Origin of the sequence: Thalassospira povalilytica (genome assembly GCF_002844235.1) — a bacterium.
Taxonomy (GTDB): Bacteria; Pseudomonadota; Alphaproteobacteria; order Rhodospirillales; family Thalassospiraceae; genus Thalassospira; species Thalassospira povalilytica.
Window position 1 is genome coordinate 807,401 of sequence record NZ_PGTS01000002.1, and the last position, 85,930, is coordinate 893,330.

An 85,930-nucleotide genomic window follows, 5' to 3' on the forward strand; every position below is an offset into this window, starting at 1 on the left:
GCAACACCAGCAACGCCTTGTGCAGCCTGGCCACCGATTTTTCGATGCTGTGATTGCGCAGATCATCGACAAATTGCCGCTTGATCACAAAGGGACGCCCGCCAAGCGATACTTCCGCCTGCCCGTCGCGGTCGATATCGGCAAGGTAATCGTCAAAATTATGGGTGACATGTTCGACATCGGCCGGGGCACCGATGGTGGCAATTGCCGTTGCCTCGGGCACGCTATCGGCCACGGCAAGAACCGCCGCCCCGCCCAGCGAATGGCCGATCAAAAGTTTGGGCGCGGCAAATTCATGACGCATGAAATCCGCCGCGCGTCGCAGGTCTTCAAGGTTCGACGTAAAATTGGTCGATGAAAAATCCCCACCCGATCCACCAAGCCCGGTAAAATCAAATCGCAAAACGCCGATCCCCTGCAAGGTCAGGGACTGGGCAATTTTGCGCGCCGCAGTCAAATCCTTGCTGCAGGTAAAGCAATGGGCAAACAGCGCATAGGCCCGCACCGGCCCGACCGGCAAATCCAGCCTTGCGGCCAGTTGCGCGCCATGGGCACCTTCGAATGTCAGTTTGATGGGCTTGACCGGCATGGATGTCTCCGTGTCTGCAAACCGAAAAACGGCTTTGATTACATGGAATTCACGGTAAAGTTTCGAACGTCTTTTTCCACCATAACAAGCGCCCCACATCATGACCATTCTTGAAACACCGCGCACCATCCTGCGCGAAGCCAACCATGACGATGCCCCGTTCATCCTGCAACTACTGAACGAACCGGGCTGGATCCGGTTCATCGGCGATCGCAATATCCATGATCTAGCCGCTGCGCGCGATTACATCGATCTGCGCTTTCGCGAGAATTATGAAAAGCTGGGATTTGGAATGTGTGTTGCCGTTGAAAAGACCACCCGAAACCCGATTGGCCTGATCGGTTTTGTCAAACGCGAAACCCTTGATGCGCCCGATATCGGCTATGCCGTGACCGAGGCCCACCAAGGCAAGGGATATGCCTATGAAGTTTGTTCTGCCCTGCTTGATCATGGCTGGAACGTCTATGGCTTTGACAAGGTTTACGGGTATTGCCTGCCTGACAACGGCCCATCCATTCACATGCTGGAAAAGCTTGGCCTGACATTCCTGCGTGATCAGGATGTCAATCTGTCGGGCGAGATGTGCCGACTTTATATGGCAATCCGCCCATAGGCCCAAAAGAAAACCCCGCATCGATGACTGCGGGGTTTTCCATTTTACTTGCGGCGAATGCCGATTTTGCGTCCGACCCCGGACGGGATCGGAAGTTCGGCATGGGCTTCGCGGATCCGGTTAAGGGTCGTCATGATATCATCGGGAAACGGGGCCGACCGGCGTTCCGCCATATTGATATGCATGGTGATGATTTCGTTGGTCGAGGCCAGCCAGCCTTCGGTGCCATGGCGCATTTCATGATACATGTGAATGCGTTTCTGATCGCAATCAAGCACCCTTGTATAGATGACGAACGGGTCATCCTGATGAATTTCCCGATCATAGGTCACATGCATTTCAAGCCCGAAAGTCGACCCGCCGCGCCGTTCGGGATAGGTATATCCCATCCCCACCGCATCAAGAAATGCCATCGATCCCAGATCAAAGGCAACGACGTAATAGCCGACATTCATATGCCCGTTGAAATCAATCCATTCCGGTTTGATTTTGCCACGAAACGCTTCGAGCGGTTCCGGGGCGAACAGATCGGCACTGATCATTTTTCGACCGCCTTTACCACGGCGACCGCGGCAAAGAAATCTTCAAGCGAATGACCGACCGATTTGAAAACCGTGCATTCCCCGTCGCTTTGACGTCCGGAAACGTCCCCACGGGTCAGACCGAACAGATCACCCAGGATATCGGTTTTGGCGATCGCACCACTATTGATCGCCTGAACCACATCGCCGCCTTCGGCACTGGCCCCTTCGAAGCTGTCGACAAAGATCCGGCATTTTGCCATCACGCCATCATCGGTTTCGCGCATGGTTGGTTTGAAGGCACCGACCAGATCAACATGGGTGCCGTCGCGCAGCCAATCACCGCGCACAAGCGGTTCGGTCGAAAGGGTGGCGCATGAAATCAGGTCTGCGGACTTACAGGCCGTTTCAAGATCATCAGTACCCGACGCATTGAAGCCAAGTTCGGCAATTTCCGCGGCAAGCTTTGTCGCCTTATCGGCATTGCGGTTCCAGATCGTGACATTTTTGATCGGGCGCACCGATGCATGGGCCTTGATCAATTGCGGGGCCATCGCACCCGATCCGACCATGACCATGTCAGTCGCATCCTTGCGCGCCAGATAATCCGCCGCCAGGGCCGATGCCGCGGCCGTGCGGCGCGTGGTCAGTTTGGTACCATCAATCACGGCGGATGGCTGACCGGTTACCGCATCCAGAAGAACATAGGTTCCCGAAACCGCCGGAAGATTGCGCGCCGAATTCCCCGGCACCACGGCGGCGATTTTCACCCCCGCGGCCCCGTCCTTTTGCCAGGCCGGCATGATCAGGAAAGTCGCATCATCCTCGTTGCTGCGTTCCATGTTGAAATGGCTGCGCAGCGGGGCTTCGCACCCTTGGGCAAATCCGTTGCGCAGGGCTTCGACCAGGTCCCGGGGCGATACAAATTTGTCGATATCTTCAGCAGTGATGAAACGCATGTGCCTTCCTGTAGAATTATTTTTGATTTCAGTTTGGTAGCGGACGTTTTTTATACCACGTCAGGACCGCCCCGTCACAGGACGAGCACCGGTTTTTTATGCTGTTTTTTATGGAAATTGCCGTCGTTTAGGGCAGAAGAAACCGCTTGAGATGCCCAAACAGTGACCCCGTGCCCAAAAAGACTTCTTCAAGCACGGTAAAGTGGTTTGCCCCCCATGCCTTATAGACCGGGACCTTGTGCCCGGCGCTACCACAATAGGCGCCATAGGCATCACTTTGACGGACGAATTCCGGGCTTTCATTACCGCCGACAATCACCATCATCCGCACATCCACCGGCACCGCATCAAGCATCGGCGAGTTATCGGCCGCAGACGCCGCATCAAGCCGGATATCCTCATTCAGCGTCGTATGACGGATCGGTTCGAGATCAAACACACCCGATATCGGAACAACGGCGGAAAATGGTGCCGGATCGCCAAGCGTTTCTTCCCAGTCATGGGTGGCAAGACGGGCCACAATTTGACCGCCCGCCGAATGGCCGGAAATCGAAATGCGGTCGCGATCACCGTTAAAGTCTTCGATATGGCGATAGATATAATCAATACAGCGCACGGCTTCGTCGGTGATATCAGCCACCGTTACATCCGGGCACAGATCATAATTCGGGCAAATCACGGTAAACCCGGCCGCCACCAGATCACGGGCGACAAAGGCGTAATCCTTTTTGTCCTGGCTGCGCCAATATCCGCCATGGAAAAACACATGAACCGGTGCCCCCGGTTCCGATGCCATGAAAACATCCATGGTTTCCTTGGGACCGTCGCCAAAGCGGACATCGATCTTGCCGCCAAGCTGGGCACGCGTTTCATCGGACAGTTTCACAAACCGTTCGAAATGGGTCATGAATTCCGGCACGGTTTCGCGCGGATTATATTGCCATTCAAGTTCAGCAGATGTGAAACCACCCCAAGCCATCGGCACCTCGGACATTGCGGGACTGAACGTCACAGGATTTGACGTCCTGTTTCGATCTTTCTTCAATTTTACCCTGTTTGCAATCACTTCGGATAAGGGATGCGTATTTTTACGCGTTTTCATACCCGGCGATTGATTGGTCGGGACCGGAATGCGAAACTGCTGGAAACAATTTTTATATCAACCGGATAGCACCCCATGTCCCTGCCCCGTTCCTGCCCGTTTCCGTCCACGGATACCGACCGCACCCGTATCTGGGAAATGCTGGTTTTGCGTGATATTGCGGCCTTTGTCGCCGCCGACTGGTCAATGGTTGCGGATGATTTCAAGGCAGACGGGTTTTACGCGATTGATGCCTGCAAATCCGATAATCCCGATGACTGGAAAATGATGTTTCCCGATCTTGGTGCCTATCGCGATGAATGGCTGCGCCAGGCCGTCGAAGCCCAAAAGATCGACTTTGCCGAGGACCTGTTTGACGGGGTATTTCGCGCCACCAGACTTGAAAAAATCGACATCACCGGCAACCGGGCACTGGTGCGCAAACATTTTAACGGGCGCATCAAAAAAGCAGACGGCACAGAAGACCGTCTGCTTTGGAAAACCCATTATTACTGCGAAAAGCAGCCGGATGGAAAATGGCTGATTACCGGGTTTACCGGCTATCTGCCCAACCATGACCCGGCGTAAATCCCGGGTTCATCCAACACATTTTCGTTTGATTACAGAACCTTGCCGCGCGCTTCCACATCGACGGTTTGGATCGCATCACCGCGCACCAGATGCACCTGATCAAGCATATTGCTGACCACGCAGACATGGTTGGGGATGATTTCAATCCGTTCGCCAATTTCAAACGGGGTCAGACCCGCGTCAAAATGCAAAATGCCGTGTTCTTCGGAGAGCCCGACCACAGCAACATCGGGATGACCAACGACATAGCCATACCCGTCAAGTCCCAGAAGATCAGATGTCAGAACCTTGGACCCGGCATCAATGATCGCGCGGCCCGGGGCCGGAAGCGACACGATTTCGGTCAAAACACGAAGCGCACAATCATCTTCCGCACACACACCACGCGCCATCAGCGACCGGTCATTATAGATATAGGTTCCGATACGGTATTCGGTGATATTGGCGACCTCGTGGGCCTTCCACATGTCCGGAGTTCCGCCGGAACTTCTGATCGGGCAGTCAATGCCGACCGCCGCAAGCTTGGTCATCGCATCCCCAAAGAATGCCGCAACCTTGTCACCACCCCCGGCCGCCGGATAGGTCATCAGACCAGCAAAGGATATGCCCGGAAGGGTCTTGATCTTTTGCGCAAGCTCCAGGGCCGCCTGCGGGGTCTGAACGCCGCAGCGCCCACCACCGGTATCGCATTCAATCAGGATTTCAAGCGGCTTGGCACTATCGGCAAAGGCACGCGACAGACCATTGATCACCGGGAGGTTATCGGCCACCACGCGAAGGGTTTTGACCCGGTCAAACAAAGCCCGCAGACGGGCAAGTTTGCGATCCCCCAACACGTTATAGGTCAGAAGAATGTCATCCATGCCAGCATCGGCCATGACTTCGGCCTCGCCGATTTTCTGACAGGTAATCCCCTTGGCCCCGGCATCAAGTTGCTGTTTGGCAAAGGCCGGAAGTTTGTGGGTTTTGATATGGGGGCGCAGCGCAATCCCATGCTTGTCGCAATAGGCCTGATAGGCATCGATATTCCGATCGACCGTATCAAGATTGACCACCGCACAAGGCGTATCAAGTTCGGGATATTGCGGTGAACGGGTCATGAAAAACGTCCTTTGATATTCGGTGGTGACGCGAAGGGTGCAGTGGCAATCGACAATCAGCCTGCCTTTTGGGCAAACGGATCATCGACAATCGGCCAAAGCGGACGTTTGACATGACGGTATCCGTTGGTTTTCGGATCCGACGGATAAGGACCATGCACATCGATATAGATGATCTCGCCCGCGATCTTGGCGAAGGCATCGTAGAAGTGATTGGTCGATTTGATAAACAGATATTTTTTTGATTTCGGATCGATGCCCATGTTGGAAAACAGGCTGGGATCGAAACTTTGCGACCGGTTGGTGTTCAAGATGACCTCACCCCCGCCCGGAAGTTCAATCACCGCGCAATCGCCAAGCGGCACGATGCTTTGGCCGAAATACTGCCAGGCATCGCGTTCAAGCTTTTTGACCACCACCTCGGCATCAATGGGTGCGCCCGCATGGGCCCCGGTTTTCCCGCCAAAGCGCAGCGGCAATGTCGCGCCCTCACCAGCCGAGAAACAGGTCTTTACCGCCATCGGATCCCAAAGGGTGCCAAAGGCATAATCGGAAAGCCCGCGTTCCATCACCGCACGCAGCAAAATCGTGCTGTCGCCCGGAACCCCGCCACCCGGATTATCCCAGACATCGGTCAGAACAATCGGCTGTGCATCGGATGCCAATGCCTGATCAAGGGCGGCTTCGGGTTTGAGGAATGTCGGGCGGGTGGCCCCACGGAAACCAAACAACTCAACCCCCAGGTCTCGTGCTATCTGTGTGGCTTCCGCAGGGTTATTGTTGGTGGTGACAACGACCTTGGCCCCAAGATCGGGAACGTCACCAGCCATAAATCCGTGAATGAACGATATCGACAGGATATCGCCCGTGCCTTCCATATCCTTTGCCCGGTCGATAAAGGACCGCATCGGTTCGCGCGATGTCGGCAGAACTTCGATCATGTGGCAATCAAACACCGCCTTGGTCGGGGTGATTTCACCGCGCAAGGTGCGCAGGACAAGATCAACAACCGCCCGGCCGGTTTCGACAAAATCGGTATGGGGGAATTCCTTGAACGCCACGATAATGTCGGCATTGTCGACCCGAAGTGCTGTCAAATGACTATGCGGATCGAAACTGGTGCCGATCACGACATCCGGACCGACCAGATCGCGAATGCGCGAAATCAGGTCACCTTCGCAATCAAGATAATCCTGCGCCACCATTGCCCCGTGCAGGCCAAGGATCACGCCATCCACCGGCATGGCCGCGCGCAACTGACCAAGAACCTCGTCACGGAGCTGTTCATACGTCTCGCGGCTGACCAACCCGCCCGGTTCGGCCCAGGTTGCGGTTCCTTCGATCAGTTCCCAGCCTTCCTTGGCAGCGCGAAGACGGCCTTCGGTAAAGACGGCACTGCACAGCGTCGGTGTGACCGGATGTTGGCCGGGAGGTGCGTAAAAGCTTTCCTGAAAATCGGAAAAATCAGTTCTTAAAGGGGAAAATGTATTGGTCTCGGTTGCAATCGAGGCGCAAAAAATCCGCATGGCCCGTGCCTTTGTTATTGGTCTTATCAAATTGGAAAATGGAATCCGAAGGGGCAGAACCCTGCCCCTTCGGCAGATGGAACGGCTTATTCCATGTAACGGCTGGCGTTGGCCTTATCGACTTCCTGCTGGAACAGGTTCAGAAGCTTGACGCCTTCGTCACCGAGGCTTTCCTGAACGTGTTTGACCACGACCGGCTGGGTTGCTTCTTTGAACTTTTCACGGTCTTCAGCCGACAGTGCGGTGATTTCCATTTTGTCCTTAAGACCGGCAAGGCCACGATCAGATGCCTCGATCACGCGCGAAACACCACGGCTTGCAACGACGCAAGACTGCGCAGCGTAACGAATGATTTTCTGCTGATCGGCGGTCAGGCCATCCCAGAAGGTTTTCGACAGCATCATGGTGTAAGGCGAGAACAGGTGGTTGGTCAGCGTCAGGTAGCCCTGGACTTCGTTGAACTTGGCAAAGGTCACGGTCGGAACCGGGTTCATCTGACCATCGATCACACCGGTCTGAAGGCCGGCATAAACTTCACCCCAGGCCATCGGGTATGCTTCTGCACCGAGCGCCTGCATGATTTTCTGATGCGAAGGCAGCGACATGGTACGGATACGGATGCCTTTGAAATCTTCAAGCGTCGCGATGGAATGCTTGGAGTTGGTCACAGCAAAGAACCCGCCGGTATCGGGGAAGCCAAGAACCTTGACGTCACCAAGGGTGCCTTCGATATCCGATGCAAGTGCCGAACCGAACGGACCGTCAAACACATCATAGGTCGATGCGTTGCTGTCGAACGCGAATGCAAGGTTCAGAACATCAATGCGCGGATAATAGGATGCCAGCGCACCGGTCGAGGTCAGCGTCGCCTGAATCAGGTCATCGCGCACCATCTGAACATGTTCGGCAGCCGAACCAAGCTGGTTGGACGGATAGACTTCGACCTTGATTTCGCCATTGGTGTCAGCTTCGACAATATTGGCAAAAACCGCGGTGCAGGCATGGGCCGGGTTTTCAAACGGGTCGGCCTTGTTGTCATGCGCGAATTTCAGAACCTTGGTTTCGGCAAACGCCATCGAGGTGCTGCCCATCAGCATCGCAGTGGCCAGGGCAGCAGCGCCCAAACGCTTTACGGTTTTCATTCTTACCTCTCCTTGATGTAACGACTTTATGGTGTCCGGCATCTTGTTTTGGTGCGCGCCCCGGCCCGGACTGACCGGGGCTGTCTTCAACCCGCTGGCCTAGCGGAAGCCAAGCAGTCGCGGTATCGCGAGTGCCAGATCCGACCAGAAGGCAAACAGGAACAACACGCCCAACTCGGCCAGAAGGAACGGCCAAAGCTGTGCAGCAATTTTTTCAAGCTTTTCACCCGTCACTGATGACAGCACGAACAGACAGGCCCCGACGGGCGGCGTCATCAGCGAGATATTGAGCGCAAGGACAAAGATGATCCCGGCATGGATCGGGTCCATCCCGATCTGAAGGGTCAGCGGAACCAGAACCGGCGCCAGAATGATCAGGATGGCATTGATATCCATCACCATGCCGATCATCAAAAGCAGGCCGACAATCATGAAGATCACGATATAGGGGTTTTCCGAAACGCCCAGAACAAGGCTTGCGACTTCTTGCGGAATGCGGTTGAAACTCAGCCACCAGCCAAGGATCGACGCAAAGGCAATGATCACAAAGATCACCCCGGTCACACGTGCGGTGCGCACCAGCATCTTGAAGAAATCCGCAAAGCTGAGCGCGCGATAGATGAACACCCCGATAAACAGCGCATAGCCGACGGCAACCGATGCCGCCTCGGTCGGTGTGACAACCCCGCCAAGAATGCCGCCAAGAATGATCAGCGGCATGATCAGGGCCGTAATCGATGATTTGAAAATCTGCCAGATTTCCAGAAGTGTCGCCCGGCGTTCATTTTTCGGCAGGTTCTTGGCACGTGCAGTCACGGCAATCACGGTCATGCAGATCAGACAGATCATCAGACCGGGCAGGATCCCGGCGGCAAACAGACCACCGATCGAAATCCCCATCAGCGACCCATAAACCACCATCAAACCCGACGGCGGAATGGTCGGGCCGATGATTGATCCGGCCGCAGTAACCGCACAGGCATAGTCGCGGCGATATCCGCGTTCAACCATCGCAGGCACAAGCGTCTTGCCAAAGGCCGCCGCATCGGCGGTCGCCGCCCCGGTCAGACCGGCAAAGAAGACCGATGCCAGCATGTTGGTATGGGCAAGACCGCCGCGCATATGCCCGACAAGAGCCTGGGCGAATTTGACCAGACGGCTGGTAATGCCGATATGGTTCATGATTTCGCCAGCCAGAATAAAGAACGGCATGGCAAGGAACGGGAATACGTTCAGACCGTTAAATACCTTGCTTGGGCCTTGGGACAGGAACATCCCCCCGCCCATGTCAAACAGGCCGACAACACCCGCCACACCAAGGGCAAAGCCGATCGGCATGCCCAGAACCATCAGAACAACAAAGATAATGGCGACGATCATTCTGCGCCCTCCGCAAGATCAACCGGGATGAAACGGCCCTGATCACGCAAGGCAACAAGAAGAAGCTGGATGGCCGCCAGAAGTGCCGAAACCGGCACTGCGGCATAGGGAAGTGCCAGCGACATGCCGAAAATCATCGCCTGTCGGCGCATGCCGCCTTCGGCAAAACCAAATCCGTAGATCGCCAGATACAGGAAGGCTGCAAGCGCAATCAGATCGACAAGAAACAGGATGGTGCGCTGGATCGGCATTGGCAGGCTCAAGACAAACATCCCGATGCCGATATGTTCGCGGCGCGCAATCCCGGCCGAAATCGCCAGAAGTGCCGCCCAGATCATCAGATAACGGGCAAGTTCTTCGGGCCATGGCAATTGCCAATGGAAAATGTATCGGTCAATAACCCCAAGCCATACATCAAGAACCAGAACCAGCATCAGAACCGCGATCACGCGTTCGACACCCCAGTTCAGGCCACGGCTTAACATTGCTGCAATGGTTTCAACACGGCGTAATGCCATCTTCGCCAAACTCTCCGCTGATGAATCTTTTGTGTATTTTTTCTACATATTGAGTATCATTTTGTAGCTTGTCTACACATTTTTGATATTAAAAGCACAATTTTTCGGCTATTGACCGAAATTTGAAACTGATTTAGGTAGTTAAACTACATTTTAAACAGGATATTGTTTTTACAACGATCCATCAGCCAAAGCAGGGAGTTTTCAATGGCGATCAAACATTATGGCAATGAACGCAGCGGTGCCGGCGGACAGAAATTGCCGTTTTCACCCGCAGTTCGCGCAGGCGACTACGTCTATATTTCCGGTCAGGTCGCAATGAAGGAAAATGGTGAAATCGCCTATGGCGGTATCGAAGACCAGACCCGTCTGACCATGGAAAACGTCAAGGCCGCACTGGCATTGGCCGATTGCACGCTTGATGATGTCTTCAAGATCAATGTCTGGCTGGCTGATACCCGCGATTTCTGGACCTTTAACCGCGTTTATGCCGAATTCTTCCCGGGTGAGCGTCCTGCACGTTCCACGGTACAGTCCCAGATGATGGTTGACGCAAAGATTGAAATTGAAGCTATCGCCTACAAACCGGAAAAGTGATATTTCCCAAAGGGGTGCCAATTTTGGCACCCCTGCCCGACCTTTGAAACAGAACCGGACAAGACCCATGCAACCGACGGCCGACATTATCAGTTTGCTGCGTAACCAGTCGGGTGACTTCCCCAACCGGGAACAGCTGGTTGCCAATTATGTCAGCGAGAATCTGGAAGCGGTTACCACGATTGCCCTTTCCGATCTTGCCAACAATGTTGGCGTCAGCGAACCGACGGTCATTCGTTTTTGCCGGACACTTGGTTGTGACGGGTTCCGTGATTTCAAAATGCGTCTGGCGCAGAACCTTGCGGTCAGTATGCAGTATCTGACATCCGAAGACATTTCGGATGACACAACAGATGCAGACGTTCTTTCAAGTCACGTTCTGGGCGTTATCATCGACAATTTGCGTCTTCTGCGCGAACAGATTTCATCAAGCCAGGTCGATCAGGCTGCCGATATTCTGGTCAAGGCCCGCCAGATTGCATTTTTCGGCGTCGGGGGTGGTTCGACCACCGTGGCATTTGATGCCGCAAACCGTTTTTTCCGCCTGGGCATTCCGGCACAATCGCAAAGTGACGGCTATTTGCAACGCATGCTGTCGTCAACTTTGGGACCGGACGATGTGGTTTTTGCCATCTCGACCAGCGGTCGTCCGACCGAGCTGATCCATTCCGCCGCCATCGCCCGGCAATATGGTGCCAAGGTCATCTCGTTGACCAATCCTGACAGCCCGCTTGCTGCGGAAAGCGACCTTGTCATCGGGATCGAAATGCCTGAAAACCCCGATATCTATAAACCCACGGCAACGCGCCATGCGTTTCTGGCCACCATCGATGTCATTGCCACCGCTGTTGCGCGCCGCATGCCAGATCAGGCAAAAGAAAAGCTGCGCCGTATCAGATCGTCCCTTCTGACGGTCAATCTGCCGACCGGGCGCCAGCCCATCGGGGACTAGGCGCGCCCACCAAATTTATCTGCCCCGCACAAAGGTTACCCCATGCCCCAGATCGCATTTATCGGTGAATGTATGCTTGAACTTTCCGGGGCACAGCCCGGGTCTGTTTTCGGCGCTGCAAAGCTTGGCTTTGCCGGGGATACGTTGAATGCCGCGACCTATATGGCGCGCACCAGCCGCCTTCTTGATCCGGCACAATCGGGGACGGCTGCCTATATCACGGCACTTGGTCGCGATGCCTATAGCAATGCGATGATTGCGGCCTGGCAGGCCGATGGCATTGCGACCGATCTGGTCCGCCAGGTCGACGGCGCCCTGCCCGGTCTTTACACCATCCAGACCGATGCGACCGGCGAACGAAGCTTTTCCTATTGGCGCGATCAGGCCGCCGCCAAACAGGTTCTGGCGGGCGGACATGACCAGACCATCAAAAATGCTTTTGCGCGCTTTGACGGGCTTTATCTGTCGGGGATCAGTCTTGCGATCCTGTCGCCTGCTGACCGCCAGAACATGATCAGGCTTGTCGCCGAATATGCGAACCAGGGTGGTAAGGTTTACTTTGATACCAACCATCGCCCGCGCCTTTGGCCTGATGCCAAAACCGCAATCGAAATCTATCAGGCGATTGCGCCATATTGTGACACGGTACTTCCGACCTTTGACGATGACGCCGCCCTTTTCGGGGATATATCCGCGCAACAGACGGGCCAAAGATGGCTTGATGCCGGTCTGCGCGAAGTTGTGGTCAAATCGGGCGGTGCCCCGACCTATTGGTGCAATCGTGACGGACAGTCGGGCTTTGTTTCCCCGCCCGTGATCACCGACATTGTCGATACAACATCGGCCGGTGATTCCTTTAACGGGGCGTTTCTGGCAGCACGGTCACACGGCAACAGCATCGAAGACGCCATTGCCGTCGCCCAAAAGGTCGCAGGAAGGGTGATTTGCCGCCACGGGGCGCTGGTTGATATCAGTGATCTGAAATTCGGCTAAGTTCGCCCCGACCTAGTAATCCAGCCGGTACTGAACACCTGCCTTGCTGTCGATTTCAGTGGTTTCGCTGGTCACGCTGATATTTGGCGTGACTTCGATTTCGACTTCAACCCCGCTTGATCCCGGTGTTGATCCGGCCTTGGTGCCGACATAGACGCCCTTGGTCAGGTATTTGCCGACCTTGACCTCGGGCCCGTTTTCACCGCCACCGACCTGAAGCACATCAGCACCGATAAAGCGCCGGACACTTCCGACCACATCAAGTCCACTGCCCCCGCCTGAAAGCTCGTTCACCGCACTGGCCAGCTGCACGGCTTCAACAGCACTCAGGCTGCCCTGGGATTTGCCAAACAGGACCTGGGACAGAATTTCATCTTCGGGCAAGGACGGCACCGACGTCAGAACCAGTTCAGGATCGCTTGACGGGCCCTGGAACCCGGCGGTGACCTCCAGATCGGCCGTGGTATAGACGCCTTTGATATCAAGCATCGGATCGGGTGGTGATCCCCCGGCAAAGGTGATTTTGGAATCCTTGATGACGAATGTCTTGCCGATGATGTCAAGCTGCCCGCGCAAGGCGGACAATTGACCGACAATGCTGGGATCATCGGTGGTGCCCGAAATTTCAAGGCGCCCGCCCCATTCGGAATCAAGCCCCTTGCCGCGCACAAACAAGCGACCGGGAATATCAACGGTCACGTCAAGGTTACCGGAAAATCCATTATCCTTTTCAGCCGCCTTACGGGCTTCTTCCTTTTCTTCCTCGTCAGGCAGATTGGCGACTTCGATTGTCGGAACCGATTCCGGCAGCGCGAGCGACAAATCCACCTCGCCACGCTGAACGGTAACCGTGCTTTCGATATCGGCACTTTCCTGATTGCCGGTGACCTTGGTGTCAACATCGGCCCAGAATTGCAGTTCATCGACCCGCGACAGGGCGAAATTGCGCAAGGTGGCGGTTACGTCATAGGCCGCCTCGCCGCCATCCTTCACCGTCAGGTCAACCGATGCATCAAGTTTGCCGTTGCCGCCATCGGTTGCGGTGATTGACGGGATCGAAAGCCCGTTCTGATCAAACTCGCCCGCAAGCGTAACCTGTTCAAGGATCGTGCCATAAACAAGGTTCTCGTAATGCCCGTCAGACAGGCCGAGATTGCCTTTCCAGCCGATATCATCAAGTGTTCCGACAACATCAAGTTCCAGATTGATCGTGCCCGATACCTGATGATCCGGCGCCGGTACATAGGGCCAGAATTCGGCAATTTCGCCATTCATCCGCACACTTGCCGATACCGGTGCGGCAAGATCGGGACTGAAATTCTGCGCAAGGACCGAAACCGCAAGCGGGACTGTCCCCTGTGCCGACAGGATTTTGACATCGCGATTGCCAAGATTGGCCGTCCCGTTAAGGATCCCCTTGGCAAGATCAAGGTTAAGAACCATTTCGAACGGCTCCATATCCTTGACCGTGTTTGCGGTAATGCCACTGATCCGGCCTTTGACCGCAGCCACGGGCAAAGTGCCCTTGGTCTCGCGCAAGTTGGCCGACAGATTTGCAACACCGCTTAGCCCGTCATACCCGGCAATACGGCCCCATGGCCCCAGATCGACATCATCAAGCGAAAGGTCACCGGCAATCGATTTCTGACCTGCTTCCTGCGCAACCGTTGCCACCAGATGACCGGACCCGACGGTTACATCAGCATCCAGGTTTTGCTGACCGTTCGCTGCCATGACAAATTGCAACGGACGGCGCAGTTTGATGGTCTGATCGCTAAGCGCGAAGTCGAACTTGTCCGCGACCACACGGATATCATCCCCCAACCCGATATTGGCAGCCAAATCCGCCGACATCGGAACATTGCCCTGATAAAATCCGGTCGTGTTCATCGTGACGTCAAAGGCATCCAGCCCACCCATAATCCCGACGGTAACGTCATCAATGGCGATGGGTGAAAAGACGATATCCTTGCCATCAATATCGGCCTTGATATCGGGCTGGGCAAAGGCATCACGGATTGTCGCGGCAATATTCACATTCTCGATCATTGCCGGATTGCCATCGGGCTGCTGATCAATACGCAATCCTTTGGCCAAGGCCGACAGCGTGACGGTTTGACGCCCGTCTTCCGGCACAAAGCCGATATCGCCGCTGATCGTTCCATTGGCAAATGGCCCCCCGAAATCGCCAAGCATTTCGGCATCAAGCTTGGTTAGCTCAAGACTGCCCCGCATCGGGACGGCATACCCCGGCAGAACAAGTTCACCGCCCAGATCCAGAAATTCACCGCGCAACAGAATGTCGCTGATCAACAGATCATTTTCCGGCAGGCGCACATTCGCCGCGATGTCATAGGCATGCTTGCCCAGATTGAACGAACCGCTATTGCGCAGCGCCAATACTGCCTGATCCGACCATGACATGCGGCTCGATAACACCACATTATCAATGCGTTGTCCGCCGGCTTTGACATTTGGCACCCGCAGGTCAATCTGACCAGGCGGGGCGGCAATATCCCCGTCCAGACGCACTGAAAGCTTTGCCGGTGCAATCGTCACCCCGATATCGGGTGGCACCGTGCCCGGCGCGACATCAAGATCGGCCGTAACGGCAAGACGTTCAAATTCGTTTGTGATGTCGACTTTGATCGGCCCATTAATCGTTGCGGCATTCACCGCATCCAGATCAACCATCAGATCAAGGTTGGGCAGAAGCGCAACCTTGCCCGAAATCGTGGGGGACGGGCCGACAATCCGGTCAAGATCGGAAATCCCGAACGTGGTTTGCGTGCCCGAAACCGTCACATCACTTTTCAGACCGTCCTGTTCCGACCAGCTCAGATTATCAAGCGTAACCTTCCCCTGCCCGCCAAGATCAAGACCGGAAATCGGCGCAAAGATCGACAGATCGGCAACATCACCGACCAGCTTGGCGCCGTTAAGCGAAAATGTGTCATCAATTTCAGCAGAACCGTTGACCGCCATTTGCGGCGCAGTCAGCACCAGTTTGCCGACCGATATCCTCGAAAAATCCGGGTTGACCAGCGCATTGAGCGAAAGTTCCTGATCCGCACCCAAAAATGCGCCAAGATCGCTGTCCTGCCAGACGGTGCCCGACGTCGATGCATCAAGGTTTGCCGCAACCGGCCCGTCCCCATCAGATGCCGGCATATTGGCGCGCACTTGCATGCGTGCGATCGTCGAAACCGGTGTTGCAACATCCTGACCATCAATCGCAACGACAAGACCGGGCATGGCAAGATCGCCATTGGCCTCGACCGACAGTGCAACCTGCCCCCAGCGTACCGCATCATCAAGCAGCCCGGACAAGGCCGGATCAATATCACCATCCAGCCGTGCGGCAATCAGATTTTCGGCCAAATCAAGATGTGCACTTGCCGACAGATCAAGCACATCTGCCATCGCCACCGTGATGCGATCAAGGGCAAGTTTTTGATCATCCGCATTGAATGCCCCGCCAATGCCAAGGGCAATATCCCCCCTTAGCGGTTCGGGCAAATCACCGGAAATACGGTCAAATGTCTGAACCCCGCCATCCAGCGAAAAGGCCAGAACATCGGATGACAATTGCACACCAACATCGCTGGCCAGCGCCGCATAACCGTCTGCGGTCAGTTCAAGTTTGCCGTTCCAGTCATCGGCCGGACCATCCCCGGCAAGCTTGATGCGTACATCGGGTGCAATATCGGGCGTCACCCCCGCAAGGGTCATGACCACACCTTCGCGGCCCAGTTCCCCGTCAATTCTGGCCGACAGTCGCTGTTTGGGACCATCAAAATCAAGATCGACATCAAGCTGATCGCTGCCACCATCAAGTGGCTGCAAATTCAGCGCAGCTGTCGCCGAAAGATTGGTGCCGATCGCGCCATTGGCCTTAAGGCTGTATAAAAATCCCTTGCCCGAAACCGGATCAACCAGCGCAATTTCGCGAAGATCAATCGCATCAACCGACACAGCAAGCGGCAAACTGAACCCGCCACCGTCATCTGGGGCTTCGTCATCGGGGGTATCGGGAAGACTGCCATCAGGGAGCACGATGCTGGCGGTTTGCAAACCGACGTGATTGATTTGCAATTTCCCGCCCAAAAGGGCCAGTGGCGACCAGTCAAAATCGACCTGGTCAAGATCCAGGTGAAAGCCGTCTGCCGGGCGTTCCATTCGCAAGCCATCAAGTGTCAGCCCGGTCCACAAGCTGCCCTCAATCCGGCCAAGCTCAAATGAACTGTCGGTCGCAGCCGAAACCGTTTCATTGATCATCGGCGTCAATGCGCGCAATACCGGTCCGGTCCCGGCAATCCCGACAACAGCAGCCACGGCAAGGACGGTACCACCAACACCAAACGCACCGTAACGCGCCCATTTCAGGGCTGGTGTACGGCGTTCATGTTCATGCGGCTTATTCTCTGACGGAAGTTCAGACCTGGTCAAAATGCCTGCCCCAGACTGATATAGAATTGATAGTCATCATCGACGTTTTCACGCTTATCAAGTGGCACGGCAACGTCAAAGCGCAATGGCCCGACGGCGGTGTAATACCGGAAACCGAGACCGGCCGCCCATAACAGGGAAATGTCTTCGGGTTCGCTGCGTGCATAGACATTGCCGCCCTCGACAAACGGCACAACGCCGAAACTTTCGGTGACCCGGGCACGGAATTCAAAACCGAGTTCAAGAACCGAACGCCCGCCAAGCGGATCATGATCATCATCAAGGGGGCCGACTTTCTGATATTCATAACCACGGATCGACCCGCCGCCACCGGAATAATAGCGTTTGTTCGATGGCAAATTGCCGCGTTCCTCACCAATGATTGTCCCGGTCCGCGCCCGTGCGGCCAAAACATAATCCCCGTCATCATCAATCGAAAGATATTGCGACCCGGACAGCGACACCGATGTGAAATTGGTATCATGGTCGGTCAGCCCCATATAGGGCGACACATTGATTTCAAACCGCGTTCCGCGCGTGGGATCAAGCGGATTGTCCGTATTGTCATGGCGCAGGATACCGCGCAAACCGGCAAGGTAGAATTCCTCGTTCGGGGAATCCGACCCGGTCAGGTCGGAATATTCCGCCGTCACGCCAAGGGTCGTCGACCAGTTTTCACCAAGTGGACGTTCGACACCGACAAAACTGTCAACCGTTGCCCCCTGATAGGCATCGGTATCGTTGTTTTTTGCATTCGCCTCGGCCACCAGGGCCTGTTTGCGTTGCAGGAATTGCGGCTTTTTGAATTCCGCACTTAGACCCTGTTCAAGGCTTGAGGCATCGGCGCCAAGCCGCAACCTTTCACCGGCACCGAATAGGTTTCGATGCTCCCAGAATGCGTTGGCGCCCGGACCATCCGCGGTCGAAAAATCAACGCCGCCGCCGATTGACCGCATTTTGCGTTCGACCACATTGATTTCGACGGGGATCTCGCCGCTTTCGCCCACCGGGCCTGCGACCTTGACGATCACACTGTCAAACAGGTTGGTCTGCGCCAGATCGCGCCGCGTTTCGCGCACCCGTTCAGGACTGTATTGCTCGCCGGCCCGCCAACTGCGATATCCCGCGATGAAATCCTGATCGACCTCGTCGGCACCATTGACCGTAACCGCGCCGAAATTGGCCTTTGGCCCGGTTTCAAAGGCATATTTGATCGAAATGGTTTTCTGTGCGGTATCGGCCATTACCGTGCGCTTGGTCGCCTTGACCAGCGGATAGCCCTGATCACGCAGGATATCGACACCGAATTGTTCACCAAGAATGATCGGTTCTGCAGTGGCGCGCTGACCGATTTGCAGGCGGGTTCTTTCAAGTTCGGCATCGGTTGCCGGGCGTTCGACGACTTCGTCCGGGCGCACAATCACCAGGTCAACCGACGCAATCAGATATGGCGCACCGGTATCGATCATATAGGTCAGAACAAGCGGTGTGGGTGCGCCATCGCCATTCTCACCATTATTACCGTTATCACCGTTTGCACCATTGTCGCGGTGATCAGCTTCATCAACCGTGTCTTGCGACGCGGTGCCATTCACCGTGTCATTTGCGGTGACATCGTCATTTTCATTATTCTCGCTGCCCGCCGGATTGCCGTTTTCTTCGACGGGCGCGTCATCACCGGTTTTTTCGGTGATCTCGAACGTGATCTGGCCGTCATAGAATCCGTTGGATCGCAGAACCGCCTGGAACCGTTCAACATCATCTTCGGCCCGGCGTTGCAGTCCGGCACGCGATGCGGTCGGGCGTGACTGCAACCGGCGCGCGGTACTGACCGCGTTCAATGCCTCGATCAGCTGTTCTTCATGATCGTCAATGCCGGTCAGTTCCACCTCATAGGGGATGGTGGTGCGCAGATCAGCCGGGGCTTGTGATTCGCCATTGCCAAACCCGAAATCCAGCCCGCCAATTCCTTCGTCAGATGAGCACGCAGCCAGCATCGTTCCCGCCATCAATAGCGGAACGATCGCAGCAGATCGCCCATATGATCCAAATTTGCGGCGGATGCGGCTTGTCAAACGTCATATCCCTTGTGCTTTGTGTCCGGTCAGGTGACGCCAGTTAACATCGTTTGGCGTTCTTTTATACCCTTTGATCCCATCAGGGATTGTTGCAAACAGAATTGTTGTTATTTTCAAAACAGCGAACTGAAAACACCATATTTTCATTCATCTTACAGGTCGAGTGTCACCAGTGCCACTTCCCATGAAAAAATGGCATGGCTGTGAACAATATTCGCACTTGTGAGCTTTTTGGTTTGAGCGTACCGGGAGTTGCGCGCAACATATGCATCACATCCAATCGCAGGAGGTCCGTCTCGTGGCTTCGACCCAGACCAATACCGTCATTATTCGCAACGCAGTACGTGCCGACCTTGATGGGCTTTGCGCCCTTGAGAACGCCAATTTTCAAAGCGACCTGATTTCGCGCGCCTCTTTTTCGCGCTTCTTGCGTCAGGCATCTGCGCGTCTGCTTGTTGCGGATGCCGGCGATGCCGACAAACCGGCCATTGTCGGATACGGATTGCTGCTGTTGCGGGCCAATGCGGTCGTCGCCCGGATTTATTCGCTTGCGATTTCACAGGAATGGCGCGGCAAAGGTCTTGGCACACAGCTTCTGGCGGGGCTTGAGAATCTGGCAATGGATGCCGGTTGCCATCGTATGCGCCTTGAAGTGCGGGTTCAAAACGACACCGCGCGCAATCTGTATGAGCGCCACGGCTATCAGAAGGTCGCCGATCTTCCGGGCTATTACGAAGATGGCGGTGATGGCATTCGCCTTGAACATGCGCTCTATGACGGTCAGACCGATGTTACCCCGGCGGTTGCCACCGGTGCGCCGCTGATCCTTGTTGATCGCCTGTCCGATCAGCGTTTTGCTGTTTCGGGTGCGCGCGTCATGCGGGTGCGCGACTATCTTGCGCTTGATCACGGGGTGCGCAACCGCCGTGTGATCAACCTGTGCCAATCCTATGAATATCTGTCGCGCGGCTATTATTGCAGTCTTCTGGCTGCTGCGCGTGCCGAACGTGTCATTCCCGAGGCCGATGTGCTTCTCGACCTTAACTGGAAACGTCTTCAGAAAACCGCGCGTTCGGAACTCAGCCCGCAGATCATTGATGCGCTGGCAAAATCGGGCCATGGCCCGGAACAGGCACCGGACCATATTGATGTCTATTTCGGACGCACCGCCGACAAACGGTTCCGCCAGATCGCCGAACGGGCGTTTGACCAGTTCCGCTGCCCGATCCTGCGCCTGCATCTGAACAAGCAGGACCGCAAGATTTTGCGCGAAATCGAAGCCCCGTCCCTGGGTCAGCTTGATGACAGCAACCTTGCCGAATTTGAAGCAGCCCTTCGCGCCTATTTGCGCGGACGTGTGCGCAAGCAGGGCAACGTCACCCCACCGACCGCCCTGGTCGCGATCCTGCATGACCCGGACGAAGTTTTGCCGCCGTCAGACAAGGAAGCATTGGCAAACTTTGTTCAGGCCGCATCCGATCTTGGCGCCAAGGCCGAACTGATCACGGCCAAGGATTTCCATCATCTTTCGGAATTTGATGCCCTTTTGATCCGCGAAACAACGGCCCTTGATCACCACACCTATCGCTTTGCCAAACGCGCGGTAAAGGAAGGCATTCCGGTGATTGATGATCCGGACTCGATGTTGCGTTGTACCAACAAGGTCTATCTGGCCGAGTTGCTGCGCACCCATCGTATCCCTGCCCCGAAAAGTGCGATTTTTGACAAGCGCCGCATTGCCGAAATCGGTCAGCAATTCAGCTTCCCGTCGGTTCTTAAAGTGCCGGATGGCTGCTTCTCGCGCGGGGTGCGCAAGGTGAAATCCCCCGAACACCTTAATGAAGTCGCGACCGAGATGTTCAAGAACTCGGAACTTCTGGTCATTCAGGAATATGTCGAAACGACATTTGACTGGCGTATCGGTGTTTTGGGCGGCGAGCCGATCTTTGCCAGCCGCTATTTCATGGCGCCGGGCCATTGGCAGATCGTCAAACATGAAGATGATGGCAAAAGTTTCGAGGAAGGCGGGTTTGAAACCGTGGCCGTCGAAGACGCGCCTGCCGATATCGTTGCAACCGCCCTTGCCGCGGCCCGCCTGATGGGCGATGGCCTTTATGGTGTGGATGTCAAGGAAACCCCGCATGGCCCGATGGTGATCGAGGTTAATGACAACCCCAATGTCGATGCCGGGGTCGAGGACGTGGTTCTGGGCATGGAGCTATATCGCCGCATCATTGCGCATCTTCTGGGCAAGATTGCCCGCCCCTGAATTCTCAATCGCACAATAAAAAAGGCCGGGTTTACCCGGCCTTTTTGTCTATGAAGACGGCGGCTTGCAGTTTGTCACGCCCGTATCTTGCCATCAGATCAAACTCGTTGCGCAGGATCGGCACCGACAAACAATCACTGCCATTAAACGGTTCGTGATCATCGCCGATATCGGGATCACTCACATAGACAAACCGGTCATCAAAGCCCGACACCACGACCCAATGCGGGATCTTGTCACCGTAAATGCGGTACTGGCTGATCAGGACCAGCGCCATCTTGCCCTGTTTGGCGCGTTCTTCGATTTCGGCCACGCCAAACGGTCCGGTCGTCACCGCAATGCCGGCATCCTGGGCCTGACGAGCAAAATCATAATGCACCAGTTCGACCACTTCGCGGTTTTTGGGTTTGCGCACCGTATCAACAAAAAGCGGCCCGTCGCGACTGCTTAGCACCTCGGCACCAAATCCGCGACGATTGGCCGCCAATGCCAGTCCCAGCGGACCACATCCGCCATGACCCGATGTCATGAACACGGTGGTTGCTTCGCGCCACAGGGCAATTTCCAGATTGCGATCAAGTTCAAGTGACGGATCAAGCGCATTCATCGCCATCATCAGGGCCGCCGGGCCGCAGGTAAATGGCAATGTCTGGTGATAGAAATGAATGGGGGATGGCAGACGCAAGGCATTGGGCACCAATACCTTTTCCATGCGCAACGCGTCGGAATGATCGGGGTAATAATCCGGATAAAGCGCAAATTCGCGGTAACCCGCCGCATGAAACAGCGAAATGGCGCGATCATTTTTCTGACTGACTTCCAGACGCAGGATCGGCGCGCCGAAATCAAGGCTGAGTTCTTCGGCCCGGATGATCAATTGCTGCCCGATCCCCTGCCCGCGCCATTGCGGCGATACCGCCAGGGAATAAAGACGGGCAAGCGCGACATTGCGCCGGAAAATCACCAGCGCATAGCCAACCACGCCATCATCGGTGCAGGCAACGCACAGACGCGCGGTTTCGCTTCCGACAAAGCGTTTGAATGCGCGCCGGTTCAGCCGGTCAATTTCAAAGGATTGATCTTCAATTTCGCACAGCGCATCAATGTCGCCAGGCACGGCCAACCGGATATCAATTTTGGCCTTTTCACGCGTATTCAAAGTCACACCCACAGCAGAAAATCTGACACACGGTATCATACCGTCCTGTCATATCGACATGATTTGCAAAAATGCGATAGTGCAATTTTGGCAGGCGTGCCGCGCATTTATGCGATGGGGACCGTTCCCATCTCACAAATTTCAATAAACGGACAGCCGCACTTAGGCGCGCGCAGCAATGCGCGGCAATAGCGGCGACATGTCATAACCGGCATCAGATGCCGATTTGATAATGTCCTGAACCGGCAGATTTCCGGCATTGGCCAGCGACCACAGGATCGTGCAACGCGTGCCGGTCCGGCAATAGGCAAAGATCGGCTTTTCCGCCGCGGCAAGATTGGCGGCAAATGCGTCGGCATCGGCGTCCGAGACATTGCCACTTGCGACCGGCTGGAAAATTGCCTTGATGCCGGCGGCTTCGGCCTTGGCGGCAATCTCGGCAAAGGATGGCTGGCCCGGGTCTTCATTATCCGGGCGGTTACAGATGATGGTCTTGTAACCGGCCTTGGCAATCTCGTCGATCGCATCAAGTGGCAATTGCGGGGATACCGTCAGGTCGTCGCTCAGGCGTTTCATTTTTCTGTTCCGTTATGTCTTGCCGATGGCGTACCGCAATCTGCCCGTCAAAACGGACATGTGCAGAACACCTTAACTGATACGGATGCCACTATAGCGCGGTCGTTGCAACCGCTTGAACAGAAAATTGTCATGTGCAGACGACTGACAGCAACCCGCACGTTATTTCGAAAGCGGACAGGTCCGAACACCCAGCAACAGATAAAGCGGGCAAAACCGGAAGGCCGCCGTCAATAACATGACAATCCCGGCTGCAACCATTACCCAGCCGAATGTCCCATAGGCCACCATCCCCTGTTCGGGTGTTGCCATAATCAGCGGCAAGGCAATCAGAAACGCACCGACACAGGCACGCAATACACGATCAATCATCCCGACATTTGCCATGACATCCTCCTTGGGCCGTCGCTGTAAGATCACACAAGCATTATATCATTATGTATTGATTTACATTGATAATGATCAATTGGCGGCCAATTCGAAGACATGTGATTTGGATTATTGCCCTTGTATGAGCGGCATGTAAAAAGGGGAAAAATCAAAACACATCAAAACACATCAGGAACCGTGCCGTGACGATCGATATCCCCCAGCCTGCTGCGGCTTCATCCGCCCCGGATTATCCCGAATGGAAGCACGCCACCCCGGACGGCAGATTTTCAGATTGGCTCAAGGCATCGGTTGCTGAAAACTGGCATCGCGTCACGCATCATCCCTTCACGGATGCCTGGGGTCAGGCGGCAATCCCCAAACGCAATCTTGAAAACTATCTTATTCAGGATCATCGCTTTATCGACCGGTTTGTTGCCCTTCTGGCTGCTGCGGTGTCGCGCGCCCCGACATTGAAGGACCGCATTCCCGGCTGCCAGTTTCTGGCTCTTCTGACCGGGGCTGAAAACACCTATTTCGAGCGATGCTTTGTCGCACTTGGCGTTACCGATGAGGCCCGCGCAACACAGCCCGACTGGTCTGCCACCAGCGATTTCAAACAATTGATGGCCGATGCCGCCAACGGCACCAGCTATGCCGATATGCTGGCCGTACTTGCCGTGGCCGAAGGCACCTATCTTGGCTGGGCCGACCGGGTCAACCGGTCCCTGACAGAGCGCCCCAAGGATTTCTGGTATGCCGAATGGCTTGATCTTCATGTCGGTGCGTATTTCGAAAGTGTGGTTGGCTATCTGAATGATCAGCTTGATCAGGTTGGCCCCACCCTGTCGGCATCGGAACGCAACGCCTGCCTTTCGTTCTTTGCGCGGGCAACGGAACTTGAAGTCCGGTTCTTTGACACCGCGTGGGGATCAGCGCAATGATCACCATTCGCCGGTTTCGCGACGAAGATGCCGCGATAATGACCGACATATATGCCCGTGCGGTCGCCGAACTCGGCCCGAAATCATATGGCCCGGAACAGGTAGCGATCTGGGCCAGCCTGCAACCAAACCCCGACCAGTTCAAAAAACTGATGACCGACGGGCGTTACTGCCTGGTCGCCGTTGATCAGAATGATCGTGCGGTTGCCTTTGGCGATGTTGAACCCGATGGCCATATCGGATTTTTATATGCCAGCCCCGATGTGGCGGGAACCGGGGTGGTTGCCAGCCTTTATGGTGAACTTGAAAACGCCGCCAATGCGCAAAATATCGGCAAGCTCTATTCCGAGGCCAGCGAACTTGCCAAATCCTTCCTGCTTAAACAGGGATTTTCCGTGGTCGAGCGGCGCGACTTTGAAATCAATGGCGTTCCGATCCACAATTATGCCGTTGAAAAGCGCCTGCGCAAACCGGGCCAACCCGCATAAAAAAGGCTGCCAACGGTCCAACGCTGGCAGCCTTTTGAATTTGAGCCCGGTTTGATCAGTCCCGCAATCCGCGTTTGGCTGTCCCCAAAACACGATCGATGAACAAATCCGCCTGACCGACATAGTTTGCAGGATCACCGACCTGTGCCCAGTTTACCGGCGCGTCGGTCAATTTGGGCAATTCATCAAACAGGTTCGACCCGTTTGCCGATGATTTGGCAATGGCATCCTTGACCAGCTTGTCCGCGGCATCACGCCCGATATGGTCGGCAAGGGCAAAGGTCGCGGCTTCTGCCAGCATCGCCCCGCGCGACAATTGAAGGTTTTCGGCCATGCGCCCGGTATTGATTTTAAGGTCCGGCACCATATCAACCGCCTGCGCCAATGCCGTTCCCGCCGCCATAATGATCTGCGGCAAGGTCAGCCATTCCAGAAGCCAGCTTGACCCGCAACGTTCATGATCATGAAGCTGTGACTGGCTGAAGACGCCAAGTTGCCCGGCATTGAAGCGTGCCAGTGTCACAAGCATTTCGGCCTGCACCGGGTTGGATTTATGCGGCATGGTGGATGACCCACCGCCCTTGCCCGGCTGGACTTCGGCGATTTCCGATTGCGCCAGCAAAACAAGATCCTGACCCATTTTGCCAAGCGCGCCAGTTAACGCTGTTAACTGACTTGCGAAATCCACCAGAACATCACGCTGCGCATGCCAGGGCATGTCTGATGCCGGAAGATCAAGTTCTTCGGCCAGGTTGCTTTCGACATCGGCAGCCTTTGCCCCGATCGATGCCAGCGTTCCCGCCGCCCCGCCAAACGACAGCCGTAACAAATCCGCCGCCAAGCTGTCGATCCGCCGGTCGATCCTCACCAGCGGTGCCAGCCAACCGGCTGCCTTCAGGCCGAATGTTGTCGGAACAGCCTGTTGTGAACGGGTGCGCCCGATCATCACGGTCTTGCGATGCGTATCGGCATGGGCCGCAAGCGATCTGGCCAGTTTGCGAATGCGCCGACGGATGATGCCGATTGCATCGCGCAACCGCAATACCAGTGCGGTATCAACCACATCCTGACTGGTGGCACCGAAATGGGCGAACCGGGCATCTTCACCGCCAATCTCGGCCTTTAATGCCTTGACCAGGGCCGGGACCGGCACACCGGCACTTGCCGTTCCCGCCGCCAAAGACGCCGGGTCCGGATTGAAATCGCGGCAAACTTCGGCAATCCGTGCGGCACTTTCCCCTGGAATGACGCCTGCGCGGGCTTCTGCTGCGGCAAGGGCAGATTCAAACAGCAACATCGAGGCAATCTGTGCCCGGTCATCAAACAGGGCCGCAATTTCCGGATCGGAAAACAGCCCGCCAAGCAGGGCCGAGTCAAAAGGCGAAATCGTCATCAGGTCAAATCCACCATGGTAATCAGGTGCGAATTCATAGTGTCGCGCTGTGCAACGGGTTGGTCAACAACGCAAAAAGAAGCCCCTGCCCGTTCAGAAACATCTGAGCGCACAGGGGCGTCTTTCAACTCATGGGCAAATCGTTCCCGGGATCAGACTGCTTCAAGCGCAATCGCAATCCCCTGACCGACACCAATGCACATGGTCGCCAGTGCGTATTTGCCACCCGTGCGTTTCAGCTGAAGGGCCGCCGTACCGGCAATACGTGCACCCGACATGCCCAACGGATGACCAAGGGCAATCGCCCCGCCATTCGGGTTCACACGCGCGTCATCATCGGCAATGCCAAGATCACGAAGGGTCGCAAGACCCTGGGATGCGAATGCCTCGTTCAGTTCGATGACATCAAGCTGATCAGTGGTCCAGCCCAGACGTGCCAGAAGCTTTTTAGAGGCCGGTGCCGGGCCAAAACCCATGATACGGGGCGCAACACCCGCCGTCGCACCACCGACAACCTTGGCAATCGGTTTCAGGCCATATTTCTTGACCGCGGCTTCGGATGCCACGATCAGGGCAGCCGCCCCGTCATTGACGCCCGATGCGTTACCCGCGGTTACCGAACCGCCTTCGCGGAACGGGGTCGGCAATTTGGCAAGGGTTTCAACCGTGGTACCCGCACGCGGATGTTCATCGGTATCAACCACAACCAGATCGCCTTTGCGCTGGGGAATGGTCACCGGGGTGATTTCCTGGGCAAGGGTTCCGTTCTGCTGGGCAGCAACGGCCTTTTCCTGTGAACGCACGGCAAAGGCATCCTGATCCCCGCGCGAAATGTTGAAATCTTCGGCAACGTTTTCACCGGTTTCGGGCATGGAATCCACGCCGTACTGCTTTTTCATCACCGGATTGACGAACCGCCAGCCAATGGTGGTGTCATAGATTTCCGCATTGCGCGAAAACGCCGACGTTGCCTTGGGCATCACGAACGGTGCGCGTGACATGCTTTCAACGCCACCGGCAATCATCAGGTCAGCTTCGCCCGCCTTGATCGCGCGTGCAGCAATGATGATCGCATCCATGCCCGAACCGCACAAACGGTTGACCGTGGTTCCGGTCACGGTTTCGGGCAATCCGGCCAGAAGCGATGACATGCGTGCAACGTTGCGGTTGTCTTCACCTGCCTGGTTGGCACAGCCAAAGACCACATCGTCAACCGCACCAAAATCAAGATCGGGATTGCGTTCAACCAGTGCCTTGAGCGGCACCGCGCCAAGATCGTCGGCACGTACCTGTGACAGACTGCCACCAAAGCGGCCAATCGGGGTACGGATGTAATCGCAAATATATGCGTCAGCCATTTCTAAGATCCTTGTTATTACTCTTACTGCTGACCCGCATGGGCCTTGGCGGTACGAGCATGCAGTTCACGAAGAACCTGCAATTCTTTCTCGGACGGGATCGCAGTTTCGGCGACTTCGTCGGCAAACTCAACATCCCAACCGGTATTTTCGATGATTTCTTCGCGGGTTACGCCCGGATGGATCGACGTCACGATGAACTGTTTGCCGACCGGATGCGGTTCCATGATGCAAAGATCGGTAATCAGACGCGACGGGCCTTTGGTATCCACACCATAGGACGCGCGGTCATCACCGCCCTTGCCATGACCAAGCGACGTCACAAAATCGATCTTTTCAACAAAGCCGCGTTTGCTTTGTTTCATCACCAGGAAAACTTCACCACAGCTGGTTGCGATTTCCGGCGCACCGCCACCGCCCGGAAGACGGACTTTGGGGTTGTCGTAATCACCAATCACGGTGGTGTTGATGTTGCCATATTTATCAAGCTGGGCCGCACCAAGGAAACCAACCGAAATCTTGCCGCCCTGAAGCCAGTAGCGGAACATTTCGGGCACCGGAACCGTGTTCACAGCAGTTTCACACAGTTCGCCATCACCGATCGACAGCGGCAGAACGTCGGGCTTGGTGCCAATCGTGCCACTTTCATAAATCAGGGTGATGTCAGGTGCATGGGTCAGACGGGCCAGGTTACAGGCCGCAGACGGCATACCGATACCAACAAAGCACACATCGTCGTTTTTAAGCGCGCGTGCGGCGGATACCGTCATCATTTCAGTCGGGGTATATTCAACCATGATCTTTTCTCCGCTTAGCCTTTGTTTGCTTCACGCTTGGCCGCGAAATCTTCGGGACCGCCATTCATGACATGTTCTTCGATCCAGGCCAGGAAAGCCTCCCGGTCGCGGGCAATCGGATCCCATGCCTTGTAAAACGCGTTGTCGCGCTTGTAGTACCCCTGTGCATAGGACGGATGCGCCCCGCCCGGGATTTCAACAATCGCGGTAACCGCCCAGTTCGGCAGCATCACAGCGTTTGACGAGATATCGCCGAAATCATCGACGATCTCTTCGACCGTCACGATGGATTTCTTGGCAGCCAGAACGGCTTCTTTTTGCACACCAACGATGCCTTCAAACAGGACATCGCCCTTTTTGTTGGCTTTCTGGGCGTGAACAACCGTCACATCCGGTCGGATCGACGGAACCGCGGCCAGGCTTTCGCCGGTGAACGGGCATTTGATGAACTTGATGTTCGGGTTCACGCGCGGCAGTTCCGCACCACGATATCCCTTGAACACCGCACAGGGCAGACCGGCCGCACCGGCGTCATAGGCATTGGCCATCGCCGCGTGGGAATGTTCTTCGATCTCAAGCTTGTGCGGCCAGCTTTCCTGAACCGCTTCGCGCAGACGATGCAGCGAACCAACACCCGGGTTACCGCCCCAGGAGAAGATCAGTTTTTTGGCACAGCCGGCACCGATCAGCTGATCATAGATCATATCGGGCGTCATGCGGATCAGGGTCAGATCCTTGATCCCCTGACGGATGATCTCGTGCCCGGCAGCATGCGGGATAAGATGGGTGAAGCCTTCCATCGAAATGGTGTCGCCATCCTTAACGCAGGACGCGACAGCCTCTTTAAGCGACATGAAACGTGCAACCACGGTAAAACTCCTGTGGTATCAAACCAAAACAGAACAAAACAAATTCGGGGCAACTGCCCCGCATCATGCGGGAAATCGGATCGATGGCTGCGACCGCCGGCTTTCCCCAAAGCAGCGGACGCAGCCATCGGACCAGATCGGCCTACACGTCGAAGAACACGGTTTCCGCGTCCCCCTGCATGTGGATGTCGATCCGGTATTCGATCCCGCTTGGGGTTTCGACACGCTTGGCGATCAAGGTGTCGCGACGATCTGCCGGAACCGATTGCAGGACGGTGTCCGTGGCATTCAGCTCAGCTTCGTCGTCGAAGTAAAAACGGGTAAAGGCGTGAACAAGCATGCCGCGCATAAACACGATCACATTGACAAACGGGGCCTGGGCATCGGCAACGACGCCCGGCTTGACCGTATCAAACCAGAAACGGTTTTTGGCATCCGTGCCCGTGCCGCACCGGCCAAGGCCACGGAAACCGGCATCAGCAACATCGACCGGCTTTTCGCTGTAAACGCCATCGGCATCGGCCTGCCAGATTTCGATCATCGCGTCATTGACCGGATTGCCTTCGGCATCGAACACAGTGCCGGTGATGCGGATATGTTCACCCTTGGCATCCGGACCGGCAACAACCGGGTCGGCGATATCGGTAAAATCATAGCCATACTGACCTGCTGTCAGGCCATAGGCGAAATACGGACCAACCGTCTGTGAAGGGGTTTCACCATATGCCATGACTTAATTCTCCATCGGGGTGCCGTTGCGTCCGCGCAGGACAATGTCAAACTGATAACCCAGCGCAAAGCTTTCCTCGGTCTTGTCGATCGAGAATTTGGCAATCAGACGTTCGCGTGCGACCGGGTCTTCGGTGCCCAGGAAAATCGGATCAAGTTCAAGCAGCGGATCACCCGGGAAATACATCTGGGTTACAAGGCGGGTGGCAAAGCCCGGACCAAACAGCGACAGGTGAATATGGTTCGGACGCCAGGCATTGAAATGGTTGCCCCACGGATAGGCCCCCGGCTTGATGGTATAGAATTTGTAATTTCCGTTTTCATCGGTCATGCAGCGTCCCGAACCGCGGAAATTCGGATCAAGCGGCGCTTCGTGCTGATCAACCTTGTGCACGTAACGGCCTGCCGCGTTCGCCTGCCAGATTTCGACAAGAATGTTCGGCTGCGGGCGACCATCGGTATCCATGACACGGCCATGCACCACAATGCGTTCACCAAGCGGTTCGCCGTTGGTGATCCCGTTTTTGGTCAGATCGAAATCAAGTGCACGCACACTGGCCGGGGCAAAACGCGGCCCGGTGCCTTCGGTCAGGCCGGACTTGATCGCCAGCGGCGGGCGCGACGGGCCACGCAGAATGGTGGATTTGTAGCCCGGAGCAATGAACGGGGCGTGGGATCCCCAGTCACGCGGTTTGAAAACGGACATTTAACTTACTCTCCCTTGGATGCCGCGTCGATCTCGGCATAGGCTTGTTTGGCGATGCGGAATGCCGTATTGGCGGCGGGAACGCCGGCATAGACCGCAACATGCATCAGGGTTTCACGGATATCATCGCGTGTCGCCCCGGTATTCAGGGTCGCCCGGATATGCATGGCGAGTTCTTCTTCGTGACCAAGCCCTGCAAGAAGGGCGATGGTAACGATGGACCGTTCGCGTTTGGTGAATGTGTCGCTGGTCCAGACACCATTCCAGACATTTTCAGTGATATAGCGCTGAAAACCTTCATCAATTTCGGTGATGTTTTTTGACGCACGATCCACATGCGCATCGCCCAGAACGGAACGGCGGGTTTTCATGCCAATGTCATACCGGCTCTCAGACAAGGTTCTTCTCCTTGGTAAATCGGTCGATCAACCGGGTCAGCAATTCCGGGGTTTCGATGCAGGGCAAATGCCCGACCCCGTCAATCAATTCAAATTCGGCATTCGGGATCATGGTCGCCATTTCGCGCACCACATCGGGCGGTGTCGCCAGGTCATCCGATCCACAGATACATAAGGTCGGAACCGCAATTTTGCCCGCCGCTTCGCGCAAATCACCATCGCGCAGCGCCACACAGGTGCCGATATAGCCGGCCTCTGTCGTGCGCACGAGCATGTCGCGATACATCGCGGTTTCAAGCGGACGGTCCTTGCGGAACGTCGGCGACAACCAGCGTTCCATGATCGCATCGCCCAGAACATCAATCCCGTCGGCCTTGATGGCTTCGATCCGGGTATTCCAGCCGTTATAATCACCAAGCTTGGGGGCGGTATCACAAAGGATCAGGCCGCGCACGCGTTCGGGCTGCAATTGCGTGACTTTCTGGGCAATCAGTCCGCCAACCGACAGACCGCAAATAATCACCTTGCCAAGACCAAGATGATCAAGCAGCCCTATCAGGTCATTGGCATGCAGCGCGATGTCATATGGCGCATCACCGATGCCTGACAATCCATGGCCGCGCTTGTCATAGGTCACAATATTGAAGCGGTCAGACAGTGCCGCAACAACATCATCCCAGATGCGCAGATCGGTCCCAAGCGAGTTCGAAAACACCAGCACAGGCGCGTCTTTCGGCCCGGACTGGCTATAATGGATATGTGTCCCGTTGATCGGGGCGACTTGTAGACTCATGTCGTTTCCACCCTGCTTATTTGCGCACAATTTCGCAGATGGTTTTGGTTATGTAAAATGATGAATTGCGTATTTTGCATAACTATATAATTATGCATTGTGTTCTGATTACTTTATTCTACAACGACGCGACGTAGGCACACATGCTTGATCAACGCATTAAATTCCGTCATCTGACCTGTTTTCTGGAAGTCGCGCGTCAGCGCAGCGTTGTCAAGGCCGCCGACACCCTGTCCATCACCCAGCCCGCCGTTTCCAAGACCATCCGCGAACTTGAAGAACATCTTGATGCGCGGCTGTTTGACCGATCCAAACGCGGCGTGACCCTGACCGATTTCGGCAAGGTTTTCCTGCGATATGCCGGGGCCAGCGTCACCGCCCTTCGCCAGGGTGTCGACAGCATCAGCCAGGTCCGCATGCAGGGCGGTCTTTCGATCAATCTTGGTGTATTGCCGACCGTTGCCGCCAGCGTCATGCCCAATGCCATCCGCCGGTTCAAATCCCTTAGTCCCGACACAACGGTCAAGGTGGTTGCCGGTCCGAACGTGATGCTGATGGGGCAATTGCGCGTTGGTGAGCTTGATCTTGTGGTCGGGCGGCTGGCCGAACCCGATCAAATGTCGGGCCTGTCATTCATACATTTATATTCGGAACATATTTCGCTGGTGGCGCGTCCGGGGCATCCGTTGCTGACCGATGAAAATCCCGACATTACGCGTATCCGCGAATTCACCGTTCTGGTGCCGCCCAAACATGCGATCATTCATCCGACGGTCGACAAAATGCTGATTGCCCACGGCATCGGCGCCCTTCCCGACCGGATCGAAACGGTTTCAACATCGTTCGGGCGTGCCTTTACGCGCGAGACCGATGCGATCTGGATCATCTCGAACGGGGCTGTTGCATCTGACATCGCCGAGGGCCATCTTGTTGAATTACCGATAGATACCAGTGACACTTTTGGACCCGTCGGGTTGACGACCCGGATTGACTCGCCGATTTCACCGCCTGTCGAGATGCTGATCAATGCTGTGCGCGAAGAAGCGGCACTGCATCACGCAACCCATTCAGGCCTTAATACATAATCGTTTGGTTATGCAAATGTGCGGACATATCATTATACATAACCATCACGTGCCCATTAGATTGGTTCCAATTCGGTATGGCAGAATTGCACCAAACGCAGGCCATTCCAAAAATAATAATAAAAACAACAACCAAGTATCTTGGAAAACTTCGCACGCTAGATGCGCATCATGGCTGAAACGTTTGTCGGCGTCATGACCGCGACAAGACGTTCAAAGGAGGAAGAATGAAACACATCACCAAATTGCTTGCGGGTGCAGCTGTTGCGACCATGGTGTCGTTCGGCGCACACGCACAGGAAGTCACGCTTACGATCCACCATTTCCTGGGTCCGAAGGCACCGGCACAGTCCAAAATGATTGAGCCGTGGGCAAAGAAAATCGAAGAAGAATCAAACGGCCGTATCAAGTTTGAAATCTTCCCGTCCATGTCGCTTGGCGGCAACCCGCCGGAATTGTACCGTCAGGTTCGTGACGGCGTTGCAGACATCGTCTGGACGCTTCCGGGTTACACCCCGGGCGTATTCCCGCGCATCGAAGTTTTCGAACTGCCGGGCGTGCATCTTGGTGACGCGCGCGCAACCAACCTTGCGATGTGGGATCTTAAGGACGAATTCGCCGAAGACCTTAAAGACATCCACCCGCTGGCGGTTCACGTCCATGCCGGTCAGGCCATCCATCTGACGGAAAAGGAAGTCCGCACTGTTGATGACGTCAAAGGTCTGAAACTGCGTACCCCGACCCGTACCGGTTCCTGGGTTATTGAATCCTGGGGCGCAGAGCCGGTTGGCATGCCGGTCCCGGCCCTGCCGCAGGCACTGTCGCTTGGCGTGGTCGATGGCGGTCTGGTTCCGTTCGAAGTTGTTCCGCCGCTTAAACTGGCTGAACTGATTTCCTATTCTGTTGAAGGCGAAGGCGTGAATTCGCGCTTTGGCACCTCGACCTTCCTGTTTGCAATGAACAAAGATCGTTACGAAAGCCTTCCGGATGATCTCAAGGAAATCATCGATCGCAACTCCGGCCGCGACTTCGCAGCCGAAATTGGCGATGTCTTCAACAATGTTGAAGAAGTCGGCAAGAAAATGATCAACGAAGGCAAGGGTCAGGTTGTCAAACTGACCGCCGCTGAAAAAGCGACCTTCGATGATGCCGCTGCCTCGGTCGTTGATCGCTGGATCGAAGAATCCAAGTCCAACGGCATCGACGGCGCGAAACTCGTCGAAGACGCAAAAGCAGCCGTTCTGGCCCATACCAAGTAACGATATCAAGTTACTGGAAAATCTTGTGGGGTCACGTATCATACCGATGCGTGACCCTGTTTTTCCCGCTAGATTGCCCTCTAGATTGTAAGACATATGAAAAACGTGCTCTACAAGGCTGCATCATGGTTCGCCGTTATCGGTGGCCTGCTTGCCCTGCTGATTGCCGTTGTAACGATTGTCAACGTTACCGCCTTTGGTCTGGACAAGATCGCCCGGCTGTTTGACGCCAACTTTCCGGCCATCATCGGCTATGAAGATTTCGTCAGCATGATTGTCAGCTCGGCTGCCCTGATGTTCTTCCCCTACTGCCAGGCACATCGCGGTCACGTTGCCGTTGATGTGTTCATCAAAATGTTCCCGGACGGGTTTGCCCGCGTAATTGACGTGGTTTCAAGCATTCTCATGACCGGACTGGCGCTGTTCCTTGGTTATATGATGGTCAATGGCCTGATCGAGGTTCGTGGCGACAATACCCTTTCGGCAATTCTTGGCTGGACCATCTGGCCGTTCTATGTCCCGGGCATCATTTCGATGTTCCTGTGGGCGGCCATTGCCGGAAGTCAGATTTTCGAAAGAGAGGCCGATGTCTGAGCGCGAATTGATCGGCCTTGGTGGCCTTGCTGTTCTCTTTTTCGTTCTGGCTTTGCGTGTTCCCGTCGGCCTTGCCATGGTTGGCGTTGGCATTGGCGGCAACTATGTGCTGAGCCTGTTTTTCCCGTTCCTGCGTTTCGACCCCTATCTTCAGCAGTTCAAATCGCTGCTGTACGGGATTGTGTCGAACTATGAATTGTCGGTCGTTCCGCTGTTTGTTCTGATGGGATATCTGGCAAGTCAGGCCAATCTGTCACGCGACCTGTTCCAGGGGGTGAATGCCATTCTGGGCCGGTTCCGTGGTGGTGTTGCCATGGCAGCCATTGGTGCCTGTGCCGGCTTTGGTGCGGTATGCGGATCATCGCTTGCCACCGCATCGACCATGGGCAAGGTTGCCCTTCCGGAACTTGATCGTCTGAAATATTCGCCGCGGCTGGCAACCGGTACGCTGGCAGCTGGCGGAACGCTTGGCATTCTGATCCCGCCATCGGTCGCATTGGTGATTTATGCCGTCACGGTCGAAGCATCGATCATTCAGATGTTCCAGGCCGCGATCATTCCGGGTTTGATTGCCGTTGTGTTCTTTATGGCCGTGATCGCTATTCAGGTCCGCCTGAACCCGTCGCTGGCCCCGAAACCCGAACCGATGCCGCCCGCCGAACGCAAGGAAGCGTTGCTGCGTCTGATCCCGGTAATGGTGATTTTCGGATCCATCATTCTGGGTCTTGGTGCCGGTCTGTTCACGCCGACCCCGGCCGCCGGTGTGGGTGTGTTCGCGATCCTGGTTTACGGCGCCTATATGCGCTGGAAAGGCAAAGGCGGCCTGTCATGGGAAGGCCTGCGCCAATCGCTTAAGGATACGGCGATCACGTCTTCGATGATTTTCTTCATCCTGCTGGGTGCGGAAATCCTCAAGGGCTTTTTCAGCCGTGCCAACCTTCCGGCCTATATGGCAGAAGCAGCCGCAACCAGTGGTCTTGACCCGTGGCTGATCATGGTTCTGATGCTGATGGCGCTGATCTTGCTTGGCTGCTTTATGGAAAGTCTTTCCATGATCGTGGTTGTGATCCCGTTCTTCTGGCCTGCCCTTGTTGATATCAATGGTGGCGACTGGGCAACGGCGGCGACCGCGGCCTATGGCATGGGGACCGAGGACCTTAAAATCTGGTTCGGTATTCTCGCACTCATTGTCGTGGAGCTGGGGTTGATAACCCCGCCGGTCGGACTGAACGTCTTTATCATCAACGCGCTGGCCAAGGGTGTCCCGATGAGCCAGACCTTCCGCGGGGTGATGCCGTTCTTCGGGGCCGAGATCATTCGTATTCTGCTTTTGATCTTTGTGCCGGTCCTGACATTGTTCGTCCCCTCGATACTGGGCTGATAGCCGAAACAAAGCTGATCATAAAAGCCCGTCACTCCCCTGTGACGGGCTTTTCTTTTGGGTATTTTGGTCCCTTTTGGTCCTGTCTGAAACCGGATAGACTTCATCCAAGCCCGATCAAACCCGTCTGGAACTCCATCAGGATCCCCATGCGCAACAGCATTCCGATTTACAAACTGTATGGCGAACGCGACGCCCATCGCGCACAATCGCCAATCGACGCGTTTGACCGGGATGTGTCCGATGGTTTCGCCGATGATTTTCCCGATGGCGCGGAAACCAGCGAACAGCAACCGATCACCGAACCGGAATTCTTTCACCTTGAAAGCATCCCGGAACGATCGCGTCTGCATGATTTGCACATCAAGCCGCACCGTCATACCAACCTGTTTCAGTTGCTTTACATCACCCGGGGCACAGCCGAAATCAGCTTTGATGACCAGAACCTGACCATGCAGGCCGGGCAGCTGATTACTGTCCCGCCGGGCACGGTGCATGGTTTCAAATTCAGTGATGATATTGATGGCTGGGTCATTTCCCTGACCGATAATCATCTTCAGGAAATTCTGGCCCCGGCCCCCAAATTGCTCGCCCGGCTTGATCAGGCGATCTGTGTTGATACCAATCTTGACCCCGATCAGAGCCAGCCATCCGGGCCGGTTGATTTCCTGATTTCACAGTTGGCGCGCGAATATTACAGCCACAATACCGGGCGTCTGTTTGCGCTTCGTCATATTCTGGGATTGCTGTTGCTTGATGTCGGGCGGATCGCGCCACAAGGTGATCCGGCCCATCTGTCGCGTCAAGAACAGAAAACCGCGAAATTTCGCAAATTCCAGATGCTGGTTGAACGGTTTTACAAACATCACAAACCGCTTGAATTCTATGCCCGCGAAATCGGCGTCACGACCACCCAGCTCAACCGCATTGCCAAGGATATCTATGGCATGACCGCAAGCGAGGTCTTGCAAAACCGCCTGATGCTGGAGGCCAAGCGCACCCTGATCTATACCGACATCGCGGTTCAACAAATCGCCGGCGAACTCGGCTTTCGCGATGCCGGATATTTTTCCCGTTTCTTTGCCAAAAAGGCCGGCATGCCGCCAGCCAGGTTCCGGGCCGATCACAGATAAAAAAAGCCGGACAATCGTTACAATTGCCCGGCTTTTCTGTGTTTTGTGAAGAACCTAGCGCCAGCCAAGCAACCAGCGATCCAGCCGCCCCAGCAGCCAGGATACGCACAATCCCAGCAGCGACAAAACCACCACACCGGCAATCAGCTGATCGGTTTGGTACAGGTTGCCTGCCGCAAGAATAAGTGCACCAATCCCGTATTGTGCCCCGATCATCTCGGCTGCGATCAGAAGGATAATCGCGATCGAGGATGAAATACGGAAACCCGACAGGATGGTTGGCAATGCGCCAGGCAGGATGATCTTGCGGATCACCGACCACATCGGCATGTCAAAGCTTTGCCCCATGCGGATCAGGTTACGCTGGACGTTATCGACCCCGCCAAAGGTGTTGATCACGGTCGGGAAAAACACGCCAAAGGCAATGGTGGCAAATTTTGACGGCTCGCCAATGCCAAACCAAATGATAAACAGCGGCAAAAGCGCGATTTTCGGGATCGGGAACAGGGCGGACACCAATGCCACACCGGGCGAACGCGCCCAGGTAAACATGCCGACCATAAACCCGACGATCAGGCCCGCAACCGTCCCCATCACCCAGCCGCCCACAAGACGCTGAAGCGATGCCGCCAGATGGCGCCAAAGATCACCCGACACAATCAATTGCCAAAGTGCCTGGGCCACCGCGACCGGGCTTGGCATTGCCAGTTCGGAAATAAATCCGGTGCTTGATCCCAATTGCCAAAGGGCAATCACCACCACAAAGCTTGCCCATGCGGCAACCGGATTGGCCTTGGGATTAAAGCCGGTGGCACGAAAACGGACCTTGTTATCAGCGCCATCAGAAGTGCTGTTTGCGACCTCATGCGACATTTTCAAGCTCCTTGTCCGCGGCAACCGCCTCATCCCGGATCAGGTTCCAAAGGGCCTGTTCATGGGCAACCAGTTCGGCCATACCCTCAGTGCGATCACTGATCGGGATATCGATGCTGTGGATTTCCTTGATCGTGCCCGGACGACGGCGCAGCGCCACCACCCGATGGGCCAGACGCACCGCCTCGTTCAGATTGTGGGTAACATAGACCGCGGTCATGCCGGTGCGCGCAAACAGATCAGAAAATTCATCAAGCAACAGAATGCGGGTCTGCGCATCAAGGGCCGATAACGGTTCATCCATCAACAGCACCGCCGGGCGCACCGCAAGGGCACGGGCAATGCCGACGCGTTGCTTCATGCCACCAGACAGCTGTTTGGGATAGGCATCGCGGAAATCCGACAGATTGGTTTGCGCCAGAACTTCTTCGATCCGGGCATCCCGTTCGGCTTTGGACAATGGATGGTCTTCAAGCACCAGACTGATATTGCCCGCAACCGTACGCCAGGGCAGCAATGCAAAATCCTGAAACACATATGTCAGCGGGTTAAGGCACCCGTCGGGTTTGGCCTGATCATCAATCAGGACGTCACCGGAACTGGGTTTGAGCATCCCGCCAATGATCGACAAAAGCGTTGATTTCCCGCAGCCCGAAGGCCCGATCAGGGCAACAACCTCGCCCGGTTCAATCGTCAGATCAATGTCGCGCAATGCTTCGACCTGATCATAGCGATGGCTGACATTTTTGATGGTAAGCCGCATGGCCAACTCTTTGGATAATTAACATTCGTGGTGGCAGTTCGGGAAGACAGGCGTCCCAAAGACAACCGGGCCGAACGCAACAGTTTCGGCCCGGTTTGAAATCACATCCGCTTACTGGCCAAGCGGCGCGATGAAGCTGGTATCGATGAAGGTATCGGGATCGGCACTTTCGGAAACATAGCCGCGCTCCTGATACCATTTGACCTGTGCCTTGACGTCTTCGACATCAAGCTTGCCTTCCTCGGTGATAAACATCGCGCCATTGCGGATTTTCGGATAGGCCTTCTCGGCCGGGTCATCGGCATAGACATATTTGTGAACGATTTCGAGGATTTCGTTCGTGGTATCGCTTTCAATCAACTTGCCATCCGCATCGGTCGCCAGAAGACCCGCACGGTAATCAGCCACACCTTTCTGATAGGCGCGCACGAATTTTTCGACCACGTCACGGCGTTCTTCGACATTTTTGGTCGACGTGAAAAGACCACCAACCTGATAAGGCACATAATCCTTCACCCAGCCGATGATATGGGCCGCACCGGCATTTGCCAGCGGCTTGGCGATGTGCGGTACGATGATCATGCTGTCGACCTGCCCGCTTTTAAGCGCACCGATCATGTTCGGAACCGATTGCAGCGGCTTCAGCTCCATACTGTCGATATCAACGCCGGCCTTTTCCGCAACATTGCCGATCATGTAATGGAAGCTTGACCCAACCTGCGACAGGGCAAAGCTGTGCCCGCCCAGCTTGTCAACCGACGTCAAACCGGCTTCATAGGCGGCATTGGATGCAAGGATCGCCGACCCGTCATAGCCCGGATCTTCATGAAGCTGTGCGCCAATCACCTTAAGCGCGCCTTTGCCCGCCAGGTTAAAGAACCCGCCGGTGAAGGCCGTAACGCCAAAATCGGCATCGCCCGATGCAATCGCAACGGCAACCGGCTGTGCAGCGCGGAAGAACGTGATTTCCGCATCAAGCCCCTCGTCCGCGAAATAGCCCTTTTCCTTGGCGATGAACAACGGCGAGCTTGAAACAAAGGTCAGTGCCGCAATGTTGATTTTCTCGGCCGCCTGCGCAGCCCCCTGCCCGAATGACACCGCGCCAAATGCAATGGCGCCAAGTGCGGTCGCCAGCATGGAACGACGGGTAATCGCGCCGATCCCCTTCACCAGATCGTAAGAACGCATGTTTCCTCCTGTTGGTCGTCTTTTGGTTTGTTTGCCTCTTCTGATTTTTTGTTATCCGAAATGCCAACAAATTGCCAATGTTTGGCGCAAACCGCAACAAAAAGGGTCGAATTCACCCAACAACCCGCCATTCATGAAATGATATTTCATCATCACCTGATACAGGCGAGAAATCCCTGCGACCGCATCCCCATATGCGGTTGAGAATGCTCGATACTTGCCAATCTCCCGTACCCTTGCTTTTTGCACTCGCCCCGATGGGTGCCCGCCTGTACGGGCGTGACGTATCGGGTTAAGCCCCGCCCTTCGTGGCTCCTGGGAAGGCGCGGGCCTCTCACCACCAGCACCACAGGATCATCAGCACAAATTGCCAATTCCCGCCAAAGAAGCTAAAACCGCCCAACAGAACCGCATCGCATCACAAGGCCGATCATGACCACAGCCAGCACCCCCGTAAAACCAGCCCCGAATGGCAAAACCGCCATGGTGATCGGTGCCGGTCCGGCTGGCCTGATGGCCGCAGAACGGTTTGCGGGTGACGGTTATGCGGTAACGATCTATGAAGGCATGCCAAGTGCCGGGCGCAAATTCCTGATGGCGGGGAAATCAGGGCTTAACATCACCCATGGCGAGGATCTGGAAACCTTCCTGACCCGCTATGGCGCATCGCGCGCCCGCCTTGAACCGCATTTGCGCAAATTCGGCCCCGCCCAAATCCGCGACTGGTGCGCGGGGCTTGGTATTGAAACCTTTGTCGGCTCATCTGGCCGGGTCTTTCCGACCGCGATGAAGGCAAGCCCGCTTTTGCGTGCCTGGTTGCGACGCCTTGATGGTTTGGGCTGCGTGATCCATTACCGCCATTATTGGACCGGCTGGAACGCTGCCGGTCAGGCGGTTTTCAAAACGCCCGATGGCGACGTGACGGCAGATGCCGATATCACCATCCTCGCCCTTGGTGGTGGAAGCTGGAAACGGTTGGGATCGGACGGCAAATGGATGGAAATCCTGATGAATGCCGGGATCAAATGCAACCCGTTCAAACCGGCCAATTGCGGCTTTGACATCGACTGGACGGATCATCTGATCGACAAATGTGCGGGATCACCGGTCAAGGCCGTGACGCTGACCTGCGGCCCCCAGACCGTGCGCGGCGAGTTCGTGATTTCCAAAACCGGGATTGAAGGCAGTGCGGTTTACGCCATATCCGCCACGCTTCGCGATCAATGGCTTGAAACCGGGGTCGGCACCCTCACCCTTGACCTCTGCCCCGACCGCACACTTGATGACGTCACCCAACGCCTGTCAAAGCCACGCGGCAAAAACTCGCTTGGCAATCACCTGCGCAAGACACTCGGCCTTGACGCCACCAAAACAGCACTCATTTTCGAAGTCACCCCGCGCGAAACCCTGAACGAACCGGCCAAACTGGCCACCGCGATCAAGAACCTCCCCCTCAAAATCAAAAAGCCCCGCCCAATCGACGAGGCCATCAGCACCGCCGGCGGTGTCGCTTGGGAAGAACTCGATGACAACTTCCAACTCATCAAACGCCCCGGCACCTATTGCCTCGGCGAAATGATTGATTGGGAGGCACCTACAGGTGGGTATTTGTTGAGTGGGTGTTTTATGAAATTTAATGCAGCGGTATAAAGCGAATGCAAACATTGTAACTCATCGATTGCATACTTCTTCGCTCTTCGCTGAATGACGCTTTACTGAAAAACGGAATATCGAAGAGACCATTGGCTCTAGGCCTATCCGCTATCCAATATTCCACTGTCCAGTCGTTCAAATTGTTATCAAAGGAGTTGCGAAGTTCGTCCGCCTGCTCTTGAGAATATTGGCTTCCAACATATTCAGCCATTTTCTCCCTTACTAACGGGTAACATTTTATGTTCCGTGCAGAATTTGAGCCTTGTTTGAAAAAGTGGCTCAACACACTGGATCTACGAGAGTTTTTCTTAACATGAATCAGTCTCTTATTCTGCAGGTCAAGCAAGTCACAAACTTCAAAACCTGAGTTTGGTACATCTGGAACTTTTATCATCACAGTATCGAATACCAAGTATCCCAATGCTTTGCCTACTGAACGGTTGTACTGCCCCTCAGATTCATATACTCCGTCTCCATTCTCTTGAAACTGCTTAGCAAGCGGTCGTGGTTTAGGAAAACCGTCCCATTCAGCACACGATTGTTCAAATGAATTGATGACAGTATCTCTAAAAGCTTGGTCAATCCTGTACCATTCTCCTTCGTTAAGCGCGTACAAACCGTCCCCATGAACTAACGTACCCACTAAAGATTGTCGCGCAGACCAAGTCCGATCTGGGCGATCGGCTTCTTGAAAAGAAGCAATCACCTTGTGCTTTTTTAGGGTATCGGGGGTGATCTCTTCGATTTTTTCACCTAGAGCGTTTAGATAATCAGTTAGATTAAGATCAGGAAAACCTCCTCGCAATCCGGGTCCCTGAAAACTATACATTACCGACTCATCAGCCAAAGCGACTGGAAGACCAAATTCGAAGTCTTCGTGGCCTTCCTTAATTCGTTCCAATGCCAGCAAATCTAATTTATCAACCAAAGCCCGATCTCTAATCGGCCGAATTACATCCAACGCTACAAAGCTAGTGTCTTTATAAAACTCCGATGTGAATAGGCCCAAAGCCTCACTTGCTAACTCTGGAAGATTTTCAAGATCGAAATCACCTGTGATCTTGAGAGATTGCGCACCAAGCATAGTTTCTGCAGTGCTATCTTCCTGCGCATCTCCACCAACTCGTCGAACAAGATTAAGCGCTGCTTCTAACCCAAAAGAACTCAAATCTCTTTTAAAAGGCGACAGTTCTACACCCCGAATTGCATCACTCAAGTTTGCCCTTTCTATTTGTTGCAGCCTTTTGTCATCCAACGCATTAATTGCAGCACGTAAACCGAAGTCAGCTTCTAGTCGACGATCATTCAAATACATCCAGCCGAAAGCAAATGGACAAGCAAAGATCCTTCTTTCTTTTCTGAACATCAGGATTGCGCTGGTGGACTTAGTTCCCACCTTGAAGGCTAAATCAAAGTGCCGTTCAAGCCTCCTGTACCAAAGGGGGACTTGCTCATCGCCGGAAAATACAAACAAGCGCCCTCCATCCCCAAATTCCGGTAAGTTGTGAACGAACAACCCGCGTCGTCCGAGTTTTTCCCTAGCGCTATCGGTTAAAATTTCCTCGAAGTGCTCTTGGCCCTCTTTCGCCAAGTAAATTGTGAAAGTTACTTTCGCCATCACACACCTCAAAATTGAGATATAAGAAATATAACACCAATAGTTGAATTAACATTCAGTTATATTCAGTGTAAACACTAACTATTAGTGACAATGCACCGTCCCGGCCTTGCGATCCATGTGGCAACACTGACCGGGCGGGGAGCTTTTGCGGCAGCCGCCGCCATGTTCGATCTGTTGATCAACGATTGTCGGTTCTGATCCGGCTTGTACTGGCGCGGGGTGTGCGCCAAGCGCAATCATTGCTGTGATGGCGAGCATCATTGCGGTTTTCATATTCTGTCCTCCCTGTTCATTTCCTTGATGTTACGCCCCAATGGCGCGGATCGAAACTACCCGGAAGTGCAGGCCTCAAAATATAGTTGACACAATCAACCATCTTCATGTAGTTGATATAGTCAACCAATTAAGTTTGCGGATGCAGAAGCCTTTCGCCCCCATTCCCCGGCTTCTGTGTCCGCCCCGCACCCCTCGCGTGTCACCGAATTGCGCAGTGCTTTGTCGTCCGATCGGGACGAGCCGTTCTGCGTTGCCACGAAGACTGAAAGTGAAATCGCCCCATGAAGATTTCGACCACCATTTACCCGGATGGATTGCCAAGCCCGCGGGCCGGATTTGCCGCAATGGCGGTGTTGCTGACCATCATGATGGCCGTGCTTGACGGCACGATCATGAATGTCGCCCTTCCGATCATTGCGCAGGATCAGGGCGTTTCGCCCGCCCATGCCATCTGGGTTGTCACCGCCTATCAGCTGGCAATTGTTGTATCGTTATTGCCGTTGGCTGCCCTTGGCGAGGCCATCGGGTTTCGCAAGGTTTATCTGAGCGGTATTGTGATTTTCGGGATTGCATCATTCCTGTGTGCCATGGCCCCGAATATCGAGTTTCTGACTGCTGCGCGCGTGTTGCAGGGTCTTGGTGGTGCAGCATTGATGAGCATTAATGGTGCAGTCATGCGCCATATCTTTCCGCAGGCCAAGCTGGGCCGTGCCATTGGCTGGATCGCCATGACGGTATCGGTGTCGGCCGCAGGCGGCCCGACCATCGCATCGGCCATTCTGGCGGTTGCAAGCTGGCATTGGCTGTTTTTGATCAATGTGCCGATTTCGATCCTGGCGATCATTGTCGGTTATTTCACCCTGCCCTTTAACGCGCCAAGCCGCACCCGGTTTGATTTCATCAGTGCGTTTTTGAATGTGCTGACCTTTGGCGGATTGATTTCGGCCCTTGGCAATGTCGGCACCGAAAGTGATCCGGCCCTGATTGGCGCGCAATTTGCCATGGCTGTCATTGCCGGTGCGTTTCTGGTGCGGCGTCAATTGTCCAAGGACCGGCCGATGTTGCCGCTTGATCTGTTGAAGCTGCCGGTTTTTGCCTGTTCCATCGGATCATCGATTTGCGGTTTCTGTGCGCAGATGATTGCGTTCGTTACCCTGCCATTCTATTTCCATGACGTGCTGGGTTATAGCGCGACCGTCACCGGACTTTTGATGACGCCATGGCCGCTTGCCACTGCGGTTGCCGCCCCGGTTGCTGGACGGCTGGCCGATAAATATTCGCCGATCCGTCTGACCGGGCTTGGCATGATGGTGTTTGCGATCGGGCTATATGCCATTACCTTTGTACCGGAAGGCGGGAGCTACGCCGGGATTATCGGCGCACTTGCTCTGTGCGGGGTCGGGTTCGGGCTGTTTCAGGCGCCCAATAATCGCCTGATGCTGACATCGGCACCGCGTGATCGTTCCGGCGGGGCCAGTGGCATGTTATCGACCGCGCGCCTGACCGGGCAATCGGTGGGTGCGGCACTGGCCGCGATCCTGATTGGCACCGGCGGCGGGTTTGAGCTTGATACCATCATGATGGTGGCAAGTGGTGCGGCCCTGGCATCGGCCCTGATTTGCGAAGGGCGTCGCCATGCCCTTCGCACCGGCCTGATTGCCGCGAATGTGTGATAAAGCGAGAAAGATCATGATCGAACAGGATCAGGCACAAGACCAGGCATCGGATAAGGCACATGTCCCGGGTGAAACCCTGCATCGGCTTGTTCATGCCTATAAACGCAGCCTGATGAATGCGATGGTCGATGCCGATATGCCGATGCCGATTTCGCACAAACGCGTGATGAAATGGATCATCCGCATTCCGGGCATCACCGCCCAGCAAATGGCCGAAAAATCCGGTCAGGACAAAGGCCGCATCACGCGGCTTTTGAAAGAACTTGAAAATGACGGGCTGATTGAACGCCGCCCGCACCCGATCGATCGACGCAGCCAGACACTGCATTTGACAGCCGCAGGCGAGACCCGCATGGAAGCATTCCGCACGGTCGAGCAAGATGTCAGAACCCGAATGACACGCGGTCTTACCCCCCAACAAATCAGGGATTTTGTCGAAATCGCCAATCTTATGGCTGATAACCTTGATCCCTGCGGATAGGACATGGTGCAAAAAACAAAACGCACCAAAGGACTTAGGAGTTTCTCATGAACAGACCTGCCCCGCGCGATCTTGTCGTGATCGCAAAAAAGCAAGTCACCCCCAATATGCTGCGTGTTACCCTTGGCGGTGACGGCATGGCAAGCTTTCCCGAAGATCAGGAAAGCGCCTATGTCAAACTGATCTTTCCGATTGATGGCGATGACAAGGACCGGGTATTGCGCCGGACCTATACCGTGCGTCATGACCGCATGACCGATCAGGGCCGCGAGATCGATCTTGATTTCGTCATGCATGGCGATGGGTCAGATCACAATGACCATGGTGGCCCGGCATCGAACTGGGCGGTGAATTGCAAACCCGGCGATGTGATCACGGTCGGCGGCCCCGGCCCGAAAAAGCTGGTTGATCCGGATGCCGACTGGTTCCTGATTGTCGGGGATATGACCGCCCTTCCCGCGGTTTCGGTCAATCTCGAAACGCTGGGGGCTGATGCACGTGGCTATGCGGTGATCGAAGTACGCTCGGAAGCCGATATTCAGCCCCTTGCCAAGCCCGACAACATCACCATCGAATGGGTGATCAATCCGCGTCCGGGCGAAGTCAGCAACGCCCTTGTCGATGTGGTCAAAAAGCTTCCCTGGGGCGATGGACGCCCGTCAGTCTGGGCGGCATGTGAATTCACCGCGATGAAGGAATTGCGCAGCTACTTCCGCGAAGAACGCGGCCTTGGCAAGGATGATCTTTATATTTCAAGCTATTGGAAACTTGGCATGAATGAAGACAACCACAAGGTCATCAAATCCGAAGATGCCAAAACAGCGGCCTGATCGCCGCGATCCGACAGACAAAAAAAACGCCCCGGGAAACAAGGCCCGGGGCGTTTTTATTTTCCTGCAATAACAGGACCGATCACGGTGCCGGCGGCAGGTCTTCTTCAAGAATGACCAGATTAAGCGAATAGCTGACTTCGCCTTCGTCCTCGTCACGATGCACGACGCCGACGAACTCATCGCCAATACGCATCTCGATCGGATGGCCTTTTTTCTTCGGCGCATCAATCGCGATCTGGTTATTGTCAAAGGTGCGGCGCAGATAATCGGTAACGCGCGCGATTTCGGTCGGTGTCATAGGACTTGCCCCTTGTTCTTTCCAATCGGCTTTAATCTCTCAGATCACAGGATATCGCATAGACGCCTTGGCGTCTGCCCCATTTCCTGTCTCTGTGCGTAAAACTGGTGCACTGTCCTTTCACAAACTGCCCCCGGAAATCAAGCCCGCAGCATCAAAAAACCGCGATTTGACCGATTTTCTCCAAATGATATTGCGATGACGTTGCGATGATATTGCCGACGACATTGCAAATGACATTGCATTCGCCCCCCGCACCGTTTAATCCGGTTATATGCCCGAAATTGATCACACCACCGACCTTATGCCGTCTGCTGACGGTCCGTCGATCCCGCCACGCGATGAAGCATCGACCGGGAACGATACGGACCATGACGCCACCGCATCACCCGAACGCCCGATCCTTTACAGTTTCCGGCGCTGCCCCTATGCGATGCGGGCACGGATGTCGCTTCTGGCAGCGGAAATTGATGTTGAACTGCGCGAAGTGGTTCTGCGCGACAAGCCGCAAAGCATGATTGATGCATCGCCCAAGGCAACGGTGCCTGTCCTGATCCTTCCCGACGGGTCGGTGATTGATGAAAGCCTTGAAATCATGGTCTGGGCGCTTGCTGAAAACGATCCGCTCGATTGGCTAAGCCCCGAAAGCGGCACGCTTGAAGACATGCTGGCGCTGATTGCGCAAAATGACGGGCCGTTCAAGCATCATCTTGATCGTTACAAATACCATACCCGCTACGAGGATGCCGATCCCGCCGAACATCGCCGGGATGCGGAAAAGATCCTTAATCGTCTGGACGGGCGGCTTGCGGTTGGCAAATACCTGTTCGGGTCACGCCCGGCCCTGGCCGATTTTGCCATTGCACCGTTTATCCGCCAGTTCGCCAATACCGACCCGGATGCGTTTGAGGCCATGCCGTTTGTGCATGTGCAACGCTGGCTGGATGATTTTCTGGCCTCGTCCTTTTTTGAACGGGCCATGACCAAATATGATCAATGGCACGAAGGCGACAGCCCGGTCATTTTCAGGGCCGCCTGATCAAGCGCGCCCGGACTGAAGAACACTGGAAAACACCTGGAAACACCGAAAAACGCCGGGCAAAGGCAACCAAATCACCGATCACCCAAGGGTGGCAATCACGCCACCCTTTTTGTTTGTCGGCTGTTTGACCCGGCGGTGTTTGATGCCCTATGCCCCGGCCTTGTTGATCGGCAGCGACAGGATCAGGGAGCTTAGACATTTGCCATGCGGATCAAGTGCCAGCGACCTTGTCACTCCGCCGCCAAGCGCATCATGCATCACGAAATTAAGGGCCCCGATCTGTGGCAATTCATAGCGGATGACCTTACCCGAAATCATTGTGCCAAAATGCGCGCGTACCCGTTCTGCCGTGACCTGATCGATCAGAAGCGGCCAGTCTTCGGGGTGATAGGCAATCACCGACACATTGGAAATGTTGCCCTTGTCCCCGGTGCGCGAATGCGCAATATCGCGTAACTGCAACATCAGACCTCCATCATTTCAAACTGCGTGCGCACCTGGTCTTCGGGCAGAAGCCCCGATACGATCGCAACGATTTCCCGTTTGGATTTGGTCACCCCGCCGCCACCGGCCGGCCCGTTAAGATACAGGCTTTCGACCTCCTCGCCGATCCGTGCGGCAGTGGCAAGGTCACGGGTTCGCACCACAAAACGCAGGCGCACTTCCGCCGGTTCTGATGGCCCTGATTTGACGTCCTGAAACACCGAATTCACCCCGATCAGCTCCCCCCTGACTTCTTCATGCGCGATCCCGGCAAGCAAAAGCCGTTGATGCAGGATATCAAGGGCAAGACGCCCGCGGGCTTCGGCACCGGGACCAGCATATGAAATCTGACCTTCACCGACACAGGAATCGACATAGCCGATCGATACCTTGAGCGTGCCGGTACGCGCCGATCCGTCACCGCCGGCAATGGCAACCCGGTCCGGTCCGATTTCGGTAATCTCGACGTTGGAAAAATCGGCAACCACATCGGGCTGGATATAACGTTTCGGATCATGAACTTCGTAAAGAAGCTGTTCCTTGCAGGTTGCCGCCGTCACAAAACCGCCCGTATCGGCAAGCTTGGTAATGACAGCATTGCCGTCTTCGGCAACCTCGGCAATCGGGAAGCCCAGCCGGGCCAGATCCGGCACATCCTTGATCCCGGGATCGGCAAAATAGCCCCCGGTGATTTGCCCGCCACATTCCAGAAGATGACCAACAAGCGTCCCGCGTCCAAGCCGGGTCCAGTCATCCATCTGCCAGCCAAATTCAAATATCTGTGGTGCCAGAAACATCGCCGGATCGGCCGCACGACCGGTCAGAACCACATCCGCCCCCGCCGCCAGCGCATCAACAATGCCCCCGGCCCCGAGATAGGCATTGGCCGACACCACCTGTTTTTCAAAACCGGCCAGGGTGCATCCGGCCTCATCAATGCGAAACTGATCGGGTGACAGGATATCAAGAACGTCATCGCCAACAACTGCCGCCACCTTCAAGCCCGAAAGGCCGAGTTCGCGCGCGATATCGACCGTGCGCCGTGCCGCGGCCACCGGGTTTGCCGCCCCCATATTGGAAATCACCCGGATCGCCTTTTTGTGGCAGATCGGCAGAACCGCGCGCATGCGCCGTTCAAGCAACGGATCAAAGCCGCCGTCGGGATCGTGCATTTTTGCCTGTTGCGCCAGCGCGATGGTCCGTTCAGCCAGGCATTCAAAAACCAGATAATCAATATTGCCACGCTCGGCCAGATCGACAGCCGGTTCGATGCGGTCGCCGGAAAAACCGGCACCGGTTCCGATGCGGATGGTCTTCATTGTCCACCCTCCATCGCAGCACGACGGGCATCGCGCCCCCAAAACAGCAACCCGCCCAGCAGGCCCGCGGCAATCACCGGCGTCAGAAAGGCCGGCCACAACGCAATGGCGATCACAATCACCAGCATGCCGCGATCAAGCCATACCCGCCCCAGTAACGGCTGCCCGCCCAGCAAGGCCGGGATCGCCACAACAAGAACAAGCCCGGACAAAATGGCGTTGGTCACCGCCATGACGCCACCGCCGCCGGTCATGCCCGGATACAGCAGCAACATGAACGGCACGACATAGGTCAGCGCGCCAAGACGCACCGCCTCGAACGCGGCGGGAAGCCAGTTGGTCTGCGCGATCCCCGCCCCGACAAATACCGCGACACAGACCGGTGGCGTGATGACCGAAATGGTCGCGAAATAGAAGACAAACAGATGTGCGGTAAGCGGTTCGATCCCGACCGCCGTCATCGCCGGGGCCAAAACCGCTGCAACCAGCACATAGGCCGCCGTGGTCGGAAGCCCCATTCCCATGATCAGGCACACCAGACCAACAATCACCGCCACCAGAACCGTTGAATCACCGGCAATCGCAACGATCATGGAACTGAGCGTCACACCAATCCCGGTCATGTTGATCATGGAAACAAGGATTTGCGCACCCGCCAGCAAGACACCGATAATCACCATGCCCTTGCCGGCATCAATCACCCCGTCCAGAACCCGCTTTGCCATCTCGGCAACCGATATCTGCCCGGCCGATGTCAGGACAAAGGCCACCAGCAACGCTGCCATGCCATAAAATGCCGATGTCGCAACCGATCGGCCCATGAATATCCCGATGGCAAGACCACCAAGGGCAGCAATGATCGGCAACACCTTGCGCAGGGCAAGAATTTCGGACCATGCCGGAAGCTCGTCTTCGGGCACCAGGCTCAGATTGCGTCTGGTGGCGACGATATGAACGGTCACAAACACCGAAAGATAAAAAAGGATGGCCGGAATGATTGCCGCGATCATGACATCGACATAGGCAATGCCAAGAATTTCGGCCATGACAAAGGCCGCCGCCCCCATGATCGGCGGGGCAATCTGCCCGCCGGTTGAGGCCACGGCCTCGACCGCGGCGGCAAGGGGTGCCGGATAGCCCAGACGACGCATCATCGGAATGGTGAAATTGCCGGTCGTCGCAACATTGGCCACCGCCGATCCGGAAATCATGCCAAACAGGCCGCTCGAAATAATCGCGATTTTCGCAGCGCCGCCTTTTTGCCGGCCGCCAAGACGCATCGCCAGATCCATAAAACTTTGCCCGCCACCGGTATGAAGCAACAAGGCGCCGAACAGGACAAAGGCGGCAATCACCGTGGCGGCAACCCCGGTCAGCATGCCCCAGATCCCGAGATCACCCAGGAAAATCGTCTCGGTAACGAATTCGACATCAAACCCGCGATGCCCGAGACTTCCGGGAATATATTTGCCCAGCAACGCATACAGCAGACCGGCAATCACAAGGGCGGGAAAAATTGCCCCGACCGCACGGCGACCGACTTCAAGAACGGTCACAACCAGCCCGACGGTCAGGGCCATATCAAGACGGGTCGCCCATGGCAGGGTCGTCATGATCTCGTCGTAGTTCACAACAATATAGGCACAGGCACCAACCGTGACCGCCGCAAGCACAAGATCAACAACCAATCCCGGCTTTCGCCAGCTTGTGTCTTTGCCCAGCGGATAAAGACACAACCCCAAACAGGTCACAAGTGCGAGGAAAACCGCCCTTTGAACAAGACTTTCAAACGGGCCCGTCGCCGCGGTGTAAAAGACAAAAATACCAACAAGCAACGCAAACCCGTCGCGGATGCGCACAGACATGGCGGTTTTCCCCCTGTTATTCTGGTTTCTTATTGTTTGGCCGGGTCAAGGTTCGCGGGGATGTCATATCCATTTTCGCGGAACCATTTCGCCGCACCCGGATGCAGGGGAATGGTGGCATATTGCAGCGTCAGCTTGGCAAGATCGACGCCCTTCACACTGGCCATTGCCGCGCCCTGCACTTCTTTGTCGGCCATGATGGCATCAACGATCTTATAGGCCGCGTCTTCGGACAGGCTTGCCGATGCACCGACACCGACGCCAAAGCTCCAGGTCGAATAGGCCGGAATGCCATCAGCCGCACCTTCGGGGATATCCACTACCGAAACGTCAGGCATTTTTTCGATCAGTGCCTGTTTTTGTGCATCGGTCAGGCTCAGCACCTTGATCGGAGTAAAGGTCGCGATATCAAGGGTAGAGCTGTCAAGCTTAAGACCCGCACCGGATTTCACATATCCGCTTACACGGTTGTCCTTGATCATGTCGACAACATCGGTGGTCGATCCGCGTACATAATCCGATGACAGATCAAGTGCGGCAAACACCGCCTCGGTCGTGCTTTCGGTTGCCGATCCCTTGATACCCGGGTTGAAACGCTGTCCGGCCAGTTCGGCCAGGCTGTTGATGCCGGCATCTTCGCGCACGATAACGTTCTGCGGGGCGCCGGTATAAACCCAAAGCAGACCCAGATTTTCCATCGCCTTGCCGTCAAAACCCTTGCTGCCGGAATAGGCGTGCTGGGCGACGTTGGTGGTCACCAGACCAAGGTCGATCTGGTTGCGCTCGATACGGCGCAGGTTATCCATGGTCGCCCCGGTTTCGACAACCGATGCTTCGATACCGTTATCGGCATCATTGATCAGCTTGGCGACAGAAACGAAATAACCGTAATGCGATGATGATGCCGACGTTGACCCGATCAGCAATTTGTCCTGTGCGAATGCAGGTACGGAAAGACCAATGGCAAGCGCGCCCGCCAAGGCGAGTTTCGTGAATTTCATAATGTATTCCTCCCTATGCCTATAACGGCATGTTTGACGTTCCGTCGATTTGTTTTGACGTTGATTTTTTCGACGGACCGAAAGTGTGGTTCAGTTTTTTTATTGCAGGAAGATCAAATAGTGAGATAATTGATGCATGAAACGCATCAATCTTGATACGGACGAAATTCGATCATTCTGTCTTTTGGCAGAAACGGGCAGTTTTCGCAAAGCAGCTCAACGACTTGGAATTTCCGGATCAACATTAAGCCGCCAGATCAGCCGCATCGAAGAACGCACGCAGGCCCGCCTGTTTGACCGTGACACGCGCAATGTTGCGCTGACCGATCAGGGCAAAATGTTTCTCAGACTCGCCGAACGGATCCTGAACACCACGGATTCCGCACTGGCTGAATTTGACACCTATCTCAATACCCGGCGCGGCAAATTGACGATTGCCGGACTGCCATCGGTAACCGCCGGGCTGTTGCCGCCGCTGATTGCCGAATTCATGGATGCCCATCCCAATGTCGATGTTCAGCTTAATGACATGCTTTCGGAAGGTGTGCTGCGCGAAGTTGAAATGGGCCGTGCCGATATCGGCTTTACCGCCGATGTGGTCGAAGACAGCGACAATCTGTCTTTTCAACGCCTGCTGAGTGACAAGTTCATCGCTGTCGGGGCACCCGGAAGTTTTCTTCAGGAAGAACGCACATATAAGTGGGAAGAAATCCTGTCACAGCCGATGGTCGCCATGTCGCGTGAAACAAGTGTGCGCGCCGTCATTGATGCGGCCTGCACCCAAAACAGTTTCCTGTTTCGCCCGCGGTTTGAAGTTGCCCATCTGGCAACTGCGGGTGCGCTGGTGTCGCAAGGTCTGTGCATTACCGCCCTGCCATCGCTGACCTTGCCGGTTCTGGGGCGTTCACCGCTTATTTTCCGGCCGCTTGAAAGCCCGGTGCTGTTGCGCCAGATCGGCTTAATCTGGCGATCAGGGCGCACATTGCCACCCGCCGCCCAGGCCTTTCTGAACCTGGTGCGCAGCCGCAATCTCAAATCACTTATCCCGCACTCAACCATTGAAAACAGCCTCGTCTCGCCAACATCTTGATGGGTGGCTTTGCATTGCCTGCGTCGTGGCGCACCTCTGCCGCGCAATGGCGCAATTTGCCTCGCCCAAGGCGCGATAATCTGTTTGCAATCTAAGGGATTATACTTCTGTTACCATTCACAGGCTGGTCATAGCGACCTTCGTGTGCTAGCAAGCCAAACATCACAACCCAACGCTTCAGGACCAGAATTTATGGCCGATTATGATGTCAAGCCGCTGATCACGGCGGACGAAATTGCCACCCAGATCGACGCGCTTGCCGCCAAGATCAACGAGAGCTTCAAAGACACGGAAAAACTGATTGTTGTCGGACTGTTGCGGGGCTCTTTTGTTTTCATCGCTGATCTGGCCCGCAAACTGACCGTTCCGGTCGAAGTCGACTTCATGGTCGCATCATCTTATGGCGACTCTACGGAAAGTTCGCGCAATGTGCGCATCGTCAAGGATCTGGATGGCCAGATCCGTGGCAAGGATGTGCTTCTGGTCGAAGACATCATTGATACCGGCTATACGCTGTCGGAAGTTGTGCGGTTGCTTAAGACCCGCGATCCGAACCGTCTGGAAATCTGCACGCTTCTGAACAAGCCGTCGCGCCGCGAAGTCGAAATCCCGATTGATTTCTGCGGCTTTGATATTCCTGACGAATTCGTGGTCGGTTATGGCATCGATTATGCCCAGAACAACCGCAACCTGCCCTATATCGGCACCGTGCATTTCCACGGCGAATAGGCCGGGACCCGATCAAAATTAAAATGGCGGGAAGCTGATGCTATCCCGCCATTTTTGTATTGTGATTTTCATCTGACGGCGCCGTATCCACACGCCCCGGCGGACGATCAAAAACGCCCAGTGCTTCAAGATCGCCGACGATCTGTTCGAACCCGGTCTGCATGCGCGGCTTGTTGCCCTGTCCGGTGGCGTAACCGGTCACTGCGGAATGCACCAAAAGATCAAACAGCATGTCGTCTTCGGATTTGCGCCCGGCTGCCATCTGCGCATCGGCATCGGGCTGATCAACCGCATCGCCCGGATCACGTTGCAGAATGATCGCAAGTGCAATCAATCCCAGTGTCACCAGCGTTCCACCCAATGCAGTGGCAGCAGCAATCGCACCAAACGATGCAGCAAGCGCCATATAGATAGCCGCAAGCAGAAAACCGGCCCCGATCAGTATCAGAATCGCGATGGCGGCAAAAGCCGCGCACTTGCGTGCCGCGGCTCTTGCCAGATCAGCCAGACTATCTGTCAGTTGATCAATCATTTCTGCAGCAGACGGCCAACAAGCAGGCCAACGCCAAAGGTCACGGCAACAGATGCCAGCGGGTTCTCGCGAACCTGATCCACGGCCACACCGCGTGCGTGATCAAACTGCTCACGGGCCTGACCGGAAACTTCACGAATGCGTTCTGCAGCCGCCTGGGTTCTGGTCTGTGCCGCATCACCACCCATTGCCTTAAGGGTCTTGGTGATTTCGGCCAGATCATTGCGCAGGGCATCAACATCGGCCTGAAGCTTTGCGGTATCTGCAGTCGTCTCGGTCTTGGTCGCCATGGTTTTCTCCTGTTGTTTTGAAAACAGCAACACCCCCTAAACGCCCCCGCCCGGCTTTGGTTCCATCTTCAATTGTGATGTTTTAGTGGCACCGGGATCCTGTCGACCCGGTCGATATCGATTGCCTTGATGTGCGTGCTGCCATCACAATTGCCATGGCAAAACGTCCTGAATGCGACCGCTTCTCAATCCATCATTCATGTAATTGAAAGCCTTAAACAATGTTCAGAAGTTTCTTGCGTTCCTTCAAAGGTACTTTATGTGCAGCTTTGCTGACATTTTCCCTTCCGGTCTGCGCCCATGCAGCGGCAACAACCACCAGCTATCTGATGTGGCAATTGCCGGGCTCTGCGATCAGTTTTCCGGTCTATGTCTATCAGAATGACACACAGGTCGATTATCTGTACGCCACAACCCAGCAAGCCTTCCTTGGCGACTATGCGCCGGGTGCTACGAATGCGAACTTCATCCTTTACTATCAGGATTCAAATGCGGCCTGGCACGGTTGTAACATGGTCCTGACAAACGGCCAGATCGCCACGACAACCACCTGCCCGGGGGCTGTGATCAACAAGCCGGTCGCAAATTCCAATGTCTATACGCTGGCGATGGGGGCAATTGCCTGGCCCGCGATTGATCAGGCCCCGACAAACCCGACCACTGTCGATTACGCCAAACGCAAGATCACCTTCAAGAACGATACCCAATACGCCCAGATCCGCATCGGCGAACATTGCACGGTTTCGGCCAACCCCGACAATTCCAACTGCGCCAACAACCTCAATCTTTATGAAATTGCCAAGGGGGAAAGTGCGACCTTTTATGTCGATGGGGATGGCACGACACCTGCCCAAACGCCGCTTGCCGGTCTGACATCCTATGGCTTTACCGTCACGGCCTATAAAAAGTCGGCAAGTGACGACTGGGTTGAAACCGGCGGATATGGCAAAGGCGAAACCCCCTATGCCACCAAGATCGAATTCACCCACAAGGCCGTCCCGATCAAAAACGGCGCCCCTTCCCCGGAAGGTTCGACCAATTTTGATATTTCGGCGGTCGACGGATACAACATTTCGGTTACCGGCTATCCGGCAAAGCCGACCTATTGCACCTATACCGTGCCGCCGGAAAATTCCAATATTCTCGGGGCTGGCAAATATGGCCCGGATATCTTTCTTGCCCGGATCAATGACAGTGAAAAGACCTGTCAAAGCAGCTCGCAATTGCCACAGGGCTATAACAAGGGCGATGCGCCCGTCAAATGGGACCTGACGGTCACCAGCAATGGCAAATACCAAGGCTGCATGAGCCCGTGCAGCTACGCCAAAGTCAATAATGACAGCAATCAGGATCTGTTTTGCTGTGCCGGGAAATACAAATCATCGAAAACCTGTGACCAAGCGACCGGTGTTATTGGCGCAAACAATTCGACCTATGTCACCAATCTGGCCCCGCCGGTCTCAACGCATGTCTATCGCTTTGCCTATGACGATGCGATTGGTGATTTTGCCTGCCCGGCCCAGACCGATTTCATGATTATTTTCGGCACCGGGAACGATTGATTACCAACTGCCCAAAAAAAGAACGGCCCGCGTGGGCTGCGGGCCGTTCCATGTTCCTGTCGGAAATTTCTGGGCGGAAATGAAGAGTGGGTGCTCTTCGACGGGGGTGGGTATCCCCGTTACGTCAATCAGTAAGGCAAACCGACGTAATTTTCCGACAGGTTGGTCAATCCTGCCTTGGATGACAGGATATATTGCAATTCGGCATCACGAATGCGGCCGTCAAATTCGTTCTGATCCCCGAACGTATGCAGCATCGATGTCATCCACCAGGAAAACCGCTCTGCCTTCCAGACGCGTGCAAGTGCGGTATCGGAATAGGTCGCAAGCAGGTCTTCGCGGTTTTTCTTGTATTTCGCGATCAGGGCTTCGGACAAATAGTGCACGTCACTGGCTGCAAGGTTAAGCCCCTTGGCACCGGTCGGCGGCACGATATGGGCGGCGTCACCCGCCAGGAACAGGCGACCATGCTGCATCGGTTCGGCGACAAAGCTGCGCAGCGGCGCGATGCTTTTTTCAAACACTTCGCCTTCATTGACCAGCTCGGCATCTTCTTCGCCAAGGCGGGTGCGCAATTCGGCCCAGAAACGGTCATCGGACCAGTCTTCGATTTTATCGGTGCTGGGCACCTGAACATAATGGCGCACAACCGTTTCCGAACGCATCGAACACAGCGCAAAACCACGGTCATGCTTGGCATAGATCAGTTCATCGGCCACCGGCTTTGCATGGGCCAGAACACCAAGCCAGCCAAACGGATAGACCTTCTCGAATTCCTGAACACCCGGAAGGGTTTTCCGGCCGACACCGTGGAACCCGTCACATGCGGCAATATAGTCGCACCGCAGTTCGACTTCATTGCCGTCTTTGACATATCGAACACGCGGCGCATCACCATCAATGTCATGCAGGCTGACATCTTCGGCTTCGAACACGATTTCGCCACCATGGGCAAGACGCGCTGCGATCAGATCCTTGGTGACTTCGGTCTGGCCATAAATCATCACCGTTGATCCACCGGTAAGCTCTTCCATATTCACATGGGTGCGCTTGCCATTCACACTGATATAGATGCCGCCGTGAATGATGCCTTCCTTGTTCATGCGGGCATCAACCCCGACCCGTTTCATCAGGTCGACTGTCCCCATTTCAAGAACACCGGCACGGATGCGGCCTTCGACATAGTCGCGGCTTTTGCGTTCCAGAATGACGGAATCAATTCCCTGCACATGCAACAGATGGGAAAGAAGCAAACCGGCGGGGCCGGAACCAATAATGACGACAGGGACATGCATGACGGCTTCCTCACAAGATCACGGTTGTTGGTTTTTATTGGAATAAGAACCATTCCATTGCGGAAAGAATACGCCTGTTCGCAGTTGGACAGAATGGACAAACCGGGATAATGATTGGACAAATCGAACACGTATCCACATTTGGTTATGGATCGGGTTTGATCTGGTTTTGGCTCTTGCGGCCAAATCACCGCCTGGTCTGGTTCAGTTCAATTGCCCCGACGGCGCCTGATCCCCGCCATCGGCCGTCCCGGGGGCTGTGACAAAATCGGATTTGCACAACGCCCATTCCTTGCAGATTTCCTGTCCGTCATCCGACATCATGAAGGTTTCATAGGCCTGCATCAGTTCCGCGCCGAACGGATGTTTGCGCGAAAACAGAATGAACATGTCATTGGTTGTAATGGTGTTGGTGGTGGCATAACGTGCGGCCACCTGTTCGCCCAAAAGCCCGGTCAGGTCGTGCCAGCCCACGGCTTCCTCTTCAAACAGGATATCGGCCCGGTCTGCATGCAGAAACCGCCAGGCGGATTCCGGGTTATTTACAATGTCGGCTTCGATGCCAAGTCGTCTGAATTCCTGTTCATACCAGTAACTGGCAATCCCGACCGGACGCAGTCCAAGCCCGACAACATCACGCAACGCGTTGATATCGATCCCCTCGGGGAAACGGGACTTTTTGTAAAATCCCTTTTGATGGGCCTGGGCAATCGGATAGCGCGGAATATGAAAGGCATCCCTGCGCTCGACTGTCCGAAGCCACGGAAATGTCGCGACATAGATGCCCTGGCGGGTTTGCTCATAGGCCCGTTGCCAGGGCACGAAAATGAACCGGACGTCAAATCCCATCGCATTGAAAATCGTCTGGAACCGTTTGGCGTGTTTGCCGAAATCAGGAAGTGTTTCACTGATCATCGGCGGCCATTCGCCCACCGCCACCCAGACCTCATATCCGGGTTTCAATTTGCCCGGACCGGTTTGCCGGGCATCACCGACACGGATCACGTCCCCTGCCCGGCTTCTGGCATCATCGCCAACATTGCCACCGGCATGGGGGTCAGTTTTGGTGTTGGTTTGGGTGTGGGTGTTGGCTTGGTTGTGGGTATTCTGGCCTTTTGCCGGCATAATGACCGATCCGGCACGGGCGGTTGCCGCGACATCCAGGATGACCGCAACACATATGAACCCGATGACAACTGTTCTTTGCAACCATCGCACATGCGCTTCCCGATATAACCCCATAGGCATCTCCGGAAAATGTGACCGTGACAGGCGCTGTAAAAACCATTGATGGATCAATGCCATACCAACAATAGCATCATTTGGTGATATTGAAGAGGAAAATGCGCGTCCGCCCCCAAACCGGTATTGCGCACCCGACGCCATCGCATGTTTTTTGATCAAATTATCGCTGTGATCAAAAATTAACCTTCCCAAAGGTCGATCCGCCCCGATCACTGTGATAAGCTTCTGACCAAGAGACCAGTTTACGGTCTTGCACATGTCAAAAACCGCGACAGAACGGGATGATGCCAAACAGCCGCGCCATCGCCATCTTTACCGACCTTGACGGCACATTGCTTGATCATGACACCTATGGCTGGGACGCCGCACGTCCGGCACTTGATCGCGTGAAACAGCTTGCCATCCCCCTGATCGCCGTATCCTCGAAAACACTTGCCGAACTTGAACATATCAATCAGCAATCCATGCTGTTTGACGGGCTGATTGGCGAAAATGGCGGCGTCATTTCCCTGAATGGCGAAATCGAACAGGCTGGCCCGTCATCCGAAACAATCGATGCTGCGCGCAATCAGATCCGCGATGCAGTTTCCGTCCCTGTTGGCAGTTTTCGGACCGTCTCGCCGGAAATCATTGCATCGGAAACCGGTCTTCCGCTTGACGATGCCATTCGCGCCGGTCAGCGCCATTGTTCCGACCCGCTGATCTGGCAAGCCAGCAAGCAGGATGTCACCACGGCGCGCGCCATTGCCGAAAAATGGTCACTGAAACTGGTCAAGGGTGGCCGTTTCCATACCTTGTGCGGCCCCTCGACCAAGGGCGAAGCCATGAAACGCATTCTGCAATGGCTTGCCCTGTCGCAAAGCGGCAAAAGCGAAACCTCCCCGCCCAAACGGTTCACCACCATCGCGCTTGGGGATTCCCCCAATGACATCCCGATGCTGGCCGAGGCCGATTTTGCCATTCAGATTCCAACCAAACATGGCGCGCGGACATCGCCGCTGCTTGACCATGCCAATCTTCGGATCGCGCCCGCCCCCGGTCCTGCGGGCTGGAACGCTGCGATCAACGACCTTCTCGACCAGTTAACCAATACCAATAAAAACAGCGAGGTACTTCATGGCTGATTTCCATCAGGGTGGCCCGATCACAACCCTTCATCGCATTCTTGACCGCAACCCGGAAGAACTCGCCTATGAAATGACTGCCTTTGCCCGCCAAAGGCGCCAGACCCTGATTTTGCCGTGCCTTTATTCGGAACTTGAAACCCCGGCCATGACAACCATTGTCGATGGGCTCAAACAGGCGACCTATATCGATCAGATCGTCGTCGGTCTGGACCGCGCCAATGCGCAGCAATATCTTCATGCGCGCGAATTTTTCAAAGACCTGCCGCAGCATGTGCGCATTTTGTGGAATGACGGGCCGCGCCTGCGCGGTGTTCATGACCGGCTTGATGAATTTGGTCTGGCCCGTTACGAACCCGGCAAGGGCCGCAATGTCTGGTATTGCATGGGCTACACCCTGGCATCGGGGCGCAGTTCCGTGATCGGCATTCATGATTGCGACATTGCGACCTATACCCCCGATCTTCCGGCCAAGCTGATGTATCCGATCGCCAATCCGGCGTTCAATTTCGCCTTTGCCAAGGGATATTACGCCCGTGTTGCCAATGGCACCCTCAAGGGCCGGGTATGCCGCCTGTTTGTCACCCCGCTGATCCGGGCGTTGAAACAGGTGGTCGGCAAGACCGATTTCCTGAATTATCTCGATTGTTTCCGCTATTCCCTGTCCGGTGAAATGGCGATCCGCACCGATGTTGCCTATGGCCTGCGGGTTGCGTCCGATTGGGGGCTTGAAATTTCCATGCTTTCGGAAATGTATCGCAATCACACGGTCCATCGTCTGGCCCAGGTCGATATCGCCGATATCTATGACCACAAGCACCGCGAATTCGACCCGGCGCAAAAAGATGACGGCCTGTCGCGCATGGCGGGTGACATCGCCAAATCCCTGTTCCGCAAACTGGCAACACAGGGGACGATTTTCTCGCACGAGACATTCCGCACCCTTAAGGCAACCTATTATCGCGCGGCACTCGACCTGATTGAGCAATACCGTGCCGATGCCCTGTTTAACGGCCTTAAAATCAATCGCGACGAAGAAGAAAAATGCGTCGAGGTCCTGTCGGAAGTCATCATCAGTGCCGGTCAGCACTATCTCGACAACCCGCTTGAAAGCCCGTTCATCCCAAGCTGGCAGCGTGTTGAAAGTGCGATGGGTGACATTTTCGAACATCTTTCAAGTGCAGTTGAAGACGATCTGAACGACACCGAAATCGGCAAGGGTTAAGAGCGGGGCTTGATCCGGCACGCTGTTTCGAACGCGCTTGCGGTTCGCTGCTATTGCGTATGATCGGGGAATGGAAATATGGCCAGAAAGACCTGAAGAACGTCTTCCTGGCCTTTTCGTTCAAGAACCACCGGCAATAACAGCCGCACCCCTTTGCGCCAGTCTTTTTGAAAGATCTGCAAATGATGGATTTGCGGCTTGCCTGTTTTGCGTGCCGCGGACAGGGCCGCATGCAATGCAGTTGAAAAATGGCAATCCACTTCACGGGCAAAGGCACCGCGCCAATCCTCGCCGGTCAGCGCAATGATGTTTTCACCTTCGAGCAAAATCTGAAAATCATCCTTGTCCGGGTGATATTCATAGATGCTGATATCATCAATCCATGGGGACAACGTATCCGGGGTAAAGTCGCAACGGGTCGGAATTCTGCGCCGTGCAGCAGCCCGGCCCCACAATGCCAAAAGCGCATGCGCCCCGGCCGGTGCATCCGCGCCAAGCCGATCCAGCGGCACTTCCTTGTCATGCGAACCACCAAGCCCGGCCATTGCGCATCCGTCAGATATAGTGCATCGGCTCGTAGGGGAAACGTGCGCCAAGCACCTGATAGATCGGGTCACCAAACTGGTCCATGGTTTGCGCCGGCAACAGGACACGCAACCAATGACGGTGTTTGGCATGATTTCCGGCCACATTCACATAATGGAAAGTCGGCCGCTTTTCGTACATTGTCTTTAGCAATGCCGCCATCAGACAGGTGCCATATTTCAGGTCGATCTCGCGCGGGGTGGATCCCTGAAAATTTTCGCCCGTGGCAGCAACAATTGACGGTGCATCAATGCGCACCAGAAAGTCATTCCGGACCGGCAGATATTCATAAACACTGATCTCGTCGCGCCAGCGGATCAGACGTTCCGCATTCAGAATGGCGCGTGACGGCACGCTGTTTATTCCGGTCTGGGTCCATGCATCATACCATGTGTCGACAAGCGCAATGACCCGGACATCAACGTCCTCGGGCAACCCGTCCAGTTCGGTGTCTGCTGATTCAAGCGCGCGTGATGGTATCATGGCATTTTCCCAGATATGCACGTGGGTAAATCACGCCCCGAAACAAGTATGAAAGCCAAATAATCACGATGCCCCGCGATAAAAGAAGTGGGTGACGAAAACCTGTTCGATAACCCGCCCCTGCCGGTCGGTTGCCCGCATAGGCAACAAAAGACGCAGCCATTCTTCCCAGACCTTGCGTTCATAACCGATGCGGTGAAAGGCCGGCTTGCCGTGATCGATCACCTCAAGCAATGTCGCGTGTAATGTGGTGCCAAAATCCAGATCAATCTGCCGGGGTGAACAGCCATGATAATCTTCGCCGCTGGCGTCAATGATGTTCGGGGCATCGATGCGGATGATAAAATCACGCTTTTGCGGAAGATATTCATAGATACAGATATCATCGACCCAAGGCGCCAGAACATGACCGTTCAGCACCTTTCGGTCAGGAACCTTGCCACCCTTTGCCGCCGCTTGCCAAACCTCGAAATAGGATCTTACGCGGCTTTCTGTATCATCGGGCAAGTGCGGAATTTCGATTTCCTGCGCATACGCCATGTGCGTAAATTGCCCTCTATGTCCTGCTATCTGGACACGAGTTTTGCAAAGCACATTTTGTGACGCAACGATAAACGCATCGGCTGCGTATTTTTTGCACAATCTGAAAAACCGATCAGACCGGCATGGCATCCCGATAGCGTTGCAGCAACCGGCTTTCGGTACGGTTGCGCCCGTCCCGGTTGGAAATCCACACGATCTGATAGGGCGCCAGCTTCATGATCCCGTCGTAATCTTCGATCACTTGCTGGGTGATCAAATCCTGCCAGCCTTCGGTCATGATCAGATTGATCTTCGAAAGATCAAGATCCTGTTGGGTCTCGGTCAGGTTAAAGACACAGAAAATGCTTTGTTCATTCAAATGCGACTGCCGCCAGATGCCCAGCAAATCCGGACCGAGATTAAGGGTATATTGCGTGGCATTGGGGTGAAACGCAGGTTGCCCCATACGGATCGACATAAGCGCGCGCAACTGATCAAACGCCGATTTGGCCGGACCATCTTCGGACAGAACCCGTTCTGCATCGGAAAGCTTCCAGATCTTGCGGTTCAGGCGGCGCGGAATACCGGTTTCCTCATACGCCGCCTGATCATTTTCCGTTGCCAGAATGGTCTGGACATAGATCGCCGGGATCCCTTCAAGCGACATGGCAATTGCCTGGCTCATCACAAACCGTTCAAGCCCCATGGTCGCTTCTCCGGCGAAGTTTTCCGCCAGCATGCTGTAAAGCGTCACATTGAGCTCATAGGGCTTTTGCCCACCCCCCTTAAGCGCACGGTAACTGACCTGGCCGCCCATCTTGAGCGCATGCTCGCGCAGGCCATCAATATCTTCATCGGGAATAAGGTTCTCGGCCGGACGTAGACCAATGCCATCATGGCTGGCGGTAAAGTTAAAGAACGTACAGCCCGCCGGTGCCGGTGGCATCGCCATGATACATTTGCGGATATAATCGCTCCGCCCGCTCAGCAACGCATGAATGATCACCGGCGGCAGCGAAAAGTTGTAAATCAGGTGTGCTTCATCCTGATTGCCGAAATAGGACAGGTTTTCCAGAAGCGGCAAATTGGTTTCGGTAATAAACAGCACATCGGGATAAAGCGCATTGCAGGCCAGGCGCATGGCCTTGATCAGTTTATGGGTCTGATCAAGATTGATGGATGTCGTTCCGACTTCCTTCCAAATAAAGCCGATGGCATCAAGCCGCACCACGCGCACGCCATGCTTCAGGTAATTCAACACCACGCGCAGCATTTCGAAAAACACATCCGGGTTGCCATAATCCAGATCGACCTGATCATAGCTGAATGTGCACCAGACGAACTTTTCGCCATCCTTGGTCACGACATCATTCAGCAACGCATGACTGCGCGGGCGCACCACATCGGAAAGATCATCTTCAAGGCTTGCGGTTTTGATGTAGTCAACACCGGGTTTTTCACCGGCCAGAAATTGCTGATACCAGGGATGCGACGCCGATATGTGGTTTGCCACCAGATCGGCCATCACCGTGCCGTGCTTTGCCAGATCCTCGACATCATCCCAATCGCCAAGTTCCGTGCGAAGCTGGCTGAAATCGCTGACTGAAAATCCGTCATCGGATGTAAAGGGATGAAATGGCAGGATATGAATGCCGGTAAGCCAGTCCTTCAGCCATTTACGATGAAATTCGCCAAGGCTTTGCAGGCCCTTTTTGCCGTCCTGATGGATGCTGTCGCCATAGGTGATCAGAAACGCATCGCGCTGATCCCATTTGCGCAGGTTTTCCTCTTTGGGTTCCGGCCCGTCACCTTCGACCGGCAGGCCAAGTTCGTCAAAAACGCGCAGCACCAGTGCTTCGTGATCGTGTTCGGGATAAACATCTGCAAGCAGGTTGCGCATCGCGCTGGCAAACGCAATCCGTCCCGAGGTTCCGACAACACGATCCATACTGGCTCCTTCCGGGCAGGCAATTCAAAGCATTACGCAATGAAATAATGAAATTGCACAGGATGCAAGCAGGGATTCCATTCTGCCGACAAAGCAGGCATTAATACGCAAAACGCCCGGCACAAGGCCGGGCGCTACAACATGGCAACTGCAACGATCGTGCCTTACGGCGCAATCGTTACCTCGACCAGCGCATGGGTACGCTTGGTGTCGATATGCTTGATGGCATCGAGCAGGATCCCCGGAAGGTCTTCGGGACGCTTGGCCTTGGCAACCCAGGCACGGCTGGCCTCGGCGACCTTGGTGAAATCCGGGCTGGGTTTAAGCGCGGTCAGCGGCATTTCATTGGTTTTCGCCGCATAGCCGTTCGGATACATCCCCGCCACCGACTGGCGCACCGCACCCCATTCATTATTGTTCAGAACAAGGATCAGGATCGGAAGTTCAAGCGCCTCGGCGATCTGATGACATGCCGTCGGGTTGGCAAACATGTAGGAACCATCCCCCATGGTCGCGACCACAAGCTTGTCCTTGTCGGCCAGCTGATAGCCCATTGATGCCGGGAATGACCAGCCAAGCCCACCGGAATGCGGTTCCTGATACCAGCTGCCATGTTCCGACAGAGAAAGTGGCTCCAACGGACAGCCAAGCTCGGAAAACACCGTTGCCGCACGACCGGCAATCGCATCGGACAGACAGCGCGATACAAAGGCCTTGGTCATCGGGTCCACTGCCCCGGCATCGGCCATCGCCAGTGCTTTCTTGCGGGTTTCGGCATTGATCGTGGCAATTTTGCCCCGACGATCCGAACAGGTCGCAGCATGATCGGCATGACGACGATCCATGGCATCTGCCAGCATCATGATGACATCACCGGTCTCGCCAACAAGCGAGATATCGGCGGCAAAGTTACGCCCCGGGAAACGGGAATAAAGCGGGTTCTGACCGATCTGAACCACCTTGCAATCGGGACGCAATGTGTGGATATCGGGTGACCAGGGCGCCAGACAATCAATCACCACCACCGCATCGGCATCCTTAAGCCAGGGTGCCGGATCCATCCCGGCAAACATCGGATGTTCGGTGCCAATGGCAAGCTGGATCGCCCAATATTGCACGACCGGAATGCCCCATTGATCGACCAGCTCGGAAAAACGGCCAAATGCCTCGGCTGTTCCCGTCCCGCGCTGGGCAATGATCACTGGGTTCTTGGCATTGGCAAGAATGTCGGCGGCCTGCTCGACACTGGCTTGCGGCGGGGCAACCGGTACCGGCTGCATGCGAAGCGGCCCGTCAATCTCGTCCCCCGGGCAGGGTTCACACAGAACCTCACGCGGCAGACTGACATAGGTCGGTCCCTTGGGCACCGATGATGCGATGGCATAGGCACGATCAACGACTTCGGGCACCTGTTCGGGGAACTTCAGTTCATATTCCCATTTCGAACTTTCGCGTACCAAGGCCGCCTGATCGCGCATTTCCTGGCCCCAGCCGATCGGAACGGTGCGCGCGCCAAGGCGGCCCTTTTCCATCACCGGGGTTCTGCCCGACATCAGAACGACCGGCACATGTTCGGTCGCGGCGTTGATCGCGCCAATCGCACAATTGGCAAGACCGACATTGGTGTGCGCCATAACGGCCTGCGTTTTTCCGGTCGCAAGGTAATAGCCATGCGCCATGCCCATCGCCGCATTTTCATGCGGCATGATCAAAGCATTGGGAAGATCGATATCCTTTGCCGCCGCCTCGGCCAGACCTTCGATGATCGGCGGAAAGTCGGTGCCGGAATTGGCAAAGATATAATCAATCCCGATCGCCTTCATGCGGGCCAGAACCGCCCCGCCGGCGGTCAGGGTAATCTGACCGGATTTGTCACGCGTGTCGTTTGTCATCAGACGCCTCTTGTTTTACTCTTTCAATATTTCTATATTTGAAATATGATTTATAATATAGTTTATTATTGAAATCCGGGCGGCGTCAAGCATCGCGTCCGACTTTGACCCGTGGCGTTTTATGTGAATGGAAAATCATGACCAGCCAGCTCAATGGATCTGTCCTGAAGGCCTTTAAAATTCTGGATCTTTTTGCCGCGGGAAAGTCCGAACTGACGGCAAAGGAAACCGCAGATGCGCTTGGCATCAATATGATTACCGCACATCGGTTTTTGCACACACTGGTCCATGCCGGCGCGTTGCGGGCATCGTCACGCGGAGTTTTCCGGTTGGGATATATGTTTGCCGATCTGGGTGAACGGGTTTTGCATGACGGCAATCTGCCAACCCTTCTGCAACCGATCCTTGATCAGCTGGCGCGTGACACCGGGGAAGCCTGCATGGCAACCGAATTTGATCGCGACATGGCGGTTTGCATCGCCAAGTCCCTGCCCGACCGGCCGCTTTATGTCGATATCCGGATCGGCTCGAAACTGGATGCCTTTTGCACGGCGCACGGCAAATTATGGCTGGCGCATATGGGCTCTGAAGATCAGGACCGCTATTTCAAGAACGCCCAACTGCATGGCATGACCGATCACACCATCACCGACATAAAAACCCTTCGGGACGAACTGCAAACGATCCGTCAACAGGGCTTTGCCACCAATAATGGCGAACGTGAAAATGATATTTATGCCATTGCTGTTCCGATCACGACCCAGCATGGCAAAATGATTTCAGGCTTTTCGGTTTTCGGCGCATCACCGGCAATCCTTGGCCAGCATCGCGACAGTCTGCTTGATCATCTGCGATCAGCAACACAAACCGCCCGCCAGGCCCTTTACGGCGCGGCGTAATCCCAAAGCCCTGCGCACCTATCAGGCAAGCCCTTCGGCGATGCGCATTTTGCGCTGTCTTTCACGTTCAGCATCCGACGGGGCGTGATGGGCAAAGGACCCGCATTTAACAGCCCCGTCCGGACGAAGAATATTCAGGCACACGCCCGTCGAAAAGGCCTGACTTGAAACCAGCGTCAGGTTGGTTGGCGCACCGTCGTTGCCAAACAGGCGCTTGCCCCTGCCAAGGATGGCGGGCATCACCCACAGGCGATATTCATCAACCAGATCATTGGCAATAAGGGCTTGGACAAGCCTGCTGCTTCCCTGTGTCAGTAAATCCGGTCCATTGCCCGCCTTAAGCGTGCGGATGGCATCGATAATATCGCCATCAAGCGCCACCGAATTTTGCCAGCTCAGACTGTCGGGATCGGATGTCGCGACGTATTTGGTAACACTGTTGAATTTCTGCCCGATCGGGTCATCATCGCCGGCATAGGGCCAGTGGGCTGCAAAAATATCGTAGGTATATCGCCCCAGCAGCAGATCATAGGATGCGGATAAATGATCCCCCATGATCTTGCCCATTTCCGCGTCCCAATAATGGAAAGTCCAGCCGCCAAATTCAAATCCGCCGGCGATGTCTTCGTCCGGGCCGCCCGGGGCCTGCATCACGCCATCAACCGACACAAAGGCCGATACAATCACCTTCCTCATCTGAACGCTCCTTTTTGCGGGCAGATCTTTGTTTTCAGGCATGTTACGCCTGCATTGCCAATGCGGCAAAAGAAAACCCCGGCACATTGCGGCGCCGGGGGAAGTTGGTGTCGTTCGGAGGGAGACTGGGCTTTTACGCCCTTTGGAATTACAGGAATTCCCGAAAAATCAGATGGCTTTGACCACCACCGGGCGTTCTGCCTGAACCATCAGGCGGTTGCGGATGGGGCGGCCAAACAGGGCTGATGAAATTTCGAATTCATCGCCGTCCTGTGTCGTGATGCCATCGGCAAAGCTGAGTGTCGCCGTACCAAAGAAATGCGCATGCACATCACCCGGGCGGCGGAACAGGTCATATTTGAAGTGGTGATATTCAAGGTTGGCGATCGAGTGCGACATATTGTCTTCGCCGCTGACGAACTGCTTTTCCCAGATCACCTTGCCATCGCGATACAGACGCGAGGTCCCCTCGACATGGCTTGGCAGATCCCCCAGCAGCAATTCCGGCCCCATCGCGCAATGGCGCAGCTTTGAGTGCGCCAGATACAGGTAGTTCTGGCGCTCCATCACATGATCGGAAAACTCGTTCCCGATCGCAAAGCCGATGCGCACCGGGGTTCCGTCATGGTCAATGATATAAACCGCGGCAATTTCCGGTTCCTCGCTGCCATCAAGGGCGAAGGACGGGCTCGGGATCGCCGCCCCGGGATTGGCAACAATGGAACCATCGCCCTTATAGAACCATTCGGGCTGCACACCATGTTCACCGGCCTTGGGCTTGCCGCCCTCGACCCCCATGCGGAACATCTTCATGGAATCTGTTTCATCGGCGGCCTTGTTGTCGGCCTTGTGCATATTTGCGCGCGCAGAGGCCGAACCAAGATGGGTAAGCCCGGTCCCGGTGACAAGGAAATGCGCCGGATCAACATGGGTAACCGGCGGCAACAGGCGCCCGTCACGGACAACCTCGTTATAATCAACGCGGTCGTCCCCCATACGAATTTTCGCCTTTTCGATCATCGTCATGTTTTTGGCAAGCGCGATGGTCGCAAGTTCACGGGTGGTGGAAACGCCCTTGAGCGGGATAAGGGTATTTTCGTCTTCGACCACGGCAACATGCTGCGCACCCGCGGTATCCTTGTATTGAACCAGTCTCATGAAAGTTCGTCCTGAATGATCTTTGTCGGTTATGTGAATGTCGGCTTGATCGCCAAGGGCAAAACCGCCCTAGACCCAGCCGCCATCAACAATGAAGTTCTGGGCGGTGCACATCCGGCTTTCATCGGAAATCAGGAACAGCGCCATGCGCGCGATATCCTGTGGCATCACCTTGTTCTTCAGACACTGGCGTTCATCGATTTCGCGCTCGGCCGCCTCATCAACCCAAAGATCAAGCTGGCGCTGCGTCATCACCCAGCCCGGAACAAGGGTATTGACCCGGATATGATCCTTGCCCAGATCGCGCGCCATGCCGCGTGTCAGCCCGTGGGTTGCGGCCTTTGCCGTGGTATAGCCCGGCATGCCGCCCTGCCCCATCATCCAGCTGACCGACCCGAAATTGACGATGGCACCACCGCCGGCCTTTTGCATCATCGGGGCGACGGACTGAATGGCAAAGAAGGACGGACGAATATTGATTGCCTGGCGGTCATCCCAGTATTCCGGGGTCACGTCCTGCCATTTGTGGCGGGTATCATTGGCGGCATTGTTCAAAAGCCCGGTAATCGGCCCGTTGATTTCGGCGGCCTTGGCAACCGCGGCCTGAAGGGCCGGGATATCGGTCAGGTCGCATTTGATAAAGACCGGCGCATTGCGCGCATCTTTTGAAAGCTTCTCGACAAGGGCGTTGCCCGCATCTTCCATGATATCGACAAAGGCGACTTTGGCGCCCTGCTCGACAAAGGCGGTAACAAGGGCCTCGCCAATACCCGATGCGCCACCGGTGATGAATACCGATTTATCTTCAAGGCTGGTATAGTGTGTCGGCATGCGATCAGACATGATCGGTGCTTCTCCCGTCGTGTGGTTTCTCTTTTGGTGTCTCTCTGCCGGTCCGGCACGGGGACTCCACCCCGCACGCGATCCGGATTTGCATTCCATAATGTTCAGAATAGGCATCATTGCCGATATGTGCAGCGCAAAAGACACCTGTCCGTAAGACGGGTTGCGGCGCCAATCGCCCGCATCGGGCAACTGTGCGGATCAGTTTTGCGGCATTGCCATCCGGCCCGTGATCATGATGCTTCCTCCTGAAAATTATGTTTTTAATTCTTCATACAATAACATTAATGATCAGGATATCCGGGCCTGTCAAGCGACAAACGGGTGAAGTGAATTCTTTCGATCTGTCGCGCAGTAGTTTATAACACCATGACCTTTGGCACTTCATGCCTGATCACGGCACCCCTGCCCGAAATAATTATATGCTTTGCAACACAAAGCGTTGGAGGGGTCAGATAAGTTGCCCTCGAAATTAATTCATATTATATGAATAATATCAAAGCGGGCCTTTTGCCGTTTTGCATTTTTACAAGGTCCTGGCCCATGGCCATGCCGGAGGGAATTTAATGTCGTCGATGTCAAGAACCTACGCCAAACGCAGCCTGCACAGCATCGTTGCCCATGATCTTGGTGCACGGATTGTTTCGGGCCAGCTGGCGCCGGGGGATGTGCTTCCGACCGAGGCGGCATTAAGTGAATCCCTTGATGTATCGCGCACGGCCCTGCGCGAGGCGATCAAGATCCTGTCGGCCAAGGGCCTGATTGAAAGCCGTCCGAAAACCGGTACGCGCGTCAAACCGCGATCCAGCTGGAACCTTCTGGACCCTGATGTCCTGTCCTGGCACTTCCCGGACCCGGACCCGGCATTCCTGTATGCGCTGTTTGAAACGCGTCTGATCATTGAACCCAATACGGTCGCCATGGCTGCGGTCCGCGCAACGCCCGATGAAATCAAGGCGATTGGCGATGCCTATGACGCCATGGAAAAGGCCGAACCGGGGACCGAGGCGGTCTATCTTACCGATCTGCAATTCCATCAGGCGATCCTTAATGCATCGGGCAACGATTTCATGAAATCGTTCGGCATGCTGATCGAAACCGCCCTGATCGGATCATTCCGCCTGTCGTCAGGTGGCCCCAAGGCCCATGTGCAATCGCTTCCCGATCATCATGCAGTCTATGCCGCCATCAGCCACCGCGACCCGGACGAGGCGCGCGCGACCATGCACAAACTGCTTCGCCGCACCATGCGCCAGCTCCGCCAGCAACTTGGCATGTCGGTCGATCACGACTGGGACAAGATCGGGCTGTAATTCGCAACCGATTGTCGGTTTTAAACCAAACAGAAACGGGCGCCAATGGCGCCCGTTTTTCATTATGCGTGATTGCATCATCAATCAGGTCGCCCCGGCCCGCATGCCCGAGAACGACCTTGTGATCAGGCGTTGCAGGACGATAAAGCCAAACAGCAATGCCCCGATCATGATCTTGGTCCACCAGCTATTGAGCGATCCGTCAAAGGCAATCAGGGTCTGGATCACACCCATGATGATCCCGCCAAAGAACGTGCCCATGACAAAGCCCATGCCCCCGGTCAGAAGCGTTCCGCCAATCACCACGGCAGCAATCGCATCAAGCTCCACCCCGACCGCGGCCAGCGGATAGGCCGATGCGGTATAGAAGGCAAAGACCACACCCGAAAGCGCACTGAAAAAGCCCGACAGGGTATAGACGCGAATGATCGTGCCATGCACCGGAATGCCCAGAAGTTCTGCTGAATGACGATCCCCGCCAATCGCATAGACATTGCGCCCGAAACGCGTGTAATGGGCAATCACCACCCCGCCAATCACGGTCGCCAGCATAAGCAACGCCGATGCCGTCAGCCAGCCGCGTCCGGGCAGCGGCACTTTAAACCCGCTAAAGGCTGCGACAAACGGATGGTCAATCGGAACGGAATCCAGATTGATCAGGAAACACACACCGCGCAAAAAGAACATGCCAGCAAGCGTGATGATAAAGGGCTGAATATCAAACTTGGCGATGATCACCCCCATGAAAGCCCCGAATGCCGCCCCGACAATCAGCGATATCAAGGCCGCCATCAGCGGATGCATGCCAAACCCGGTAACAAGTTCGGCCATCAGGACCCCGATAAAGGCAATCATCGATCCGACAGAAAGATCAATCCCGCCCGAAAGGATGACAAATGTCATGCCCACGGCCGTAATGATCAGGAACGCATTATCGGTCAGAAGCGCGCCCAGAACGTAAGTATCGGAAAAGGCCCGATGTTCAAAAATCCCGTAGCCATACAGCAATGCCAGAACCGCAAGCGTTGCAAGGATCGGGTAAAAACGTTCATTAATTTTCATCGGCTTTTCCCCGTTTGATGCGATCCATCGCCTGCCCGACCAGTTGGCGGGATTTCGGTGCCTGCACCAGAAGAACAATCATCACGACGGCCGCCTTGACGATCAGGGTATATTGCGACGGCAACCCCGAAAGAAGAATACCGGTACTCAGCGACTGAATGATCAGAACGCCAATCACTGTCATGCCAATAAAGAACCGCCCGCCCATCAGCGACGCGCCGCCGATCACGACCGCCAGGATCGCATCAAGTTCAAGCCACAGCCCGGCATTATTGGCATCCGCCCCGCGAATATCGGCCGCAATAATGATCCCGGCAAAGGCCGAACACAGCCCGGATGCCCCATAAGCCATCAGCTTGATGCCGCGTGCATCAATACCCGCCACCCGGCTTGCGCGCGCATTGCCACCCACAGATTCCACAAACAGGCCAAGGGCCGTTTTGCGCATCACGAAAAAGATTGCCGCAATCACCGCCGCGGCAATGATCACCCGCCATGGAATGCCCAGCAAATAGCCGCTGCCGATCCCTTCAAAGAACGCGCCATGGAATGTCACGATCTGCCCATCGGTGATCATTTGCGCAATCCCGCGCCCGGCTACCATCAGGATCAGGGTCGCAATGATCGGCTGAATATCAAGGAACGCCACCAATATGCCATTCCAAAGGCCACACAAAATCCCGGCCCCAAGGGCGGCCAGAATGATCACGGCCGGATGAAGATCCGTATCGCGGATCAGAACCGCCATGACGGCACCCGAAATGGCAATGATCGAACCGACCGACAAATCAATGCCGCGCGTGCCGATCACAATCGCCATGCCCACGGCGACAAGGGCGGTTGATGCGCCGCGATGGATCACATCGACCAGCGATCCGTAAAGATGCCCGTCAACAATGCGAATATTGAAAAAGTCCGGCGAAATGATCCCGATGCCCAGCACGATCAGAACCAGTGCCGCGACCGGGCCAAACCACGGCCGGCTTATCAAAGAAGATGCAGACATGGTGCTGCTTTCCCGTAATTTCTTTTTGTCCTGCAAACTGGTCATCGTGCAATCGCCTCGATGATCCGGGTTTGGGTGATTTCCGCCCCCACCAGTTCGGATACCTTTTCGCGATCACGCATCACCGCAACCCGGTCGGCAAAGGCAACGATTTCTTCAAGCTCGCTTGATGCGACAAGCAACGCCAATCCTTCGTCACACAGTTCCTTGATCAGTTTGATGATGTCGGCATGGGCACCGACATCAATGCCGCGTGTCGGTTCATCAAGGATCAGCAGGATCGGTTTGGACACCAGCCAGCGCGCCAGAATGACCTTTTGCTGATTGCCGCCACTCAGCTGTCCGACCGGCTTTTCACTGTCCGGTGTTGCGATGCCAAGGGCCCTGATCATGTCATCGGCAAATTGCTGTTGCTCGGCCCGCGGGATCGGCCGAAGCCATCCGCGCCGCCCCTGAAGGGCCAGAACGATGTTTTCGCGCACACTGAGTTCGGCAACAATGCCATCCTGTTTGCGGTCTTCGGGACAAAGCCCAAATCCCGACCGGATGGCATGGCGCGGGGAGCGCAGCATCACCGGCTCCCCATCCAGAAACACAAGTCCGCTATCGGCCTTTTGACTGCCAAATATCAGTTCGGAAAGCTCCGTCCGCCCGGATCCCAAAAGCCCGGCCAGACCAACAATCTCGCCCGCATGAAGGTCAAGCGACACCGGCTCCAGCACCCGTTTCTTGCCAAGATTTTTGACCTGAATGGTGCGTTTTGGCCCGACATAGCTGCCCTCATCCTGATGGCGGTGCGCACTGACTTCGGCCAGTTCACGGCCCAGCATATGGTTGATAAGATCAATCTGCGGCAGGTCCCTGGTCACAAAGGTGCCGACAAGCCGCCCGTTGCGCAAAACCGTGATCCGGTCAGTAACCGCATAAACCTGATCCAGAAAATGGGTAACAAAAACAATACCCAGCCCCTTGTCGCGCAAGTCACGCATGATGCGAAAAAGCGTCTGGATTTCATCACCATCAAGCGACGCGGTCGGTTCATCCAGGATCAAAACCCGCGCATCGAGCGCAACCGCGCGCGCAATCGCCACCAACTGCTGGATCGCCACCGAATAGGACCCGAGCGGCCGATTGACATCAATATCAAGCCCCAGTGTTTCAAGGGCGGCCTTGGCATCGGCCTCGGTCTTTCTCCATGAAATAAGGCCGAATTTCCGCGTTTGGCGTTCAAGCATCAGGTTTTCGGCAACCGACAGGGTCGGCACCAGATTGACTTCCTGATAGACCGTGGAAATCCCAAGCCCTTGTGCATCGCCCGGATGCTGCGGGTGGATTTCGATGCCATCGAGCATCACCGCCCCGGCGTCACGCGGATGCACCCCGGTAATCACCTTGATCAGGGTGGATTTTCCTGCCCCGTTTTCCCCCAAAAGGGCATGAATTTCCCCGCGTTTCAGGTCAAAATCGACATCCTGCAACGCCTTGACCCCGGGAAAGAATTTTCCCGCACCGCGCACCGAAAGTACGGTGTCGCGTCCCCCGTCAGAAAGTGCGGCGTTTGACATGTTCCTCACCCTCTCCCTGTTTTTTGATTTTTGTTCCTGATACGGCGCGACGCACCCCGGCCAAAGCCGAAGCACGTCACACCCGCTACCCAGCTACGCAACCGGCACCGTCACCCAGGGATCACGGTGCCGACTGACATGTTATTTGCTGCGCATTTTGTATTCTTCTGCTGCGGTATCAGGCAGGAAAAGCGGACCATTTGCCTTGATCCATTTCGGGACTTCCTGACCGGCTTTTGCGGCCTTGATCGCGTCAAAGGACGGCCCGCCCAGATGCGGGTTCAGCTCGATCGTGGCGTTGGTGTCGCCATCGGCCATCGCCTTGAAGATATCGGGCACCGCATCAATCGAAACGATCAGAATATCGGTCCCCGGTTTCAGACCGGCTTCCTTGATGGCCTGCACAGCACCAAGTGCCATGTCATCATTATGCGCATAAACCGCACAGATATCCTTACCGCCATTTTCGGCCTTCAGGAAGCTTTCCATCACTTCCTTGCCACCCGAACGGGTAAAGTCGCCCGACTGCGACCGGATGATATTGATGCCCGGGAAGTTCGAAACAACCGATTCAAACCCGGCTTTGCGGTCATTGGCCGCGGATGATCCCACCGTGCCCTGCAATTCGACAACATCGCAAACCGCGTTGGTTTCCGCCGCAAGCCATGCAGCGGCAAGCGCGCCTTCAACCACGAAGTCCGATGCCACCTTGGTCAGATACAGGTCTTCGCTGGCGTCAACGCCGCGATCCACCAGCACCACCGGAATGCCGGCATCTTTTGCTTCTTTCAGGACCTGATCCCAGCCGGTTTCAACAACCGGGGCCAGAAGAATGCCGTCAACGCCTTGCGCGATGAAGGAACGGACAGCCTTGATCTGGTTTTCCTGTTTTTGCTGCGCATCGGAGAATTTGAGATCAATACCGCGTTTTTCAGCCTCGGCCTTGATCGATGCGGTTTCAGACGTCCGCCAGCCACTTTCAGACCCGATCTGCGAAAAGCCGATCATCATTTCAGCCTGTGCCGCAAATGAAAGACCAAGCGCAACGCCAAGTGCCGCAGTTGATACTGCAAGCTTTTTGAATTTCACCACGATTTCCTCCCTAAGTGTGGTTTTATTGCTTAAAAGCCATATAGTATTACAATATGATTTGTTAACGCTCAACCATATAGTGATTGCGATACTCCACCTATCGCCTATAACGATCAAAAGCATCGGATAAACCGAGAAAAATCAAAGATTACGGGAGAACAGAATGCCTAAAAGCCACCAACCATCAGACATGGCAGAACCATCCACAAAAACCCGTAATTCGGGTGAAAATGCCCCGCGTGTGGTGCTGCGCACGTCGCAGATTCGCCTTACGGTTTCTGCGCTTGGCGCGCGTATTTGCGCCCTTGATTTGTATGAGGATTCAGATTCCTGTGGCACAAACATCGCCATCGGCCTTGCCGATGATGCGGCCTATCTGGCACAGGACAGCTATATCGGGGCTGTTTGCGGCCGTTACGCCAACCGGATCGAAAAGGCCCGCTATACCGACCCAGACGGTCATGACGTAACGCTTTCCGCCAACGAGGGTGAAACCCACCTTCACGGCGGCAAGGACGGGTTTGACCGACGGGTCTGGGATATTGCCGATCAGTCGGAAACAATCGTGACGTTCAAGCTGACCTCACCTGACGGGGATCAGGGCTATCCGGGCACACTGAATGCGACGGCAACATATTCGATTGTTGGTGAAAACCGCGTGCGTCTTGATATTTCGGCAACCTGCGATGCGCCCTGCCCGGTCAATATGACCAGCCATGCCTATTGGAACCTGACGGGTAAATTTGACCAATCAGCGGCCGATCATGTCCTGAAAATCACGGCCAATCATTGGCTTCCGGTCGATGAAAAACTGATCCCGCTTGCCGATAAACGCGACGTGACCGGTACCGGCTATGACTTCCGAAGCCCGGCCCGGATATCAGACATGCTGCCGCGCGCGACACAGGGCTTTGACCATAATTTCTGCCTGACCGGGGATCGCGGCGCCTTGCGCCATATCGCGACCCTTTCCGATCCGGACAGCGGCCGTTCGATCGAACTGTCCTCAACCGAGGCCGGCTTGCAATTCTATCTTTCCCAACATTTTACCGACGCCATGAAATCGGCAACCGGCGTGCCCCTGCACACATCCGCCGGCATCGCACTGGAACCACAAACCTGGCCCAACAGCCCCAACCGCCCGGACTTCCCAAGCCCCTGGCTGAAACCCGGCGAAACTTACCAGCATGTGATTGAGTGGGAGTTTTCATCAAAGACCAGCTGAACCATCCCCCAAAACATGCAAATCAGATGGCGGCCACGGTTCCATCCGCACGCGGATCCGTTGCACCTTCCATAACCCCGTTCGGGCGTAACCGGATACCACCGGCATGACCCATCATGTCTTCATAGGGGCCAACGACTTCGACCGCGTGGCCTGCTGATTTGAGCTGATCAATCAGGGCCGGGTCAAAGCGGTTTTCAAGTTTAAGCGTGGTGGTTTCATCGCCCCAGGTCTTGCCAAGCAACCAGCGCGGCGCGGTGATTGCTTCCTGCAAATCCTGACCAAACAGGACATTGCGGGTAAAGACCGCCGACTGGGTTTGCGGCTGGCCCTCGCCGCCCATGGTGCCATAAGTCAGAACCGATCCGTCATTGAGCCTTGCCATCGCCGGATTGAGCGTATGGAACGGCAAGCGCCCCGGCCCGAGCTGATTGGGACCGTCATGAAGCGTAAAGCTGGCCCCGCGGTTCTGCCACAAAACGCCGGTTTCCGGTACCACGATGCCCGATCCGAATTCCCAGAAGATGCTTTGGATATAGCTGACTGCAACACCGTTGGCATCAACCGCCCCCATCCAGATGGTATCGCCGGGCTTGGCGACATGCGGCCAGGGCTGCGCGGTTTGCATGCTGATTTTTGCGGCTTCCTGCGCAAGGTTTTCATCCGAAAGCAACGCCATCGGATCAATGGTCATGCGGTCGGGATCGCCAACATGATTGTTGCGGGCGATAAAGGCGCGCTTGGTCGCTTCAATCAGTCCGTGGACATGATCAAACCCGTCACCGGCCTTCACCCCCAGCCGGTCGAAAAGACCAAGGATCATAAGCGATGCCACCCCCTGGGTCGGTGGCACCATGTTAAAGACCGTGCCGGTCGACAGCTGGACAGAAAGCGGTGTCATGACCTTGGCGTGGTAGCCCTCCAGATCGCCAAGCCCGATCGGGCTGCCGACGGCAGCAAGACCATTGGCATTGCTGCGCGCAATGTCGCCGCGATAAAAATCATCAAGCCCGACCTTGCCAAGATGTTCAAGCGTCGCGCCAAGGGCCGGTTGCTTCAACACATCGCCAATCGCGGGAATGCCAATGGCGGCATAGGTATCGACAAAGCCCGGAACGTCTTTGAGCTCCGCCATTTTGGTTGTGGTCAGTTCGACCTGAGATTTCGTGACCGGCACCCCGGCCCGGGCGTGATGCACCGCATCGGCCAGCAACCGTTCAAGCGGAACTTTCCCGCCGATCCCTGTTGCGATATCAGCAGCCTTGATCCAGCCACCAATCGCCCCGGCAACCGTCAACGCCGCCAGCGGCCCGCGCGACGGGATCGCGGCATGGCCTTGCTGACGATAGAAATCGGGGGTCGCAGCCCCCGCCGCCCCGCCGCAAGCCCGAATGGCAACCGGGTCCTTGCCCGGTTCGGCAATCAGCCAGAACCCGTCCCCCCCGATCGCATTCATATGCGGATAGACAACCGCAATGGTGGCGGCCGCGGCAATCATTGCCTCGACCGCATTGCCGCCATCGCGCAGGATATCGCGCCCGGCCTGGGCTGCCAGATGATGGGGGGCCGTAACCATGCCACCAAGTGCGGTTCTTGAACGTAACATCGTAATCCGGCCTCCCTGCCGTAATGCTTTCGGTCATGCTGCGTACTTTTCGCACATTGTCCGGTGATTTCTTCTTAGCGCCGTTTTTCCAGAACGGCGCCCGGCTTTTCACATCGTAGAAAGAAATCCTACCAGCCGATCAGATCAGGCAACCAGCTTGTCAGTTCCGGGAAAATGAACAGCAGGATCAGGGCCAGTGCCTGGATACCGATAAACGGTATCACACCGCGATAGATATCAACTGTCGAAACCGACGGCGGTGCCACCCCCTTAAGGAAGAACAGCGCCCAGCCAAAAGGCGGTGTCAGGAAGCTGGTTTGCAAATTCATCGCCACCAGAATGGCAAGCCAGGCCATGTCGATGCCGCTATTTTGGAATACCGGCAAGAACATCGGAAGCGCGATATAGGAAATCTCGATCCATTCAAGAAAGAAGCCCAGAACAAAGATCACGCCCATCATGAACAGAAGGTTGCCCATATCGCCGCCCGGCACCCATTCAAACATCGCATGAACAAGCCCCTCGCCACCAAGCCCGCGGAAGGCCAGACCGAATGGCTGCGCACAGATCAGGATAAAGAACACCATCGCACTGGTGATCAGCGTGTCATGCAAAACATCGCGCATGACGCCAAGGCTGAGACGCCGGGTAAAAAGCGCAAGAAGCAACGCGCCGAGCGCCCCCATCGAGGCCGCCTCGGTCGGGGCGGCAATCCCGCCAACGATTGACCCAAGCACAGCAAAAACCAGCGCCAGCGGCGGCAGAACCACCTTGACGATCTTGATCAGCAGGTCGCGCGAACTTAGCGCATCGCGTTCATCCTGTGGAATGGCCGGCACCATTTCGGGTTTGAATATCCCCAAAAGGACAAGATAAAGCCCAAGCATCCCCGCCAGGATCAGCCCCGGCACCATGGCCGCGGCAAACAGGGTCCCGACAGATTCACCCAGAATATCAGCCAAAAGGATCAGCACCAGACTGGGCGGAATGATTTGCCCAAGGGTGCCCGATGCACAGATCACCCCGCTGGCAACGCCCTTGTCATAGCCGCGATTGATTAGCGGCTGGAGCGACAGCAAACCCACCGTCACAACCGTTGCCCCGACCACGCCCGACGATGCGCCCATCAGAACCCCGACAATAACAATTGCAAGCCCCATGCCGCCCTTGAGCCGCCCCATGGCATGACCGATCACATCAATCAGTTCTTCGGCCAGTTTCGACTTTTCAAGCATCACCCCCATAAAGATAAAAAGCGGCAAGGCCAGAAGCGTATAGTTGGTCACAACCCCGTAAACGCGCGCAGGCAACAGATTGAACAGGCCGGTTCCAAACCCCATAATCCCAAAGGCAAATCCCGAAATCGCAAGCGAGATCGCCACCGGCACACCAAGCACGAGGAAGCCAAAGAAGCCCCCGACCATGCCGATGGCCAGCCATTCATTTCCGGTCATGTCTGATTAGTCTCCTGCGCCGCTTTGTGGTATCGCGGCGGATGTCTCATAGGTGGGAACGCCGCTTTCGGCGCGTATCTGTCGATAATTGATCATTGCCTGTGACACGGCCTGCACCAGCAAAAGCCCGAAGCCGACGGGAATGAATGCCTTAAGCAGGAAACGATATGGCAAGCCCCCCGGATCGGGGGATCCTTCGCCCATCATGATGGATTGTTCGACATAGGGGATCGAAAACCAGATCAATGCCGCGCCAAGAATTGCCATCAGAACAGCCGAAAACAGGTCAATGACCGCCCGGGCCCGCGGGCCCAGACGTTCATAGAGAAAATCGACCCGCACGTGACCACCATGACGCATGCCATACGCCATGCCCATCAATGCAATCGGCGAGACCAGATGCCATTCAAGCTCCTGCATTGCCACACTTCCCGAATTCAAAAGATAGCGCAGCAACACATTGCCGCCGACCACCAGAACAAGGGCCAGACCACTGATCGCGGCCCCCCATCCGGCAATATCGACAATCAGGCCAAGAACACGGTCAAAAAGTGATTCGGTGCGGGTCGTCGTCATGTCAGCTCATCCCGTCTTTCGATGAAATGATCCCGTGATAGGGTTTTTCACTGACGGCCGCCCATTCGTGATGGTTGTCGCGGAACGCCATGAAGCTTTCATGGACCTTTTTGGTGATCGGGTCCTTGGCGGCTTCGGCTTCGAGGGTTTCCTTGGTGATGCCCTTAAGCTTGGTGACCACTTCATCAGGAAGGGTCTGGGCGGTCACGCCAAAGTTTTCGACCAGATCACGCAGGGCGGCTGCGTTATTGGCTTCGCACCAGGAATGGCTGTCAAGGTTGCAGGCTTGGGCGGCGTTCTTGACGATCGCCTGAAGGTCGGCCGGAAGGCTTTCCCAAGCCTTCTGATTGATCAGAAGTTCGGTGACATTGGACGGTTCGTGCCAGCCGGTGGTGTAATAGTATTTTGCGGCCTTCTGCAGGCCCAGACGACGGTCCTGATAGGGGCCGACAAACTCGGCAGCATCAATCACACCACGTTCAAGGGCCGGGAAGATTTCCCCACCCGGAAGCAGTTTCACTTCAACACCGATCTGCTGGTACACTTTGCCTGCCAGACCCGGAATACGCATTTTCAGGCCCTTGAAATCATCAAGGCTTTCGATCGGCTCGCGGAACCAGCCGGTCATCTGAACACCGGTATTGCCCATCGGGAAGGCGACAAGACCATATGGCTTGTAAACTTCATGCCACAGATCAAGACCACCGGCATGATAAAGCCAGGCATTCATCCCCTGGAAGTTCAGGCCGAACGGAACCGTGGTGAAATACTGGGCAGCAAAGATCTTGCCGGCCCAGAAATAGGCGTTGGCCGCATTCATTTCGACCGTGCCGGCCTGAACCGCGTCAAACCCTTCAAGCGCCGGGATCAGTTCGCCTGCGGCAAAATGCTGGATATTCAGGCGCCCGTTTGACATCTCGGTCACGCGTTTGCAGAAATCCTCGGGGCTGCCCGGACCGGTCACATAAAAAGGCGACCCCGGACCATAAGCATTGGTCATTTTCCAGTTAAAGGTTTCCTGGGCACGCACGATATTTGGTGCCGCCACAACAGCTGCCCCCGCAGCTGCCGCACCGACTGCGGACTTTGTCAAAAAGTCGCGCCGTTTCACATTCGTCATTGATGTCTCCCTGATAGAGATAGCTATTTCTTTGAAACGTACTCTCAACGGAATGCATTCCGCACTGTGTATACATCTTGCAACCGTCGTGCCATTTCATATTTTTCAATGACTTATGTGATTTTCACCTCTCACTCAGCAACAAGTTATGTTTATTATTTAATCATTATCTTGCGCTGCATATATTTATTGCACATAAAATATGCAGCAAACCTGGTCGCGTAAAAGCAATCATGCGCAACTCTTGGTATTCTTGGATTTGATGGCAAAACTGATGTATACATTCGTTAAAGGGAAACCGCATAAACCTCGTAAGAAGGGTTAAAACGCCATATGATCGAGCTTCGCCAAACGCTCAGCACCGCCTCCGACCAGCCGGATTCCGTCGGCATTGCCCAGCAATTGTGTCAGGCCCTTGAAGATGACATCGTGAAGGGCAAATTGCCGCCCGGGCAGCGCCTTGAAGAACCGCTTCTGGCCAAGCGTTTCGGCGTGTCACGCACCCCTGTGCGCGAGGCCCTGCAACTTCTGACCGCAACCGAACTGGCTGAAAAGATCCCCAATCGTGGGGTCTATGTGTCGCTTGCCACCCCGGAACGGTTGACCGCAATGTTTGAAAGCATGGCTGAACTCGAAGGCATGTGCGGGCGCCTTGCTGCCAAACGCATGACCAGCGGCGAACGCCACAATCTTGAAAAAATCCATCACGACCTCGCACAGACCGTCCGCCATGGTGACAGCGACAATTATGAAACGCTGAACCGGGCCTTTCACAACGCCCTTTATCGCGGCACCCATAATGATGTTCTGGTCGATGTGACATTATCGGTGCGCCGCCGGGTCGCGCCATTTCGCCGCGTACAGTTCCAAAGTCTGGCCCGGCTTGCCTCCTCGCACGAGGAACATCAGGGCATTGTCGATGCGATCCTGCGCGGCGACGTCAAGGCGGCCGAAGAATTGCTCTATGGGCATATCATGTCGGTTCATGACATCAGCCAAGATTATCTGGCCAGCCTGCGCAACGACAAGGCAGCGGAAAAACCATCCGACAAGGTCATGATCGCCAAATAGCCATCAGCCTGCCCCGGATTGCTTGCGCAAGCTCCGCCGATATCCGCCGGGCCCCTCCCCGAAACGGGCCTTGAAGCGCCGCGAAAAGGCCGGCATCGATTGATATCCGCAGCGCAGGGCGACCTCGTCCATCGACAGATTGGTGTCGCGCAACATGGTGCGCGCGCGGATCATGCGCCAATCCTGAAGATATTGCATCGGCGGCACCCCAACACATGCCCCGAACCGCACAACAAACCGGGTCCGCGACATCCCGGCATGACGGGCAAGGCTTTCGGCATTCCAGTCCCGTTCGGGATTGCGGTGCATGACGGTTAGGGCGCGACTGATCCGCGGATCAGCAAGCCCCGCCAAAACACCGGGCGGCAAATCATCCTTGCCCAGCTGCGACCCCAGAATTTCCAGAACCACGACCTCCATCAGGCGTGCAAGCGCTGCCTGCCAACCGGGCCGGCGACTTGTGGCAAGATCGGTAATTGCCGCCAGAACCGCGCCATGGGGCGCATCTTGGGGTGCATCTTGGGGTGGCTCATAGGGTAGCTCATAGGGTAGCTGTTGAAGTGTTTCACGCCGATCCCCGCCACGCAACACCACATGATCATCAATCAGCGCCAGTCCCGGATGCCGGATGGCCTCGTCAAACGCACAGAACCCGCATAACATCCGCATATCGGCATCCTGCCCCTGCGTTGGCGCTTGCGTTGGCCCGTCCATTTGTCCATGCATTTGCCCATACATTTGCCTGACCATCTTCTCGTCCACATCTCCGGGCGCCGGGTTGGGAACCTTTTTCCGGTTGCGCAAAATGCCGGTCTGCGGATCAAATCCGTGGGCCATCGCAGTGGCCAGATCGACCGGCATAACATTGGCCGGTCCTGTTTTCTGCTGTGCATCGGCAAGAATATGGGCCTTGCCATTTGGCACCAGAACAAGATCACCCGGCCCAAGATCAAGCGCCAGATCGCGATCTTCAAACAGCAATCGGCATCCGCCTGCCAGCACAAGGTGAAAGCGGATCCGCGCCCCTTCGGCCGGAACACGAACGCAAAACGCCCCTTGCATTTCGGCTGTGAAATAGAAATCCGAGCGCAGCCTTAAATTGCTGCACACATCACTCAAAACGTCTGGCTGCATGATTGCCCGTGTTTTTGGAACGATCTGATAAATTTTTAACAGGTTACCGCAAAGACGACGGCGACGAAATCCTCAATGATCTCTCCATCGCCCCTGATGGCACGCACAAAATGGAATAAGATCAATGACCCCGGAAACACTCGCCGCCCTGATCGGTTTTGCCTTTGTCATGTCCCTGTCTCCCGGCCCCGGCAATTTCCTGTTGCTGGCTTCGGGTGCTAATTTTGGCATGGTTCGCACGGTCCCGCTGATCCTTGGCATCAGCTTCGGATTTCTGTCGATGGTCTTCATCGTCGGGCTGGGACTTGGGGAAGTCATGGCCAGATATCCGGTGATTGACGATATCTTGCGCCTGATCTGTCTGGCCTACATCCTGTGGCTGGCTTTTCGCATTGCACGGATCAGATCATTTGGCAGCGCAGATCATCCCGCAGCCCGACCGGTCAGCTTTATCGAAGCCGCCACCCTGCAACTGGTCAATCCCAAAGCCTGGACCGTCGCCCTTATCGCCACGGTCACCTATATGTCACCGGATGGCGGGATTGCCGGACTGCTTGTCATGATCGGGATCTTTGCACTGGTCAATATTCCGACCATTTCAAGCTGGGCCCTGTTTGGGGCGGCCATGCGCAACTTTATCAGCCACGGCAATCGCACCCGGATTTTCAACATCATCATGGCACTGTTGCTGGTGGCCTCGATCGCCCCGCTTCTGATTTTCGCTAGATAGAATACATAGCGCAACATTGACAGCCAGAGCAGCCACAACAACCAGAAACGACAAAACCCTCGACCGGAAGGTCGAGGGTTTTTGAAATCGTGTGATC

General features: G+C 55.4%; 81 protein-coding genes (1 of these 81 only partly in view). 28 read left to right on the plus strand and 53 right to left on the minus strand.

Annotated features, from left to right (window positions below; all coding sequences use genetic code 11):
• Positions 1-589 carry the 5' end (the start) of a bifunctional alpha/beta hydrolase/OsmC family protein gene (locus CU041_RS08045; RefSeq protein ID WP_101246476.1) on the minus strand. It extends 644 nt beyond the left edge of the window, so 589 of the gene's 1,233 nt are visible here — the first part of the coding sequence; the start codon lies at positions 587-589; its stop codon lies off the left edge, out of view.
• Between the two features lie 100 nt (positions 590-689).
• Between CU041_RS08045 and CU041_RS08050 the strand changes: the two genes are divergently transcribed.
• Complete coding sequence (locus tag CU041_RS08050) at positions 690-1,202, plus strand: GNAT family N-acetyltransferase (protein ID WP_101246358.1); 513 nt, start codon at positions 690-692, stop codon at positions 1,200-1,202.
• Positions 1,203-1,246: 44 nt separating this feature from the next.
• Here the strand turns inward: CU041_RS08050 and CU041_RS08055 are convergent, their stop codons facing one another.
• The 3 genes from CU041_RS08055 to CU041_RS08065 all read right to left on the minus strand — a co-directional run bounded on the left by CU041_RS08055 (position 1,247) and on the right by CU041_RS08065 (position 3,694).
• Positions 1,247-1,744: a thioesterase family protein gene (locus tag CU041_RS08055; RefSeq protein WP_068517386.1), complete on the minus strand. Its 498-nt coding sequence runs from the start codon at positions 1,742-1,744 to the stop codon at positions 1,247-1,249.
• The gene (lhpI, locus tag CU041_RS08060) at positions 1,741-2,682 is read right to left on the minus strand and encodes a bifunctional Delta(1)-pyrroline-2-carboxylate/Delta(1)-piperideine-2-carboxylate reductase (protein WP_101246359.1); all 942 of its coding nucleotides are present in this window, start codon (positions 2,680-2,682) and stop codon (positions 1,741-1,743) included. The genes CU041_RS08055 and lhpI overlap by 4 nt, the downstream gene beginning before the upstream one ends.
• A gap of 127 nt (positions 2,683-2,809) precedes the next feature.
• Positions 2,810-3,694, minus strand: a complete 885-nt coding sequence (locus CU041_RS08065; RefSeq protein WP_233433042.1) for an alpha/beta hydrolase — start codon at positions 3,692-3,694, stop codon at positions 2,810-2,812.
• A 165-nt stretch (positions 3,695-3,859) separates the two neighbouring features.
• Here CU041_RS08065 and CU041_RS08070 point away from each other — a divergent pair, with 165 nt between their 5' ends.
• Positions 3,860-4,351: a hypothetical protein gene (locus CU041_RS08070; protein WP_101246360.1), complete on the plus strand. Its 492-nt coding sequence runs from the start codon at positions 3,860-3,862 to the stop codon at positions 4,349-4,351.
• Between the two features lie 32 nt (positions 4,352-4,383).
• On the opposite strand, the gene CU041_RS08075 is transcribed toward CU041_RS08070, so the two are convergent.
• From CU041_RS08075 to CU041_RS08095, 5 genes are all read right to left on the minus strand, one after another.
• On the minus strand, positions 4,384-5,454 hold the full coding sequence (locus tag CU041_RS08075) for a D-TA family PLP-dependent enzyme (RefSeq protein ID WP_101246361.1): 1,071 nt from the start codon (positions 5,452-5,454) through the stop codon (positions 4,384-4,386).
• A 56-nt stretch (positions 5,455-5,510) separates the two neighbouring features.
• The gene (locus tag CU041_RS08080) at positions 5,511-6,980 is read right to left on the minus strand and encodes a M81 family metallopeptidase (RefSeq protein ID WP_101246362.1); all 1,470 of its coding nucleotides are present in this window, start codon (positions 6,978-6,980) and stop codon (positions 5,511-5,513) included.
• Positions 6,981-7,066: 86 nt separating this feature from the next.
• Positions 7,067-8,122, minus strand: coding sequence for a TRAP transporter substrate-binding protein (locus CU041_RS08085; RefSeq protein WP_068517381.1), 1,056 nt, complete (start codon positions 8,120-8,122; stop codon positions 7,067-7,069).
• Between the two features lie 99 nt (positions 8,123-8,221).
• On the minus strand, positions 8,222-9,502 hold the full coding sequence (locus tag CU041_RS08090; RefSeq protein WP_101246363.1) for a TRAP transporter large permease: 1,281 nt from the start codon (positions 9,500-9,502) through the stop codon (positions 8,222-8,224).
• Positions 9,499-10,020 carry a TRAP transporter small permease gene (locus CU041_RS08095; protein ID WP_068517379.1) on the minus strand — a complete coding sequence of 174 codons (522 nt, stop codon included), beginning with the start codon at positions 10,018-10,020 and terminating at the stop codon, positions 9,499-9,501. Before CU041_RS08095 ends, CU041_RS08090 begins: the two co-directional genes overlap by 4 nt.
• Positions 10,021-10,227: 207 nt before the next feature.
• On the opposite strand from CU041_RS08095, the gene CU041_RS08100 reads away from it, so the two are divergent.
• The 3 genes from CU041_RS08100 (at position 10,228) to CU041_RS08110 (ending at position 12,562) form a co-directional block, all read left to right on the plus strand.
• Complete coding sequence (locus tag CU041_RS08100; protein WP_068517378.1) at positions 10,228-10,617, plus strand: RidA family protein; 390 nt, start codon at positions 10,228-10,230, stop codon at positions 10,615-10,617.
• Between the two features lie 67 nt (positions 10,618-10,684).
• Complete coding sequence (locus CU041_RS08105; protein ID WP_101246364.1) at positions 10,685-11,569, plus strand: MurR/RpiR family transcriptional regulator; 885 nt, start codon at positions 10,685-10,687, stop codon at positions 11,567-11,569.
• Positions 11,570-11,611: 42 nt separating this feature from the next.
• Positions 11,612-12,562, plus strand: a complete 951-nt coding sequence (locus CU041_RS08110) for a sugar kinase (RefSeq protein WP_101246365.1) — start codon at positions 11,612-11,614, stop codon at positions 12,560-12,562.
• A 12-nt stretch (positions 12,563-12,574) separates the two neighbouring features.
• Here the strand turns inward: CU041_RS08110 and CU041_RS08115 are convergent, their stop codons facing one another.
• On the minus strand, positions 12,575-17,011 hold the full coding sequence (locus CU041_RS08115) for a translocation/assembly module TamB domain-containing protein (protein ID WP_101246366.1): 4,437 nt from the start codon (positions 17,009-17,011) through the stop codon (positions 12,575-12,577).
• The gene (locus tag CU041_RS08120; protein WP_233433043.1) at positions 17,008-19,086 is read right to left on the minus strand and encodes an autotransporter assembly complex protein TamA; all 2,079 of its coding nucleotides are present in this window, start codon (positions 19,084-19,086) and stop codon (positions 17,008-17,010) included. The genes CU041_RS08115 and CU041_RS08120 overlap by 4 nt, the downstream gene beginning before the upstream one ends.
• A gap of 301 nt (positions 19,087-19,387) precedes the next feature.
• Between CU041_RS08120 and CU041_RS08125 the strand changes: the two genes are divergently transcribed.
• Positions 19,388-21,358, plus strand: a complete 1,971-nt coding sequence (locus CU041_RS08125) for a GNAT family N-acetyltransferase (RefSeq protein WP_101246479.1) — start codon at positions 19,388-19,390, stop codon at positions 21,356-21,358.
• A gap of 31 nt (positions 21,359-21,389) precedes the next feature.
• On the opposite strand, the gene CU041_RS08130 is transcribed toward CU041_RS08125, so the two are convergent.
• The 3 genes from CU041_RS08130 to CU041_RS08140 all read right to left on the minus strand — a co-directional run bounded on the left by CU041_RS08130 (position 21,390) and on the right by CU041_RS08140 (position 23,480).
• The gene (locus CU041_RS08130; protein WP_233433044.1) at positions 21,390-22,517 is read right to left on the minus strand and encodes a peptidase C39 family protein; all 1,128 of its coding nucleotides are present in this window, start codon (positions 22,515-22,517) and stop codon (positions 21,390-21,392) included.
• A 162-nt stretch (positions 22,518-22,679) separates the two neighbouring features.
• Complete coding sequence (locus CU041_RS08135) at positions 22,680-23,093, minus strand: TIGR01244 family sulfur transferase (protein ID WP_068517373.1); 414 nt, start codon at positions 23,091-23,093, stop codon at positions 22,680-22,682.
• Between the two features lie 162 nt (positions 23,094-23,255).
• A complete protein-coding gene (locus CU041_RS08140) occupies positions 23,256-23,480 on the minus strand; it encodes a YgaP family membrane protein (protein WP_068517372.1) in 225 nt (74 codons plus the stop codon).
• Positions 23,481-23,665: 185 nt separating this feature from the next.
• On the opposite strand from CU041_RS08140, the gene CU041_RS08145 reads away from it, so the two are divergent.
• Both CU041_RS08145 and CU041_RS08150 read left to right on the plus strand, forming a co-directional pair.
• Entirely contained in the window at positions 23,666-24,406 is a 741-nt protein-coding gene (locus tag CU041_RS08145) for a TenA family protein (RefSeq protein ID WP_233433045.1), read from the plus strand.
• A complete protein-coding gene (locus CU041_RS08150) occupies positions 24,403-24,894 on the plus strand; it encodes a GNAT family N-acetyltransferase (protein WP_101246368.1) in 492 nt (163 codons plus the stop codon). Before CU041_RS08145 ends, CU041_RS08150 begins: the two co-directional genes overlap by 4 nt.
• 55 nt (positions 24,895-24,949) lie before the next feature.
• Here CU041_RS08150 and CU041_RS08155 read toward each other — a convergent pair whose 3' ends face one another.
• The 8 genes from CU041_RS08155 to pcaD form a co-directional block, all read right to left on the minus strand.
• Positions 24,950-26,287, minus strand: coding sequence for a 3-carboxy-cis,cis-muconate cycloisomerase (locus CU041_RS08155; RefSeq protein WP_101246369.1), 1,338 nt, complete (start codon positions 26,285-26,287; stop codon positions 24,950-24,952).
• Between the two features lie 152 nt (positions 26,288-26,439).
• Positions 26,440-27,645 carry a 3-oxoadipyl-CoA thiolase gene (gene pcaF, locus CU041_RS08160; RefSeq protein ID WP_101246370.1) on the minus strand — a complete coding sequence of 402 codons (1,206 nt, stop codon included), beginning with the start codon at positions 27,643-27,645 and terminating at the stop codon, positions 26,440-26,442.
• 23 nt (positions 27,646-27,668) lie between these two features.
• Positions 27,669-28,442 (minus strand): CoA-transferase subunit beta, encoded by a 774-nt coding sequence (locus CU041_RS08165; protein WP_068517368.1) that lies wholly within the window; start codon positions 28,440-28,442, stop codon positions 27,669-27,671.
• 14 nt (positions 28,443-28,456) lie between these two features.
• On the minus strand, positions 28,457-29,311 hold the full coding sequence (locus CU041_RS08170; RefSeq protein WP_068517367.1) for a CoA transferase subunit A: 855 nt from the start codon (positions 29,309-29,311) through the stop codon (positions 28,457-28,459).
• Positions 29,312-29,453: 142 nt separating this feature from the next.
• Entirely contained in the window at positions 29,454-30,041 is a 588-nt protein-coding gene (pcaG, locus tag CU041_RS08175) for a protocatechuate 3,4-dioxygenase subunit alpha (RefSeq protein ID WP_068517366.1), read from the minus strand.
• 3 nt (positions 30,042-30,044) lie between these two features.
• Positions 30,045-30,746, minus strand: coding sequence for a protocatechuate 3,4-dioxygenase subunit beta (pcaH, locus tag CU041_RS08180; RefSeq protein ID WP_068517365.1), 702 nt, complete (start codon positions 30,744-30,746; stop codon positions 30,045-30,047).
• Positions 30,747-30,751: 5 nt separating this feature from the next.
• On the minus strand, positions 30,752-31,144 hold the full coding sequence (pcaC, locus tag CU041_RS08185) for a 4-carboxymuconolactone decarboxylase (RefSeq protein ID WP_101246371.1): 393 nt from the start codon (positions 31,142-31,144) through the stop codon (positions 30,752-30,754).
• On the minus strand, positions 31,137-31,937 hold the full coding sequence (gene pcaD / locus CU041_RS08190) for a 3-oxoadipate enol-lactonase (RefSeq protein ID WP_101246372.1): 801 nt from the start codon (positions 31,935-31,937) through the stop codon (positions 31,137-31,139). The genes pcaC and pcaD overlap by 8 nt, the downstream gene beginning before the upstream one ends.
• Before the next feature lie 143 nt (positions 31,938-32,080).
• On the opposite strand from pcaD, the gene pcaQ reads away from it, so the two are divergent.
• The 5 genes from pcaQ to CU041_RS08215 all read left to right on the plus strand — a co-directional run bounded on the left by pcaQ (position 32,081) and on the right by CU041_RS08215 (position 37,389).
• Positions 32,081-33,022: a pca operon transcription factor PcaQ gene (gene pcaQ / locus CU041_RS08195; protein ID WP_068517362.1), complete on the plus strand. Its 942-nt coding sequence runs from the start codon at positions 32,081-32,083 to the stop codon at positions 33,020-33,022.
• Positions 33,023-33,249: 227 nt separating this feature from the next.
• Positions 33,250-34,281 carry a TRAP transporter substrate-binding protein gene (locus tag CU041_RS08200; RefSeq protein ID WP_068517361.1) on the plus strand — a complete coding sequence of 344 codons (1,032 nt, stop codon included), beginning with the start codon at positions 33,250-33,252 and terminating at the stop codon, positions 34,279-34,281.
• 96 nt (positions 34,282-34,377) lie between these two features.
• A complete protein-coding gene (locus CU041_RS08205; RefSeq protein ID WP_068517360.1) occupies positions 34,378-34,875 on the plus strand; it encodes a TRAP transporter small permease in 498 nt (165 codons plus the stop codon).
• Positions 34,868-36,256: a TRAP transporter large permease gene (locus CU041_RS08210; RefSeq protein ID WP_101246373.1), complete on the plus strand. Its 1,389-nt coding sequence runs from the start codon at positions 34,868-34,870 to the stop codon at positions 36,254-36,256. The genes CU041_RS08205 and CU041_RS08210 overlap by 8 nt, the downstream gene beginning before the upstream one ends.
• Before the next feature lie 149 nt (positions 36,257-36,405).
• Positions 36,406-37,389 (plus strand): helix-turn-helix domain-containing protein, encoded by a 984-nt coding sequence (locus CU041_RS08215; RefSeq protein ID WP_101246374.1) that lies wholly within the window; start codon positions 36,406-36,408, stop codon positions 37,387-37,389.
• A 54-nt stretch (positions 37,390-37,443) separates the two neighbouring features.
• On the opposite strand, the gene CU041_RS08220 is transcribed toward CU041_RS08215, so the two are convergent.
• From CU041_RS08220 to CU041_RS08230, 3 genes are all read right to left on the minus strand, one after another.
• Positions 37,444-38,262, minus strand: a complete 819-nt coding sequence (locus CU041_RS08220; RefSeq protein ID WP_212733778.1) for an ABC transporter permease — start codon at positions 38,260-38,262, stop codon at positions 37,444-37,446.
• Positions 38,252-39,025: an ABC transporter ATP-binding protein gene (locus CU041_RS08225; RefSeq protein ID WP_101246376.1), complete on the minus strand. Its 774-nt coding sequence runs from the start codon at positions 39,023-39,025 to the stop codon at positions 38,252-38,254. The genes CU041_RS08220 and CU041_RS08225 overlap by 11 nt, the downstream gene beginning before the upstream one ends.
• A 111-nt stretch (positions 39,026-39,136) precedes the next feature.
• The gene (locus CU041_RS08230) at positions 39,137-40,213 is read right to left on the minus strand and encodes an ABC transporter substrate-binding protein (protein WP_082817687.1); all 1,077 of its coding nucleotides are present in this window, start codon (positions 40,211-40,213) and stop codon (positions 39,137-39,139) included.
• A gap of 432 nt (positions 40,214-40,645) precedes the next feature.
• Between CU041_RS08230 and CU041_RS08235 the strand changes: the two genes are divergently transcribed.
• Positions 40,646-41,863: a TIGR03862 family flavoprotein gene (locus CU041_RS08235; RefSeq protein ID WP_101246377.1), complete on the plus strand. Its 1,218-nt coding sequence runs from the start codon at positions 40,646-40,648 to the stop codon at positions 41,861-41,863.
• Here CU041_RS08235 and CU041_RS08240 read toward each other — a convergent pair.
• Both CU041_RS08240 and CU041_RS08245 read right to left on the minus strand, forming a co-directional pair.
• A complete protein-coding gene (locus CU041_RS08240; protein WP_101246378.1) occupies positions 41,847-43,484 on the minus strand; it encodes a DUF6119 family protein in 1,638 nt (545 codons plus the stop codon). The genes CU041_RS08235 and CU041_RS08240 overlap by 17 nt on opposite strands.
• 84 nt (positions 43,485-43,568) lie before the next feature.
• The gene (locus CU041_RS08245; RefSeq protein WP_068517353.1) at positions 43,569-43,760 is read right to left on the minus strand and encodes a hypothetical protein; all 192 of its coding nucleotides are present in this window, start codon (positions 43,758-43,760) and stop codon (positions 43,569-43,571) included.
• 284 nt (positions 43,761-44,044) lie between these two features.
• On the opposite strand from CU041_RS08245, the gene CU041_RS08250 reads away from it, so the two are divergent.
• From CU041_RS08250 to CU041_RS08260, 3 genes are read left to right on the plus strand one after another with little or no spacing between them, the layout of a single operon-like run.
• On the plus strand, positions 44,045-45,436 hold the full coding sequence (locus tag CU041_RS08250; protein ID WP_101246379.1) for an MFS transporter: 1,392 nt from the start codon (positions 44,045-44,047) through the stop codon (positions 45,434-45,436).
• A 16-nt stretch (positions 45,437-45,452) separates the two neighbouring features.
• Positions 45,453-45,920, plus strand: coding sequence for a MarR family winged helix-turn-helix transcriptional regulator (locus tag CU041_RS08255; protein WP_068517351.1), 468 nt, complete (start codon positions 45,453-45,455; stop codon positions 45,918-45,920).
• A 47-nt stretch (positions 45,921-45,967) separates the two neighbouring features.
• Positions 45,968-46,750 carry a siderophore-interacting protein gene (locus CU041_RS08260; RefSeq protein ID WP_101246380.1) on the plus strand — a complete coding sequence of 261 codons (783 nt, stop codon included), beginning with the start codon at positions 45,968-45,970 and terminating at the stop codon, positions 46,748-46,750.
• An 82-nt stretch (positions 46,751-46,832) separates the two neighbouring features.
• Here CU041_RS08260 and CU041_RS08265 read toward each other — a convergent pair whose 3' ends face one another.
• The gene (locus CU041_RS08265) at positions 46,833-47,051 is read right to left on the minus strand and encodes a DUF3126 family protein (RefSeq protein WP_068517348.1); all 219 of its coding nucleotides are present in this window, start codon (positions 47,049-47,051) and stop codon (positions 46,833-46,835) included.
• A 274-nt stretch (positions 47,052-47,325) separates the two neighbouring features.
• Between CU041_RS08265 and CU041_RS08270 the strand changes: the two genes are divergently transcribed.
• Positions 47,326-48,090 carry a glutathione S-transferase gene (locus CU041_RS08270; protein WP_101246381.1) on the plus strand — a complete coding sequence of 255 codons (765 nt, stop codon included), beginning with the start codon at positions 47,326-47,328 and terminating at the stop codon, positions 48,088-48,090.
• 150 nt (positions 48,091-48,240) lie between these two features.
• On the opposite strand, the gene CU041_RS08275 is transcribed toward CU041_RS08270, so the two are convergent.
• Genes CU041_RS08275 through CU041_RS08290 form a run of 4 tightly spaced genes read right to left on the minus strand, consistent with a single transcriptional unit; the run spans position 48,241 to position 52,761 of the window.
• Positions 48,241-48,558: an AtuA-related protein gene (locus CU041_RS08275; protein ID WP_369813516.1), complete on the minus strand. Its 318-nt coding sequence runs from the start codon at positions 48,556-48,558 to the stop codon at positions 48,241-48,243.
• Entirely contained in the window at positions 48,558-49,895 is a 1,338-nt protein-coding gene (locus CU041_RS08280; RefSeq protein WP_101246382.1) for an acyclic terpene utilization AtuA family protein, read from the minus strand. Before CU041_RS08280 ends, CU041_RS08275 begins: the two co-directional genes overlap by 1 nt.
• Positions 49,892-51,760, minus strand: coding sequence for a TRAP transporter permease (locus CU041_RS08285; protein ID WP_101246383.1), 1,869 nt, complete (start codon positions 51,758-51,760; stop codon positions 49,892-49,894). Before CU041_RS08285 ends, CU041_RS08280 begins: the two co-directional genes overlap by 4 nt.
• A gap of 29 nt (positions 51,761-51,789) precedes the next feature.
• Complete coding sequence (locus CU041_RS08290; RefSeq protein WP_101246384.1) at positions 51,790-52,761, minus strand: TAXI family TRAP transporter solute-binding subunit; 972 nt, start codon at positions 52,759-52,761, stop codon at positions 51,790-51,792.
• Between the two features lie 136 nt (positions 52,762-52,897).
• Between CU041_RS08290 and CU041_RS08295 the strand changes: the two genes are divergently transcribed.
• The gene (locus CU041_RS08295) at positions 52,898-53,851 is read left to right on the plus strand and encodes a LysR family transcriptional regulator (RefSeq protein ID WP_068517344.1); all 954 of its coding nucleotides are present in this window, start codon (positions 52,898-52,900) and stop codon (positions 53,849-53,851) included.
• 192 nt (positions 53,852-54,043) lie between these two features.
• Entirely contained in the window at positions 54,044-54,580 is a 537-nt protein-coding gene (gene hpt, locus CU041_RS08300) for a hypoxanthine phosphoribosyltransferase (protein ID WP_068517343.1), read from the plus strand.
• Positions 54,581-54,620: 40 nt separating this feature from the next.
• Here the strand turns inward: hpt and CU041_RS08305 are convergent, their stop codons facing one another.
• Positions 54,621-55,112, minus strand: coding sequence for a hypothetical protein (locus tag CU041_RS08305; RefSeq protein ID WP_101246385.1), 492 nt, complete (start codon positions 55,110-55,112; stop codon positions 54,621-54,623).
• A complete protein-coding gene (locus CU041_RS08310) occupies positions 55,109-55,402 on the minus strand; it encodes a DUF883 family protein (protein WP_068517341.1) in 294 nt (97 codons plus the stop codon). The genes CU041_RS08305 and CU041_RS08310 overlap by 4 nt, the downstream gene beginning before the upstream one ends.
• Positions 55,403-55,638: 236 nt before the next feature.
• On the opposite strand from CU041_RS08310, the gene CU041_RS08315 reads away from it, so the two are divergent.
• Positions 55,639-56,964 (plus strand): thaumatin family protein, encoded by a 1,326-nt coding sequence (locus CU041_RS08315; protein ID WP_170310170.1) that lies wholly within the window; start codon positions 55,639-55,641, stop codon positions 56,962-56,964.
• A gap of 128 nt (positions 56,965-57,092) precedes the next feature.
• Here CU041_RS08315 and pobA read toward each other — a convergent pair whose 3' ends face one another.
• Positions 57,093-58,259, minus strand: coding sequence for a 4-hydroxybenzoate 3-monooxygenase (gene pobA, locus CU041_RS08320; RefSeq protein WP_068517339.1), 1,167 nt, complete (start codon positions 58,257-58,259; stop codon positions 57,093-57,095).
• A 204-nt stretch (positions 58,260-58,463) separates the two neighbouring features.
• Positions 58,464-59,501, minus strand: a complete 1,038-nt coding sequence (locus CU041_RS08325; RefSeq protein WP_101246387.1) for a type 2 periplasmic-binding domain-containing protein — start codon at positions 59,499-59,501, stop codon at positions 58,464-58,466.
• A 287-nt stretch (positions 59,502-59,788) separates the two neighbouring features.
• Between CU041_RS08325 and CU041_RS08330 the strand changes: the two genes are divergently transcribed.
• A complete protein-coding gene (locus CU041_RS08330) occupies positions 59,789-60,628 on the plus strand; it encodes an HAD-IIB family hydrolase (protein ID WP_101246481.1) in 840 nt (279 codons plus the stop codon).
• Positions 60,621-61,853 (plus strand): glycosyltransferase family protein, encoded by a 1,233-nt coding sequence (locus tag CU041_RS08335; RefSeq protein WP_101246388.1) that lies wholly within the window; start codon positions 60,621-60,623, stop codon positions 61,851-61,853. The genes CU041_RS08330 and CU041_RS08335 overlap by 8 nt, the downstream gene beginning before the upstream one ends.
• A 50-nt stretch (positions 61,854-61,903) precedes the next feature.
• On the opposite strand, the gene CU041_RS08340 is transcribed toward CU041_RS08335, so the two are convergent.
• The 5 genes from CU041_RS08340 to CU041_RS08360 all read right to left on the minus strand — a co-directional run bounded on the left by CU041_RS08340 (position 61,904) and on the right by CU041_RS08360 (position 67,283).
• Positions 61,904-62,398 carry a hypothetical protein gene (locus CU041_RS08340; RefSeq protein WP_101246389.1) on the minus strand — a complete coding sequence of 165 codons (495 nt, stop codon included), beginning with the start codon at positions 62,396-62,398 and terminating at the stop codon, positions 61,904-61,906.
• Between the two features lie 10 nt (positions 62,399-62,408).
• A complete protein-coding gene (locus tag CU041_RS08345) occupies positions 62,409-62,921 on the minus strand; it encodes a hypothetical protein (protein WP_170310171.1) in 513 nt (170 codons plus the stop codon).
• Between the two features lie 63 nt (positions 62,922-62,984).
• Positions 62,985-63,461, minus strand: a complete 477-nt coding sequence (locus CU041_RS08350) for a hypothetical protein (protein WP_101246391.1) — start codon at positions 63,459-63,461, stop codon at positions 62,985-62,987.
• Between the two features lie 115 nt (positions 63,462-63,576).
• The gene (locus CU041_RS08355; RefSeq protein ID WP_101246392.1) at positions 63,577-65,391 is read right to left on the minus strand and encodes a sugar phosphorylase; all 1,815 of its coding nucleotides are present in this window, start codon (positions 65,389-65,391) and stop codon (positions 63,577-63,579) included.
• A 164-nt stretch (positions 65,392-65,555) separates the two neighbouring features.
• A complete protein-coding gene (locus CU041_RS08360) occupies positions 65,556-67,283 on the minus strand; it encodes a thiamine pyrophosphate-requiring protein (RefSeq protein ID WP_101246393.1) in 1,728 nt (575 codons plus the stop codon).
• 137 nt (positions 67,284-67,420) lie between these two features.
• On the opposite strand from CU041_RS08360, the gene CU041_RS08365 reads away from it, so the two are divergent.
• On the plus strand, positions 67,421-68,182 hold the full coding sequence (locus CU041_RS08365; protein ID WP_101246394.1) for an IclR family transcriptional regulator: 762 nt from the start codon (positions 67,421-67,423) through the stop codon (positions 68,180-68,182).
• 21 nt (positions 68,183-68,203) lie between these two features.
• Here the strand turns inward: CU041_RS08365 and CU041_RS08370 are convergent, their stop codons facing one another.
• From CU041_RS08370 to CU041_RS08380, 3 genes are all read right to left on the minus strand, one after another.
• Positions 68,204-68,878 (minus strand): dihydrofolate reductase family protein, encoded by a 675-nt coding sequence (locus CU041_RS08370; RefSeq protein WP_101246482.1) that lies wholly within the window; start codon positions 68,876-68,878, stop codon positions 68,204-68,206.
• Positions 68,879-69,046: 168 nt separating this feature from the next.
• Positions 69,047-70,036 (minus strand): AraD1 family protein, encoded by a 990-nt coding sequence (araD1, locus tag CU041_RS08375; RefSeq protein ID WP_101246395.1) that lies wholly within the window; start codon positions 70,034-70,036, stop codon positions 69,047-69,049.
• Between the two features lie 69 nt (positions 70,037-70,105).
• A complete protein-coding gene (locus tag CU041_RS08380; RefSeq protein WP_101246396.1) occupies positions 70,106-70,879 on the minus strand; it encodes an SDR family NAD(P)-dependent oxidoreductase in 774 nt (257 codons plus the stop codon).
• 566 nt (positions 70,880-71,445) lie between these two features.
• Between CU041_RS08380 and CU041_RS08385 the strand changes: the two genes are divergently transcribed.
• Positions 71,446-72,192 (plus strand): FadR/GntR family transcriptional regulator, encoded by a 747-nt coding sequence (locus tag CU041_RS08385; protein ID WP_068517326.1) that lies wholly within the window; start codon positions 71,446-71,448, stop codon positions 72,190-72,192.
• 84 nt (positions 72,193-72,276) lie between these two features.
• On the opposite strand, the gene yjfF is transcribed toward CU041_RS08385, so the two are convergent.
• The 4 genes from yjfF to CU041_RS08405 form a co-directional block, all read right to left on the minus strand.
• Positions 72,277-73,254, minus strand: coding sequence for a galactofuranose ABC transporter, permease protein YjfF (gene yjfF / locus CU041_RS08390; RefSeq protein ID WP_101246397.1), 978 nt, complete (start codon positions 73,252-73,254; stop codon positions 72,277-72,279).
• Positions 73,244-74,260 carry an ABC transporter permease gene (locus CU041_RS08395; RefSeq protein ID WP_170310172.1) on the minus strand — a complete coding sequence of 339 codons (1,017 nt, stop codon included), beginning with the start codon at positions 74,258-74,260 and terminating at the stop codon, positions 73,244-73,246. The genes yjfF and CU041_RS08395 overlap by 11 nt, the downstream gene beginning before the upstream one ends.
• Before the next feature lie 41 nt (positions 74,261-74,301).
• Positions 74,302-75,825 (minus strand): sugar ABC transporter ATP-binding protein, encoded by a 1,524-nt coding sequence (locus CU041_RS08400; protein WP_101246399.1) that lies wholly within the window; start codon positions 75,823-75,825, stop codon positions 74,302-74,304.
• Positions 75,826-75,966: 141 nt separating this feature from the next.
• A complete protein-coding gene (locus tag CU041_RS08405) occupies positions 75,967-76,914 on the minus strand; it encodes an ABC transporter substrate-binding protein (RefSeq protein ID WP_068517323.1) in 948 nt (315 codons plus the stop codon).
• 166 nt (positions 76,915-77,080) lie between these two features.
• On the opposite strand from CU041_RS08405, the gene CU041_RS08410 reads away from it, so the two are divergent.
• The gene (locus tag CU041_RS08410) at positions 77,081-78,142 is read left to right on the plus strand and encodes an aldose epimerase family protein (RefSeq protein ID WP_233433046.1); all 1,062 of its coding nucleotides are present in this window, start codon (positions 77,081-77,083) and stop codon (positions 78,140-78,142) included.
• Between the two features lie 22 nt (positions 78,143-78,164).
• On the opposite strand, the gene CU041_RS08415 is transcribed toward CU041_RS08410, so the two are convergent.
• The 4 genes from CU041_RS08415 to CU041_RS08430 all read right to left on the minus strand — a co-directional run bounded on the left by CU041_RS08415 (position 78,165) and on the right by CU041_RS08430 (position 82,898).
• Entirely contained in the window at positions 78,165-79,748 is a 1,584-nt protein-coding gene (locus tag CU041_RS08415) for a gamma-glutamyltransferase family protein (RefSeq protein ID WP_101246402.1), read from the minus strand.
• 128 nt (positions 79,749-79,876) lie between these two features.
• The gene (locus tag CU041_RS08420; protein ID WP_101246403.1) at positions 79,877-81,202 is read right to left on the minus strand and encodes a TRAP transporter large permease; all 1,326 of its coding nucleotides are present in this window, start codon (positions 81,200-81,202) and stop codon (positions 79,877-79,879) included.
• A gap of 6 nt (positions 81,203-81,208) precedes the next feature.
• Positions 81,209-81,778, minus strand: coding sequence for a TRAP transporter small permease subunit (locus tag CU041_RS08425; protein WP_101246404.1), 570 nt, complete (start codon positions 81,776-81,778; stop codon positions 81,209-81,211).
• A 1-nt stretch (position 81,779) separates the two neighbouring features.
• A complete protein-coding gene (locus tag CU041_RS08430) occupies positions 81,780-82,898 on the minus strand; it encodes a TRAP transporter substrate-binding protein (protein WP_170310173.1) in 1,119 nt (372 codons plus the stop codon).
• 333 nt (positions 82,899-83,231) lie between these two features.
• Between CU041_RS08430 and CU041_RS08435 the strand changes: the two genes are divergently transcribed.
• The gene (locus CU041_RS08435; protein WP_101246405.1) at positions 83,232-83,969 is read left to right on the plus strand and encodes a GntR family transcriptional regulator; all 738 of its coding nucleotides are present in this window, start codon (positions 83,232-83,234) and stop codon (positions 83,967-83,969) included.
• A 3-nt stretch (positions 83,970-83,972) separates the two neighbouring features.
• Here CU041_RS08435 and CU041_RS08440 read toward each other — a convergent pair whose 3' ends face one another.
• Positions 83,973-85,103 carry an AraC family transcriptional regulator gene (locus CU041_RS08440; RefSeq protein WP_101246406.1) on the minus strand — a complete coding sequence of 377 codons (1,131 nt, stop codon included), beginning with the start codon at positions 85,101-85,103 and terminating at the stop codon, positions 83,973-83,975.
• A 124-nt stretch (positions 85,104-85,227) separates the two neighbouring features.
• Here CU041_RS08440 and CU041_RS08445 point away from each other — a divergent pair, with 124 nt between their 5' ends.
• Positions 85,228-85,833, plus strand: coding sequence for a LysE family translocator (locus tag CU041_RS08445; RefSeq protein ID WP_101246407.1), 606 nt, complete (start codon positions 85,228-85,230; stop codon positions 85,831-85,833).
• Positions 85,834-85,930 lie beyond the last annotated feature (97 nt).

What these genes read in the sequence shown, in the direction of transcription:
- CU041_RS08050 (WP_101246358.1), top strand. Translation starts at nt 690, where the DNA reads ATGACCATTCTTGAAACACCGCGCACCATCCTGCGCGAAGCCAACCAT.
- CU041_RS08055 (WP_068517386.1), bottom strand. Translation starts at nt 1,744, where the DNA reads ATGATCAGTGCCGATCTGTTCGCCCCGGAACCGCTCGAAGCGTTTCGT.
- lhpI (WP_101246359.1), bottom strand. Translation starts at nt 2,682, where the DNA reads ATGCGTTTCATCACTGCTGAAGATATCGACAAATTTGTATCGCCCCGG.
- CU041_RS08070 (WP_101246360.1), top strand. Translation starts at nt 3,860, where the DNA reads ATGTCCCTGCCCCGTTCCTGCCCGTTTCCGTCCACGGATACCGACCGC.
- CU041_RS08075 (WP_101246361.1), bottom strand. Translation starts at nt 5,454, where the DNA reads ATGACCCGTTCACCGCAATATCCCGAACTTGATACGCCTTGTGCGGTG.
- CU041_RS08080 (WP_101246362.1), bottom strand. Translation starts at nt 6,980, where the DNA reads ATGCGGATTTTTTGCGCCTCGATTGCAACCGAGACCAATACATTTTCC.
- CU041_RS08085 (WP_068517381.1), bottom strand. Translation starts at nt 8,122, where the DNA reads ATGAAAACCGTAAAGCGTTTGGGCGCTGCTGCCCTGGCCACTGCGATG.
- CU041_RS08090 (WP_101246363.1), bottom strand. Translation starts at nt 9,502, where the DNA reads ATGATCGTCGCCATTATCTTTGTTGTTCTGATGGTTCTGGGCATGCCG.
- CU041_RS08095 (WP_068517379.1), bottom strand. Translation starts at nt 10,020, where the DNA reads ATGGCATTACGCCGTGTTGAAACCATTGCAGCAATGTTAAGCCGTGGC.
- CU041_RS08100 (WP_068517378.1), top strand. Translation starts at nt 10,228, where the DNA reads ATGGCGATCAAACATTATGGCAATGAACGCAGCGGTGCCGGCGGACAG.
- CU041_RS08105 (WP_101246364.1), top strand. Translation starts at nt 10,685, where the DNA reads ATGCAACCGACGGCCGACATTATCAGTTTGCTGCGTAACCAGTCGGGT.
- CU041_RS08110 (WP_101246365.1), top strand. Translation starts at nt 11,612, where the DNA reads ATGCCCCAGATCGCATTTATCGGTGAATGTATGCTTGAACTTTCCGGG.
- CU041_RS08135 (WP_068517373.1), bottom strand. Translation starts at nt 23,093, where the DNA reads ATGAAACGCCTGAGCGACGACCTGACGGTATCCCCGCAATTGCCACTT.
- CU041_RS08140 (WP_068517372.1), bottom strand. Translation starts at nt 23,480, where the DNA reads ATGGCAAATGTCGGGATGATTGATCGTGTATTGCGTGCCTGTGTCGGT.
- CU041_RS08150 (WP_101246368.1), top strand. Translation starts at nt 24,403, where the DNA reads ATGATCACCATTCGCCGGTTTCGCGACGAAGATGCCGCGATAATGACC.
- CU041_RS08155 (WP_101246369.1), bottom strand. Translation starts at nt 26,287, where the DNA reads ATGACGATTTCGCCTTTTGACTCGGCCCTGCTTGGCGGGCTGTTTTCC.
- pcaF (WP_101246370.1), bottom strand. Translation starts at nt 27,645, where the DNA reads ATGGCTGACGCATATATTTGCGATTACATCCGTACCCCGATTGGCCGC.
- CU041_RS08165 (WP_068517368.1), bottom strand. Translation starts at nt 28,442, where the DNA reads ATGGTTGAATATACCCCGACTGAAATGATGACGGTATCCGCCGCACGC.
- pcaG (WP_068517366.1), bottom strand. Translation starts at nt 30,041, where the DNA reads ATGGCATATGGTGAAACCCCTTCACAGACGGTTGGTCCGTATTTCGCC.
- pcaH (WP_068517365.1), bottom strand. Translation starts at nt 30,746, where the DNA reads ATGTCCGTTTTCAAACCGCGTGACTGGGGATCCCACGCCCCGTTCATT.
- pcaD (WP_101246372.1), bottom strand. Translation starts at nt 31,937, where the DNA reads ATGAGTCTACAAGTCGCCCCGATCAACGGGACACATATCCATTATAGC.
- pcaQ (WP_068517362.1), top strand. Translation starts at nt 32,081, where the DNA reads ATGCTTGATCAACGCATTAAATTCCGTCATCTGACCTGTTTTCTGGAA.
- CU041_RS08200 (WP_068517361.1), top strand. Translation starts at nt 33,250, where the DNA reads ATGAAACACATCACCAAATTGCTTGCGGGTGCAGCTGTTGCGACCATG.
- CU041_RS08205 (WP_068517360.1), top strand. Translation starts at nt 34,378, where the DNA reads ATGAAAAACGTGCTCTACAAGGCTGCATCATGGTTCGCCGTTATCGGT.
- CU041_RS08210 (WP_101246373.1), top strand. Translation starts at nt 34,868, where the DNA reads ATGTCTGAGCGCGAATTGATCGGCCTTGGTGGCCTTGCTGTTCTCTTT.
- CU041_RS08215 (WP_101246374.1), top strand. Translation starts at nt 36,406, where the DNA reads ATGCGCAACAGCATTCCGATTTACAAACTGTATGGCGAACGCGACGCC.
- CU041_RS08220 (WP_212733778.1), bottom strand. Translation starts at nt 38,262, where the DNA reads ATGTCGCATGAGGTCGCAAACAGCACTTCTGATGGCGCTGATAACAAG.
- CU041_RS08225 (WP_101246376.1), bottom strand. Translation starts at nt 39,025, where the DNA reads ATGCGGCTTACCATCAAAAATGTCAGCCATCGCTATGATCAGGTCGAA.
- CU041_RS08230 (WP_082817687.1), bottom strand. Translation starts at nt 40,213, where the DNA reads ATGCGTTCTTACGATCTGGTGAAGGGGATCGGCGCGATTACCCGTCGT.
- CU041_RS08235 (WP_101246377.1), top strand. Translation starts at nt 40,646, where the DNA reads ATGACCACAGCCAGCACCCCCGTAAAACCAGCCCCGAATGGCAAAACC.
- CU041_RS08240 (WP_101246378.1), bottom strand. Translation starts at nt 43,484, where the DNA reads ATGGCGAAAGTAACTTTCACAATTTACTTGGCGAAAGAGGGCCAAGAG.
- CU041_RS08245 (WP_068517353.1), bottom strand. Translation starts at nt 43,760, where the DNA reads ATGAAAACCGCAATGATGCTCGCCATCACAGCAATGATTGCGCTTGGC.
- CU041_RS08250 (WP_101246379.1), top strand. Translation starts at nt 44,045, where the DNA reads ATGAAGATTTCGACCACCATTTACCCGGATGGATTGCCAAGCCCGCGG.
- CU041_RS08255 (WP_068517351.1), top strand. Translation starts at nt 45,453, where the DNA reads ATGATCGAACAGGATCAGGCACAAGACCAGGCATCGGATAAGGCACAT.
- CU041_RS08260 (WP_101246380.1), top strand. Translation starts at nt 45,968, where the DNA reads ATGAACAGACCTGCCCCGCGCGATCTTGTCGTGATCGCAAAAAAGCAA.
- CU041_RS08265 (WP_068517348.1), bottom strand. Translation starts at nt 47,051, where the DNA reads ATGACACCGACCGAAATCGCGCGCGTTACCGATTATCTGCGCCGCACC.
- CU041_RS08270 (WP_101246381.1), top strand. Translation starts at nt 47,326, where the DNA reads ATGCCCGAAATTGATCACACCACCGACCTTATGCCGTCTGCTGACGGT.
- CU041_RS08275 (WP_369813516.1), bottom strand. Translation starts at nt 48,558, where the DNA reads ATGTTGCAGTTACGCGATATTGCGCATTCGCGCACCGGGGACAAGGGC.
- CU041_RS08280 (WP_101246382.1), bottom strand. Translation starts at nt 49,895, where the DNA reads ATGAAGACCATCCGCATCGGAACCGGTGCCGGTTTTTCCGGCGACCGC.
- CU041_RS08285 (WP_101246383.1), bottom strand. Translation starts at nt 51,760, where the DNA reads ATGTCTGTGCGCATCCGCGACGGGTTTGCGTTGCTTGTTGGTATTTTT.
- CU041_RS08290 (WP_101246384.1), bottom strand. Translation starts at nt 52,761, where the DNA reads ATGAAATTCACGAAACTCGCCTTGGCGGGCGCGCTTGCCATTGGTCTT.
- CU041_RS08295 (WP_068517344.1), top strand. Translation starts at nt 52,898, where the DNA reads ATGAAACGCATCAATCTTGATACGGACGAAATTCGATCATTCTGTCTT.
- hpt (WP_068517343.1), top strand. Translation starts at nt 54,044, where the DNA reads ATGGCCGATTATGATGTCAAGCCGCTGATCACGGCGGACGAAATTGCC.
- CU041_RS08305 (WP_101246385.1), bottom strand. Translation starts at nt 55,112, where the DNA reads ATGATTGATCAACTGACAGATAGTCTGGCTGATCTGGCAAGAGCCGCG.
- CU041_RS08310 (WP_068517341.1), bottom strand. Translation starts at nt 55,402, where the DNA reads ATGGCGACCAAGACCGAGACGACTGCAGATACCGCAAAGCTTCAGGCC.
- pobA (WP_068517339.1), bottom strand. Translation starts at nt 58,259, where the DNA reads ATGCATGTCCCTGTCGTCATTATTGGTTCCGGCCCCGCCGGTTTGCTT.
- CU041_RS08325 (WP_101246387.1), bottom strand. Translation starts at nt 59,501, where the DNA reads ATGGGGTTATATCGGGAAGCGCATGTGCGATGGTTGCAAAGAACAGTT.
- CU041_RS08330 (WP_101246481.1), top strand. Translation starts at nt 59,789, where the DNA reads ATGCCAAACAGCCGCGCCATCGCCATCTTTACCGACCTTGACGGCACA.
- CU041_RS08335 (WP_101246388.1), top strand. Translation starts at nt 60,621, where the DNA reads ATGGCTGATTTCCATCAGGGTGGCCCGATCACAACCCTTCATCGCATT.
- CU041_RS08340 (WP_101246389.1), bottom strand. Translation starts at nt 62,398, where the DNA reads ATGGCCGGGCTTGGTGGTTCGCATGACAAGGAAGTGCCGCTGGATCGG.
- CU041_RS08345 (WP_170310171.1), bottom strand. Translation starts at nt 62,921, where the DNA reads ATGATACCATCACGCGCGCTTGAATCAGCAGACACCGAACTGGACGGG.
- CU041_RS08350 (WP_101246391.1), bottom strand. Translation starts at nt 63,461, where the DNA reads ATGGCGTATGCGCAGGAAATCGAAATTCCGCACTTGCCCGATGATACA.
- CU041_RS08355 (WP_101246392.1), bottom strand. Translation starts at nt 65,391, where the DNA reads ATGGATCGTGTTGTCGGAACCTCGGGACGGATTGCGTTTGCCAGCGCG.
- CU041_RS08360 (WP_101246393.1), bottom strand. Translation starts at nt 67,283, where the DNA reads ATGACAAACGACACGCGTGACAAATCCGGTCAGATTACCCTGACCGCC.
- CU041_RS08365 (WP_101246394.1), top strand. Translation starts at nt 67,421, where the DNA reads ATGACCAGCCAGCTCAATGGATCTGTCCTGAAGGCCTTTAAAATTCTG.
- CU041_RS08370 (WP_101246482.1), bottom strand. Translation starts at nt 68,878, where the DNA reads ATGAGGAAGGTGATTGTATCGGCCTTTGTGTCGGTTGATGGCGTGATG.
- araD1 (WP_101246395.1), bottom strand. Translation starts at nt 70,036, where the DNA reads ATGAGACTGGTTCAATACAAGGATACCGCGGGTGCGCAGCATGTTGCC.
- CU041_RS08380 (WP_101246396.1), bottom strand. Translation starts at nt 70,879, where the DNA reads ATGTCTGATCGCATGCCGACACACTATACCAGCCTTGAAGATAAATCG.
- CU041_RS08385 (WP_068517326.1), top strand. Translation starts at nt 71,446, where the DNA reads ATGTCGTCGATGTCAAGAACCTACGCCAAACGCAGCCTGCACAGCATC.
- yjfF (WP_101246397.1), bottom strand. Translation starts at nt 73,254, where the DNA reads ATGAAAATTAATGAACGTTTTTACCCGATCCTTGCAACGCTTGCGGTT.
- CU041_RS08395 (WP_170310172.1), bottom strand. Translation starts at nt 74,260, where the DNA reads ATGTCTGCATCTTCTTTGATAAGCCGGCCGTGGTTTGGCCCGGTCGCG.
- CU041_RS08400 (WP_101246399.1), bottom strand. Translation starts at nt 75,825, where the DNA reads ATGTCAAACGCCGCACTTTCTGACGGGGGACGCGACACCGTACTTTCG.
- CU041_RS08410 (WP_233433046.1), top strand. Translation starts at nt 77,081, where the DNA reads ATGCCTAAAAGCCACCAACCATCAGACATGGCAGAACCATCCACAAAA.
- CU041_RS08415 (WP_101246402.1), bottom strand. Translation starts at nt 79,748, where the DNA reads ATGTTACGTTCAAGAACCGCACTTGGTGGCATGGTTACGGCCCCCCAT.
- CU041_RS08420 (WP_101246403.1), bottom strand. Translation starts at nt 81,202, where the DNA reads ATGACCGGAAATGAATGGCTGGCCATCGGCATGGTCGGGGGCTTCTTT.
- CU041_RS08425 (WP_101246404.1), bottom strand. Translation starts at nt 81,778, where the DNA reads ATGACGACGACCCGCACCGAATCACTTTTTGACCGTGTTCTTGGCCTG.
- CU041_RS08430 (WP_170310173.1), bottom strand. Translation starts at nt 82,898, where the DNA reads ATGACGAATGTGAAACGGCGCGACTTTTTGACAAAGTCCGCAGTCGGT.
- CU041_RS08435 (WP_101246405.1), top strand. Translation starts at nt 83,232, where the DNA reads ATGATCGAGCTTCGCCAAACGCTCAGCACCGCCTCCGACCAGCCGGAT.
- CU041_RS08440 (WP_101246406.1), bottom strand. Translation starts at nt 85,103, where the DNA reads ATGCAGCCAGACGTTTTGAGTGATGTGTGCAGCAATTTAAGGCTGCGC.
- CU041_RS08445 (WP_101246407.1), top strand. Translation starts at nt 85,228, where the DNA reads ATGACCCCGGAAACACTCGCCGCCCTGATCGGTTTTGCCTTTGTCATG.